We start from the raw sequence: 115343 nt of genomic DNA on the forward strand, positions 1-115343 counted from the left end.
GTGCTCGCCCTCACCGGCGTGGTCGACTCGAACGTCATGTTCGGCATCCGGGACACCGTCGAGCAGGCCCGGGTGCCGCTGATCGGCTCCAACGCCTCGCCGACCAGCCTGCAGAGCGTCGTCTACATCTGGCGGACGTCGTACGTGCTCGACGAGGCGGGCCGGGCGCTGGGGCGCTACCTGCGGGACCAGTTGGGGTCCTCGGCGCGGCTGGCGATCATCGCGCCGGAGAACGCCGGCAGCCAGGACGTGGTGCGGGGCTTCAGGCAGGAGTTCGGCGAGTCCGACCCGCGCATCAAGGACCCGGTGACCTGGACGGGCGTCTTCACCAACCCGTCGAAGTCCGCGTACCGGGCCGACATCCGCACGGCGCTGCGCCGCAACCCCGACGCCGTGTTCTGCTTCTACGCCGGGCCGGCGGCGGTCGAGTTCATCAAGCAGCTGCGCATCGAGGGGTTCACCGGCAAGGTCTACGCTCCGGGCTTCCTTACCGAGGGCACGGTCCTGGAGAGCGTCAAGGCCGAGGAGGCGAAGGGCATCCAGACCGCCCTCAACTACTCGGCCGACCTGAACAACACGGCCAACCGACGGTTCGCCTCCGCGTACCGCAAGAAGCACGGCGCATCGCCCACCACCTACGCCATGGCCTCGTACGACGCGGCGCAGGTGCTCGACCAGGCCATCCGGATCGCCGGCGAGACGCCCAACCCGCAGCAGGTCAACCTGGCGCTCGGCAAGATCGGCCAGATCGACAGCCCGCGCGGCGTGTGGCAGTTCAACCAGCCGCGCACGCCGCAGCAGAAGTGGTACCTGCGCGAGGTCCAACTCGACGGCCAGGTGCTGTCGAACGTGCTGGTCACGGAGCTGGCCACGCTCGGCTGAGCAGTTCGCACGACGCGAGAAACATGACGCGAGAGAGGGGCCGGCCGCCCCGCCCGTGCGGCCGGCCCCCTCGTCGTACGCCCTGCCCGCCGCGCCGGTCACGCGGCCCGGCACGGCCCGATCGCGCGGCCCGGCTCAGCGGGTCGACGCGGCCCGGCTCGGCCGCTCGGCGGCGGCTCGGCTCAGTGGCGCGGCTCGGCTCAGTGGCGCAGCTCGGCGATGCAGCACTTCACGCTGCCGCCGCCCTTCTTCAGCTCGGCCAGCTCGACGGGGACGGGGTGGTAGCCGGCCGCCTTCAGCTTCCCGGCCAGCCGGGTCGCCTCGCTGTTGAGCACCACGTTGAGCCCGTCGCTGACCAGGTTCAGGCCGAAGGCCAGCGCGTCGGAGTCGTCCGCGACCACCGCGTCGGGGAAGAGCTGGGCGAGCACCTTCTGGCTGGCCGCCGAGAAGGCGCCCGGGTAGTAGACGATGTTCTCGTCGTCGATCGACGCGAGCGCCACGTCCAGGTGGTAGAAGCGCGGGTCGACCAGGCGCAGCGACACCACCGGGCGGCCGAGCGCCTCCTGCGCCTCGGCGTGCGCCGGCAGCTCGGTGCGGAAGCCGTGCCCGGCGAGGACCAGCCCGCCGTGCGCCTCGGGCAGGTAGGCGAAGTCGCCCTCGCCCTCGTTCGTCTCGCTCGGCGCGATGAACCGCCAGCCCTGCGACTCGTAGAACGCCCGGTGCGCGGCGGCCTCGGCGGCCCGCTGCTCGTGCTTGAACTGCGCGCCGTAGACGACGCCGTCGACCACGAACGCGCCGTTGGCCGCGAAGACCATGTCGGGCAGGCCCCGCTCGGGCGTGAGCAGGTGCACCTCGTGGCCGAGGCCGACCAGGGCATCCCGCAGCCGGTCCCACTGCTTGACCGCCAGCTCCGGGTCGACCGGGGTGCTGACGTCCATCCACGGGTTGATCGCGTATTCGACCGCGAAGTGCTCGGGCGAGCACATGAGATATGTCCGCTTTCGCGGGACTCGCTGCTGGTTCACGGTGACCAAGGGTAGGTACCGTAGAACTTTGGTAACAGCCACAACCATTGCTTCCCAGAGGCGGAACGTTGCAGATAGATGCCGTAGACCAGCGGATCATTGCGTTGCTCGTCGCGGATGCCCGCGCCTCGTACGCGGACATCGGGCAACGGGTGTCGCTCTCCGCCCCGGCGGTCAAGAGGCGGGTGGACCGGCTGCGGGCCGCCGGGGTGATCCGGGGCTTCACGGCGGTCGTCGACCCGGCCGCCGTCGGCTGGACCACCGAGGCCTTCGTCGAGCTGTTCTGCGCGGGCCGGACCACCCCGGCCCAGATCGGGGTCGCCACCCGCCGGCACCCGGAGGTGGTCGGCGCGTACACCGTCTCCGGCGAGGCCGACGCGCTCGTCCACCTGCGGGCCGCCGACATCGCGCACCTGGAGGCGGCGCTGGAGCGGCTGCGGGCCGAGCCCTTCGTGACCTCCACCCGCAGCACCATCGTGCTCTCCCGACTGGTCGAGTCCCCCGGCGTCGGGCCCGCCGGCGGCTGACCCGCCGACCGGGCCCCGGGCGGGAAACGGAAAGAAGGGCCGGGCGGGTCGGAACCACGCGCCGCGCGGCCGCGTCGAACCGGCCATGAGACGGGGAGCCCACATCTTCGCGGCCGGCACGCTGGCCGCCCTCACCCTGCTCGGCGGGAGCGCCATCCCGCCGCCGCGACCCGGCGATCCGCCGCCGCGGCACCTGCCGGCCGCGCCGGTGCTGGTCTCCTTCGACTCCTGCGCCGACGCGCTGGCCGGGCTGCGGGCCGCCGCCCGGGCGTCCGTCGGCCCGTGGGGCTTCGGCGGCCGCTGGCCCACGATGCTGGCCTCCGACGCGGTCCCGAAGACCCTCGCGCGGGCGGAGGCCGCAGCGGCACCGGAGCACTCCACCACCAACAACCACGAGGCCGGCGCGGACGAGCCCGATCTGGTCAAGACCGACGGCCGGCGGATCATCACGGTCAACCGGGGGCTGCTGCGGGTGGTGGACCCGGCTGCCCGGCGGGAGACGGGGCGGGTGGACCTCACCGGGGCGCTGCCGGAGTTGAAGTGGGGGCAGCAGACCCTGCTGCTGCACGGCGACCGGGCACTGGTGCTGGCCCAGGTGGGCGCCGGCGGGGCCAGGGAGTTCGCCGGGTCGCGGATCGCCGGCGCACCGCGGCTGATCCTGGTCGACCTCGCAGGTCCGCCGCGGGTGCTCGGCACCTACCGCATGGACGGGAGCCTGGTCGACGCCCGGCAGACCGGGTCCACCGCGCGGGTCGTCGTCCGCACCCGGCCCCGGCTGAAGTTCCCGCGCGCGAAGCGCGGCACCGACGCGACGCGGACGGCGGCGAACCGGGCGGTCATCGACCAGGCCGGGGTGGAGGCGTGGCTGCCGGCGTACGAGTGGACGGCCGGCGCCCAGCGGCACACCGGGCGGGTCGGCTGCGACCGGCTGAGCCGCCCGCCCACCTGGTCCGGCACGTCGATGTTGACCGTGCTGAGCTTCGACCTGGCCGCCGACCGGCTCGGCGACGGCGACCCGGTCAGCGTCGCCGCCGACGCCACCACGGTCTACGGCACCGGCCCGAACCTCTACCTCGCGGGCGAACGCCCGGTCACGGGCCGGCCCGCCGGGCCGCGCTGGGACCGGCCGGCGGGTGCGCAGGTCACCGAGATCTACCAGTTCGACACCGGCGCGCCGGGGCGTCCCCGCTACCTCTCCGCCGGCACCGTGCCGGGGTCGCTCGTCAACCAGTACGCCCTCTCGGAGTGGCAGGGGCACCTGCGGGTCGCCACCACCACCGGCAACCCCTGGGCCGCCCGACCGACCACCGAGTCCGGCGTCCACGTGCTGCGCCGCGACGGCGACGCGCTGACCCGGGTCGGCGCGGTCACCGGCCTCGGCCCGGGCGAGCGGATCTTCTCGGTGCGCTTCCTCGGCGGCTCCGCGTACGTGGTCACGTTCCGGCGGACCGACCCGCTCTACGCGGTCGACCTGACCGACCCGACCACGCCCCGGGTCACCGGTGAGCTGAAGATCACCGGGTACTCGGCGTACCTGCACCCGCTGCCGGACGGGCGGCTGCTCGGGGTGGGCCAGGAGGCCGACCAACGGGGGCGGACGCAGGGGCTCCAGGTCTCCCTCTTCGACGTCCGCGACCCGGCCCGGCCGGCCCGGCTCGACCAGTGGCACGTGCCCGGGAAGTACTCCGCCCTGGAGTACGACTCGCACGCCTTCCTGCACCGCCCGGAGACCGGCCTAGTCGCCCTCCCGGTCGGCGACGACGTACGCCTGCTGCGGGTCTCCGGGACCGACATCGGCGAGGTCGGCACGGTGTCCCACCCGGTCGGGGCGGGCCCGGTGACCCGGTCGTTGCTGGTGGGTGACGTGCTCTGGACCGTCTCCGACGCGGGCCTGCGGGCCACCGACCCGACCACCGCGCGCAGCCTCGACTGGCTTCCGCTGACCTGATCCTCCCTCCCCGGCGGGTGGGGCCCGGTTTCTCGGGGTTTCCGGGCCCCACCCGTCTCAGCCGGAACGGCTCGGGTCAGAGGTACATGCCGGTGCGGTGTTCGCCCTGGTCGCGCCTGCCCGGCTTGTCGCCCTCGCCGAAGAAGCGCTTGCCGCCGAACTCGCCGTGCAGCCGGTCGTCCAGCTCGTCCGCGAGCCCCGTCATCACCTGCACGGCGAGCATCAGGTGGGTGGCCTGGAAGTTGCGACCGAAGACGGGGATGGACGCCCACACGGTGTCGTCGGCGCAGTAGAGCCGGCCGATCGGCATCCGGTTGGTCAGCTCGGAGAGCTTCACGTAGAGCCGCTCGGTGGGCTCGACCTCGGTGAGCACCGGGGAGAAGACGTCCACCAGCGGCGGGTTGTCGCGGACCCGGACGAAGACCATCGCCGAGCCGGCGCGGATGTTGATGTCGCCGTCGGAGTCGACCTGCAACCGGTCCGAGTCCGACTTGAGCATGGTCGAGACGACCGTACGGACCCGCTCGGCGAGCGCGGCCACGTCACCCTCCGGGGCCTGGGCGGCGGCCGCCGCGGCGAGCGCCTCGTCCAGGTCGGCCTCCACGTCGCGGTCCGGACCGAACTCGCTGCGCGCGGTGCCCAGCGGCTCCACCGGCAGCGACTCCCCCTCGGCGTCGTGGATCAGGTAGACGAGGAAGGCGGGGTGCGGGGCGCCGTAGACGTCGCGCAGCGTCCGGGTGATCAGGGCCGCCAGCCGGGTGGCGTCGGCGGTGCTGCCGTCCAGCCCGAAGTGCTCGCCGGAGCCCGCCACCACGCCGGGCGGCGACCAGCCGAGCGCGATCATGTCCGCCACCGCGGCCCGGTCCAGCCGGTAGCCCTGCGGCAGGGTGGCGTTGCCGACCGCACGGGCGGCCAGCTTGCCGTCCTCGCCGACGTCGACGCTGACGGAGTAGACCGCGTCGCCGGTGCCGGAGGCGGTGGGGTCGAGCGTCAGCTCGACGTGCGCGCCCGTCGGCAGCGCCGCCAGCCGCTCGGCCAGCGCCCGCGCGAACTCCCGCCACGCCTGGGTCACCTTCGCCCGCAGGTCGGCCGTGGTGGGCTCGTCGAGCAGGATCGGCTCGTGGTGCGCCGGCAGGGTGCCGGGCTTGTCACCGTTCGGCACCGAGGGGTGGTCTGCCGTCATGATCGCCTCCGTCCGTCCAGGCCACCCTACCCACGGGACCGGGGGGACGAATCAGCCCGACAGTGATCGGACAGCGACCTCGGCAGTGATCGGACGACGACCTCAGGCGGGGCCCTCGCCGGGGCGTTCGGCGCCCAGTTCGACCGGCCAGGAGGCGGCCAGCGCGCTGAGCCGGGCCGCGGCGCCCGCCGGGTCCGCGCCCCGGCCGACCGCCAGCCCGAGGAGGTACGCGGTGACGGGCGCGCCCGGCCGCAGCACCTGGTGCGCCACGTCCTTGGCCAGGTCGAGCACGGCCGGCACCGGCACCTGGGCGGGGTCGAGGCCCAGCTCGGCACAGGCCGCCGTCACCCAGTCGTCCATCACCGTCATCGCGCCCACTCCTCCGCCCGGCGTACGTCCTCGTCAGTGTCGCAGTCGAACCAGGGCGGCGGGCCGGCACCGGACCACGGCACCTCGCGGACCCGCAGCCCGGCCAGCAGCGCCCGGATCGGCGCCCCGGCCAGCGACGCGGTACCGCCCAGCCCGGCGCGGATGGCCGGCTCGGCGGCGGCCCGCTCCGGCTCCGTAGCGGCGGTCCGTTCGGCGGCGGCGGCCGGTTGGGTGGCGGTCCGCTCGGCGGCGAGGCGGTCCAGGGCGGCCCGCAGCGCGGCGACCCGCCACACGCCGCAGAGCGTCTGCCGCCGTCCCTCGCCGTCGACGTAGCAGACGCCGTCGTGACCGGCGTCGAGGTGGCCGAGCAGCCCGCCGATCGCCGCGCGGGTGAGCAGGGGCAGGTCGGCGGCGAGCAGCGCGACGACGGGCGTACCGGCGGGGACCAGGGCCAGCCCCGCAGCAGCGGCGGCGACCGGCCCACCCCCCGGCGGCTCCTCCCGGGTCACCCGCACCCCGGCGGGCACCGGCCCGGGCGGGCCGACCACGATGCGCGGGGCGGCGTCGGCGACGGCGGCCAGCACCCGGTCCCGCATGGGCCGGCCGCCGACCGTACGGGCGGGCTTGTCCACGCCGCCCATCCGGCGGGCGGCTCCACCCGCCAGCACCACTGCCGCGTACGCGTCCACCCGGCCACGGTAGCTGCGCGGCGATCCGGGCGCGGGTGCAGGATGGCGGGATGGGACGGGCGACTGACCGACGCGGCGTGCTCCGCATCGACCTCGACGCGGCGGCCACCGGCCGCACCTCGGTACGCCGGCAGGACACCCTCGCGGTGGAGGAGCCGCTGGAGATCCGGGTCGGTGCGGCGGGCCCCGGCCGGCGACGGCCGCTCGCGGTCACCATGCGTACGCCCGGCGACGACCTCGACCTGGCGATCGGCTTCCTGCTGACCGAGGGAGTGATCCGCTCGACCGACGACGTGCACACCGCGCAGCTCTGCGCCGGCGCGGAGACGCCCAACACGTACAACGTGGTGGACGTGGTGCTCGCGCCCGGCGTGCCCGAGCCCACGACCGACCCGGCCCGGAACTTCTACACCACCAGCTCCTGCGGGGTGTGCGGCAAGGCGAGCATCGACGCCGTGCGTACCCGATCCGTCTTCGCGGTGGGCGACGACCCGCTGACCGTGCCGGCGGCGCTCCTGGCCGAGCTGCCGGAGCGGCTGCGGGCGGCGCAGCGCGGTTTCGACCGCACCGGCGGCCTGCACGCGGCGGGCCTGTTCACCGCGGACGGCGAGTTGGTGGTGGTGCGCGAGGACGTCGGCCGACACAACGCGGTCGACAAGGTGATCGGTTGGGCGGTCCGCGAGCGGCGACTGCCGCTGGCCGGGCACGTGCTGCTGGTCTCCGGGCGGGCGAGCTTCGAGCTGACCCAGAAGGCGTGGATGGCCGGCGTGCCGCTGCTCGCGGCGGTCTCCGCGCCGAGCAGCCTGGCGGCGGACCTGGCCGAGGAGGCCGGGGTGACCCTGGTCGGCTTCCTGCGCGGCCGGGCCATGAACGTCTACGCCCACCCCCGCCGGGTCACCGCCTGATCCACATGCCGAACAGCTCCAGCCGGACGGCGGCGCAGCGCCTTCGACGGATGCGTGTCGGGGATGGGTGGTGGAACGTTGTCGAGCTGCCCCGTCCATGAGACCACCCGCGTGCCGGCTACCCGCGTGCCCGCGCCCACCCGGTGAAGCGCTCGGTCAGGTCGCCCGGCGTCGGGGCGCGGTCCAGCGCCGCGAGCTGCTCGCCCGCCTCGGCTTGGAGGGTCGCCAGGTGGACCAGCAGGGCTGCCCGGTCCGTGCGGTACTCGCCGAGCAGCCGCAACTTCGCGGCGGAGCACGGCCAGGCGATCCCACAGGCCGCGCAGCGCCAGGTGGGCCGGGTGGGCAGGTGCTCGCGACGCCGGCTCACACCGTCACCTCCCGGTGGGAGACTCGGCGGCGGGCCGGGGCAGGGGCCGGAGGCGTCGTACGCCAGCGCACCCCCTCGCACCGCACGTACAGCGAGCGCCGGTCCACGGCATCGCCGCGCGCGTTCAGCTCGTAGGCGTCGATCCAGCGCCAGCCCTGGTACGTGTGCCAGTCGGTCAGGACGCGGATCACGCGGACGGTGATCGGGCGGACGAACTGAGGGCTCGCGGACCGGGTCAGGTGCAGGACGTCGCCGGAGTTGATCTCTCGCGGGCTCACCGGCTTTCCCTTCGTCCGTCGGCTGGAGGAGGGGGCCGCCACGGATGCTCGCCCGGCGGCGGCCCCCTCACCGGCACGACCGGCGGGCTTCGGCTGCCTCCACCGGCTCGCGCCGTCTACAAGCCACCTTGCCGAGGGTTGTCAGACAGTGACACCACGTAGCAATCTGTACCGGAATCATTCGGGACGTTCGAGTGAGGGATGGGGATGAACCGGGCGGTACAGGTCGCGATGGCGAAGGCCGGCGAGACTGCCGAGAGCCTTGCAGCTCAAGTCGGTGTCGATCCGAAGACGGCGGCGCGTTGGGTGAGCCAGGGACGAATTCCGCAGACCCGTCACCGTGCCCGGGTCGCCGAAATCCTGAACAAGGACATAGAGGAGCTCTGGCCGGACGCACTGAAACGAAGGGAGCCAGCATGGTTCCAGCCGTGGACGGACATCGAGCGCGAAGCGGCTGGGCTGCGGTGCTATGAGTCGACCGTTGTCCCCGGACTACTTCAGACCGAGGCGTATGCCCGCGCAGTGCTCGCTAGTGGCCCCCTGATAGCTGATGCAGACAGCTACGTCGAGACGCGGCTACGGCGGCAGACTGCGGTGTTTGAGCGGCCCCGCCCGCCCCTGGCGGTCTTCGTAATCGATGAGTCAGCGTTACGCCGAGGTGCGCCGGCAGTCATGGTGCCGCAGCTCGACCACCTGGCGGCGATGGCCGAACGGCCTAACATCATGGTGCATGTCCTTCCGCTGGACGCGGGCCTTCACCCAGGCCAGGCGGGGCCGTTCGTGATTGCCACGACGAAGGACGGCGAGGATGTCGGCTACCTGGATGATCAGGCCGCTGGACGCATCACTAATGACGTTGCTCCGCTGTGGGCCGTGTGGGATACCGTGAGATCGGTCGCGCTCCCGCGAAACCAATCCATCGACTTCCTAAAGGCAAGATCATGGCTGACCTGACCGGCGCACGGTGGCGTAAGGCCACCCGCAGCAGCTCGAACGGCGGCAACTGCGTCGAGGTCGCCGACAACCTTCCCAGCGTCGTCGCCGTCCGCGACTCGAAGGACCCCGCCGGCCCGGCCCTCACCTTCGAGCCGGCGGCGTGGCGCGCCTTCGTCGCTGAGGTGGCCGGACGGGCCTGACCGCCCCGCCGGCATGCTGCCGCCCCGGACGGGCACGGACGGGCGAGACGGACGCGCCGGCCCGTGGTTGACTGCCCGGCATGGAGCTGGACGTCGGCGAGCAGCAACTTCCCGCCCTCCTGGACCTGCCGGCCGGGCCGCCCCGAGGGGCGCTCGCCGTGCTGCACGGCTCGCACGCCGACACGCGGTCGTACTTCCTCTACGAGCACCTGGCCCGGCTGCTGCCGCCGGCCGGCATCGCCGTGCTGCGCTACGACCGTCGCCCCCGGGTCGACGGTCGCGACGTGCCGCTGGCCGCCCAGGCCGACGACGCCGCGGCGGCCCTCGACGTGCTGCGCCGGCAGGCCGGCGACATCCCCGTCGGGCTGTGGGGGTTCAGCCAGGGGGCCTGGGCGGCGGCGCTGACCGCCAGCCGGCACCCGGTCGACTTCCTCGTGCTCGTCGGGTGCAGCGGGGTCAGCCCCGCCCGGCAGATGCGGTACGGCACCGCTGAGCAGCTTCGCCGCCACGGGTACGGCGACGCCGACCTCGCCGAGCTGGACCGACTGCGTGGGGTCGCGGAGGCCTACCTGCGCGGCGGGCTGTCCCGGGAGGTCGCCCAGGCGGAGCTGGACGCCGCCGTCGAGCGGCCCTGGTTTCCGCTGGCGTTCCTGCCGCGGGAGGTGCCGGAGCCGGGCACCTGGACCGACATGGACTTCGACCCGGAGCCGGTCTTCGCGGCGCTGACCTGCCCGGTGCTGCTCTGCTACGGCGAGACCGACGCCTGGACGCCGATCGAGGAGAGCCTGGCAGTGTGGCGCCGGGCCGCCCGTGCCGCGGAGCTGACCGTCGCCCGGCTGGCCGGCTGCGACCACACGCCCACCCTGAACGAGGCCCAGGACCTGGACGGTGTCAGCCCGCAGTACGAGCAGGTCCTGCTCTCCTGGCTGAACCGGCGACTTCCCGCTGGGGGATGACCCGCGCCGCCGGGCGCTGACGGATCACCGGGGGCCGCCACGGATGCGCCTGTGGCGTACGACGCCCGGCATGGCGACGGCCGGCCACCCGTCCAGCTCGGACGGCGGCACGCCCCGCCGCAGCAGGTCGTCGAGAAGCAGCGCCAGCGAGTAGCCGGGGTGCTCGGCCAGCCCCCGCTCCAGGGCCACCGCCGCCAGCGCCCCCTGCCCCGCTCGCCAGGCCGCGAACGCCAGCAGCGCGGCCGGCGCGGCGATCAGATCCGGCTCGGCCCGGCGCAGCACGTCGGTCCAGAGCGCGATGTCCTCGTCCCGCCCGTCGGTGCGCTCCCACGCGTGGTCGCGGACCGGCACGTGGGTCAGCAGCAGGCTCAGCCAGGCCACCTCGTCGTCGCCGAGCCGTTGTCCCCGCCGGTGCCGGCGCAGCGCGCCGCGTACCGCTGTCGTGCCGGCAGCCCGGACCGCGCGCCCGTCGCGCAACTCCGCCGGGGGCGCCTTGTCGAGCAGGGCCGCCAGGCGCCGCTCGGCGCGGGCGGCGGCCCGGCGCATCGCCACCCGGCCCGGGCCGTCGACCGGGGCGACCTGCGCGACGAGGGCGGCCCGGTCGGGCAGGGCGACCTGGCCGGCGAAGACGGCCGCCGCACTGACCTCGCTGGCCCCGGCGTCGAAGCGGGTGCCCTCGGGCGGGCAACACTCCGGCTCGACGCAGACGTACGACCAGTAGCGGCCCTCGGTGACGCGGAGGGCGTCGAGCACGGGCAACCCGGCGGCGCTCAGCGCGGCGCGCACGGCGTCGACCGCCGGGGTGACCCGGGCGGCCGGGCCGTAACCCAGGACGGTGGTGGTCTCGGCGCGCTGCCGGGCGATGACGCCGGCGAGGTGCCGGGCGGCGTCGCCCGGGTCGGCCAGGTCGGGCAGGTCGGCCCGGGCGGCGAAGGTGATCCGGCGGCCCCGCATGGCGATCACGACCACGCTGTCGGCCGGATGGAAGCCGAGCAGGTAGGGCACGGCGGCGATGAGGTCGGCGGGGGAACGGACGGCGAGCCGGGGGCGGTCGGTCGAGGTCATGGCAGGAGCCTGCGGCGCGGGCGAAGCCGCCGGCAGCCCCTGTGGACGACACGCGGGTTATCCACAGACACGGAGCGTGTCGCCCCAGCTCAGGCGCTCACGCCCCGACCCGGGTCGGGCTGGTCCGCCACCAGGGACGCCAGCTCGCTGCGGGAGCCGACGCCCAGCTTGGGGTACGCCTTGTAGAGGTGGTAGCCGACCGTGCGTGGGCTCAGGAAGAGCTGTGCGCCGATCTCCCGGTTGCTCAGCCCCCGGGCGGCCAGCTGCACCACCTGGTGTTCCTGCGGGGTCAACCGCTGCACGGCACCCGTGTCGGCGGCCCGGACGCTCTCCCCGGCGGCGCGCAGTTCGGCACGCGCCCGCGCGCTCCAGGGCCGGGCCCGGAGCCGGTCGAAGATCTCCAGCGCCGAGTGCAGCACGATCCGCGCCTCGCTGATCCGGCGCGCCCGGCGCAACCACTCGCCGTGGAGCAGCTCGGTGCGGGCCCGTTCGAACGGTGGGCCGCCCTGCCGGTGCAGCGCCACCGCCTGGGCGTACCGGTCGTCGGCGTTGCCGTCCAGCAGTGCCTGGCACCGCAGCGCGACGGCCCGCGTCCACGGCTGGCGGACGTGCGCGGCCCATTCGGCGTACTGCCGGGCAGCGGGCAGCCCGTCCGCCGGCCGGTCCACCCGTACCGCGGCCTCCACCAGGTCGGGAAGGCTGGCCATCGCGCCGCCGCGGTGCCGCGCGGCCAGCATCCCGGAGAGCCGGCCGAAGGCCGCCTCGTGCCGGCCGAGGCCCAGGTCCAGCAGGCTCAGCGCGCCCGCCGCGTGGACGTTGCCCGGCGTCACGGCCCGCGCTATCGGTTCCGCGGTCAGCTCGACGCACCGCTCCTCGTCACCCCGGACGGCGGCCAGGGCGGCCAGCACGGTGTTCAGGTAGACCGCGTGCCGGCGCTGCCCGGTGTCGGCCGCGATCCGCAGGCCCTCCGTGGCGTTGGCCTCCGCGTCGTCGTGCCAGCCGGACATGAGCTGGGTGCGGGCGAGCAGCGGAAGCACCGAGGCGAGCAGGCCGGCGCCGCCCTGCTGGCGGGCCGTGTCGGCCAGTCGCGCCGCGATGTCGTGCGCGCTGTCGAGGTCGGCCAGCATCAGGTGCCACCACCCGATGTCGAGCAGCTCCAGGTGCTGCGCGCAGCCGGTCGTCTCCTCGACCAGCACCCGCAGCGGCTCGACCGAGGCGTCGGAGAGGGCGTTCTGCGCGGCGAAGACCCGGGACAGCGCGGTGACGAGGTGGGCGCTGGGCACGCCCAACTCCTCGGCCCGGGCGGCGGTGCGGTCCAGCGCGCCGAAGTCGCCCGCGTTGGCGGCCGCCCGGCCGGCGCGGAAGAGCAGGTGACCGGCCCGGCGCGGGTCGAGGGAGGCCACCGCCACGGCGGCGTCGGAGAGCAGGCGGTGGGCCTCCTTCGGGCGGTCCCGCGAGTCCAGCACGGTGGCGCGGACCAGGGCGATGTCGGCCAGTTGCACGGGATCGGTGACGTAGTCGGCGGCCTGGTCGGCCAGCGCCGCGGCCCGGTCCAGCTGGCCGGCGTCGGCGGCCGCCTCCGCCGCCGTGGTCAGCCGCTGCCCGCGCCGGGCCCGGTCCGCGGTCAGCGCGGCGGCCCGCTCGCACATCGCCGAGACCGCAGCGCTCACCCGGGGCGACCCGCTGCGGGCGGCGGCCTCCAGGGCCTGCGCCGCCTCCTCGTCGGGGCCGATGGCCATCGCCGACCGGTGCCAGGCGTACGAGCAGACGTCGCCACGGGCCGCGTAGACCGCCGCGAGTGCCTCGTGCGCCGCCATCCGGCTGCCGACCTCCGCGGTCTCCCGCAGTGCCGTACGCACCAGCGGGTGGCGGAACACCAGCCGGCCCTCCACCAGCCGCACGAGCTGCGCCTGCTCGGCGGGAGCCAGGTCGTCCCGGGTGCAGCCGAGGCGTTCGGCGGCCGGGAGCACCACGGCGGCGTCGGCGGTGGACGCGTCCGCGGCGACGCCGAGCAGCCGCCGGGTCGCCTCGGGCAGCCGCCGCACCCGCTCGGCGAAGACCTGGTGAAGCCGCTGGTAACGCGAGGACGGCACGCGCCGCGGCTCGCCGTCCAGGGGCAGCTCCAGCAGGGCGAGCGGGTTGCCCTGCGCCTCGGTGAGCAGGTCGGACCGGAGAAAGCCGGGCAACGGCTCCGGCCGTTGCGCGACCAGGGCGGCGGCCGCCGCCTCGTCCAGCGGCCCGATCGGCAGCTCCGGCAGGCCGGCCGGGTCGAACGGGGACGGCTCGTCGGCGCGGACCGCGACGACCACCGCGATCGCCTCGGCGTCGAGCCGACGCACGGCGAAGAGCAGCGCCTCCGCCGAGGCCGCGTCGAGCCAGTGCGCGTCGTCGACCAGGCAGAGCAGCGGGCGCTCCTCGGCCAATTCGGCCAGCAGGGTCAGCACGGCCAGCCCGACCAGGAACCGGTTGGCGTCGCCGCCGGCCTCCTGGCCGAACGCCGCCCGCAGCGCCCGGGCCTGGGGGGCGGGCAGGGCGTCCAGCCGGTCGGTCTCCCGGCCGAGCAGCAGGTGCAGCCCGGCGTAGGGAAAGCCCGCCTCCGACTCGATCCCGTCGGTGCGCAGCACCCGCATGTCGCCGGCCAGGTGCGCGGCGTGGTCGAGCAGCGCGGACTTGCCGATCCCGGCCTCGCCCCGCAGGACGAGCACCCCGCTGCGCCCGGACCGAACCTGCCCGAGCAGGGCATCGATCCGGGCGATCTCCTCGGTCCGGCCGTGCAGCACGGGAGTCAAGGCTACGCGGCCACCGTCGCGCTCATCGCCTGGTAGAGCGTCTCCTCCGACAGCGCGCCGTTGAGCGTACGGCCGGCGATCCGGAACACCGGCACCCCGCGTACGCCCTCGGCGCGCACCCGGGCGAGTTCGGCGCGTACGTCGTCGTCGCCACCGTCCTGCCAGGCGACGCCCATCTCGTCGGCGAGCCGGCGCAGCGTGGCCGGGTCGGCGACGTTGAGTTCGTCGGTGTGGTGGGCGCGGAACAGCCGCTCCACCATCGCCTCGCCCCGCCCCTGCCGGGCGGCCACCGCGATCAGGCGGTGCGCGGGCAGCGTGTCGGACCACACCGCGTGGCGGTGCCGGAACGTCAGCCCCTCGCTCGCCGCCTTCGACTCGATGCCGGCGACGGCGTCGTCCGCCTCCGCCCCGAACGCCCGGCGCAGCACGTCGATCTTCGGTTCGCCGTCGACCGTGGCGCGCGGGTCCAACTGGAACGGCCGGAACCGTGCGGTCACCTCCCCGCCCTCGGCGCGGATCCGGGCCGCCACACGCTGGAACCGGGCGTAGGCGAAGTACGACCACACGCAGGGCACGTCGAAGACGAATTCCACGTCCATCGTCCGCTCCTCCTCCCCGTCGTCTCCGGGTCAGGCCGCGTACGGGGCGCGCTCGCGGGCCTCCCGCAGCGCCCGGCCCCACCAACCGAGCTGGTCCAGGACGGTCTTGGCGGCGTTGTTGCAGCCCTGCGGCTCCACCGGCGTCCCGGACTCGTCGAACTTGTCCCAGCAGCCGTGGAAGCTGACCGTGTCCCGCACGGTCGTGGCGTGCACCTCGGCGAAGACCTGCCGCAGGTGCTCCACGGCACGCAGGCCGCCGGAGACCCCGCCGTAGGAGACGAAGCCGACCGGCTTCGCACGCCACTCGTCGCGGTACCAGTCGATCGCGACCTTTATCGAGGCCGGGTAGCTGTGGTTGTACTCCGGCGTGACCACCACGAAGGCGTCGGCGGCGGCCAGCCGCGGTGCGAGCGCGTCGACCACCGCCGGCTGCGGCGCGCCGAAGGCGGTGAGCGTCGCCGGCAGGTCGACCTCGGCCAGGTCGATCACGTCGACGTCGAAGCCGCCGTGCTGGCGCGCCTGGTCGACGAACCAGGTGGCCACCACCGGGCCGAAGCGCCCCTCCCGGGTGCTGGCCACGATGACGGCGAGACGCAACTGCTGGGTGGTCATGGATGTTCTCCCAGGTCGATCGGGGTGTGTGCCGACCACGCTAGGCAGCCGGCGGCGCCCCGCCATCTGTCAACCGACCGGTCACGATCCCGGCCGCGGGCCGGGTGGCCGGTACGGTCGTTCGACAGATGCCCGACGGACGTCCGCGTCCCTACCGTCGGCGCCCATGACCGCCACACACGCGTCGCAGCAGCCGCCGCCCGTCGCTCCCCGCACCCGCTGGGCCCCGGTGGCCGCCGTGGCCCTCGCCATGCTCGTGGTGACCTCCGAGATGAGCATCGCCGGCGTGGTGCTGCCCTCGATCGGATCCGAGCTGGGAGCCGACCCGGCGGCCACCACCTGGGTGTTGCTGGCGTACGCGCTCCCGATGGCCGCGATCTCCATCCCGGCCGGCCGCTGGGCCGACCAGGCCGACCCCCGACTGATCTTCGCCGTGTCCATGGCCGGCATCGGGATCACCAGCGTGCTCGCCGCCCTCGCACCGTCGATGTGGGTGCTGCTGGCCGTACGCCTGCTCCAGGGCGTCACCGGCGGGCTCACCCTGGCGGTCTACCTGCCGATGCTCGCCGCGACGGTGCGGGCGGACCAGCGGGCCCGCGCGATCAGCACGGTGGTGACCATCATGACCGTCGGCGGGATGGCCGGCGCGTCGCTCGGCGGGCTGGTCGCTGGCGCCCTCGGCTGGCGCGCGGTGTTCCTGCTGAAGCTCCCCCTCGTGGCGGTCGCGCTCTGGCTGGGTCTGCGGGCATTCCCCCGTGACGGCCGGGGACTGCCCGCCCCCGGCCTGCCGCTGCTGCGCGAGGTGGTGCTGCTGGGCGGCACGGTCGCCGCGGTGCTCGTCGCGGTCGACGAGATCACGGCGCGGCCGGCGGTGGCCGCCGGGCTCGGCGCGCTCGCCGTGGTACTCGGCCTGACCTGGGCCCGGCTGCCCGCTTCAGGACCGGTCATCGCGCTGGTGCGCGGTCGCCGCTTCGGGTTCACCGTCCTCGGGCTGTTCCTGGTGTGTTTCAACGTCGCGCTGACGGCCTTCCTCCTGCCGTACCTCCTCGCCGACGTCCTGCACGAGGGCCCGGAGGTCACCGGAGCGCTGCTGCTGGTCAACATCGGTGCCGTAACGGTCGCCTCGCCGGCCGCCGGCTGGCTCGCCGACCGGATCGGCGCGCTGCCCGCGGCGGCCCTGGGCGCCACGCTGGTCGCCGGCGCGACGCTGCTGCCGGTGACGCTCCCAGCCGACGCCGGGCTGGTGCACGTCGGATGGCAGGTCGCGGTGATCGGCATCGGGTTCGGCCTCTTCAACACCCCGGTCATCGCGGCGGTCATGGCGGCGGCGCCCACCGGGTCGACCGGCGCCGCCGGCGGGGTCAGCGGCACGGTACGGATGATCGCGACGACGCTCGCGCCGGCGGTCGCCGCGCTGTGCTGGACCGCCGGCGGTGGCGGGCTGGCCGGCTTCCGCACCGCCCTGGTGGTGCTCACGGCGATCCAGGCCGCCGGGGCGCTGGCTCTGCTGGCCGCCCGGCACCGCGACCCCACCCCGGTAGCCGCCCGCGCCGACGACTGACGGGTTACCTTGCGCAGATGGATCTGGCGTACCTGCGGGCGCACCCGGAGCACCTGCCGACCTTCCTGACCCACCAGCGGATCCGGGAGACACCCGTCTCGGGCGGCGACATCTGCGCCGCGTCCCGGCTGACCCTGGACGACGGCCACTCCGTCTTCGCCAAGACCTGGCCGGAGAACGCCGGCCGGCCGCTGCCGGAGGGCTTCTTCGCCGCCGAGGCGGCCGGCCTGCGCTGGCTGCGCGAGGCCGGGACGGTCGCCGTACCGGAGGTGATCGTGGCGCTGCCGGAGCTGCTGGCGCTCGACTGGGTGGAGCCCGGCGAGCCGACGCCCGAGGCGGCCGAACGGTTCGGCCGGGAGCTGGCGGGGCTGCACCGGGCCGGCGCCCCGGCGTTCGGGGCCGAGTGGGTCGGGTTCATCGGCGCGCTCCCGCAGGACAACACGCCGGACGACGGCCCGTGGTCGCGCTGGTTCGCCGAGCGCCGGCTGGTCCCCTACCTGCGCCGCTCGGTGGACGGCGGCGCGCTGACCGGGGCGGAGGCCGGGCTGGTCGAGGAGGTCGTCGACCGGATCGGGGAGTTCGGCGGGGACGAGCCGCCGGCCCGCGTCCACGGCGACCTCTGGCCGGGCAACGTGCTCTGGGGGGCCGACGACCGGGTCTGGCTGGTGGATCCGGCGGCGCACGGCGGGCACCGGGAGACCGACCTGGCGCAGTTGGCGCTCTTCGGCGGGGCGCCCCACCTGGACCGGATCCTCGCCGCGTACGCCGAGTCGTGGCCGCCGGCCGACGGGTGGCGGGAACGGGTGCCGCTGCACCAGCTCCACCTGATGCTGGTGCACACCGCCCTGTTCGGCGGGGCGTACCGGGATGCGGTCGCTCACACCGCCCGGTCGGCCCTGGCCGGGCTGGTGCGCGCTACCGTCGACGGGTGAACGCCGCCCCACCGACCGACGGCGTCCTCGTCGACCGGTACGGCCGCGTCGCCCGGGACCTGCGCGTATCCCTGACCGACAAGTGCAACCTGCGCTGCACCTACTGCATGCCGGCCGACGGGCTGCCCTGGCTGGCGGGCCCGCAACTGCTCGACGACGAGGAGATCGTCCGGCTGGTCCGGGTCGCGGTGCGGCAGCTCGGCGTGACCGAGGTGCGGTTCACCGGCGGGGAGCCGCTGATCCGGCCCGGCCTGGTCCGCATCGTGGCCGCCGTGGCGGCGCTGGAGCCCCGTCCCCGGATCTCCCTGACCACCAACGGCATCGGCCTGGACCGGCTCGCCCCCGCGCTGCGCGCCGCCGGGCTCGACCGGGTGAACGTCTCGCTGGACACCCTGACCCCGGAGCGGTTCGCCCGGCTCACCCGGCGGCCGCGCCTGACCGACGTGCTGGCCGGGCTCGCCGGAGCCGCCGCCGCCGGGCTCACCCCGGTCAAGGTCAACGCGGTGCTGATGCGCGGCGTCAACGACGACGAGGCACCGGCGCTGCTCCGCTTCGCTTTGGCCCACGGCTACGAGCTGCGGTTCATCGAGCAGATGCCGCTGGACGCCCAGCACGGCTGGGACCGCGCCGCCATGGTCACCGCCGACGAGATCCTCGCCTCGCTGCGGCGGGAGTTCGCCCTGGCCCCCGACCCGACGGAACGCGGCGCGGCGCCGGCCGAGACGTGGCTGGTCGACGGCGGCCCGGCCCGGGTCGGCGTGATCGCCAGCGTCACCCGGCCCTTCTGCGGCGACTGCGACCGCACCCGGCTCACCGCCGACGGGCAGGTCCGCGCCTGTCTCTTCGCCACCGAGGAGTCCGACCTGCGCGGCGCGCTGCGGGCCGGGGCGGACGACGACGAGCTGGCCCGGCGCTGGCGCGCGGCGATGTGGGGCAAGCGGGCCAAGCATGGCATCGACGACCCGGCCTTCCTCCAGCCCGTCCGGCCGATGTCCGCGATCGGGGGCTGAGCGTGACGGAACCGACGCGGCCGGCCCACGCCGGACCGCCGGCCCACGCCGGACCGCCGGCTGAGGCCGGACCGCCGCTCACCGTCCGGTACTTCGCCGGGGCGCGGGCCGCCGCCGGCCGGACCGAGGAGACCGCCTCCGCCGGCCGGTCGCTCGACGAACTCGTCGGTGAGCTGGCCGAGCGGCACGGCGCGCGGCTCTCCACCGTCCTGCGGGTGGCGAGTTTCCTGGTCGACGGCGTGACCTGTCATGATCGTCGGGCACCGCTACCGGCTGGGGCCACGATCGACGTCCTGCCCCCCTTCGCGGGCGGCTGAGGGAGGCGCACACATGCTGGCGGCACTGGCCTTCGTGGCCACCATGGCGCTGATCACCGGCCTCATCCACCTCTACCTGTGGAAGCGGCTGGTGCGCGACACCACCACCCCGGGACGCTGGCGGCGGATCGGCGGGATCACCGTTCTGGTGCTGGCGCTGCTCGTACCGGCGACCATGGCCGGCACCCAGGCGGGCCTCTACTGGCTCGCGTGGCCGGGCTACCTCTGGCTCGCCGTCATGTTCTACCTGCTGGTGCTGCTCGTGGCGCTGGAAGTGCCGATGGCGGTGACGAAGCTGGTGCTGCGCCGCCGGGCCGTCGCCGCGGAGCCCACCGCCGCCGCGCCCGAGCCCGCCCTGGTCGGCGCGGCGGGGCCGGCCGATCCGCCGGCCGCCGACGCGGTCGCGCAGCCGGACCACGACCCGGCCCGTCGGTTGCTGCTCGCCCGCGGGGCGGCGATCTTCGCCGGGCTCACCGCCACGGGCCTCACCGGCTCCGGCATCCGCACCGCGCTCGGCCCGCCGCAGCTCGACCGGGTGCAGATCCCGCTCGCCAAGCTCCCCCGGAGCATGGACGGCCTGCGGATCGCCACGGTCTCCGACATCCACCTCGGCCCGCTGCGCGGCCGGGCCCACACCGAGCGGATCGTCGCCGCGATCAACCGCCTGGACGCCGACATCGTCGCGGTCGTCGGCGACCTGGTCGACGGCTCGGTGGCCGAACTGGGTGAGGCGGCCGAGCCGCTGCGCGGCCTGCGCTCCCGGCACGGCAGCTACTTCGTCACCGGGAACCACGAGTACTACTCGGGCGTCGAGGAGTGGGTCCAGGAGCTGGACCGGCTCGGGCTGCGGGTGATGCAGAACGAGCGGACGGAGATCCAGGCCCGGGGCGGCGTGCTCGACCTGGCCGGAGTCAACGACGTCACCGCCGCCGGCACCGGGCTGGCCGCTCCGGCGGACTACGTGGCGGCGCTCGGCGACCGCGACCCGAGCCGCCCCGTGGTGCTGCTCGCCCACCAGCCGGTGGCCGCGGTGGAGGCGGCGAAGTTCGGCGTCGACCTCCAGCTCTCGGGACACACCCACGGCGGCCAGATGGTCCCGTTCAACCTCCTGGTGAAGCTCCAGCAGCCGGTGGTCTCCGGCCTCGGCGAGGTCGACGGCACCAAGGTGTACGTCACCAACGGCGCCGGTTTCTGGGGCCCGCCGGTGCGCGTCGGCGCGGAGCCGCAGGTCACCCTGGTCGAGCTCCGCTCCCGCTGACCCATAGCGCGGGGCCGGCGGCTTGTCCAGCACCGGACGCTCAGGTCACGGGTGTGCGTGGCGACCGGCGGGTAACGGAGCGGGCGTGACAGGATGCGGCGTGCCTCCGTTCAGCGCCGCACCCTCCGGTGGCCTCCCGCCGTTCGTCGCGGATCTGCACATCCACTCGAAGTACTCGCGCGCGTGCAGCCGCGACCTCACCCTGCCCAACCTGGGCTGGTGGGCGCGGCGCAAGGGCATCGGCGTGCTCGGCACCGGCGACTTCACCCACCCCGCCTGGTACGACCACCTGCGCGAGACCCTGCACCCCGCCGAGCCCGGCCTGCACCGGCTCAGCCCCGAGGCCGAGCGCGACATCGCCCGCCGGCTGCCACCCCGGCTGGCCAGCGAGGCGGAGACGGACCCGGTCCGGTTCATGCTCAGCGTGGAAATTTCCACGATCTACAAGCGGGACGACCGCACCCGCAAGGTGCACCACCTGATCTACCTGCCCGACCTCGACGCGGTGGCCCGGTTCAACACCGCGCTCGGGCGGATCGGCAACCTCGGCTCGGACGGCCGGCCGATCCTCGGCCTGGACTCCCGGGACCTGCTGGAGATCACCCTCGAGGCCAGCGCCGACGGCTACCTGGTGCCCGCGCACATCTGGACGCCGTGGTTCTCCGCGCTGGGCTCGAAGTCCGGCTTCGACGCGATCGCCGACTGCTACGCCGACCTCGCCGACCACGTCTTCGCGGTGGAGACCGGCCTCTCCTCCGACCCCGAGATGAACTGGCGGGTCGGCAGCCTGGACCGCTACCAGCTCGTGTCCAACTCGGACGCGCACTCGCCCCCGGCGCTGGCCCGGGAGGCCACCGTCTTCGCCACCGCGCGGGACTACTTCTCGATCCGGGACGCGCTGCGCACCGGCGACGGGCTGGCCGGGACCATCGAGTTCTTCCCCGAGGAGGGCAAGTACCACGCCGACGGGCACCGGCTCTGCGGGGTCAACTGGTCCCCGGAGCGGACCCGGGCCGCCGGTGGTCGCTGCCCGGAGTGCGGCAAGCCGCTGACGGTCGGCGTGCTGAGCCGGGTGGAGGAGCTGGCCGACCGGCCGGCGGGGCACCGGCCCCCGCACGCCAGGGACGTCACCCACCTCGTGCCGCTGGCCGAGGTCCTCGGCGAGATCAACAAGGTGGGTGCCCGCTCGAAGAAGGTCGAGGGGAAGCTCAACGACCTGCTCGCCGCGCTCGGCCCGGAGCTGGAGATCCTCACCACCACCCCGCTCGCCGAGATCGCCCGGGTCGGCGGGGAACTGCTCGCCGAGGGCATCGGCCGGCTGCGCCGGGGCGACGTCCGCCGGGTCCCCGGCTACGACGGCGAGTACGGCGTCATCACCCTGTTCGACCCGGCCGAGCTGGGTGGCGGCGCGGCGACGGCGCAGGAGACCCTCTTCGACGTACCCGTGCCGGCGCAGCGCACCCCCGCGGAGCCGGCGCCGAAGCCGCGGGCCAAGCGCCCAGCGGCGGCCAAGGCCGAGCCGAAGCGCAAGGCCGCGCCGCCCACGCCGCCGCCCCCGATCGCGCCGGCGCCCTCGCCGCACGAGCCGTTCGAGCCGATGCTCGCCGGCATGGAGGAGGTCGGCACCGGCCTGTTGGACCGGCTGGACGCGATGCAGCGGGTGGCCGCCTCCGCGCCCGGCGGGCCGCTGCTCATCGTCGCCGGGCCGGGCACCGGCAAGACCCGGACGCTGACCCACCGGATCGCCTACCTCTGCGCCGAGTTGAACGTCTTCCCGGAGCAGTGCCTGGCGATCACGTTCACCCGACGCGCCGCCGAGGAGCTGCGGCACCGCCTCGACGGCCTGCTCGGGCCGGTCGCCGAGGACGTCACGGTCGGCACCTTCCACTCGCTGGGGCTGACCGTCCTGCGGGAGAACGCCGACGCCGTCGGCCTGCCGGCGGACTTCCGGATCGCCGACGACGCCCAGCGGGCGGAGGCCCGCGCCGAGGCCGGCGCCGACGACGCCGCGTACACGGCGCTGCTGCGCAAGCAGGACCTGGTCGACCTGGACGAGCTGCTCACCCTGCCGGTCGCGCTGCTGCGGGCCGACCGGAAGCTGGTGCAGCGCTACCGGGAGCGCTGGCGGTGGATCTTCGTCGACGAGTACCAGGACGTCGACGAGGTGCAGTACGAGCTGCTGCGGCTGCTCAGCCCCGCCGACGGCAACCTGTGCGCGATCGGCGACCCGGACCAGGCCATCTACTCGTTCCGGGGCGCCGACGTCGGCTACTTCCTGCGCTTCTCGCAGGACTTCACCGACGCCCGGCTGGTCCGGCTGAACCGCAACTACCGCTCCTCGGCGCCCATCCTGGCCGCCGCGGTGCAGGCCATCGCGCCGTCGTCGCTGGTGCGGGGCCGCCGGCTCGACCCGGCCCGGCTCGACCCGGAGGCCCCGCTGGTCGGCCGCTACCCCGCGGCCTCCGTCGCCGACGAGGCCGACTTCGTCGTACGCACCATCGACGAGCTGGTCGGCGGGCTCTCCCACCGGTCGCTCGACTCGGGGCGGATCGACGGCCGGTCGACCTCGCTCTCCTTCTCGGACATCGCGGTGCTCTACCGCACGGACGCGCAGGCCGCACCGATCGTGGACGCGCTGGCGCGGGCCAACATCCCGGTGCAGAAGCGCTCGCACGACCGGCTGCGGGACCGGCCGGGGGTGGCGGCCATCGCCCGCGAGCTGCGGCACGCCAACGGGCTCGACGGCTCACTGGCCGCCCGGGTCCGGCTGGCCGGTCAGGTGCTGGCGGAGCGCTTCGCCGTGCCGACGCTGGACGGCGCCGGCGCGGTACGCCCGGAGGACGTCCGGGCGGCGGTCGACCTGCTCACCCCGCTGGCCCGCCGCTGCGGCGACGACCTGCCGCTGTTCCTGTCCCAGCTCGCCACCGGCGCGGAGGTGGACGCCCTCGACCCGCGCGCCGAGGCCGTCACCCTGCTCACCCTGCACGCCGCGAAGGGGCTGGAGTTCCCCGTGGTCTTCCTGGTCGGCGCGGAGGACGGGCTGCTCCCGCTGCGCTGGCCCGGCAGCACCCCCGACGACGACGCGATCGCCGAGGAGCGGCGGCTCTTCTTCGTCGGGCTGACCCGGGCCCAGGACCGCCTGTACGTCACCCACGCCGCCCGCCGCAGCCGGCACGGCAGCGAGCGCGAGTGCGCCCCGTCGCCGTTCCTTGACGCCATCGACCCGGGCCTGTTCGAACGCTTCGGCGAGGCCGAACCCCGCCGCCCCAGGGACCGCCAGCTCCGCCTCATCTGAGGCACGCCGGGCTCAGGCGGCGAGGGTGGTGAGCCAGGCGCCGGTGAGGAGGGCCGGGCCGAGCGGGAGAGGGGTGTCCCGGCGCACCCTGCCGGCGGCCAGCAGGGCGAGCACCACCACGCCGTTGAGCAGGTGCGGCAGGAGCAGCCCGAGCGCCAGCGGCGACCAGCCCAGCCAGCCGAGCGGCAGGCCCAGCACGGCGGCGAGCTTCACGTCGCCGAAGCCCAGCCGCGAGCCGGGCAGCAGCGCGAGCAGCGCGTGCCCGACGAAGCAGAGCGCGGCCCCCGCCACCGCGCCGAGCAGCCGCTCCGGGGCCCCGGTCAGCAGCGCCGCGCCCGTCAGGCCGACGGCGACGACCAGCGCGGCCGCGCCCACCAGCGGGTCGGGCAGCCGCAGGCAGGCCAGGTCGACCAGGGCCAGCACCAGCCCGACCGCCGCCAGCCCGAGGAAGGCCGGCAGGACCGGGTCGCCGCCGAGGGCCGCCGCGAGCCCGGCGAACACGACAGCGCCCGCGCCCGCCACCGCCCCGGACCCGGTGCGCGGCCCGGGCCGGGTTGACGCCGGGCGGCCCGTCCAGCGGCGGGCGACCCGGGGCGCGGCGAGACCGGCGACGCCGCCGAGCAGCGCCGCGCACGCGACCAGCCCGCCCGACACGGGCCGGACGCTACCGGCGGGACGGCTCCGGCGCGGTCCCCCGGGCGGGACTTCGGGGCCTCTCGGTGCTCACCACGAGGGCGACCCCGGCGACGATGACCGCGCCGCCGAGCAGCACCTGCGCGGTGACCGGCTCCGCGACGAACAGCGCGCCGAGCGCCACCGCGACCGCCGGGTTGACGTAGGCGTACGTCGCGACCAGCGAGATCGGGGCGTGGTGCAGCAGCCAGACGTACGCGGTGAAGGCGACCAGGGAGCCGGCCACCATCAGGTACGCGAGCGCGAGCCACGACCGGCCGGTCACCTGGCCCGGGTCGAAGCCGCGCAGCTCGCCGCGACCGACGGCGAGGACGGCGAGTGCCGCCGCCCCGGCGAACATCTCGTAGACGGTGGCGACGAACGGGTCGGCGGGCATCCGGATCCGTCCGGAGATGAACGAGCCGATCGACCAGCTCGCGGCGGCTGCCACGATGGTCAGCGCCCCGGCGAGCGGTACGTCACCCGCCCCGCCGCTCGGCAGCACGAGCAGCACCAGGCCGACGAAGCCCAGCGTCACCCCGGCCAGCGTCCAGAACCGGGGCCGGTCGCCCGTGGCCGTACGCAGCAGCACCACCAGCAGCGGGACGATGGCCACGAGCAGCGCGGCGATCCCGGAGGGCACCGCGACGCCCGGCGGGCCGGACTCGGCGAGCACCACCAGCCCGTTGCCACCGGCGAGCAGCAGCACCCCGACCAGCGCGGCCGAGCCGAGCTGCCGCCGGTCGACCCGCAGCGCGCCCGGGCCCCGGCGCAGCCGCAGCACGACCGCCAGCACCAGACCGGCGGCGGCGAACCGGGTGGCCGCCGAGCCGAGCGGCGGCATCGACTCCACGGTGATCCTGATGCCGAGGTAGGTGGAGCCCCAGACGACGTAGACCAGCAGCAGGGCCGTCCAGACCAGGGCCGGCGTGGCGGCGGCCGCCCGACGAGCCCCGGTGCCCGGGTCGGTCCGGTTGGGCGGCTTGCCGGCCGGCGACAGAATCGGTGCGCGTGGTCTCATCGGGGGACACGCTACGGTGGCCTGGGCGTCGGCGTCCCTCGTTGGTGGCCGGCCTCTCACCACTCATGCGGGAGACGTGCATGGCGAACTACGGACCACCACCGGGTCGGGGGGACCCGGGCCCGTGGCGTGGGCGGCAGCCGGACGAGGCGTACGGCCCGTCGGCCGGATCGCCCGGGCGCGGCGGGTGGGACGACCCGCACGCCGCGTACCCGCCGCCGGAGCCCGGGTACGGCGGCCAGCCGTACTGGCGGGGTGATCCGGGTCACGGACCGGGGCCGTACCAGCAGGGGCCGCCGCCTCCCGCGTACGACCACGGTCCCGCCGCGCCGCCGTACGACTCCTGGCCCGGCTCCGCGGCCCCCTCCCCGCACGCGCCGGTCGCCGCCCCGCCGCCGGAGCGCCGGCGGACCCGGGGGCCGGTGGCCGCGGTGCTGGCGGCGGTGGCGGTGCTGGTCCTCGGCGGCGGCGCGGCGGTGTTCTACCTGCTCGGCCAGGACGGCGAGGCGCCGGTGGCCGCGCCGAGCGGGCCGGCGTCCGCCGCCGGGGTGTCGGAGGCACCGGCGAGCGCCCCGGCACCCAGCGCCCCTGCCCCCGACTCCTCCGCCGACCCCCGCTTCGTCGAGGCGGGGCAGTGCGTACGCAACGACGGTCCGACCGGCGGCAAGCCCAAGCTGCTGATCAGCGACTGCGGCCCGCAGACGTACGAGGTGCTACGCCGGATCGACGGCGCGACCAGCGGTGAGAAGGACGCCGCGGCCAAGTGCGCCAAGGTCGACGGCTACACCAACTGGTATTTCTTCGACAGCGAGCTGGACACCCTCGACTTCGTGCTCTGCCTGAAGCAGCGCTGAGCCACCGCACCCCTGGGGAAGAGATGACAACCTACGGATCACCCGCCCAGCCGGACGACCCCTACCAGCGCCCGGCCGACAATCCCGGGGGCCTGCCGCCCATCGACCCGACGCTGCCCCAGTGGGGGCAGCCGCCGTCGGCCGCCGCGCAGCCGCCGTCCGCCCCGCAGTGGGGCCAGCCGCAGCCCGGCGGCGAACCGCAGTGGGGCCAGCCGCAGCCGGGTGGCGAGCCGCCCGCCGCCCCGCAGTGGGGCCAGCCCGGCCCGGCCGCCGAGCCGCCGACCACGCCGATGTGGAGCCAGCCCCCGGCCTCCGGGTCGGGTTATCCGCCCCCGCAGCCCCCGACCTCCGGGTCGGGTTATCCGCCCCCGCCCACCTCCGGGGCCGGGTATCCGCCCCCGCCCGGCGGTCAGCCGTCGGCGGAGCAGGGTGGCTACCCGCCGGCCGGGCCGTTCCCGCCGGCCGGCCCGACGCCCGCGCCGGCGCCCGACGCCCAGTGGGGCGCCCCGCCGCCGGCCCCCGGCGGCTACGGAACGCCGCCGCCGCCCGCCCCGCCGGCGAAGAAGAGCGGCGGAAAGATCGCCCTGATCATCGGCCTGGTCGTGGTGCTCCTGCTCTGCCCCTGCCTGGGAATCGCCGGCTGGGCGGTCTGGCAGGCCGGCGAGGAGGACGACCCGAGCATCTCGGCCCCGGCCACGACCGCTCCCGCGGAGCCGACGGGCAAGCCGACGGAGGAGCCCAGCGCGGCGCCGAGTTCGGCGGAGCCGAGCCCGACCGAGGACGATGACGACGACTTCGCCAAGGGCGACTGCGTGGTCAACGACGGCACGGCCACCGACGCCGAGCTGCGGAAGGTGCCCTGCGGACCCAACACGTACGAGGTGCTGCTGCGGATCCCGGGCACGAGCGACGGTGACCAGTGCGAGACGCGGGCGCCGAGGTCGACGGCGAACTACGTGCACGACAACTCGGTGGACTTCCTCGACTACGTGCTCTGCCTGAGGAAGCGCTGAATCACCAAAACTAGGGCTGTCTAGCGTGGACGCTAGACAGCCCTAGTTTTGTGTCGACGCCGGATCCGACCCTCGCCGGGGCTCCGACACGCGGTAGCCCCATCTACGGATGTCTAGCCCCGCAGCTAGACGGCCCGATACTGTGCGATGCGTGGATCCGGTCCGCAACCCGTACGCCCCGGGCGCCGGCCAGCGTCCGCCCGAGCTGGCCGGGCGGGGGCGCGAGCTGGACGTCTTCGACGTCGTGCTGGAGCGCATCGCCCGCGGGCGGCCGGAACGCAGTCTGATGCTCACCGGCCTGCGCGGGGTCGGCAAGACGGTGCTGCTCAACACCCTCCGGTCCCAGGCGATCAACCGCCTCTGGGGCAGCGGCAAGATCGAGGCCCGGCCGGACCAGTCGCTGCGCCGCCCCGTCGCCGCCGCGCTGCACATGGCCGTCCGTGAACTCGCGCCCCGGCACCGCGCGCCGGACCGGATCGACGCCTTCCTCGGCGTGCTGAAGGCGTTCGCCCAACGGTCCGCGCCGACCGGTCGCGGCGGCGCCGCCCCGAAGCTGCGCGACCGGTGGCAGCCCGGCATCGACGTGCCCGCCGCCAGCGGCCGGGCCGACTCCGGCGACATCGAGATCGACCTCGTCGAGCTGCTCACCGACGCCGCCGCGGTGGCCGCCGACGTCGGCACCGGCATCGCGATCTTCATCGACGAGATGCAGGACCTCGGCGCGGAGGACGTCTCCGCGCTCTGCGCCGCCTGCCACGAGCTGTCCCAGCTCGGCGCGCCGCTGATCGTGGTCGGCGCCGGGCTGCCGCACCTGCCGGCCGTGCTCAGCGCCGCCAAGTCGTACTCCGAGCGGCTCTTCCGCTACCAACGCATCGACCGGCTGGACCGGATCGCCGCCGACCAGGCGCTCTGCGCGCCCGCCGAACGCGAGGAGGTCGAGTACGAGCAGAAGGCGCTCGACCTGCTCTACGAGAAGTCCGGCGGCTACCCGTACTTCGTCCAGGCGTACGGGAAGGCGACCTGGGACCACGCACCCCGCTCGCCCATCACCGCCGCCGACGTGCGGGTCGCCGCGCCGGAGGCCGAGGCCGAGCTGGCGGTCGGCTTCTTCGGCTCCCGGTTCGAGCGGGCCACCCCCGCCGAGCGCGAGTACATGCGGGCGATGGCCACGCTGTCCCTGGTCGAGGGGGAGGTCGACGGCGGCGGGCGGGACGACATGGACGCCGCCGTGCCGACGGCGGAGATCGCCCGTGCCCTCGGGCGGAAGCCGGCCAGCCTGTCCCCGGCCCGGGACGCGCTGATCAAGAAGGGTCTCATCTACTCCGGCGAGCGCGGCACGGTGGCCTTCACCGTCCCCCACTTCGGCCGCTACCTGCGCACCCAACCGGCCTGACGGGTCGGGGCGGCTCCTTGATCTCGACCGTGCCGCCGCCGGGCGGGCGCGGGGTCAGACCTTCGACCAGGGCGGGGGGAAGAGGACCTCGCCGCGCGGCGGCGGCCCTTCGCCGCTGGTGGTCGGCGGGAGCACCAACGCCTGCCAGGGGTCGCCGAGGCCGGACCACGGGCTGGTCAGCCCCATCCGGTCGGCCCTGCCGAAGCCGAAGCGGTGGTAATAGGACGGGTCGCCGAGCACCACCACCAGCCGCTCACCCAGCTCGGTGGCCGCCTCGAGGCCGGCCTGGACCACCGCCGCGCCGAGCCCGATCCGCTGCCGGTGCGGGGCGACCGCGACCGGGCCGAGGGCAAGCGCCGGGGCGGAGGCGTCGTCGGACTTCACCCGGACCCGGGTGAGCAGTGCGTACCCGACGACCTCGCCGCCGTACTCGGCGACCATCGCCAGCTCCGGCAGCCAGGCGTCGCTGCCGCGCAGCTCGTCGACCAGCCCCACCTCGGGCGGCGTGGCCACGTCGGGCCGGGCGAAGGCGGCGGCCAGCACACGACGGACCGCACCGGTGTCGGCCGGGTCCTCTGGTCGCAGCCGCAGCGTCGTCACGCGGGGGACGTTACCCCTCGTCGGCGGTCCATCAGCGACGGTCGCTCGAATCGGCGTGGCGCGACGTCCACGTCGGCCGATCCGGATCGGCGGTTGCGGGGGTAACCGGGCCGGTGACGGGGTATGACTGACCCATGAAACCCGTACGCTCCCTCGCCCGCGCCATGTTGAGCGGCATCTTCGTGGTCAGCGGGTTCCGCAACTTCCAGCAGCCCGGCCGGCTGGTCCCGGCCGCGAAGCCCGTGACCGACCGGGTGACCCCGCTGCTCGAGAAGGCCGGCCCGCGCGTCCCCACGGACACGGAGACGCTGATCCGGCTCAACGCGGCGGTGCAGGTCGGCGCCGGGCTGATGCTCGCCACCGGCAGGTTCGCCCGGCCGGCCGCGCTGGTCCTCGCCGGCACCCTGGTCCCGGTGACCCTCGCCGGGCATCCCTTCTGGAACAACGACGACCCCACGGCACGCAGCAACAACCAGATCCACTTCCTGAAGAACATCGGCCTCTTCGGCGGGCTGCTGCTCGCCGCCGCGGACACCGGCGGCAAGCCCGGCCTGCGGTGGCGGACCGGCCACCGGATCGGCCACTCCCGACGTTCGGTGCAGCGAGCCGTCCGTACCGCCCGCAGAGAGGCCCGGATCGCCGTACGATCGGCAGCGACGGCCCGACGAATCCCCGGCTGACCTGCGTCGATACCTCCCCTCCGCCGGCCCACCACCCGCCAACGCCACGAATTACCTGAACCACCCGGTAGGCGTTAACGCGGTGGAAATGTCAAAAACATGTGTGGGATCGGACACGGTCGCATAACGCGGGAGGCATTAACGTGAGGCGCCGTTCTAGGCTCCGTACCGGACCTGGACGGGTAGGACGACCTTGGTACGGGGGTGGCCACGCCATGCCGGCGACCGTCGGTAGGAGGGTGGACCGCCTCGCCCCAGTCCGTCGCGTAACGCGTGGGATCGATCGCAGGACAGTCGTACGGACCGGCATCGTGGCCGCCGTCGCCTATGCCGCATGGCTCGCCATCGGCGCTTTCGGGCGGCCGTACAACTTCTTCGACATGAAGATCTACCACGGCGCGGTGGTGTGGTGGGCGAGCGGTCACGAGCTCTACGAGTTCATCGCACCCGGCACCACCCTGGGTTTCACCTACCCGCCGTTCGGCGGCCTGGTCATGCTCCCGATGGCGCACCTGCCGGTCGAGCTGGCCGGGATGGTCAACGCGCTCGCCAGCATCGCCGCCCTGGCGGTCGTGCTCGCCGGCCTGCTCCGCCCCATCGTCGACCGGCTCGGCTGGCCGCTTCCGTTCACCGTGGCGATCGCGACGCCGCTCGCGGTCGCCATCGAGCCGGGCCGGGAGACCCTCGGCTACGGCCAGGTGAACCTGCTGCTCTTCGCACTCATCATGGCCGACCTGATCGGCCTGCGCTGGCGGTCCCGCCGGGGCACCCACGTCGCCGAGACCGACGGCCCGCTGCTGCGGTTCGTCTACAGCGGCGCGTGGGCCGGCGTCGGCATCGGCCTGGCCACCGCGGTCAAGCTGACCCCGGCCCTGTTCATCGTCTACCTGGTGATCACCCGGCAGTGGCGGGTGGCGACCACCGCGGTCGGCACGGTGATCGCCGTGACGCTCGGCTCCTTCGCCGTCGTCGGCACCGAGTCCCGGGCCTACTTCGGCGGCGTGCTCTGGCAGACCGAGCGGGTCGGCGCCGCCGACATGACGCCCAACCAGTCGCTGGCCGGGCTGCTGGCCCGGCTCTACGACTCGATCGAGACGCCCGGCCTGCTCTGGCTGTCGTTCGCGGTGCTGCTGTTGGCGCTCGGCCTGTCCCGGGCCGCCAACGCGCGCGCCGACGGCGACGAGCTGACCGCGTTCACGCTGGTCGGCCTCACCGCCAACGTGATCAGCCCGATCTCCTGGACGCACCACCTGGTCTGGGTGATCCCCGCGATCATCGTGCTGGCCGACGCCGCCGTACGCCGCCACGACGCCAGCCGCGGGCTGGCGCAGCGGGCCGGCCAGGGCGCGTACGGCGGGCTGCCGGGGGTCAACGGGCTGCGCCCGCCGATCTGGTACCCGACGCTGACCGGGCTCCGGCACGGGGTCGCGGCGATCGGGCTCTACCTGCTCTTCCTGATCTCCCCGATCTGGCCGTACGAGCACCAGCTCCCCGAGGTGTCGCACTACCAGGACGGCCTCTTCGGCGCCCTGATGGAGAACTCGCTGGCGCTGGCCCTGATCGTGCTCGTCGCCGCGCTGCCGTGGCGCCCCGGCGCCGAGCCGGCCTTCTACGGCGAACGGATGGGCCGTCAGGCCGCGCCCAGCGTCCGCCGCTGAGCCAGGGTGGGCCGCCCCGTCAGGGGCAGTTCACCCACTCCTCGGTGCCGTCGGCGAACACCTGCCGCTTCCAGATCGGCAGCCGCGCCTTGACCTCGTCGACCAGCCGGGCGCAGGCCGCGAACGCGGCGGCCCGGTGGGCGGTGCTGACCGCCGCGACCAGGGCCGCGTCGCCGATGGCGAGCGCGCCGATCCGGTGCGACACCGCGACCGCGTACACGTCCGGGTCGGCGGCGATCTCGGCCGCCACCTCACGCAGCACCCGCTCGGCGCTCGGGTGGCCCTCGTACTCCAGGCTGGTCACCACGCGGCCGTGGTCGTGGTCGCGGACCACACCCTGGAACGACACCACCGCGCCGGCCCGGCGGTCCGCGACCGCCGCCTCGTGCGCGGCCAGGTCGAGCGGCCGGTCGGTGACCTCGCCGAACGTCGCGGGCTGCTGGTCCGCGATTCGGCCCGACGGGTCGGCGGCCGGCGCGGTCACCACGCACGCTCCCCGGGCAGCAGCGGCAGGGGCACGACCGGCACCCGGTCACCGGGCTCGCCCGACGTGCCGGGGCGGATGACGGCGAACCCGTCCGCGCCGGCCAGCCCGCGCAGCATCGCCGAGCCGACGTGCCGGACCGGGTGGGCGGTGCCGGCGGTCCGGTCCAGCCGGACCAGCGCCAGGTGGGTGTACTGCCCCCGGCCGGGCACCGGCTCGGCGAGCGTGGCGTGCGGCAGCACCGGCATCGGGCGGCCCGACAGGCCGGCCAGCAGCGGGGCGACCAGCGAGACCAGGGCGACGACGGCGGACTGCGGGTTGCCGGGCAGCCCGGCGACGAACCGGACCCGCCCGTCGGCGTCGGTCAGCCGGGCCACCAGCATCGGGAAGCCGGGCCGCACCGCGACCGTGTTGACCACGTAGTCGGCGCCGAGCGCCTCCAGCGCGGGGTGCAGGTGGTCGACCGGGCCGTGCATCGTGCCGCCCGTGGTGCAGACCAGGTCGGCGGTGGCCAGCGCGGCGCGCAGGGCCGCCACGTGCGCGGGCAGGGTGTCCGCCACCGGTCCCACCACGTCCGACGGGCGCACCACGCAGCCGTACCGGCGCAGCCACGCCGGCACCGCCGGCCCGAGCGCGTCCCGGACCCGGCCGGCGGCGGGCGGGCCGGCGGTCAGCAATTCGTCGCCGAAGACCAGCAGCGCGGCGCGCGGCTGCCGCCGCACCCGCAGGCTGTCGTGCCCGCAGGAGGCGGCCAGGCCGACCAGCGCCGGGTCCACCGGCGTGCCGGCGGGGACCAGTTCCTCCCCGGCGTACGCCTCCTCGCCGGGCTCGCGCCACTCCGGCGCCGGTCGCGGCGTGCCGTCGACCAGGCCCTCCGGCGTACGGCGGGACTCCTCCACCCGCAGCACGGAGGTGGCGCCCTCGGGCACCATCGCGCCGGTGGCGATCTCGACGGTCGTTCCGTCGTCGGTCAGCGGCGCCGGGGTGCTGCCGGCCAGCACCCGCCCGACCGGACGCCACGGGCCGGCGCCGCGCACCGCCCAGCCGTCGACGCTGGAGGTGGGAAAGGCGGGCAGGTCCGTACGCGTGGTCAACGGCTCGGCGAGGGTGTGCCCGTCGATCTCGGCGAGCGGCAGGCTCACGGCGGGGAGCGCGGCGGCCAGGCCCTCCGCGTACACCCGGGATCGGGCCTCCTCCCAGCCGGCCGGCGGGGGCGCGGCGACCGGGTCGGCGGCCGGTGCGGTTTCCGTGCTCACCCGGCGAGCCTAGCGGGTGCGGAATGCCGGTCGCCGCGCCACGTGCACCGTGCCCGGGGCATCGTCCAGCGGGTGGCCGGGGTCGACGTGGCGGGCGTCAGTGGTCGCCGCCCCGAAGCTGGTCGACGGCGTGGGCGAGGATCGGCCCGAGGACGGCCAGCCCGTCCCGGGCCCCGCCGGTGGAGCCGGGCAGGTTGACCACCAGCATCCGGCCGGCCACGCCGGCGAGCCCGCGGGAGAGCACGGCGGCGGGCACCTTCTCGCGGCTGTGCGCCCGGATCGCCTCGGCGATGCCGGGGACCTCGTAGTCGAGCAGCGCCCGGGTCACGTCAGGGGTGCGGTCGGTCGGGTTGATCCCCGTGCCGCCGCTGGTCAGCACGACGTCGACCCCGTCGGCCAGGGCGGCCCGCAGCGCCTCGCCCACCGGCTCGCCGTCGGGCACCACCACCGGATCGTCCACCTCGCAACCCAGCTCGCGCAGCCCGGCCACGAGCAGCGGCCCGCTGGTGTCGGCGTACACCCCCGCGGCGGCCCGGTTGGACGCCACGACCACCCGCGCCCGGATCACGGCCGGTCCTCCGGGCGGACCCACTCGCCGGTCTTGCCACCCTCCTTGCGCAGCACCCGGACGGCGTCGACGCTCGCCGCCGGGTCGACCGCCTTGACCATGTCGACCAGCGCCAGCCCGGCGACGGCCACGGCGGTCAGGGCCTCCATCTCCACCCCGGTGCGGTCCGCCGTCCGTGCGGTGGCGGTGATCTCGACGGTGTCAACGGTCAGCGTCAGGTCGACCGTGACGCCGTGCAGGGCGATGGGGTGGCAGAGCGGGATCAGGTCCGGGGTCCGCTTCGCGCCCATGATGCCGGCGAGCCGGCCGACGGCCAGCGCGTCGCCCTTGGGCAGCCCGTCGCGGCGCAGCAGCTCGACCACCTCCGCCGTCGTGCGGAGCCGGCCGGCGGCGACGGCCAGGCGGCCGGTGACGGCCTTGGCGGAGACGTCGACCATGCGGGCCGCGCCGGCCGGGTCGACGTGGGTGAGCTGCGCGGGATCGGTCACGGCCGCGAGCCTATCCGTCGTACGGCGATCACCGGCTGCGGCCCGAGCGCGCCGGCCGCCCGACCTTGCGCCGGCGTCCGCTGCTCGGGAGGAGCAGCGCCGGCACGACGTCGCGCCGTGGTGCGGCCGGCTCATCGACGTGGCCCGCGCGCTGCTCCTCCCTACCCGCCGTCACGGTTGCTGGGGGGAACCCGACGGCGAGCGCCTCGGCGACGGAGGTTCTGCCCCGTACCAGAACCTCCCCGTTCGCCGACGAGCCGGACGCTAGCGGGATTGGCGATAAGAAATCGATAAGCCGTCGCTGCGGCTCAACCACGTCCGGCGGGTCGCGCCCCGGTTTCCGCGAGGCGGCATTCCACCTCGAACCGCTCCGGCACGTCCATCCGTCGGAAAATGGCCAGCGCCCGTTCCCAGTGCCGGCGCGCCTCGGCGAGGTCGTTGTCGGCATGGTGCTCCGCGAGCCCGGCGAGTGCCCGCGCCTGCTCGTACGGTTGGGCGATCCGGGTCGCGAGCGCCAGCGCCCGCTGATGTGCCTCGGCGGCTTCCGCCCTCTCGCCGGCACGGGCGAGGGTGAGACCCAGGTCGTTCAGCGCGCCACACTCCGCGTGCCGCTCGCCCGAGTCGGCCGCCAGTTCGAGCGCCAGTGTGTGCTGCAGCCGCGCCTCATCGAACAAACCCAACCCCCGGTAGGCGATGCCGAGGACGTTTCGCGCCTCGACCTCGCCATAACGGTGACCGGTGCGGGCGTACAGCACGAGTGACGATCTCAGCAGACGCGTGGCCTGTGACCACTGACCTATTCGCACCCGGACGGACGCGAGGTGACTCAGCGCGTTGGCGACATGGAAGTGATCGCCCGCGACCCGCCCCTGGAACAGGTGCTGACGGTGCACCCGCATTGCTTCTTCGTACAGCCCCAATGAGGTGAGTGCTATGCCCAGGTTCGGCAGCCCCATGGAAATGGAACCCTCTTGAAACCGACTCTCCCGGATGTCCTCCAGGCAAAGTTCTGCGGATTCTCTGAAGTTCCCGGCGAACCAGTGAACGACGCTGAGATTGCCCCGGAACTTGACTAGTTGAACCCTGTCACCGGTCTCCCTGCACAACGCCACCGCCCTGTCGAGGTGGATGATCGCCTGCCGGTACGACCCCGTCTTCGCCAGCGCCGAAGCCAGGTAGTTGCTCATGAACATCACCGCGCGTCTGTCGCCCAGCAACTCGGCGGCCGTCAGTCCGAGCGTGTGCGTGCTCAAGATGTCGTCGAAGTACCGGCGGATGTAGCAGAAGCGCCACAGGACCCGTGCCAGCTTCCAGGTGTACGAGTGGTGTCCGTGTTCCGCGGCCAGCCCCACCAGCGAGACCAGGTTTTCCCGCTCCTCCTCCAGCCATGCGACGCCGCGATCCTCCATCGCATCCACGAGATCTGGCCGCGCCGGCTCTCCGACATCGATCTCGGTGCGGACGTCGACCGCCGCGTGCAACTCGTCGGCCGCCCGCAGCGTGGCATGCAGCCCGAAGTCGAGTAGGCGTGCCGTCGCCGCGCTCCGAAGCTCGGACCCGTCCGACGCGAGGGACTGCTGCCTCGCATACAGCCGCACCAGGTCGTGCAGCCGGTACCGGGCCCCGTCGCTCTCCTCGACCAGGTGGCAGTCCACCAACTCGTCGAGCAGCCGACCGGCCGTGCCGGGAGGAAGGCCGCTCAGGGCCGCCACCATGTCGACGCTGTGGTGGCCCGCGTGGATGCCGAGCAGCCGGAAGACCCGCTTCGCCTCCCTGCCCAACGGCTCGTACGAGGCGGCGAAGGCCGCCGCGACGGTACGGTCGCCCACCGCGAGATGCCCCAACGCCGGCACGTCGTCGGCGAGTCGGCGGGCCAGGTCAGCCAGCCGGCGGGCCGGGCGATGGGCGAGCCGTGACCCGGCGAGCCTGATCGCCAACGGCAGATAGCCGCACCGCCGGACCACCTCCGCAGCCGCCTCTGGCTCCTCCGCGACCCGCTGGGTGCCCGCGCTGACGGACAGCAGGGCCAGCCCCTCCTGGAGCGACATCACCGACAACGACGCGGGTGGGCCCACGTCCAGACCGGTGAGCCGCCGACGGGACGTGACGAGCACGACCGATCCGCCGGCCGTGGGCAGCAGCGGGGTGACCTGCCGACTGTCCGCTGCGTTGTCGAGCACGACGACGGCTCGGCGGGCGGCCAGCTCGCGACGCCAGAGTTCCGCCCGTTGGTCGGCATCGGCAGGCATGCGTCCGTCGGGGACACCGAGCTGACGGAGGAGCGTGACGAGGGCCGACGCCGGGTCCACCGGACTTCGGTCGCCATGCCCGCAGAGGTCCACGAAGAGTTGCGCGTCCGGGTGGTCCCCGGCCAACCGCCGTGCGACATGAACCGCCAGCGTCGTCTTCCCACTGCCGGCCATCCCGTCGATCACGTGCACCGGGGAGGTGTGTGCTCGCAGGCGACGGGTCTCCTCGATCAGCCGGGCGACCACCTCCCGCCGCCCGACGAAGTCGGCGACGGAGCGCGGCAACCAGTCGCGCGCACCACGTTGTTCCCCCGGCGACGTTGCGGGTCGGGCCGCCGGCTGTCCGACGGAGGTGGGTCGGGCTCCGGGCACCCCGATCACCTGCGACTCATCGGCCGGCGCGTTGTGCCGCATCGCCTGGTAGAGACGTTGGAGCCCTGGGCCGGGCCCGACGCCGAGTTCCTGCCGCAACGTGTCCGCCGCGGCCTGGTAGGCGGCGATCGCACCGGCGAGGTCGCCGTGCCGGCGCAGCGCCCGCATGAGAAGGAGATGGGCAGACTCACGCAGGGGGTTGACGGCGATGTGCTCACGCAACAACGGGATCGCCTGCTCCGGCCGACCTGCCGCGATGCGCACCTCGGCGAGGAGTTCCCCGGCGAGGAGCCGCTCCTCCTCGGCGGCCGCGACCCGAGCGGTGAGCACGGGCCCGAGCGGAAGGCCGCCGAGCATCGGCCCCCGCCACCTGGCCACGGCCCGGCACAGCCGGGCCTCTGCGGCGTCGAGATTCCCCGCCGTCACAAGATTCCGGGCTTCGTCGTACTCGGTGCCGAAACGGATGACGTCGACCCGGTCCGGCGCGAGGTCGAGCCGGTATCCGCCGCCCGACCGGTCGACGAACGGCCCGCCCTCTTCCGTCACGCCGAGGATCCGGCGGAGCGTGGCCGCGTACGTTCGCACGTTCGGCACGGCCGAGCGGGGCGGGTCGTCCGCCCACAACTCGTCGACCAGTTCGTCTGTGGTGACGAGCCGTCCAGGCTGCACGGCCAGCATGGCGAGAACCGTGCGCTGTTTGGGCGTGCCCAGGCGCAGCGCACCGGTGGATTGCCACACCGTGAGACCACCCAGGACATGTATTTCCACCAGTCCCCCGTGACCTATTTCTGAACCAGCCCGTATTGAAATGATCACCCAGAGCCGGGCAGACAAGTGCTCAGCATAGTCAGCGATTCAGCTCTTCACAGCACACGAGAGTGACGCGGTCGCAACGCGTGGTCGACGAGGCCATTGACAGTTGCGGTCCAACCGAAGCGCGGATGACATCGACGATGTCGCAGTTCCACACTGGCCGGGAGATACTCCTTTCCCGGCCGCCGTCACGAGCTACGGCTCAACACAGCTACTCACACACCGACCCTACGCGCTCCGCTCAGGAATGATGGACAGACCGTCACAAGAGGCCCCAGGCTTGGCTAATGTTGCGCATACCGACATTTATTGCTGCTAACCATTCGCCATTTCTCCTACGCTCCCGTCACGACGGCTGATCCCCCCGGGGACACGGCCGCAAGCCGGGACGGAGCGGAAGGAGCGCGTCATGCGCGGCAGCGACTGGCACTGACTTTTGATGACACAGAGCGGTAGGCTCCCGTCGTCAGCATGTAACTGTCGGCGACGACAGGAGCCTCATGGCCGGGATGACGCCAGGAAACGCGAGCAGGACAGATCGGCAACTACTCTCGCTCGTCGGCCTGGTGGTCGCGCTGGCGGTCGCACCCACCCTCCTCGCCCTCGTCTCGCTGGTCGACGGTCCGCCCCACTCCATCGGCGATGTGGCAACGATCGTCGCCCTGACCTGCATGACGGCCCTCGGGACGATCGTGAAGGCCCCGATACGCATCCGGTCGACGACCCACGCCATCACGTGGATCGAAACGGCCATCGTGATCGGGCTCGCCGTCGCCCCGCCGGCGTGGGTCGTGCTCTCGACCGGGGCAGGCGTCGGCATCGCGTCCGTCATCATGGGCCTCCCGGCCATCAAGACCGCATTCGGCGTCGGCAAGAACATCCTGGTCGCCGCCGGGGCTGGCGCGGTCGCGCTGGCGCTGGAATGGCGGTGGCCGCCGACGGACGTGGCCGAGCTCATCACGTCACTCGGCGCGATCTATCTCGTGGCGGCCCTGCTGGACGACCTGCTGGCGATTCCGGTGATCGCACTGGCGTCGGGCAGCCGGGTCGGTCGCCAGTTCCTCAACAACCTGGATCTGCGCCTGGCCGGCTTCGGCGTACGGTTCGTCGTCGCGGTCTGCACGCTGCTCATCCTCAAGGCGGATCCTCGGCTGCTGCTCGCCGTCCCGCCCCTGGTCCTCAGTTTCCACCTCGCCTACTCGACCCGGGTGCGAGGGCGCGCCGAGCAGCAGGCGTGGCAGCGGCTCGCCCGCACCACCGACGCGCTCAACGTGGTCGACCTGGACAAGGTCCTCACCACGGCGGTCACCCAGGCCGCCGAGCTGTTCTCCGCCGACGAGGTGGAGGTCGAGCTGCGCGACGGCGGCCGGACCGTGCGTGGCGGAACGGGCGCCATCACGTACGACGGGCCGGCCGGCGAGCCGACCTCCGTCGACGGCACCGTGGTCCCGGCCGCGCTTGAGGGGCACGACCGGACGGCCGACGTGGGCGTGCTGCGCCTGCGCTTCCGTGGCCCCGTGCAGCTCTCCGAGCGGGAGCAGTACACGCTGCGTACCTTCGCGTCCGCGCTGTGCACCGCCGTGCGCAACGCGCAGGCGTACGCCGAGCTGGCCCGGGTCGCCGACGAGCACGCGTACGCCGCCACGCACGACGCGCTGACCGGGCTGGCCAACCGCCGTCACCTGCTCGACCAGGGCACCGAGCACCTCAACACCCGGCACGCCGACGGGGTGACCGCGCTGGTGCTGATCGACCTGAACCACTTCAAGGAGGTCAACGACACCCTCGGGCACGCCGCCGGGGACCAGGTCCTCGTGCAGGTCGCCGAGCGGCTGCGCACCGCCGCCCAGGAGGGCGACCTGGTGGCCCGGCTGGGCGGCGACGAGTTCGCCGTACTCCTGCGGGGTCTGCCGGCCCCGGCGGTGGCCGCGCACCGCGCGGAGACCCTGCTCGCCGCGCTGCACGAGCCGTTCGACCTGGACGGCATGCGGATCAGCGTCGAGGCGAGCGGCGGAATCGCCGCCGCGCCCGCCACCGGCGGCATGCCGGAGCTGCTGCGCCGCGCGGACGTGGCGATGTACCAGGCCAAGCGGGCCGGGCAGCGCACCTCGACGTACGCCCCGACCCGGGACACCGCCGACCTCGGCCGGCTGACCCTCGGCGGGGAGCTGCCCCGCGCCGTCGCCGACCACGAGTTCACCGTCAACTTCCAGCCCATCGTCGACCTGGGCTCCGGCCTGGTCACCGGCGCGGAGGCCCTGGCCCGCTGGCGCCACCCCGTCCACGGGGTGATCGACCCGCTGCGCTTCCTGGAGGCGGTGGAACGGTCCGGGGTGCTGCCCGCCTTCGCCGAGGCGATCCTCGACGAGGCGCTGCTCGCGGCGCGCGCCTGGCGGGACGCCGGCTTCGACGTGCCGGTCGCGGTCAACGTGTCGCCGCGCAGCCTGCTCGACGCCCGCTTCCCCGGCTCGGTGCTGGCCCGGCTGCGGGCCCACGACCTGCCCCCCGACCGGCTGGTGCTGGAGCTGACGGAGACGCTCACGCTCAGCCAGCTCGACGTGGTGGACCGGGTGCTCAGCCGGCTGCGCGACGAGGGGGTGCGGCTGGCGCTGGACGACTTCGGCACCGGCTACTCTTCCCTCTCCCTCCTCTCCCGCATCCCCGTGCACGAGCTGAAGATCGACCGCAGCTTCGTGACCGCCATGGAGGGCTCCGCCGAAGCCGCCGCCGTCATCCGCTCCACCCTCGACCTGGGCCGCAGCCTCGGCCTCGACGTGGTCGCCGAGGGGGTGGAGAGCGAGCCGCAGCGCCGGGCGCTCTGGGAGCTGGGCTGCACCGCCGGGCAGGGCCACCTCTTCGCCCGGCCGATGCCCGCGGGCACGCTCCTCGCCGCGTTCCGGCGGGGCTCCGGAGGCAGCCCGGGCGCTCTCGCGCCGCCGCTGCACGACGCCGGCGCGGTGATCCGACTCGCCCCTGGTCGCCGGCAGGGCGGGCGGGGCCGCACCGACCGCCACCTGCCCGCCTGACCGCGAACCGCCGCCGGCCCGCCCGACCACCGACGCCCCGCCGGCCCGCTCAGCCGGCCGACCACCGACGCCACGCCGCCCCGCTCAGCCGGCCGACCACCCGCGTCCCCGCCGGTCCGGTCGCCCCGCCGGACCGCGCACGGCCTCGGCCCGGGTCGGTCCCCGGCCCCGAACGGGCCTCGCCAGCCCAGGGTCGACGCGTGGCGGCGGCGCGGGCCCGGTCTGCCAGACTGGCGCGCGTGACCGCCGCCCCGACCACCCGCCGCGGCTGGCGGGCCCTCGACTCCGCCGCCGGCGGCCTCGCCCTCGACCTCGGCCTGTACGCCGTGTCGGCGGCGTTCGCCGCGATCACCGCCGCCACGTCCACGCTCGTCCCGCACCGGGCCTGGGGCGGCGTCGCCGCCGCCGGATACCTCCTCGCCGCGCTCGCGGCGACCGCCCAGCTCGTGCTGCGCCGGCGCGACCCGCGGTCGCCGCTGGCCGGCCTGCGGGCCCGCTGGGCGGTCACCGGTTTCGCCTGGTTCACCACCGCACTGCTGCCGCTGGCCTGGCAGAGCATCGAACGGGCCGGCGGGCGCGGCGACCGGGCGCAGGAGGAGGTGCTGGTCGTCGAGGAGTCCGGCAGCCGGCTGGTCGACACCGGCACGCCGTACCTCGGACACGACGCGATCGCCGCCCTGCCACCCGGCGAACAGTTGCTCGGCTACACCCCCTACCAGCCGGGGATGGCCCTGTTCGGGCTGCCCAGGGCGGCCGTCGACGTCTGGTGGACCGACGCCCGCGTCTGGTTCGCGGTCGGCACCGCGCTGGCGCTGGCCCTGGCGGTCCGCGCCCTGGCACGCGTCGACCGCCCCGCCGGCCATCCCGCGGCCGGCGCCGCCGTGCTGCGGGGCGTACAGGCCGCCACCGTGCTGCCGGTCTGCGCGCTCACCCTCGCCACCGGCGGCGACGACCTGCCCGTCCTCGCCCTCTGCCTGCTCGCGCTGGCCCTCGCCGCCGCCGGACGCCCCGGCCGGGCCGGCATCGCCGTCGGCCTGGCCGGGGCGTTGAAGCTCTTCGCCTGGCCGGTCGCCCTCGTGCTGATCATCTGGGGGATGACCCGGCGGGCCGGCCTGCGGGTCGCGGCGGGCGCGATCGGCCTGCCCGTCGCCGCGCTGCTCCCCGCCCTGGCCGTCGACCGCGACGCGCTGGTCGAGAACGTGCTCCGCTTCCCGCTCGGCCACGGCCTCGTGACCAGCCCGGCACAGTCGCCGTTCCCCGGTCACCTGATCGCCACCGCGCTGCCCGCCGGCCGCGCGGTCGCCGCCGCCCTGCTGCTCGCGGCCGGGCTGGCGATCGCCGTCCGGCTCGCCCGCCGTCCGCCCCGCACCGCCGTCGCCGCCGCGCTGACCTGCGGGTACGGCCTGCTCGCCGCGATCCTGCTGATGCCGTCGACCCGCTTCGGCTACCTGCTCTACCCGCTCGCACTCCTGGTCTGGGCCGCCGCGCTACGGCACCCGGGTTCGCCGAACTGGCGGGCGAAGGGAGGCGACACGGCGTAGACCTGAGACATGACCACCACCTACCGCGACCGCGAAGAGGCGGGCCGGACGCTCGCCGACCGGCTCACCGCCCTGATCGGCGAACCGGACGTCATCGTGCTCGGGCTGGTGCGCGGCGGCGTGCCGGTGGCCCGGGTGGTCGCCGAGCGCCTCGGCGCGCAACTGGACGTGCTGGTCGTCCGGAAGCTCGGCATGCCGTGGGCGCCCGAGGTGGCCTTCGGCGCGCTCGGCCCCGGCGGCGTGCAGGTGCTCAACGACGCCGTCGCCGGCCGGCTCGGCGCGGACGACATCGCCGAGGTGCGCCGCCGCGAGCAGGCCGAGCTGGAACGGCGGGAGCAGCTCTACCGCGCCGGCCGGCCGCCGCTCGACCTGTCCGGGCGCACCGCCGTGATCGTCGACGACGGCCTGGCCACCGGGGCCACCGCCCGCGCCGCCGTCCAGGTCGCCCGCCACCTCGGCGCCCGCCGGGTCGTGGTCGCCGTCCCGGTCGGTTCGCAGGAGGCGTACGAGATGCTGGCCGCCGAGGCCGACCAGGTCATCTGCGCGCAGCACCCGCCGGAGTTCATGGCGGTGAGCGCCTACTACGAGGACTTCCACGAGGTCGCCGACTCGGAAGTGACGGAAGCGCTGACAGCAACCGCGTGACCGGACCGGGTACGGTCGGAGAATGAGCCTGACCTGTCCCAAGTGTCACGGAGAAATGCGTCAGTACGAGCGCAGCGGCGTCGTCATCGACCAGTGCGGCGAGTGCCGGGGAATCTTCCTCGACCGCGGCGAGCTGGAGAAGCTGTTCGAGGCGGAGGCCAACTGGAACCGCCAGCAGGGCGCGCCGACCCCGCCGCAGCCCGCCCACCAGCAGGGCGGCTACCCTGGCCAGCCCGGCCACCAGCAGGGCGGTTACCCGCCCCCGCCGCCCCCGCCGCCCGCCCCCGCCCCGCACCAGCCGGGCTACGGTGCCGTCCCGCCGCCCCCACCGCCGGCGCACGGCTACCCGCCGGCCCCCGCGTACGGGCACGGCCAGCAGCACCACGGCTACCACGGGCACTACAAGCGCAAGAAGCACAAGAGCTTCCTGGACGAGATGTTCGGCTGAGCCACTCCGTCGACCGGGCCGGTGCCTCGACCGGCCCGGTCACCCGTGGCCACGCCCGCACTCCGTGCCGCCGCTCGCCGCGCCACCGCTCGCCGCGCCACCGCTCGCCGTGCCGGCCGGCGACGGGCGTGGGACGCTGCACCCCATGACGCACCAGGGGCAGCACTTCGCGCTGGCGCAGGCGTACGACGGGATCATCCGGGTCGTGGCCGACCTCGACGACGCCGACCTGCAACGACCCACCCGGTGCCGGGGCTGGCTCGTCGCGGACCTGCTGTTCCACGTGCTCTGCGACGCCCAGCGGGCGCTGGTCGCGCTGGCCAGCCCCGCCGAGGGTCCGCCCGACGTGGACGACGTGAGCTACTGGCGCGCGTTCCCGGCCGGCGGGGACGAAGACGCTGCCCGACATGCCTGGTGGGTACGCCGCTCCGCCGCCGCCTTCGACCGTCCGAGCGGGGTCGTCCGGCTCTGGACCGACACCGCCCCCGCCGCCGTACGCGCCGCGGCCGCGGCCGACCCCGACGGCTGCGTCACCACCCAGGGGCACGTGCTGCGGGTGCCGGACCTGCTCGCCACCCTGACCACCGAGGCCGTCGTGCACCACCTGGACCTGGTCCTCGACCTGCCCGACGCGCCCCTGCCCGGGGTGCTCGCCACGCGGGTCGCCGTGGCCACGATGGACGGCCTGCTCAGCGACGACGCCGTCCGACCGGCCGGATGGAGCGACGCCGAATACCTGCTCAAAGCAACCGGCCGGGTGCCGCTCACCGACCGCGACCAGCTCGAACTCGGCGAGGTCGCCGGCTGGTTCCCGCTGCTGGGCTGACCCGCGCAGCCGTCCTCAGACGATGGCCATGTCGACGAAGCGCGACAGGTGGAGCTGGGCCGCCACCGTCACGGTGTCGGTCGGGCCATTCCTGTGCTTGGCAACAATGAAGTCCGCCTCCCCGGCCCGCGGCGACTCCTTGTCGTAGTAGTCGTCGCGGTGCAGCAGGATGACGACGTCGGCATCCTGCTCGATCGAGCCGGATTCACGCAGGTCGGACAACTGCGGCCGCTTGTCGGTGCGCTGCTCCGGGCCACGGTTCAGCTGACTCACCGCGATCACCGGGCACTCGACCTCCTTGGCCAGCAGCTTCAGGCCACGGGACAGGTCCGCGACCTCCTGCTGCCGGCTCTCGGTGCGCTTCGGCGAGGTCATCAGCTGGAGGTAGTCGACGACGATCAGCTTCAGGTCGTGCCGCTGCTTGAGCCGCCGCGCCTTGGCCCGGATCTCCATCAGGTTCATGCTCGGCGTGTCGTCGACGAAGAGCGGCGCCTCGCTGATCTCGCCCATGCAGCGGGCGAGCTTGGTCCAGTCGTCGTCGGAGAGCTGACCGCTGCGCAGCACGTGCAGCGGCACCCGCGCCTCGGCCGAGAGCAGCCGCATGACGATCTCGACCTTGCTCATTTCCAGCGAGAAGATCGCCGACGCCTGGTTGGCGCGGATAGCGGCGTTGCGGGCGAAGTCCATGCTTGCGGTCGACTTACCCAAACCGGGCCGACCGGCCACGATGATGAGCTGCCCGGCGTGCAGGCCGTTGAGCAGCCGGTCGAGGTCGGTGAAGCCGGTGGGAACGCCGGTCATCACGCCGCCCTGGGCGCCCACCGCCTCGATCTCGTCGAGCGTCGGCTGGAGCATGTCGGCGAGCACCGCGAAGTCCTCGCTGACGCGGCGCTCGGTGACGTCGTAGACCGCCTGCTGGGCGAGGTCGACGATGTCGTCGACGTCGCGGCTGCCGCCCTGACCCGTGCCGTAGCCCAGTTGCACGATCTTGGTGCCGGCCTCGACCAGGCGCCGCAGGACCGCCCGCTCGCTGACGATCCGCGCGTAGTAGGCGGCGTTCGCGGCGGTCGGCACGCTGGCGATCAGCGTGTGCAGGTAGGGGGCTCCGCCGATCCGGGCGAGGTCGCCGGAGTCGGTCAGCGCCGCCGCCACGGTGATCGGGTCGGCCGGCTCGCCCCGGCCGTAGATCTCCAGGATGGTGTCGAAGATGGTGGCGTGCACCGGCCGGTAGAAGTCGTTGGTCTTGAGGATCTCGACGACGTCCGCGATGGCGTCCTTGGAGAGCAGCATGCCGCCGAGGACGCACTGCTCGGCAGCGACGTCCTGGGGTGGGGTCTTGTCGAACTGAGCGTCGCGCTGCTGCGGCGGCGGGGACGCCTGACCGCCGCCGGAACGCTGGTCCGCCCGCATGTCGTCGGTGACCGACACGGGTCCCCCCTCCACTGCGTCGGATCCAAGGCCAGCTCTACCGCCGGGGTACGACAACCTCGACCTGCCGGTCGATCGGGGGTCATCGCACGGCCGGTCGGGGGCCAACCTTACGGAACCCGAGGTCAGCCCCTCAACAGTGGCGGTGGACGAGCCTCGGGACAACCTGTGGATGCCGGTGGACGACCATGTGCGCAGGGTGTGCACAGGCTGTGGACAACGGTTGGGGAATTCCCCCGGACAAGCCGCTGAGCTGCGGAAATTCAATCCCCACCCTGTGGAGGAGAAGTTTTCGGTCGAACTGCCCGGTCGAACGTCCCGTACCAGCTCCAGCGAACGGCCAACACCTGGACGGCGGATTGCGCCATCGGTTGAGAAGGGTGATGTTCCGGACCCCTGGGACCGAGAGAAAGGCGGGGCGGCCAGGTCCTCCTACCCTCCGCCGGTGGACCCGTGGGACGCGTCGGGCGTGCACGCGTGGCGCCCGGCCGGCGAGGTGGACGGCTGGGACCACTCCGCCGCCGCCCGTTGGGAGCAGAGCAGCGACACCGGGCAGTGGCACCAGCGGGACGCACCGCTGGCCGGCAGTCTGGTCGTGGTGCTGCTGCGCCAGCTCGGCACCACCTGGCGTTCAGCCACGGTGGCGCTGGCCGCGGCGGTGGTGGCGGCGGCGGTGGTGGTGGCGGCGGCTTCTCGACGGTCATGATCAGCGCGGTCACCGGGCAACCGGTCGGCTCACGCGGCGTCACCACCTGACCGCGCCGGCATGTCGAACGCGAACAGGGCCCGCACCGGTCGGTGCGGGCCCTGTCGTGGTGCTGTGGTGAGGCGTCAGCCCTGGACGACGTTGAGGTCGAACTTGGCGGTCACCTCGGGGTGCAGCTTGATCCGCACCGGGTAGGAGCCGGTCGACTTGATGTGACCGGGCAGCTCCAGCCGACGACGGTCGAGGGCCGGGCCGCCGGCGGCCTTGACGGCCTCGACGATCTCGGCCGGGGTGACCGACCCGAAGAGCCGACCACCGTCACCGGCACGGGCCTTCAGGTTGACCTTGAGGCCCTCGAGCTGGCCCTTGACCTCGTTGGCGTGGCCGAGGTCCCGGATCTCCCGGGCCGAGCGGGCCCGCTTGATGACCGTGACCTGCTTCTCCGCGCCCTTGGTCCAGGCGATCGCGAAGCCCTGCGGCAGCAGGTAGTTACGGCCGTAGCCGTTCTTGACCTCGACGATGTCGCCCGGGGCACCGAGGCCGGACACCTCCTGAGTCAGGATGATCTTCATATCGGTGCCTCCTCTCAGCGGGCCGTGGCGGTGTACGGCAGGAGCGCCATCTCGCGGGCGTTCTTGACCGCACGGGCGATCTGCCGCTGCTGCTGCGAGGTCACGCCGGTCACCCGCCGAGCGCGGATCTTGCCGCGGTCGGAGATGAACTTGCGCAGCAGCGCGGTGTCCTTGTAATCGATGTAGGTGATCCCGTCCTTGTCGAGCGGGTTCACCTTCTTCTTCGGCTTGCGAAGTGCAGCGGCCTTGGCCATTGCTCGTGCTCCTGGTTTGCGATCGCGGGCGCTCGGCGCCATTAGAACGGGGGCTCCTCGTCGAAGTTTCCGCCACCCGAACCGCCGCGCGAGGGTGCCGGAGCGGCCGAGGCCCAGGGGTCGTCGAAGTTGCCTCCGCCGCCCTGGCCACCACCGCCACCGAAGCCGCCGCCACCGCCGCCGGAGCGGGACATCTTCTGCACCTTCGCCGTGGCGTAGCGCAGCGACGGGCCGATCTCGTCGACCTCGAGCTCGATGACGGTGCGCTTCTCGCCCTCACGGGTCTCGTAGGACCGCTGACGCAGCCGGCCGGACACGATCACACGGGCGCCGCGCTGAAGCGACTCCGCGACGTGCTCGGCGGCCTGCCGCCAGACGGTGCACGAGAGGAACAACGGCTCGCCGTCCTTCCACTCGCCGGACGCCTTGTCCATGAACCGGGGCGTCGAGGCGACCCGGAACTTGGCGACCGCAGCCCCGGAGGGGGTGAACCGCAACTCGGGGTCATCGGTCAGGTTGCCGATGACCGTGATGGTGGTGTCTCCTGCCATGACCATCTCCTCGCGCACTCATCAGTTCTGCCGTACAGGCTCTCAGAGCCCTCCGACAGCGCCGGTGAGGCTGGTCCGGGTGAACCGGGTTTGAATGCTTAGCGCATCTCCGGCCGGATGACCTTGGTGCGCAGCACGGACTCGTTGAGCCGCAGCTGACGGTCCAGCTCGGCCACCGCCGCAGGCGTCGCCTGCAGGTCGATGACGGCGTAGATGCCCTCGGCCTTCTTGTTGATCTCGTACGCGAGGCGCCGGCGGCCCCACACGTCGGTCTTCTCCACCGAGCCACCCGCGGTCCGGATCACGTTCAGGTACGTGTCGAGCGACGGGGCGACGGTGCGCTCCTCGAGGCTGGGGTCGAGGATCACCATGATCTCGTAATGACGCAAGACGTGCTCACCTCCTGTGGGCTAAGCGGCCACGGTCCTTCCGTGGCAGGAGGTCGTGCGTCGTGGCCCACGCCGGTCCCGGGGGGACCCGGCCGGACGCGGACAACCGGACCAGGATACCCGGTCCGGACGATCATGCCCGGGGTGGTCGGTCCGGGCACCCACGGACAGCGCGACGGGGGCCCGCCTCGACGTCGGTGTCGATGCGAGCCCCCGTGCACGAGGCCGCGGGGCGTCCCGTCCGCATTCCTTGGGTGGGACCTGGGGAGGAACGACCACACCGATGAGGTTGGACCGGGGACGCCCCGCGGAGCTTTATCGTGTTGTTACCTGACGTTACATCGGCTCTCGACCCTTGTTGGCGTAAATGGCGGATTTCTCCGAAATTTTTCGACCGGCCCGGGTACCGGCTCCGGGGCCGACCCCCGTCGCGCCGGGCCGCGCGACGGGGGTGCCCCCGCTTCCCGGGCGGCTCGGCCACCCGGCGGACGACCTGCGGCCGCCTCGCCCGGGAGCACCAACCGTGGATCCCACTCGCATCAACGACGGCCGACGCCGGGAGGTGACGCGCGCACGCGTCCCACCCCCCGCCGCCGTCGCCCCGGCTGTCGGCGCGGCGACGTAGGCTCCCGTGCATGCGTATCGGAGCCCACGTCGATTCGACCGACCCGCTGGCGGAGGCGACGGCCCGAGCGGCCGGGGCCGTGCAGTTCTTCCTCTCCGACCCGCAGGGGTGGAAAGCCCCGAAGCCACGGGAGGACGCGGACCGGCTGCGGGCGGCGGAGGTCGACCTCTACGTCCACGCGCCGTACGTCATCAACGTCGCGACCCTGAACAACCGGATCCGGATCCCCAGCCGGAAGCTGCTGCTCGGGCACGCCCAGGCGGCCGCCGCGATCGGCGCGAAGGGGCTGATCGTGCACGGCGGGCACGTCAACGCCGGAGACGACCTCGCCGTCGGGTTCGACAACTGGCGCAAGACCTTCGCGTACGCGGCGGACTCCGGCGGCTTCGACCTGCCGGTCCTGATCGAGAACACCGCCGGTGGCGACAACGCGTGCGCCCGGCGGCTCGACGCGCTGGCCCGGCTGTGGGACGCCGTGGGCGACTACGAGGTGGGCTTCTGTCTGGACACCTGCCACGCGCACGCCGGGGGTGAGGAGCTGCTCGGTCTGGTCGACCGGGTCAAGGCGATCACCGGGCGGATCGACCTGGTGCACGCCAACAACTCCAAGGGGGCGTTCAACTCCGGGCAGGACCGGCACGACAACCTCGGCGGCGGGACGATCGACCCCGAGCTGGTGGTGGCGGTGATCCGCGCGGCCGGCGCGCCGGTGATCGTCGAGACCCCGGGCGGCGTCGAGGGCCAGGGTGCCGACATCGCCTTCCTGCGCGACCGGCTCGGCGCGGAGCGCCCCGCCGCATGACGACCGACCAGTCCGCCACCGACGGCCCCCGCCCCGTCGCCGGCCCGTCGGCGGCTTCCGGCGACGACGCGCCGGCCAGCCCACCCCAGGGCCCGACCACCTCCGCCGACGCCACGAACAACGGAGACGCCACGAACAGCGGAGATGCCAGGACCAAGCCCGGTGACGCCGCCGGAACCACCGGCGACGTCAAGGCCGACGGCGACAAGGCCAAGGCCGTCGGTGACGCCAGCACCTCCGGGGACGGCAGGGCCAAGGACACCGACGACAAGGGCCGCAAGGACGGTGCCGCCAAGGCCGACACCGGCAAGGACCGTGCCGCCAAGGCCGACACAGGCAAGGCCAACGGGGACAAGACCGACACAGGCAAGACCGACACAGGCAAGACCGACACGGACAAGGCCGGCGGCGGGACGGAGAGCGGCAAGGCCGAAGAGGGCGGCAAGGAGGCGGGGAAGCCGGACCGGTGGGCCGCCTTCGCGTCCGCCCCGGAACCCCGGCCGAGCTGGGTACGGCGTGCCGCCCGCCCGGTCGGCCGCCTGCTGATCCACGAGTGGACGCTCGCGACGCTCGGCTCGCTGGCGCTGGCCGTCCTGATGACCTGGCCCACCCTGCGCTACCCGTTGCACACCCTCCCGCAGGACTACTGGGATCCGAGCCTGCAGGCGTGGCAGATGGCCTGGTCCGGGCACATCCTGCTGACCAACCCGGCGCAGCTGTGGCAGTCGAACACCTTCTTCCCGGAGAACTGGAGCTTCGCCTTCTCCGACACGCTGCTCGGCTACGCCCCGGCGGGCATGATCGGCACGGGACCCGAGGCCGCCGTGCTGCGCTACAACATCATGTTCGTGCTGGCCCACGCGCTCGCCACCCTCGGGGCGTACGCGCTGGCGCGCCAGCTCGGCGCGGGCCGGATCGGCGGGGCCGTGGCCGGGGCCGGCTTCGCCTACGCGCCCTGGCTGCTCGCGCAGGCCGGGCACCTGCACGTGATCTCCAACGGCGGCATCCCGCTGGCGCTGGCCATGCTGGCGCGGGGGCACGGCTACTCGCTCCGCCACGGCTACCGCCCGGAGCGCCGGCACGACGGCTGGGTCTACACCGGCTGGCTGGTGGCGGCCTGGCAGCTCAGCCTGGGCTTCGGCATCGGGCTGCCGTTCGCGTACTTCCTCGGCGGGACCGTGCTGGTGGCGGCCGTCACCTGGTTCCTGCGGCGCTGGGTGATCCGGCCGGTGAAGCGTCCGTTCGGGCGGCGGCTGCTGGTCGCGGACCTGGTCGGCGGGCTGCTCTTCGCCGGTGTCGGCGCGCTGCTGGCCATCCCGTACTTCACGGTGAAGGAGCAGCACCCGCAGGCGGAGCGGACGGTCGCCGACATCGCCATCTTCTCCCCGCCGGCGAGCGGCTTCTTCACCGCGCCCGCGGAGTCGCGGGTCTGGGGCGCGCTGCACGAGGGCGCGCGGGCGGCGCTGCCCTGGCACCCGGAGATGACCCTGCTGCCCGGGTTCGTGCTCTACGCCCTCGCCGCTGGCGGGCTCTTCTTCTCCGTGTGGAAGCTGCGCCACCGGCTGCTGCTGCTCGCCGGGGTGGTGGTGACCATGGTGCTCGCCATGGGCACCCGGTTCTTCGACGGCACGTTCACCTACGTGCCGCTCTTCGAGCACCTGCCCGGGTGGAGCGGCCTGCGCACCCCCGGCCGGCTGATGCTCTGGACCACGCTGCTGCTCGGGCTGCTCGCAGCGGGCGCGGTCAGCGCGTTCGCCACCCGGGTGCGGGAGATCTCCGCCGAGCGGATCCCCTCCTGGCCGAGCCCCTGGCTGCGGCTGGCCACCCTGCTGCCGCTGGTGCTGGTGATCGCCGAGGGCCTGAACGTCACGCCGCACCCGGTCGTGCCGCAGCAGCCCGCCGCGATGCGGACCGTGGCCGGCCCGCTGCTGGTGCTGCCGAGCAGCCAGAACCTCGACCAGCCGGTGATGCTCTGGTCCACGACCAGGTTCCAGGACGTGGTCAACGGCGGCAGCGGCTTCACCCCGCACCAGCTCGACGAGGTGCGCCGGGTGACGCTCTCCTTCCCGGATCAGACCAGCGTCGACTACCTGCGCGTCCTCGGCGTCCGCAACGTGCTGCTGATGCGCGACCAGATCGCCGGCACGCCGTGGGAGGTCACGGTCGACGCACCCGTCGACGGCCTCGGCATCACCCGCGAGGAGATCGGCCAGGTCGTGGTCTACCGGCTCTGACCCGCGTGCCGCCGGCCGCCCGGGTTCGTCACCTCGGGGCGGCCGGCGGACCGGGGGTCACGCCGGGAGGGGTGCCGCCTCGGCGGGGGCGGTGGGTTGGCGACGCCAGGGGGCGTCCGGCGCGCCGTCGAGGACGCCGCCGTCCGGGTCGTCGGCGTAGGTGGCCCGCACCGGGTCGAGTTCCGGCCGCAGGATCTCCCGCACGACCAGCACGCACAGCACCACCACGGTGGTCAGGCGCAGCGTGGCCGCCAGCACGAAGACCCCCTCCGGGAAGACCGGCTTGCCGGTCGACGCGCCGAGCAGTTCCCCGTAGAAGGCCGCGAAGTAGCAGACCTCGGCCACCTGCCAGGCCAGGAAGGCGCCCCATTTGGGGCGGGCGAGCACCACCAGCGGCAGCAGCCAGAGCACGAACTGCTGCGACCACACCTTGCTGAAGATCAGGAACGCGGCGACCACCAGGAACACGAGCTGGGCGAGGCGGGGGCGGCGCGGCGCCAGCAGCCCCAGCGCGGCCACGCCGAGGCAGGCCAGCCCGAAGAGGGCGTACGACAGGGCGTTCAACACCGGGATGTTGACGTTCAACCACTCGAAGGGCCCGAGGTCGGCGGGGTTGGCACTGCCGACCTTTCCGTCCAGGTAGCGCCCGATGTACCAGAGGGTGCCCCAGTCGATCGGCCGCTCCGAGTTCAGCTCGAAGAAGCGGTCCCAGTTCTCCCAGTACGGGATGGCGGCCGGCAGGTTCACGGCGATCAGGGACGCCAGGGCCGCGCCGAGGGCGGTGAGGGCGGCGCGGAGTCGCCCGGCGCGCAGCGCCAGCACCAGGATCGGGCCGAGGATGAACAACGGCCACATCTTGGCCGCCCCGGCGAGGCCGAGCAGGACTCCGGCGAGCACGGGCCGGCTGCGGGCCCAGGCGAACAGGCCGAACGCGGCCAGCCCGATGGCGAGCAGGTCCCAGTTGACCGTGGCGGTGACCATCAGCGCGGGGGCGAGCGCGAAGAGCGCGGCGTCCCAGGGCCGGCGGCGGCGCAGGGCGAGGATCACCGCCACCGTGGCGACCGCCAGCGCGCCGAGCACCAGCGCGTTCAGGTTGTAGAACCACTGGCCCTGGTTGAGCCCCGGGTCGTTCTCGCCGAGGGCGTGCACGGGCAGGCCGAGCGCGCCCATGAAGTAGCCCGTGAGGACCGGGTACTCGACGGGGTGGTCCCGGTAGGGGACCGCGCCCTCGTTGAGCCGCTCGGCATAGTAGAGCGCCAGCACGTCGGTGTAGCAGAACCGGGTGTACTGCACGTTGTTCTGCCAGGCGCCGTCCTGGCAGGGCGACTTCTGCACCCAGTGCAGCGCCAGGGTCAGGCAGACCAGCGCCAGGACGATCCTCGCCGCCGTCCAGAACCGGCTCTCCCGCCCGGCGGGCCGGTCGAGCGCGGCGGCGTGCTCGCCCAGCGGGCCGCCGATGACGCCGGAGACGCCCCGGACGAAGCCGTCGGACCGGGACGGGTGGTCGGCGGGACCGGCGTCGTCGATGCCTCGCGTCGGCTGCGTGCTCATGAAGGTGCATCCTGCCGTACGACCGGCCTCCGCGTCCCCTTCAGCACCCGACACGTCGGTACGCGGAAACGCCGCCGGCGGCCGGACAGGTCGTCCAGCCGCCGGCGGCGTTCTTGGCTTTAGTAGTCGTCGGGTCGGGGTGTGAGGCTCGGGAGCAGCCCGTCACCGCCGCCCCCGCCACCCGGCCGTGGACCGGTCGGGTCGGTGGGTTCGGTCGGCGTGCCCGGGTTGTTGCCACCGCCGTTGTTGCCACCGTTGTTCCCGCCGTTGTTGCCGCCCGGGCAGGGGAACAGGCCGGTCGGATCGCAGGGCGGCTGGGTCGGCGTGGGCGGCGGGGGCACCTCACCGTTGCCGGAGTCCGGGTTGCCGATGTTCGCGGCAGGCGGGAAGTCCTTCTTCTCCCGATAGGCGTCCGAGGTCTTGTGCGCCTCTTCCATGAACCGCTCCCAGATGTCACCCGGGAGGTTGGAGCCGCTGATGGGTGTGCCGTCCTTCAGCTTGATCGCCAGCCGCTTGTCCTTGTTGCCGACCCAGACCGCGGTGGCGATCTGTGGCGTGTAGCCGATCATCCAGGCGTCGCCGTTGTCCGCGCTGCCCCCCTTGAGCTCCCAGGTGCCGGTCTTGGACGCGGCCTTGCGGTCGCCCTCCAGCCGGTGGTTGACCCGCGCCGGGTACTGCTCCAGCACCGAGGTCACGTCGGCGACGACATCCTTCTCGATACTCTGCTTCGGGGTGAGTTTCTCCCCGCCGACCTTCTTCCACTTGCCGGTCTCCGGGTCCCGCTGCTCCACCGAGTAGAGGAAGTGGGCCTTGTTGTAGACGCCCTCGTTGGCGAAGGTGGCGACGCCGTTGGCGTGGTCGAGGACGGTGATCGGGTACTGGCCGTAGCCGACCACGTGGAAGAACGGGTCCGGCGCGACCTTCTTCAGGTCGGTCCCGACCAGGTCGTACCCCTTCTGCGGGTCGGTGTCCGTCCGCCACATGGTGGTGACGCCGGCGTCGACGGCCGCCTTGATGACCTTGTCCGGCCCGATCTCCTCGGTCACGTGGTAGAAGGGCACGTTCAGCGACTTCAGCGTGGATTCCTTGAGGGTGCAGGAGTCTTTGCAGTCCGGGATGTCGTCGCCGGCGTTGCTGACCTTGAACGTGCCCGTCGGCTTGAACGCCTTGCCCTTCCAGTACGAATCCAGGGCTTTGCCCTCCCTGAGTGCCGCCGCCAGGGTGTAGATCTTGAAGCTGGAGCCCGGCGGGTGACCGCCGGTGACGTTGCCGTTGACGTCGGTGTTCTTGCCGGCGTAGTCGGTGCCGGTGCCGTTGTCGCCGCCGTAGTAGGCGAGCACCCGGCCGTTGTCCGGGTGGACCGCCACCAGCGCCGCCATCAGGTTGCTTCGCTGGCCGGCGAGCTCGGAGCCCTTGGACTTGCGCTGCGCCGTCTCGACCGCCGCCTTCTGGATCTTCGTGTCGAGGGTGGTGCGGATCCGGTAGCCGCCGGACATCAGCGCCTGCGAGCAGAGCTTCTTCTCGTCGGTGACCTGGGTCTCGTCGTCGACGCAGAGCCCCTGGTCCCGCATCTCCTGCTTGACGTAGTTGATCACGTTGCCGTACGGGGTGTTGACGCCGTAGTCGAGGCCGGCGCCGCCCTGGGTCGGCTTCTTCACCGTCGGGTACTTGGTCGGCGCCGCAGGCTTGCCCGGGGTGTTCAGCATGCCCTCTTCGATCATGGCCTGGATCACCTGGTTCCAGCGGGACTGGGCCTCGGTGGGGTTGATTGCCGGGTCGTAGCCCTTGTGGCCCGCGCCGGCCTCGGGCTGCTTGATCAGCGCGGCGAGGACCGCCCCTTCGGCGACGTTCAGGTCCTTCGCCGGCTTGCCGAAGTAGGTCTGCGCCGCCGCCTCGATGCCGTGCGCGCCCCGCCCGAGATAGATGATGTTCAGGTAGTGCTGCATGATCTCGGACTTGCTGTACTCGTCGTTCAACTTGGAGGCGAAGATCGCCTCCTTGACCTTCCGGCCGTAGGTGTCGCCCTCCAGGCTGTCGTACGCGTTGCGGGCGTACTGCTGGGTGATGGTCGAGGCGCCCTGCCGGTGGCCGCCGGTGAGGTTGTTCCACGCGGCGCGGGCGATGCCCTTGTAGTCCACACCGGAGTGCTTGTAGAAGTTCCGGTCCTCGATCGCCACGACCGCGTCCTGCACGTGCTTCGGGATCTGGTCGATGGTGACCAGGGTCCGGTTCTGCGTGCCGACCTTCGCGATGACCGTCTTGTTGTCGAACGCGTAGAGGGTGGTCGCCTGCGGCGGCGTGGTGTCCTCGGGGAGCACGACGGTGGTCGAGTAGTAGGTGAAGCCCACCACGCCGAGGCCCGCGAGCATGATGAAGACCGCGAACGCGGCGATCAGCATGTTCACCCGCTTGCGCTTCTTCGCCCGCGCCGCCTTGGCCGGGTCGCCCGCCGCGCCGCGACCGCCGCGGCCGGTCGGCCCGCCAGGCCCACCCGGGCCGCCCGAGACCGGCGAGACGCTCGCCCGCGCCGACGCCCGGCCGGCGACGCCGCCGACGGCCGCCGACCCGACGCTGGCCCGCCCGGCCGAGGCGGCACCGACGGCCGCGGCGCCCACCGTGGCGCGGCCGGCCGATCCGCCGGCCGCCGGGGAGACCGGCACCGACGCGCGACCCGCGCGACCTGCGGCGGGTGCCGGGGAGACCGGGACCGAGGCGCGGCCGGAGCCGGCCCGGCCGACGGAGGCGGAACCCACCGATGCCGCACCGGAGGCCGTGCCGCCGCGCGGCGGCACGGATGCGGAGCCGCCAACCGAGGCCCGCCCACCGGCGGCGCCCCGGGGCGCGACCGAGGCGCGACCGCCCGGTGCCGTACCCTCCTGTGCAGCCGACCAGCCGCCCCCGCGGGCGTCACCGCCGGGGTCGCCGTGCTGGCCCGGAATCTGGGCCCGCCCGCGCGGGGAACTGGGATCGCCGTACGAGTTCATTCCTCACACCCTGCCGTCGCGGTGTGGCGCGACTGCGCCGCCACCGGTTTGCCGTGAGATGGGACACCCGCCGGGCGCGGCACAGGCGTGCCACCGTCGACCGGTGTCAGTTGTGAATCAATCGGGCCAATCAGACCAACGAGCCGTCGGTCACCCCGGGCGCGCGCGTGCTGGCCGGGGCCGGCCGATCGAGCCAGGATCACCGTTGCGCCTCTCGCCTCCGTCGACCGACCGCGCCGGTGCCCGAGGCGGCCGTGCCGCCCACCGCGTCCTGCTCCGACCCGCCCTCCGGGTCCCCGGCCAGGCCGTCCCGGCCGAGCAGGTACTGCTCGGCGAGATGGTTCCAGTCACAGCCGAGGCACACCTCCACCACGAAGACCTGGAACTCACGCAGCGTCATCGCCAGCGCGGGCAACTCGGCCAGCGTCCGGGCCTGGCCGGCGGACTGCTTGAGTTCGTCGCCGTAAATGTAGTGGACGCGCGTCAGGTTCTCGCTCCGGCAGATCGGGCACCGCTCGTCGGTCGGCTCGCCGTGGAAGCGGGCGGCGTTCTTCAGGTACGGCGACGCGTCGCAGACGTCGTACGTGCCGACCCGACCGGCGAGGAGCTCACGCAGCACCGCTCGCTTCCGGAGCGAGTAGTCGACGACCTGGCGCTGCGTACGCATGCGGAGAAGGGTACGCGGTCTCGCCGGACGGGGCGACCACGGTGACGATGCGTGACCACGGGACCCCGGAAACGGGGGTTTGCCCTGATCACGGTGATCCGCTAGCGTGCGATGTATCGGTCCGATACATCGCGGCGGTTACCGCTCCGCGTAGAGGGTACAGAGAGGATGGCCCGTGCTCGAGCTCGCCATCCTCGGCCTCCTGCAGGAGTCTCCGATGCACGGCTACGAGCTGCGTAAGGAGCTGACCGCCAAGCTCGGAGCGATCCGGGCGGCGATCAGCTACGGCTCGCTCTACCCGACCCTGCGTCGGTTGCAGGCGGCGGGGTGGATCACCGAGGCCGCCGAGACACCCGCCACCGCCGAGGAGGTTCCCGCGCTGACCAGCCGACGAGGTCGGGTGGTCTACAAAATCACCGCGGAGGGCAAGGAACGCTTCGCCCAACTGATCGCACAGGCCGGGCCCGAGACGTACGACGACACGGGCTTCGGCGTGCACTTCGCGTTCTTCGCCCGGACCGACCAGGCGACCCGACTCCGCATTCTGGAGGGTCGCCGGCGAAAGATCGAGGAACGTCGCGAAGGGCTTCGCGACGTGCTCGGCCGGGCGGCCGAGCGCCTCGACGCGTACACGCTGGAACTGCAGCGCCATGGCTTGGACGCCTGTGAGCGCGAGGTCCGCTGGCTGGAGGAGCTCATCGCCAACGAGCGCTCCGGCCGTGCCCCGACGGTCCCGGAAACCGGGACGGCCGGCGGCCGACGAGAAGACAACAGCCCGCCTCCGCCTGGAGAGTCCAGGAAAGAGCGGCCGTGATGAAGAAGAAGGAGGCAGACGCTATGGGCTCCGTCCGCGTCGCCATCGTCGGTGTGGGTAACTGCGCCTCGTCCCTCGTGCAGGGCGTGGAGTACTACCGGAACGCCGACCCGAACGACCGCGTCCCGGGTCTCATGCACGTCACCTTCGGCGACTACCACGTCTCGGACGTGCAGTTCGTCGCGGCGTTCGACGTGGACGCCAAGAAGGTGGGCATGGACCTCGCCGAGGCGATCGTCGCCAGCGAGAACAACACCATCAAGCTCTGCGACGTGCCGCCGACCGGCGTCACCGTGCAGCGCGGCCCGACCTTCGACGGTCTGGGCCAGTACTACCGCGAGATCGTCGAGGAGTCCGACGCCGAGCCGGTCGACGTGGCGCAGGCGCTGCGCGACGCGCAGGTCGACGTCGTCGTCTCCTACCTGCCGGTCGGCTCCGAGCAGGCCGACAAGTTCTACGCGCAGGCCGCGATCGACGCCGGCTGCGCGTTCGTGAACGCCCTGCCGGTCTTCATCGCCTCCGACCCCGAGTGGGCGAAGAAGTTCGAGGACGCGGGCCTGCCGATCGTCGGTGACGACATCAAGAGCCAGGTCGGCGCCACCATCGTGCACCGTGCGCTGGCGAAGCTCTTCGAGGACCGCGGTGTCGAGCTGCTGCGCACGTACCAGCTCAACTTCGGCGGCAACATGGACTTCATGAACATGCTGGAGCGCAACCGGCTGGTCTCGAAGAAGATCTCGAAGACCCAGTCGGTCACGTCCCAGATCCCGCACGAGATGAGCAAGAGCGACGTGCACATCGGCCCGTCGGACCACGTGCCGTGGCTCGACGACCGCAAGTGGGCGTACATCCGCCTGGAGGGTCGTTCCTTCGGCGACACCCCGCTCAACGCCGAGCTCAAGCTCGAGGTGTGGGACTCGCCGAACTCGGCCGGCGTCATCATCGACGCCGTCCGCGCCGCGAAGATCGCGCTGGACCGGAAGATCGGTGGCCCGATCCTGTCGGCCTCGTCGTACTTCATGAAGTCCCCGCCGGTGCAGTACGCCGACCACGACGCGCACGCCGCCGTCGAGGCGTTCATCGCCGGTGAGGTCGAGCGCTGACGCGCCGACCACCAGCACCACCGAGGGCCGGGTCCGTGCGGACCCGGCCCTCGCCGCGTCCGGCTCTCCCGCCGCCGTACGCGCGACGACGACCGGCGTCACACGGGGTCGAGAGATCGGCGACGTGCGGTTAGGCTGACCGCCGTGACGTCCGTCCCACGCCCCGGTCGCCGCCGAGCGGCGCGATGGGCGATCGGCGCGGTCACCGGCACCGTGCTCCTTCCGGCCTTCGCCGGCTGCGCGGCTCCGGGCACCGGTCCAGGCACCGGTCCAGCCTCAAGCAACAGCGCGGCGTCGGCCCTCCCGGCCACCTCTGCGGCGATCACCGAAGCCCGCTGCGTTGGCGCGGAAACCCCCGTCGCCCGCCCCGGCGAGGTCGCCCGCCCCGGCGAGGTCGCCCGGCCCGGTACCACGACCGCCACGCCGAGCCGACCTGGCGGCGGACAGCCGCTGACCGACGAGCAGCGGCGCGAGGAGGAGTTCCGCCGTCAGCAGGCGGCCAACGACGCCTTCCGGCAGCGCGGCACGCTCGACGCGGAGGCGGCCAGCGGTGCCCGAGCCTGCGCGGCGGAGGTGCTGAGGCGCCTCAACCTGCTGACCGTCGGTGGCCGGGACGACCCCGGGGAGGAATCCGTCCGGCGGGCCGTCGCCGCGACCGGGCTGACCGACATCACCGTCCGGCCGCCGGGCCGGCTCGACCTCGGCCCCGGCGACGGCCTGCTCTTCGCGGGATGGACCGGCCGGGCGTGCGTCTTCGGCAGCGCCCGGGCGGGCGACGTCGTCGTGGAGATCGGCACCCGCATCGCCGACGGCGGCTGCCTGCCCGCCCCGGACTGACCCCACCGGGTGCCAGCGGGGCGGCCCGGCCCCGGATCAGGACCAGTCGGCGCAGCGCGCCGCGTCAGGACCAGGCGCGGCGCAGGGCGACCCCGGCCTCCAGTTCCAGCAGCTTCACCTTGCGGTCCAGGCCGCCGCCGAAGCCGACCAGCTTGCCGCCCGCCCCGACGATCCGGTGGCACGGCACGAGCACGGGGATCGGGTTGCGGTTGCAGGCCACCCCGACCGCGCGGGCCGCGCCCTGGTCGCCGAGCCGCCGGGCCACCTCGCCGTAGGTGAGCGTCTCCCCGTACGGGATGCGGGTCATCTCCCGCCAGACGCCGCGCTCGAAGTCGGAGCCGCCCGGCACCGCCAACGGCACCGCGAACTCGGTCAGCTCGCCGGCGAAGTACGCCCGCAGCTCCGCCACCGCCTGCCGGGCCGGCTCGTCGCCCGGCTCCTCGTCGGCCGCCTCGACCCGGCCGAAGTGGGTCCGGCACACGTGTGTCCCGTCGGTGGCGACGGAGAACTCACCGATCGGGGAGTCGAGCACGGTCCAGCGCATCCGCCCATTGTCCCCGGCAGCCCGACACCGTCGACGGCCGGACAGCGCCGTGACGGCGAAGCGGTTCCGACAGCCGCGTAACGCCACGGACATCGACGACGCCGGATAAGTTGAGTTGATCTCCGCTCCGGTCCTCACCATCCGGAAGGGCCGACCCTGCGACGTGAGGACGCCATGCGACCCCATCCCCTGTCCCGCTCGATCCGACGTATCTTCGCCACCTCGACGGCCACCCTCGCCCTGCTCGGGGCCACGGCGGCGCTCGCTCCGGCCGACGCGGTGGCGGCCGGACGCACCCAGCCCGACCTGTTCGTCGACCTGCTGATGACCGACCACTTCAACCCGGCGGAGGGCGAGACCTTCCGCGCGCAGATCGACGTCCGCAACGGCGGCACCGGTGAGTCCGACCCGCTCAGCGTCACTGTGTCGGTGCCGGCGGGGCTGCGTACGACGGCGCTCACGGCCACCGACGGATGGAACTGCGCGGTGGTGGACGAGGCGAGCTACACCTGCGCCCACCCGGCCCTGCCCGCCGCCGGACGGGCCCAGCGGCTCTCGCTGCCGTTCGTGGTGGCCGGCGCCCAGCCCGGCTCCCGGGTGCCGATCACCGCGACGATCGCACCGCAGCGCCAGGAGTCCGACACCACCAACAACACCAGCTCGGTGACCGTGGCGATCTCCGGGACCTGCGTCGTCCGGGGCGTCGTCTGGCACGACCTGGACCGGGACGGACAGCGCGACGAGGGTGAGCCGGGCATCGGCGCCGGGCCGGACGGCGTACTCAGCGTCCGGGTCGGGGCCCGGCAGAGCCAGACCACCGGCGGAGGCACCGCCGTCGTCAACCCCGACGGCACGTGGTCGCTCACCACCCGTACCGAACTGCTCTACCAGGTCTGGGTCGAGGCCGCCGGCACGTACGGCCGCACCGCCTCCGACGTGGGTGACGACGCCACCGACTCGGACATGGTCACCACCTACCAGTCCGCCCCGTACCTGCTCACCTCGAGCGCCGAGTTCTTCGCCACGCACGGCGGCGAGTACGTGGTCGACACGGGGCTGGTCACGCTCAACTGAGCCGGTCGCCGTCCGCCCGGGACGCCGGGCGGACGGCGCGGTTCGGACGGCGCGGTTCGGTCCGAGCTGCCTCCGCGTGACGGCTCAGAGCAGGGTGAAGCCGAGCAGCAGGGCGCCGGCGCTGAGGCTGGCGCCGCCCGCGACGGCCAGCCAGATCAGCTTGTTGGGTCTGGTGTCCTGCGGCCGGGCCACCGAGAGGAAGAAACCGAGCGGCATCAGGATCGGCGCGGCCACGAACAGGGTGCGGATGAGCGTGCGGGTGCCGTCGGACGCGTCGGCCTGGTCGACGTAGGGCAGCACGGCCAGCGCGAAGAGGACCAGCACCCCGGCGTGCGCGTGGCCGGCGGTCCACAGGCCCCGGCGGACCGGGTTGTCGAGGTAGCCGGCCTTGCGCCGGGTCAGATGCATGAGCAGGGTCAGCCCGCCGTACGCCACCGTGACGACGGTGATCAGCAGGATGCCGGCGGTGGTCAGGGTTGCCGAGGACATGGGCACCTCCGTCTTGTCAGTGTCAAGATTTGCCGCTCGCCCGAATCTTGTCAACAGCTAGATTCCGTGGCGGGGCAAACTTCCGGCTGCGGCCGACGTCTGAGCTACCGGAGGTGGGCGGTGGCCGAGGAGACAGACGGGGAGTTCACCGCGTTCGTCAACGAGCGGGGGGACGTCCTGCTGCGGATCGCGTACGCGCTCGCCGGCAGCCAGCACGGCGCGGAGGACCTGCTGCAGAACGCGCTGGCCAAGGCGTACGCCCGGTGGCCCCGGATCCGCGGCGACGCCGAGCCGTACGTGCGGCGGATCCTCTACCACGACCAGGTCTCCGGCTGGCGGCGTCGGTCCCGACGCCTCGAGGTGCCGGTCGCGGCGCTGCCCGAGCGGGCCGGCGACCGGGACAGTGGGCACGACGCCGACCTGCGCATGCTGCTGCGCGACGCGCTGCTGGCGCTGCCGCCCCGGCAGCGGGCCGTGCTGACCCTGCGATACCTCGAGGACCTCAGCGTCGAGCAGACCGCCGCGCTGCTCGGCTGCCGGACCGGCACGGTCGCCAGCCAGACGTCGAAGGCCCTGGCCAAGCTGCGGCACCTCGTGCCCGCCCTCGACGACGCGGACCAGGAGGTGAGCCGGTGAGCCGGTCGCGGGAGGACGAGCTGCGGTTCGCCGTACGCGAACTGGCGGGACAGGCCCGGACCGCGCCGGACCTCGCCGCGCGGGCGATCGACCAGGGCCGTCGGCTGCGCGCCCGCCGACGCGCCACCGCCGCGGCGGCCGCCCTGGTGGCGGCTGCCGTGCTCGCGCTTCCGTTCGTGCTGCTGCGCCCGGACGCGCCGGCCCGCGTCGCGGCGCCCGACCAGACCGCACCGGCCGGCACCTCGACGCCGGACCGGACCGCAGGGGCCACCGCGAGTCCCGACGTCGTGGTCCGGCCGACCCCGGGGGCGGACTGGACGAAGCGCGCACTGGTCCTGCCGGGCGGATGGGTGGTCGCCGGCGCGATGCTGCCGGGTCCGTCGGGGGACGGCTACGTGCTGGATCGGGGCCGCGACCGCTACCTGCGGACCGACGGGTACGACGGGGTGTGGCGGGCCCCGCAGGGCGCCGTCAGCGCGGTCGCCGACGACGACCGGCCCGGCGAGATCGGCCTGGTCGACGCGGCAGCTGGCAAGACCCGCTGGCACCGCACGGGCCAGTGGATCATGAGCCCGCAGTGGTCGCCGGACGGCCTGCGGCTGGCGCTGACGATCTTCGACAAGGACGAGGGCGCGCTGCGCTTCGGCGTCCTCGACACCACCGGCGACTTCCGGGTCTTCGGGGTGGACACCGACACCTACCTCTGCACCGACCACTGCTTCTTTACCTGGAGCCGCGACGGCCGGGAGGTGGTGCTCCAGCAGACCGACCCGAACTCCCGCCGGTCCGAGTCGGAGCGACACGCCCGCCGCGGCGTCCAACTCTTCTCGCCGGACGACGGGCGGCCGACCCGGTTCGTCGCGATGCCCGGCGATCCGGCGGGGCCGTGGTCCTGGTCGCCCGACGGCCGGCTGGTGGTGGTCCAGGGGCGCACCGAACCGCTGCTGGTCGAGGCGGGCACCGGCCGGGTGGTCCGGGCGCTGCCGACCGCCGACGTCGCCTGGATCTCCGTCGACCGCCTGCTCTACCGGCGACCCGGCGGGTCCCGCGACTACGTGCTCGCCGACCTGACCGGTCGGGAGCTGGAGCGCCAGCCGCTGCCACGCGAGCTGGTCGGGCGCGAGATCACGGTCGGGCCGCGCTGACCGGCGGCGGCGGCGCCGTCGTCCCGCGGCACGTTGCGCCACGTCGATACGGTGCGGGTCGTGGCCACGGGGACACTGATCTTCCTCATCATCGGCGGAGCGGGCGTCGCGGTGCTGGCGCTCGCCCTGCTCGGCACCGAGCTGCTGCACTTCGGCAACCCGGACTTCGACGGTCCCGTGTCGGTCGAGGCGGTCGCCGGGTTCACCGGGGCGCTCGGCTTCGGCGCCGCGATCGCCAACGAGCTGCTCGGCGGGCGTACCCCCGCCATGATCGCGGTGGCGCTGGCCGGCGGCGTCGTCGCGGCCGTGCCCACCGCCTGGGCCGCGTCCCGGCTGAGCCGGGCGGCCCGCGACATGCGCACCGACCCCACCCCCACCCGCCACCACCTGGTCGGCGCGCTCGGCCTGGTGGTCACCCCGGTGCCCGCCGACGGCTACGGCGAGGTCCGGGTCCGCGTGGCCGGCCAGCCGGTCAAGCTCAACGCCCGGGCCGACCGGCCGATCCCGGTCGGCGCCCAGATCTTCGTGGTCGAGGCGCTCAGCGAGACCAGCGTGCACGTCGAGACCTACTGACCCCCCCCATAGAGAAACAGGACGGTCACATGCCCCTTCTCATCGCCATCGGCGGCGCGGTCCTCCTCGTCCTCGTGCTCATCCTCTTCGTGCTCTCCCGGATCAAGGTCGCCGGGCCGAACGAGGCCTTCATCGTCACCGGCCGCAAGGGCCGCACGACGCAGACCGCCGACGGCGGCCGGTCCACCGATATGTCCGGACAGAAGGTCGTACTCGGCGCGTCGGTCTTCGTCCTGCCGGTGGTGCAGAAGCTCCAGTCGCTCGACCTGTCCAGCCGGCGGATCGACGTCGGCATCAAGGGCGCGGTCAGCAAGCAGGGCATCCGCACCGAGCTGCACGGCGTCGCGATCGTCAAGGTCGGCGGCACCGAGGACGCCATCCGCGCCGCCGCCCAGCGATTCCTGCACCAGCAGGACGAGATCGAGGACTTCACGCGGGAGGTGCTCGCCGGCGCGCTGCGCTCGATCGTCGGCCGGCTCACCGTCGAGGAGGTCATCCGGGACCGGGCGGCGTTCGCCAGCGCGGTCGCCGAGGAGGCCGAGCACTCGATGACCAACCAGGGGCTGGTGCTGGACACCTTCCAGCTCCAGGACATCCTGGCCGAGGGCTCCTACCTGCAGGACCTGGGCCGGCCGGAGGCGGCCCGGGTGCTCAAGGACGCGGCGATCGCCGAGGCGCGCGCCCGCCAGCAGGCCGAGCAGGAGCGGCTGCTCGCCGAGGAGGCCATCGCCGAGGCCAACCGGAACCTGGCGCTCAAGCAGGCCGGCATCCAGGCGGAGATCGACGCGGCCAAGGCCAAGTCCGCCGCGGCCGGGCCGCTCGCCCAGGCCGAGCGGGACCAGGCGATCCTCTCCGAGCAGCAGAAGGTGGCCGAGCGCAACGCCGAGCTCAAGCAGCGCCAGCTCGACACCGAGGTACGCAAGCCGGCCGACGCCGCCCGCTACAAGGTGGAGCAGGAGGCCGAGGCGGCCCGCAACGCGGCTGTGCTGAACGCCGACGCGCAGCGGCAGGCCGTCATCGCGGCCGCGCAGGCCGCCGCCGAGCAGGCCCGGCTCACCGGTGAGGGCGAGCGGGCCCGCCGGGCCGCGCTGGCCGAGGCGAACGCGATCGAGGGCGCCAAGGAGGGCGAGGCCGAGCAGCGCCGCCGCTCCGCCATCGCCGAGGCGGTCGAGCGGGAGGGCCAGGCCGAGGCCGCCGCCATCCTGGCGAAGGGCCAGGCCGAGGCCGACGCGATGGCCCGCAAGGCCGAGGCGTTCGCGGCGTACGGCGAGGCCGCCGTGCTGGACCTGCTGGTCAAGGTGCTGCCGCAGGTGGTCGAGGCGGCCAGCGCCCCGATCGGCGCGATCGACAAGATGACCGTCATCTCCACCGACGGCGCCTCGTCGCTGACGAAGTCGGTGGCGGGCAACGTGGCCCAGGGCCTCCAGCTCGGCAGCGACCTGACCGGGATCGACCTGGCCGGCCTGCTGGCGAAGCTCGGCTCGGCGTCGTCGGCGAGCGGCAACGGCAAGCCAGCCGTCGACGCCACGGCGGTCGAGACCCGCTGACGCGACAGGGCAGCGGTCGGGCCGCTGACGCGACAGGGCGCCGTCCCCGGCTGGGGGCGGCGCCCTGGTCGTTCCGTCGGCGGGCCCGCTTCGGGCCGCACCCGCGTCACCGGGCCGACTACTCGACGATGCCCTCGTCCCGGGCCCAGCGCAGCAGCTCCGCCTCGGCCTCGTCGCGGTCCAGCGGGCCGCGCTCCAGGCGCAGCTCCTTGAGGTGTTTCCAGGCCCGCCCGACGACCGGCCCCGGCGGCACGCCCAGCAGCTCCATGATCGCGTTGCCGTCCAGGTCGGGCCGGACCCTCGCCAGGTCCTCCTCGGCGGCGATCCGGGCGATCCGCTCCTCCAGCGCGTCGTAGTCGGCGGCGAGCTGGGCCGCCTTGCGCCGGTTGCGGGTGGTGCAGTCCGACCGGGTCAGCTTGTGCAGGCGCGGCAGCAGGTCCCCGGCGTCGGCGACGTAGCGGCGCACCGCCGAGTCGGTCCACTCGCCCCGGCCGTAGCCGTAGAACCGCAGGTGCAGCGCGACCAGCGCGGTGACCTTGGAGGTGATCTCCTTCGGATAGCGCAGCGCCTTCATCCGGGCCTTCGTCAGCCGGGCCCCGACCACCTCGTGGTGGTGGAAGCTGACCCGGCCGTCCGGGCCCACCGCCTTGGTGGCCGGCTTGCCGACGTCGTGCATCAGGGCGGCCATCCGCAGGATGAAGTCCGGCCCGTCGGTCTCGTACGAGACGGCGTTGCTCACCACCGTGAGGGTGTGCTCGTAGACGTCCTTGTGCTGGGCGTGCTCGTCGATCGTGAGCTTCAGCCCGGTCAGCTCGGGCAGGAAGCGCTCGGCGAGCCCGGTGTCGACCAGCAGCCGCAGCCCGGTGATCGGGTCGGCGCCGCAGAGCAGCTTGGTGAACTCGTCGCGGATCCGCTCGGCGGTGATCCGGTCCAGGTCGGCGGCCATCAGGGTCATCGCCGCGTGGACGTCGGGGTGCACCGCGAAGCGCAGCTGGGCGGCGAACCGGGCCGCGCGCAGCATCCGCAGCGGATCGTCGCCGAAGGACTCACCGGGCGTGCCCGGGGTGCGGATCACCTTGCCGGCGAGGTCGTCCAGCCCGCCGTGCGGGTCGGTGAAGCGGTGCTCGGGCAGGCTGACCGCCATCGCGTTGATGGTGAAGTCGCGCCGCCGCAGGTCCTCGGCGAGGTCGGTGCCGTACTCGACGATCGGGTTGCGGCTGACCTGGTCGTACGACTCGGCCCGGAAGGTGGTGATCTCCAGCCGCAGCCCGTCGCGCTGACAGCCGATGGTGCCGAACTCCCGGCCGGTCTCCCAGATCGACTCGGCCCAGCCGCGCACGATGCGCAGGGTCTCGTCCGGGTGCGCGTCGGTGCAGAAGTCGAGGTCGTCGCCGAGGCGACCGAGCAGGGCGTCGCGTACCGAACCGCCCACCAGGTGCAACTCGTGGCCGGCCCGCGCGAACCGGCGGCCCAGCTCGTCGGCGACCGGGGAGACCCGGAGCAGTTCGGCGACGGCGTTGCGCTGCGCGGCGGTGAGTTCGCGGCGGTCGGCGGCGTGGGGAGCGGAGGCTTCGGACATGGGAGCGCCAGACTATCGGTCCCGGCGGGGATGCGGTCCGCCGGGCGCGGGTATCGGGTGCCGGTTGACTATCGTCTGTGACGTGCGAGCCGTGCCCGGCTCGGACGTACCCCTGCCTTGGAGGCGAGAAGATGAGCGGCGGTCTCTACCGCAGCGCGAACGCCGCCCAGGGCGGCGCCGCGCCCGGACGGCAGTCGGACGACGCCACGTTCATCTCCGCCGAGCCGCTCAACCAGCCGGCGATGGAGTCGACCGCGCCGCCGCAGGAGCAGGTGGGCGAGGCCAGCGCCGCGACGAACAGCGCGGTGATGGCGATCGGCAGCCTCGTCAGCCGGGGTACGGGCTTCCTGCGCACGCTGGTGCTGACCGCCGCGCTCGGCGGAGCGCTGGTCGGTGACGCGTACACCACCGCGCAGATCCTGCCCGGGATGGTCTACGAGTTCCTGCTCGGCGGCATCCTCACCAGCGTGCTGATACCGGTGCTGGTACGCCGCCGAAAGGCCGACGCCGACGGCGGTCAGGCGTACACCCAGCGGCTGCTCACCCTCGCGGTGATCACCCTGGCCGGGGCCGCGTTGCTCGCGGTGGCCGCCGCACCGCTGCTGACCATGTTGTACACCAGCGACAACCGCGGCGAGACGTACCAGGACCTGGTCACCAAGCTGTCGTACCTGATGCTGCCGATGATCTTCTTCACCGGCCTCAGCGCGCTGGTCAGCGCGGTGCTCAACACGCGGGGGCACTTCGCCGCGCCGATGTGGGCGCCGATCCTGAACAACCTCGTGGTGATCGGCACCGCCGGGCTCTACATCGCGATCTTCGACACGGATCTCGTCCGACCCGAGCAGATGACCACCGGGCGGATCGTGCTGATCAGCGGCGGCACGCTGCTCGGCGTGGCCATCCAGGCCGCCGGCCTGCTGCCGGCGCTACGCAAGGTCGGCTTCCGGTGGAAGCTGCGCTTCGACTTCCGCGCCCTGGGGCTGGCCGAGCTGGGCCGGCTCGGCGGCTGGATGTTCTGCTACGTCGCGGTCAGCCAGATCGGCCTGATTGTGCTGTTCAACCTGCTCAACCGGGCGGGCGACGACGACGCCGGCGCGCTGATCTACAACAACGTCTTCCTGCTGCTGATGATGGCGCACGGCATCATCGCCGTCTCGATCATCACGGCGCTGATGCCCCGGATGAGCGCGGCCGCCGCCGACGGCCGCTACGCGGACCTCGCCGCCGACCTGTCCCGGGGCACCCGGACCGTCTCGGCGGTGCTGGCCCCGATCGCCGTCTGCTACGCCGTGCTCGCCACGCCGCTGTCGGTGATGCTGTTCCGCTACGGCGCGTTCAGCGACGACAACGCGGCCGACACCTCTGTCGTGTTGCTGGTGGCCGCGCTCGCGCTGGTGCCGTTCGCGGTCAGCCAGTTGTTCACTTTCGCCTTCTACGCGCTCCCCGACACCCGGACCCCGGCTCTGATCAACATCCCGGTGGTGGCGCTTCGGATCGGCGTCCAGATCGTCCTCTTCGCCGCCTTCGCCGCCCACTTCGCAGCCGCGGGCATGATGATCGGCAACGCCGTCTCCTACCTTGCTGCGGCGATCGCCTCCGCCTGGCTGCTCCGCCCCCGGGTCGGGCGGATCGGGCTCGGCGGGATCATGCGCACCCTCGGCCGGGTCCTGGTCGCGGCGCTCGGCGCGGCGGTGGTCGGCCTGATCGTGGTCAAGCTGCTACCGGGCGACGACACGCCGACCCGCCTGGAGGCGATCATCCAGCTCGTGGTCGGCGGCGCGGTGATCGGCGGGACCTACCTCGGGCTGGCGACGGTGCTGCGGATCGGCGAGATCACCGAGGTCGTCGGCATGGTCCGCCGCCGGCTGGGCCGCTGACGCCGGTCCACGGGGGCGGGGCCGGACGTCCCGCGGATGGTCTGCACGCTCTGTGAACGAGGATCACCAGCCTGGGGATGCGCCTGTGGATAACTCCGCGAGTCACCGCTCAGCCGCCGGACGGGCCTGTGGATAACCAGCCGTACGGCTGAGCATGGCGGCACGGTCGGAGGGGAACCCGGCGGCGTCGGCGTCGCCGCCACACCGGTTCGGCCCCACCGGCGAGCACTTGCGGTCAACCTCTAGATTGGTTAGTACATGTGCCAGCATCGTGGCTGACAACGGTCGCAACCGGACAAGTTGATCGCGGCCGGCAGCCCGGCCCGGGAGCGGCGCGAAGATGACATGTCGGGGAGACGGCCAACCCGGGTAAGGTCGCTCTCGACGGGTACGGCAGGCGCCGGCGCTCCGCGTCGACACCGGTCGGCCGGTTCCTTCGAAGGCAGAGCGGGAAGCCACATGCCCAGCAGCGCGGGTCCATCGATCGACACGATCACCGAGGGAGGACGGGTGACCCAGGTCGGCGAGGGTCAGGAGGCGGAGGAGAGCGCTCCGCACGTCATGACCTTCGGTGCTCCCACGGCCGGTGAGATCCTCGCCGAGCGTTACGAGCTGGTCGAGCACATCAACAACGACAGCGCGGGTCGGCTGGTCTGGCGGGGCGTCGACGTCATCCTGCGCCGTCCCGTCGCGGTCGTGCTGCGCTACCCGGGTGGCGACTCCGCCACCGAGATGCTCCAGGGCGCCGTCGCGGCGAGCCGGGTCATCCACCCCAACCTGGTCGGGGTCTACGACGCCATCGACGAGGCCGAGCGGGCGTACGTGGTGCGCGAGTGGGTCGACGGGCAGTCCCTGCGCGAGCTGGTCGCCGACGGCCCGCTGGACCCGGCCCGGGCGACCACCATCGGCAACGCCGTCGCCAGCGCCCTCGCCGCCGTGCACGCCACCGGCATGGTGCACGGCAACGTCCACCCCGGCACGGTGATGATCAGTGACGACGGCCGGGTGGTGCTGGCCGACGCGCGTACCGACGGCGACGACAGCCAGCAGAGCGACGTCCGGGCGATCGGCGGGGTCCTCTACTTCGCCCTGACCGGGCACTGGCCCCACGCCGAGGCCCCGCTGCGCGGCGCCACCGCCGGCCACGGCCGGGCCGCCATCCCCGACGCCGTCCGCGACGCCGCCGGCGCGATCGCCGCGCCCCGGCAGGTCCGGGCGGGCGTGCCGGCGTACCTCGACGACCTCACCATGGACCTGCTCGACGCCGAGATCGCGCCGCCCTCGTCGGAGGTGCTCGCCGCCGAGCTGGCCCGGCTGGACGTGCCGGCCGACGAGCAGTTCCTCGACAACACCGGTCCGCTGCGCTTCGCCGCCGACACCGGCGAGGAGCCGTCCCCGCTGGCTGCGGCGGGCGGTCGCAGGGTCGCCATCGGCATCGCCGGCCTGCTGGCGGTCGCCCTGGTGGGCCTGCTGATCGGCATCAGCGCGCTGCGCGGCGGCGACGACAGCCCGCAGACCAACCCGGTGGCCGCGCCCTCGTCGAACGCGCCCGGCGGCGACGCCACCCCGGCCGCCGCCACGGTCCGGCAGCTGAAGATCAGCGCGGCGCGGATCATCGACCCGGACAGCAAGTCCCGGGACGAGCTCGACGGCGCCGAGAGGGTCTTCGACAACAACGAGGACAAGGGCTGGGAGACCGACACCTACGAGGATCGACCGAACTTCGGCAACCTGAAGAAGGGCATGGGGGTCTGGATCGACCTGGGCGGTGAGCACACCCTCAAGTCGGTGCAGGTCCTGCTCTCCGCCCGGGGTGCCTCCGCCCAGCTCCTCTACGGCACGAACGACCAGCCCTCCACCTCCGCGGGCGACAAGGCGCTGTACGCCGAGTACAGCAAGCTCACGATCGGGCAGCCGTTCGAGGAGCACGACGGCACCAAGATGACCTTCAACGGCTTCAACGCCGACCAGAAGTACCGCTACCTGCTGTTCTGGATCACCGAGCTGCCCCCGAGCGACGGCGGCTACAAGCTCGGCGTCCAGGAGATCACGGTCCAGGGGTTGTGAGCCGACCGCCACGCTCCGGGCACCGCATCCGACGGGCGTGGTGATGGGCGTACGCGGGGAGCGGACGAGCGGTGGACCGGTGGGCGGAACGAGCGGCCCACCGGTCGCGTCGTCGGTGCCGCCGCCCGGGGCGACAGACCTGGAACTCCTGCACGCCCACGTGGCGGGCGACCGGGATGCCTTCACCGAGCTGTTCCACCGGCACCGCGACCGCCTCTGGGCGGTGGCGCTGCGGACGCTCGGCGACCGCGAGGAGGCCGCCGACGCCCTCCAGGACGCGCTGCTGTCGGCCCACCGCGCCGCCGGCCGGTTCCGGGGCGACTCGGCGGTCACCACCTGGCTGCACCGGATCGTCGTGAACGCCTGCCTGGACCGGATCCGGCGCCGGCAGGCGCATCCGACGGTCCCGCTGCCGGACGGTGTCCGGGAGGGCAACTCCGACTTCGCCACCGGCGGCGTCGAGCCGGCGGCTCCCGTCCACGACCACGACACGGCGCTGGTGGTCCGTCAGGCGCTCGCCGGGCTGCCGGCCGAGCAGCGGGCGGCGCTGATCCTGGTGGACGTGCAGGGCTACCCGGTGGCCGAGGTGGCCCAGATCCTCGGCGTCGCCGAGGGCACGGTCAAGAGCCGGTGCGCCCGGGGCCGGGCCCGCCTCGCGACGCAACTCGGGCACCTGCGCCCCCGGCCCGCCCCGCGGCCGACCGACCAGCCAAGCGCCGCGCTGCCGCAGCAGGAGTCGTCGGTCGCCGTCCCGCAGCAGCAGGATCCGCCGCAGCCCGAGCCGGCAGCGGGCGCGAACGTGCCGGCCGTCACCGCAGGGAACCCACGGCCGCCCGAGGGCGTCCGATCGGGGTCGGGACGGTCCCGGCGGGATGCTCACCAGGAGGACGCGTGACGGCCCGGGGGTTCGGAGAGGTCGACCACGACCTGCTCGCCGACTATGTCGGCGGAGCGCTGGACGGCACCCCGGACGAGGCGCGCGTCGCCCGGCTGGTCGAGGAGGACGCGGCCTGGGCGGAGGCGTACGCGCTGCTGGCCCCGGCCCTGGCGGGCGTCCGGGCCGACCTGGCCGCCTGGGCCGGCCCCGCCCCCGAGATGCCCACGGACGTCACCGACCGGCTCGTCGCGGCCCTGGCGACCGCGCCCGCGCCCGACTCCGGCCCGCTCGATCCGACGTCGGCCCACTCCGAACTGGTCCAATCCGAGCCGCGCGACTCCGAGCCGGCCCGCTCCGAGGCCGTTCGCTCCCGCCCCGGCGGCGACGACGCGCTACCGGCCGACGAGCCGGGGACGGGCAGGTCAGGTGGTCTGGTGCCGGCACAGCCGCTCGGCGGGTCCGCGCGGCGCCCGGCCGGCGTACCCCGCTCGGAACCCGGCCCGGGCGCGACCACGGGGCCGGGCCGACGGCGCCGCCGCTGGTCCCGGCTGGCCGGTCCGGTCGCGCTCGCCGCGGCGTCGATCGCGGCGGTCGGGCTCGGAGTCAGCCAGCTCACCGGCGGGCAGCAGGGGGAGACGGCGGTGCACGACGCGGCGAAGCCGGAGGTCGCCGCCCCCGCCGGCACGCCGCTCCAGGCGGGCGAGCCCACGCTGCGCAGCGGGCGGGACTACACGCCCGAGTCCCTGACCGGCGTCCCGCTGACGACGAAGGCCGAGCGGTTCAGCGCCGGCCCCCGGCCCGACGTCCAGGCGGAGGGCGGGCGGCTGCCGGGCGCCCTGGTCGGCCTCGAACGGCTCACCGACCCGGCCGCGCTGAGCGACTGCATCCACGAGATCGGCGCCGAGCACGGCCGCGGTCCACTGGTGGTCGACGTGGTCGAGTACGCCCGGTTCCAGGGCCAGCCGGCGCTGGTCGTCCGGTTCACCGACAACGGCGGCGCCCACTGGGCCTGGGTGAGCGGACCGGAATGCGGGGTGCCCGGATCCGGCTCGGACAGCCGCTACCGCACGCGGGTAGGGTGACTTCGCGGCCACCGGGCGTTTGACCGTCCACGTGACCTGACCCACCGGATGACCGGCTCGGGAATCCCCGGTTCATACGATGCGTTCTGCACATCAGACTGCCGGCACCCGCGAGGGGCGTCGGCATCGGATCGACATCGGTGCGCGCGCCGATGGCGAACAACACTATCGGGAGACGGCAGTGGACGAGGTCCGCAACCTGATCATCATCGGCTCTGGGCCGGCCGGTTACACGGCGGCGGTCTACGCGGCGCGCGCCAACCTCAAGCCGCTCGTCATCGAGGGCGTGCAGTCCGGCGGCGCGCTGATGACCACGACCGAGGTGGAGAACTTCCCCGGTTTCGCCGACGGCATCCTCGGCCCCGAGCTGATGGACAACATGCGCAAGCAGGCCGAGCGGTTCGGCGCGGAGTTCCTCACCGACGACGTGACGCGGGTCGAGCTGAAGGACACCGGCAGCGTGGGTTCCGACGCGGTCAGCACCGTCTGGGTGGGTCAGACGGCCTACCGGGCGAAGGCCGTCATCCTCAGCACCGGCTCGGCGTGGCGCCCGCTGGGCGTCCCCGGCGAGCAGGAATACCTGGGCCACGGTGTCTCGTCCTGCGCGACCTGCGACGGCTTCTTCTTCCGCAACCAGCACATCGTGGTCGTCGGCGGCGGTGACTCGGCGATGGAGGAGGCCAGCTTCCTCACCCGGTTCGCCGAGTCGGTCACCATCATCCACCGCCGGGACTCCTTCCGGGCCAGCAAGATCATGGCCGAGCGGGCGCTGGGCAACGACAAGATCAAGGTCGAGTGGAACACCGTGGTCGAGGAGATCCTCGGCGACGACGGCAAGGTCTCCGGCGTACGGGTGCGCAACACGCACACCGGCGAGTCCAAGGTCCTCGACGTCACCGGCGTCTTCGTGGCCATCGGTCACGACCCGCGCAGCGAGCTCTTCCGGGACCAGGTGGAGCTGGACGACGAGGGCTACGTGAAGGTCCAGGCGCCGAGCACCCGGACCAGCGTGCCCGGTGTCTTCGCCGCTGGCGACGTGGTCGACCACACCTACCGCCAGGCGATCACCGCCGCCGGGACGGGCTGTGCCGCCGCGCTGGACGCCGAGCGCTTCATCGCCACGCTGCAGGGCTGAACAACCGAAACACATTCCGGAGGAGGGTCATAGTGGGAGCAACGAAGTCGGTCACCGACGCGAGTTTCGCCGCCGACGTGCTGAAGTCCGACAAGCCGGTTCTGGTGGACTTCTGGGCCGAGTGGTGCGGGCCGTGCCGCAAGGTGTCGCCGCTGCTGGAGGAGATCGCCGGCGAGATGGGCGACCAGGTCACCATCGTCAAGCTCAACATCGACGAGAACCCGGAGACCGCCCGCACGTACCGGGTGATGTCCGTCCCGACCCTCACCGTGTTCAAGAACGGCGAGCCGGTGCAGTCGATCGCCGGTGCCAAGCCGAAGGGCGAGCTGGTCAGGCTCATCGAATCGGCGCTCTGAGCTGCACGTACACACGTCGACCCCGTACCCGGCCCGCCGGGGACGGGGTCGACGTCTTTTCCCGGCGCGCCCACCTGGGGCCCCCGGAACGCATAACCTCAACCCCGGGGCCGCCCGGCCAGCCAGCGTCCGTGCAGAGGGGGTCGTGCGTGCGTCCGATCCGATCCGGTGACCGTGGACCCGCGGTCACGGAGATCCGTACGGTGCTGACCGGCCTCGACCTGCTCGCGCCGACGGCACCGGACGCCGACGAGTTCGACGTCCACACCGAACGGGCCGTGCGGGCCTTCCAGCAGTCCCGGGGGCTCAGCGTGGATGGCCGGGTCGGCGCGGAGACCTGGCGTGCCCTGGACGCCGCCCGCTGGCGGCTCGGCGCCCGCACCCTCTACCACGCGGTCCCCGAGCCGCTCACCGGCGAGGACGTCCGGTCGCTCCAGGAACGACTGCTGGAGATGGGGTACGACGTGGGGCGCGCGGACGCGATCTACGGCGTACGGACCTCCCGGGCGGTCGCCCAGTTCCAGCGCGAGGTCGGGCTGACGCCCGACGGCTCGTGCGGGCCGCACACCATGAACGCGCTGCGCCGGCTCGGGCGCAAGGTCGTCGGCGGGCGGCCGCAGTGGCTGCGCGAGTCCGACGCCATCCGGCAGTCCGGCCCGACCCTGGTGGGGCGGACCGTGGTCGTCGACCCCGGCCACGGAGGCACCGACCCGGGTGTGGTGGTGCCGGACGGGCAGCTGCGGTGGACCGAGGCGGACCTGGTGCACGACCTGGCCAGCCGGCTGGAGGGCCGGCTCGCCGCCTCCGGCGTCCGGGTGCAGCTCACCCGAGGTCCGGCCCCGGAGGACTGCCTGCCGGACGACGCCCGGGCCGAGCTGGCGAACTCGCTCGGGGCCGACGTGTTCATCTCGCTGCACCTCGACGGGCACGCCAACCCGGCGGCCGAGGGCGTGGCGACCTACCACTACGGCACCGACAACGGGGTCACCTCGGCGACCGGGGAACGGCTCGCCGGGCTCGTGCAGCGGGAGATCGTCGCCCGCACCGGGCTGCGCGACTGCCGTACGCACGCGAAGGCGTGGGACCTGCTCCGACTGACCCGGATGCCGGCCGTACGCGTCGAGGTCGGCTACCTCACCTCGCCCGGCGACCGGGCCCGGCTGGTCGACCCCCGGTTCCGGGACCGGGTGGCCGAGGCCGTCGTGGCCGCGGTGCAACGGATGTACTTCCCCGTGGAGCGGGACGTGCCCACCGGCTCGATCGACGTGAGCGAGCTGCGGGCGGTGGTGGCCGCCGGCACGGTGGTGGACTGAACGGCGGTCGGCGCGGTCACCCGGAGGTGGAGCGGGTGGCCGGGGCCGGGCGGACCGGGCGGAGCAGCGTCTCGGGGCTCATCGAGCCGAGGAGCTTCTCCAGCGCGTACTCGACGTCGGACTTCCAGCTCAGCGCCGTCCGCAGCTCCAGCCGGAGGCGGGGGAACCGCGGGTGCGGGCGGACCGTCTTGAAGCCCACGGAGAGGAAGAAGTCGGCCGGTGCGACACAGGTGCCGGCGGGGTCGGCGGCGTCACCGAACTTCGCGTCGCCGAACGCCTCGATCGCCTTGATGCCGCGCTTGGTGAGATCCCGGGCGACCCCCTGGACCAGCATCCGGCCCAGCCCGCCACCGGCGAAGGCGGGCACCACGTTGGCCGTCATCAGCAGCGCCGCGTCGGCCGAGACCGGGGAGGTGGGGAATGCCATCGAGCGGGGCACGTAGGCCGGCGGGGCGTACAGGACGTAGCCGGCCGGCATGCCGTCGACGTAGACGAGCTTGCCGCAGGACCCCCACTCCAGCAGCGTCTGCGAGACCCAGGCCTCCTTCTCCAGCCCCGGGTCGCCCGCGGCGCAGGCCCGGTCCGCCGAGACCGGGTCAAGCTCCCAGTAGACGCACTGCCGGCACGGACGGGGCAGGTCCTCCAGGGTGTCGAGGGTCAAGCTGACCAGACGTCGCGACATTGGCGCATCCCCACATTAGGCTCGGAGGTGAGACCGGCACGGAACGACAACGCCGCCTTCCTGCCCCCGACGAGCGATCGTACGCCGGTTCCGGACGCCGCGGGAGGGGACGCGCGAATGCCCACCTCCGTGGCGGCCGCCGACGGTCCGCGATGTGGACGTCCGTCACGTCGTGGCGGCGTTCCTGGTAGAGGCGACTACGATCGACACCCGGCGTCCCGCGTCGCCCATGGTCGCCGTTGTCCCGGGTACCCGGGGCGGGAGCCACCCGAGCAGCCATCGAGGTGATGTCATGACCGGCACGACGCTCGACGACTACACCGACCGGTACGCCCGCCGTGTGCGGGGCATGACCGCCTCGGAGATCCGCGCGCTCTTCGCGGTGGCCAGCCGGCCGGAGGTGGTCTCGCTGGCCGGCGGCGCTCCCTACGTCGCGACGCTGCCGCTCGACGCCGTCGGCGAGATGCTCGGCCGGCTCGGCGCCGAGCACGGCGCCACCACCCTCCAGTACGGCATCGGCCAGGGCACCCTGGAGCTGCGCGAGCGGATCTGCGAGGTGATGTCGCTCTCCGGCATCGACGCCGCCTGCGGCGCCTCCCCGGAGGACGTGGTGGTCACCGTCGGCGGGCAGCAGGCGCTCGACCTGGTGGCCCGGCTCTTCCTCGACCCGGGTGACGTGGTGCTCGCCGAGGGCCCGACGTACGTCGGCGCGCTCGGGGTGTTCCAGGCCGCCCAGGCGCAGGTGGTGCACGTGCCGATGGACGACGACGGGCTGATCCCGGAGGCACTGGAGGCGGCCATCGCCGAGCAGGCGCGCGCCGGCCGGCGGGTGAAGTTCCTCTACACCATCCCCACCTACCAGAACCCGACCGGCGTGACGCTCACCGAGGAGCGGCGGGAGCGGGTGCTCGACATCTGCGAGCGCGCCGGCCTGCTGGTGGTCGAGGACGATCCGTACGGTCAGCTGGGCTTCGAGGGGGACGCGCCGGCGCCGCTGCGCGCGCGGCGCCGCGACGGGGTCTTCTACCTCAGCACCTTCTCCAAGACCTTCGCCCCGGGCCTGCGGGTGGGCTGGATCCTCGCGCCGCACGCCGTCCGCGACAAGCTGGTCATCGCCAGCGAGGCGCAGATCCTCTGCCCCAGCGGCTTCGCGCAGGCCGCCGTCTCCACCTACCTCGGCACGATGCCCTGGCGCGAGCAGCTCAAGGTCTACCGCGAGGTCTACCGCGAGCGGCGTGACGCGATGCTCGCCGCACTGGAGGACCTGATGCCGGCCGGCACCACCTGGACGACGCCGGGCGGTGGCCTGTTCGTGTGGGCGACCCTGCCCGACGGCCTCGACTCGAAGGCGATGATGCCGCGGGCCATCGCCGCGCGCGTGGCGTACGTGCCGGGCACCGGCTTCTACGCCGACGGCACGGGTAGCGGCAACATGCGGCTCAACTTCTCCTTCCCGCCCCCGGAGCGGATCCGCGAGGGCGTACGCCGGCTGGCGGGCGTGATGGAGCAGGACATCGCCATGCGGCGGGTGTTCGGCGCCGTCGGCCGCCCCGGGTCGCGGCGGGGGCAGGCCGGCTCCGACGCGCCGGGTCCCGACTTGGCATGATTTCCGGCATGGCTCCCACCGCTGCCGACCGTTCCGTCGTGACCGACTCCGCCGTCACCGCCGACCTGCGGGTGCTGGTGCTCGCCGGAGGGCTCTCCTACGAACGTGACGTCTCGCTCCGGTCCGGCCGCCGGGTGCTCGACGCGCTGCGCGCCGTCGGGATGGATGCCGAGCTGAGGGACGCCGACGTGACCCTGCTGCCGGCCCTGGCCGCCGACCCGCCGGACGCCGTCGTCATCGCCCTGCACGGCGCCACCGGCGAGGACGGCTCGCTGCGCGGGGTGCTCGACCTCTGCGGCGTCCCGTACGTGGGGTGCGACGCCCGCGCGTCCCGGCTCGCCTGGGACAAGCCGTCGGCCAAGGCGGTGCTCCGCGAGGCCGGCATCCCCACCCCGGACTGGGTCGCCCTCCCGCACGACCGCTTCTCGGAACTGGGCGCGGTGGCGGTGCTGGACCGCATCGTCGACCGGCTGGGGCTGCCGCTCATGGTGAAGCCCGCCCAGGGCGGTTCGGGGCTCGGCGCCGCCGTGGTCCGGGACGCCGCGTCCCTCCCGGCCGCGATGGTCGGCTGCTTCGCGTACGACCAGACGGCGCTGGTCGAGCGGTACGTGCCCGGCATGGACGTGGCGGTCTCCGTGGTCGACCTGGGCGACGGGCCGCAGGCCCTGCCGGCGGTGGAGATCGTGCCCCGCAACGGGGTGTACGACTACGCCGCCCGCTACACCGCCGGCCGGACGACGTGGCACACGCCGGCACGGCTGGAGCCGGAGATGGCCGGTGCGGTCTCCGAGGTCGCGCTGGCCGCCCACAGCGCGCTCGGCCTGCGCGACCTCAGCCGCGTCGACCTGATCGTGGACTCGGCGGGGCAGCCGCACGTGTTGGAGGTCAACGTCTCGCCGGGGATGACCGAGACCTCGCTGCTGCCGCTCGCCGTGCAGGCTGCCGGTCTGGACTTCGGCAAGATGATCGGAACGCTGGTGGCGCGCACCGCGACGCGCCGGGCCTGACCGTCCGCTCCTTCTGCCGACACGGGCGGCCACCCTGCAACAGGGTGGTCGCCCGTGTCGCGTCAGTCGTCGGACTGCCCGACCTCCGGGGCGATGGCGTCGACCTCCCGACCGTCGGATGCCGGGACGGGCGTCTCCTCGGCGGACTCAATCACGGAAACCGCCTCGCCCCTTGTGACGTCGTCCTCGGGCGAGGGCTGCCCGGTGAAGCTGGACGGGGTCTGCCACTGGATGCGTTGCGGCTCGGCCAGGGGCCTCCCTCCGAACTCCGCGAGCCAGGCCGCAACCAGGGCGAGATTCTCTCGCCATTGCGCCTCGGAGATGGGCGGCAGGATCGAGTCCCACAGGGGGAGGAAGGTACCGCGAAGCTGGAGCTGACCGTAGGGCCGGGCGAGGAACCACATGTGCAGGTGCGCCGAGCCGTCGCCCCAGCGGTTGACGTGCACCCTCGCAACCCCGTCCAGCGACCGGATCGCCCGTTCCAGGCGTACGGTCATCACCCCCAGTTCGGCGGCGAGCAGGTTCGGCAGGTCGCCGAGGTCCAGATGCGAGCGGGATTCCAGGATCAGGACCATCGGCAAGCCGGTGGGGCGGTCCATGGCGCGTACCCGCCAGCGCTCGCCCACCCAGATATAGGCGTCGTCGGGGGCGTTGCAGGCCGTGCATTCCCGGTGCCCCTCGCCCTTGCGGGGCGGTTCGACCGGGACCGGATCGTCGAGTTGCTTGATGCGAAGGTCGCCCTCGAAGGGGAAGGACGGCCACTGGGCGAAGTCCGGGACTGAGGGAGGGGTGTCGTGCACGACGCTGACACTAATCGCTCCCGGCACCCGCTGTCCCTACCCCGAACGAGCCGACGGCGGCTCGGTGCCGACCGCGGCGAGGCGGCCGTCTACGGGCTTGTCCACAGATATCCACAGGGCGCTGAGACTCGGAACACACCCGGCAATCCACAGGCCAGCAACGGGTTTCACGCGGAGTTTCACGTGAAACACGGCGAGGCTGTGGATAACTGCTGTGGATAACTTCCGGCCCCGATCCGCGCCGCCCGGGCGTCTGGGGAGCGCCTGTTTCACGTGAAACCACCGGCTGCCGCCAAGGGCCGTCGTACGACCCCCGCGCCACTCGATGGTGGCGACCCTTTGCGCCGTCGACACCGCCCCACCCTCAGGTCGACGCCGATCTGGCCGACGCCGCATCGGCGGCGCTGTCCCGGTCAACTCGTGGGGCCGGGCCAAGTCCGAGCGGTGGCGGGGAGCGGCGGCTGCTGTCCGAGCCACAGGACTGATGGACGGGGAGCCGGAGGGGTGGAGCACCGAGACCCCCGACCGGGAGGGAGGGTGGCTGAGGCTGATTCGTTCGAACGACCGAGAAGTCAACGGCTGATGGCTGGCGGCTGGCAGCCCTCTGCGTCGGGGCCACCGGACGGAGTTGGATGCACCGCGACAGGCGTCGCCTCGGCTCTGGCCTTGCTGCGGCGGCAAGCGAGCGAGCGCCCCAACTGCTAGATCACACCCGAGGCGTTCGCGGTCGAGTGGTCGAGCCGCGGCTCCGCTTGCAGCGCGACAGCGGTCCCCACGTACCGGACATGAGGCTGCGAGGCCATCGGTATCGCGGCAGTGGCTGCGGGCGGTAAGGCTCCGCAGCGGTGCTGCCATGAGGTGAGCCCGGCCCCGGCGTCCGGATGCACACCGCGCCCCTCAGCGCCGGACGCCGCGTCGGCCCGTCACGGCGCGCCGGTCGACGCCCGACAGCGGCCGCTGATGCGGTGGTGCCAGCAGCTTCCAAAGGACGCGACAGACGGGCGGTGGCGCAGCCCTCTGGCCGTGCCGCGCGAGAGGCCCGGGCCACGCGCCTGCTCGGTACGCCGTTTCACGTGAAACCGGCGCAGCGCGAGAGCTGCACTCCGGCCGGCGCAACTTCGCTTGGTTCAAGGCGATTCGCGGAGCCGGTGCCCGCTGCTCACGCGATGACACCCGAACCACATCGCATGTGACGGCGGCCGTTGCGAAGCCACCGCCCCAATCAGCCGCGTGCGTCCCCGAAGCCACCGCCCGACCAGCCTCCTACGGCCACGCCCACAAGCACCCGGCGGGCGCACCGGTTTCACGTGAAACCGCCGAGACGCCGCTGCCACCACACCCGCCCCCGTCCAGACAGCGGGGGACGTCGGGCTAGCCGGAAACGCCTCCTGCCGCCCCACAGCGCCAGGAGTGGAACGGAGCAGGAGTCGGGTAGGGCGGGCCCATCTCAGGCCCGTGGCGCTCAAATGAGGCGGCACCCCGGGCCGGCACCGGCGGTGGCCACGACGAACCGCCAAGGCGCCGGCAGGGTGGGCGTACCGCCGAGGGGTAGGCCACCGTCGGACATGGAACGGCCGCGTGGCCCGGTGGGTCACGCGGCCGGCGGCCGGAGGTCAGCCCTCCGGTTCCTCCTCCTGGCCGACGCCGATGATGCCGACGATCCGCTCCAGGTCGTCGACCGTCGCGAACTCGATGGTGATCTTGCCCTTGCTCCGGCCGATGTCCACCTTGACGCGGGTGTCGAACCGGTCGGAGAGCCGGTCGGCCAGATCCGTCAGCGCGGGCGCGTGCGGCTTGGGCCGGCGCCTGGCCGTCTCCTTCTTGCCGGCGCTGCCGTCGCTCACCGCCAGCATCACGATCTCCTCGGTCGCGCGGACCGAGAGCCCTTCGGCGACGATCCGCTTGGCCAACTGCTCCTGCGCCGTCGGGTCGTCGAGGCTCAGCAGCGCCCGGGCGTGGCCGGCGGAGAGCACGCCGGCGGCGACCCGACTCTGCACCGGCGCCGGGAGGTTGAGCAGCCGGATGGTGTTCGAGATCTGTGGCCGGCTCCGCCCGATCCGCTGGGCGAGTTCCTCGTGCGTGGCGCCGAACTCGTCCAGCAGCTGCTGGTACGCGGCGGCCTCCTCCAGCGGGTTCAGGTTGGCACGGTGGATGTTCTCCAGCAGCGCGTCCCGGAGCATGGCGTCGTCCCGGGTGTCCCGGACGATGGCGGGGATGCTCTCCCGCCCGACCGCCTGCGCGGCCCGCCAACGCCGCTCGCCCATGACGAGTTCGTACTTCTCGTCGTCGAGCTGTCGTACGACGATCGGCTGGAGGAAGCCGACCTCCTGGATCGAGGTCTTCAGTTCCTCCAGAGCCGCCTCGTCGAAGATGTGCCGGGGCTGCTTCGGGTTCGGCACGATCGCGTCGACCGGAATCTCGGCGAACCGGGCGCCCGGCACCGGGCTGAGCGCGGGCTCGGGCTGCGCCGCGACGGGCGGGCTGACCGGCGATGGCGTCGCCTCGGCGGGCGTGCCGAGAGCGTCGGCGGCGGGTGCCGCCGGGTCAGCCGTGGCGGGGTCGACGGTCGGCGCCGGTCCGGTCGGGATGAGGGCCCCCAGGCCCCGACCCAGACCGCCCCGAGGACGGTTCTTCATGCCACGCCTCCCAGCGACTGTTCCGCACTACGCATTCCGGCTCACCGGCTCCTTGACGCCACGCTCGGCGATTTCCTGGGCGGCCTCGAAGTAGCTCGTCGCCCCCCGCGATCCCGGATCGTAGGTCATCACGGACTGGCCGTAGCTCGGCGCCTCGGAGACGCGGACGTTGCGCGGGATGACCGCCTGGAGCACCTTGTCGCCGAAGTGGTTCCGGACGTCCTGCTCGACCGCGTCGGCCAGCCGCGTACGCCGGTCGTACATGGTGAGCAGGATCGTGGAGACCTGGAGCTTCGGATTGAGGTGCTGCCGGACCAGGTTGATGTTGTTGATCAGCTGGTTCAACCCCTCCAGCGCGTAGTACTCGCACTGGATCGGAATGAGCACCTCCTGCGCGGCGACGAGCGCGTTGACCGTGAGCAGGCCGAGCGACGGCGGGCAGTCGATGAAGACGTAGTCGAAGTGGCCGGGGTAGGCGGCGATGGCCCGGGCCAGCCGGGACTCGCGGGCGACCACCGACACCAACTCGATCTCCGCGCCGGCGAGGTCGATCGTGGCCGGTACGCACCAGAGGTTGGGGATGCCCTCGACCCCCTGCGCGACCTCCTCCAGCGGCACGCTGTTGATGAGGCAGTCGTAGACGTCCGGCACGCCGGTGTGGTGCGGAACGTTCAGCCCTGTGGAGGCGTTGCCCTGCGGGTCGAGGTCGACCACCAGCACCCGGTTGCCGTGCAGGGCGAGAGCCACCGCCAGGTTCACCGTGGTCGTGGTCTTCCCCACGCCGCCCTTCTGGTTCGCGACGCACATGACCCGGGTCCGCTCCGGCCGAGGCATCGTTACCTCGCCACTCGGATTCAGGATCTGCACGGCGCGCATCGCCTCCATAGCCAACGGTGGGTCATCCTCTTCGCGCGTCGGGGTTTCACGTGAAACGTACGGGGCGTCGGTCATGGCGGGCCCGTGGGCGCCGGCCGGGGACGCGGGCGTGTCGGTGACGGGTACGGGTTCGGGGGCGGCGTCCGGCACCGCGTCCGGAGTCGGCTGCTGCGGCACGGCCGCCTCGAACCGCGCCGAGGCCGAGGGGTTGCGGCGGATGGGGATCACCCGACCGCCGGCGGAGTTGCCCGGACGCGGCAGCCCGTCGGACGCCGGGCGGGCGGCTGGCAGCTCCGGCCCGGCCGGGCCGGCGGTGTCCCGCTGGACGATCGGGTCGCAGTCCGGCGGTCGGGTCGACGGACCGTGGGACGGCCCGTCGGGCGACCAGCTCGGGTAGTCGGTTTCACGTGAAACCGGATCGCCCGCGGATCCGGTCACGCGTGGATCGTCGTACCTGCCGTCGTCATGCACCTGTCATCCCTGCCCGCTTCGGATGGTCGGTCCGCACCCCGTCAACCGGCCCGCACGTGGTGCTCGCACCGCGGAGCGTACGGCCCGGCGGGAGCGGTCGGGACCCGGTGAACGTCCGTTGCCGCCCGCTCCACACTATCGACGCGCGGCCAGCCTACGGCTCACGGGCGCAGCCGGTCCACGTCGGGTTCTCATCCCTTCCGTCCACCCGCACCGGTTCAACGAAGCAACCGCCGACGGGACGCCGGTCGGCACCCGCGCGGCCGTCGCCTCCGACGTGGAGTCAGCGCCGACGGGACCGACCGCCGCGCGACCTCTTCGGCGCCTTCGGTCGGACCGGACCGACCACCCGCTCCCGCACGATCTCCACCACGGTCGTCGGTGGGTCGATGATCCCTTCGCCGCAGCGGTGCATCTCGGGCTCCCCGCCGCCGAGCCGCGCCACCGTCTCCGCGTGCTCCGCGATCTCGTCGGCCGCCGACGCACCCTTGAGGGCGATGAGCCGACCGCCGGGAACGGCCAGCGGCAGACACCACGTCGACAGCCGGTCCAGCGGGGCGACAGCGCGGGCGGTGACCACGTCCCCGCTGAGCGGGCCCACCCCGGTCGCCCCTGTCGCCGCCTCGTCTGCCCGCCCCCGGAACACCCGAACCGTCTTCGCCAGCCCGAGATGCTGCACCGCCTCGATGAGGAAGGAGGTGCGCCGGGCGAGGGGCTCGATCAGGGTCACCGTCAGGTCCGGCCGCGCGATCGCGAGCACCAGACCGGGCAGTCCCGCCCCGGAGCCGACGTCGAGCACCGTCGCGCCCTCAGGGATCCGCTCGGCGACCGCCGCGCAGTTGAGCAGGTGCCGGTCCCAGATCCGGGGCGCCTCGCGCGGCCCGATCAGGCCGCGGACCACGCCGTCGGTGACCAGCAGCTCGGCGTACGCGGCGGCCAGGTCGATCCGGTCGCCGAAGAGGGTGCGTGCCGCGCCGGCCAACTCGGGCGGCAGCACCGCGTCGGCCGGCGACGGGGCACGGTTGTCGGCTGGCGGCGCGGCAGGGCTGTCCATCGCCGATGGGGCTGCGCCGGAAGGCACGGGTGAATCGGGCCGGACAGGCGACGGCCCGGGCGGCGTGCCACCCGGGCCGGCCGCGGCACCGGCCGCGGTGTCGTCGTGGGTCACCCGGTCAGTCCGCCGGCCGGACGATGATGCGCCGGTTCGGCTCGACGCCCTCGGACTCGCTCTCCACGCCACTCATCGCGTTGACCACGTCGTGCACGCACTTACGCTCGAACGCGGACATCGGCTCCAGGCGCACGGGCTCGCCGTACTCCTTGACCTTCTCGACGGCGTTCTTGGCGACGGCGGCGAGCTCCTTGCGGCGGCTCGCCCGGTAGCCGCCGACGTCGAGCAGCAGCCGGCTCGGCGTGCCGGTCTGCCGGAAGACGGCGAGCCGGGCGAGCTCCTGGAGCGCCTCCAGGGTGGCGCCGCGCTGGCCGACCAGGTTCTGCAACCGGCCGCCGACCACCTCGACGACCGGACGTCCACCGGAGACCAGCTCGTCGATGTCGCCGTCGTAGTCGAGGATGTCGAGCAGGCCCTCGACGTAGTCGGCCGCGATCTCGCTCTGCCGGAACAGCTCGCTCTCGCCAGCGGGCTTCTTCTCCTTGGTGGCCGACTCCTCGTCGGTCTCCTCGGTCTCGCCGTTCACCGCGGTCGGCTCGGTCCCCTCGGAGTCCAGGGACTGCTCAGCGCGGGGGGTGCTGGTGTCGGTCACGGTCTCATCTCCGTACTCGCTCGGCCGGACCGTCGGGTCCGCTGGTTTCCCGGGGCCGGCGGGAGGTCGCCGGTGCCCACGGGCACGTCTGTCGTACGGGCAGTCTCGCCCGTGACCGCGCCGCGCGCGGCCGGTTCCGCCCGGCGCCGGCCGTACGGCGGCTGCACGGTGCGGAACGGGCCGCCGCCGGTCTCCCGACGGCGGCCCGGAGGTCCTCAGCCCTGCCGCTTGGCGGGGCGGCCCTTCTTGGGGTTGACCGGCTTGGCGCCCGGCTTGGGGCCGGCGACCTTCGGCGCGGCCGGCTTGGCCGGGGCCTGCGGGGCCGGCTTGGCGCGACCCAGCAGGCCGCCGGTCTTGGCGGGCTGCACGGGGTTGCGGGCCGAGGTGCCCGGCTTGCCGGTGGCGGTCGGCGGCGGCGGGAACTTGCGCAGCACCCACTGCTGCTGGCCGAGGGTGAAGAGGTTGTTGGTGACCCAGTAGATGATCACACCGATGGGGAAGATCGCGCCGGAGACGAGCAGCGACAGCGGGATGCCGTAGAGCATCAGCTTCTGGATCATCCGCTGCTGCGGGTCCTCGGCCCAGCCGGTCTTGAGGATCATCTGGCGGCTGGTGAGGTAGGTCGTGCCCATCATGATCAGGACCAGGATGCCGGCGATGACCTTGACGGTGGTGCCGTTGGCGCCGAGGCGGGCCAGCTCGTCGGCGGTCGAGCCGAACTTGCCGGCGATCGGCGCGGTGAAGAGCTTCGCGGCCGAGGCGCTCTCGAACTGGCCGACCGTCCAGCCGTAGAGGGTCTTGCCCGGGTTGGCCGGGTCGAGCCGGCGGAGCACGTGGAACAGGCCGAGGAAGACCGGGATCTGGAGGAACATCGGAAGGCAGCCCATGAGCGGGTTGGCCTTTTCCTTCCGGTAGAGCTCCATCATCTCCTTCTGGAGCGTCTCCCGGTCACCCTTGTGCTTCTCCTGCAGCGCCTTCACCTGCGGCTGGAGCGCCTGCATCGCCCGCTGCGACTTGATCTGCTTGACGAAGACAGGGAAGAGGATCACCCGGACGGTGACCACCAGGAAGATGATGGCGAGGATCCAGGCCCAGTTGGTGCCGATCACCGCCGCGTCCGGCACCCCGATGGCGTCCCAGGCCCCATGCCAGGCCAGCAGGATCCACGAAATCGCGTAGTAGATCCAGTCGAGACTCAATTCTCAGGCTCCAGTCACATCGGCACGGCGGCGTCCGCCCGGCTCCGGCACCGGGTCGTGTCCACCTGGGTGGAAGGGGTGGCAGCGCAACAACCGCCGGACCGTCAGGCCAGCTCCCCGGACAGCGCCGTGCCGGGCCACCGCCTCCAGGGCGTAGGCGCTGCACGACGGGTAGAACCGACAGCGGGCCGGCAGAGCCGGACTTATCCACCGACGGTACGCGATGATCGGCCCGCTCAGCACCCGGGCACCGATCGTCGCGGGCCGTGGCGCGGCCGGCCCGGCGGTCACCGCGACCGCCGTCCGCGGGGCGCCCGCGCGGCGGCGATCGCCGCGTCCAGGTCGGCGCCCAGTCGCGGGTACGACGCCTCGGCCGCGGCTGGCAGCGCGCGGACGACCAGGGTGCTCCCGGGGGGCAGCTCCGTCAGCCGCTCGCGGACCAGGTGCCGCAGGCGGCGGCGGACCCGGTTGCGGACCACCGCGTTGCCGACGGCCTTGGACACGACGAAGCCGGCGCGGGCCGGTACGGAGGGTTGCTCCGCACCGCTGCTCCGCGCCGGCTCCGGCGAGGTTGCTGTCGCGGCGTCGGGGGTCGACGGCAGGCTCAGGTGGACGACGACCGCGCCGCGGCCGGCGCGGCGGCCACCCCGGACCGCTGCGGCGAAGTCAGTGCTGCGCCGCAGTCGCTGTGCGGCCGCCAGCACGACTGCCCACGTCCCCCGGACCTGACCCGGTCGGCCTCAGGCCGACAGGCGGGCGCGGCCCTTGGCGCGACGGGTCGAGATGATGGCGCGGCCGGCACGGGTGCGCATGCGCAGCCGGAAGCCGTGGGTCTTCGCGCGCCGGCGGGTGTTCGGCTGGTAGGTGCGCTTGCTCACGTCAGGCTCTCCGTTTTCGTACGCCCCGGGCGAGAGGCCGCCGGGATCGTGTGGTGGTCCAGGCCACCTCGGCGGTGGCCCCCGATCGGTGCTGCCCGGCGATGCGGGACCTCGGCGATGCGGGGAAGCGACCGCGGACAGCAAGCACCCATCACCCTAGCAGAGGGCGAGAGAGCAGCCGTTCCAGCCTACGCAGGGGGGCAACCACCGTCAAACACCCCCACCAGGGCGGACATCGGCGCACCGCCGACGAGCGAAGCGGCGGTTTTCGCTGATGTCGCCAAGGGTCGCCGCGCGTCGGCGGTTGATGGCGCGCGGACAACGCTGTTACCGTGCCCGATTGCGGTCAGCGTCGAAAAGGTCCGGTCGTCGCTGGCGGGCAAGACCGGACAACGTAGTGAATCGTTCGGCACGGTGAACCCGCTTCAGCGCCCGTTCAGGCAGGGGGCAGGTCCGACCCGCATCCGGCGGGCGGCCACAATCGGTACGTACACAGGCTGTGGATAACTTGTGGACGAGGACCGGTCGGCCGTCCGGGTGGGTGTCGTTCCGCCCATGAACGCGGCGGGCCCGGGGCGACCGACCGGAGAAGACGGCGGCGTCGGCGGAGCAGAGGCGAGGGGGTGGCACGACGGTGACCGGCACGACCGACCTTGCCGCGGTGTGGACGGCGACGACCGACGAACTCGCCGACGAGATCATCTCCGCGCAGCAGCGGGCGTACCTGCGGCTGACCCGGCTGCGGGCCATCGTCGAGGACACCGCGCTGCTCTCCGTCCCGGACGCCTTCACCCGGGACGTGATCGAGTCCCGCCTGCGCCCGGCGATCACCGAGGCGCTCACCCGCCGGCTGGGCCGGCCGATCCAGGTCGCGGTGACCGTACGCGTGCCCGACGACGGCTCCGGCCGCCCGGCCGGCACCGTCTACCGCAGCGCCCCGGAGCCGGGGCCGGCCGGCCACGACGGCGGGCCGCGCGACTTCGGCGACCGGCCGGGGGCGTTCGACGGCGCGGCGGTGGGCCTGCTGGACGGCGCGGCCCTCGACCTCGGGCAGCAACCGCCGCTCATCCCCGAGCAGGCGCACCCGGAGCGCCGGCCGGACGGCCCGGTCCCGACCGCGCTGCCGGCCGACGACGGGCTCCGGCCCGGCCCTGGCGACCGGGACGGTCAGGAGGCCCTGTTCAGCACGGCGTTCGCCGAGCCGCCGCGGCCCGACCGGCCGGCACCGGTCCGGCGCGCGCCCGAGCGGCGCGGCTTCGACGAGCAGGCCGCCCGGCTGGACCCGCCGACCGTGGACGCCCGGGGGTTCGAGCCGCGCTACCGCGAGGACGCCGTCTCCCCCCGGGACCAGCACGTGATCCGGGCGCTGCCCCGGGACACCGGCACCGACAGCGGGCCCGGCCGGGGTGGCGTAGATCACCGGCCCGGGGGTCGGGACGACCGCCGGCTGCCCGGCGGCCCCGAGGCCGGCGGCAACCGGCTCAACCCGAAGTACATGTTCGAGACGTTCGTCATCGGCTCGTCCAACCGCTTCGCGCACGCGGCGAGCGTCGCGGTGGCCGAGTCGCCGGCGAAGGCGTACAACCCGCTGTTCATCTACGGCAGCTCGGGGCTGGGCAAGACGCACCTGCTGCACGCCATCGGGCACTACGCCACGACGCTGGGCAACGCCCGCTCGGTCCGGTACGTCTCGACCGAGGAGTTCACCAACGACTTCATCAACTCGCTCCGGGACGACAAGACCAGCGCGTTCCAGCGGCGCTACCGCGACGTCGACATCCTGCTGATCGACGACATCCAGTTCCTGGAGACCCGCGAGCGCACCCAGGAGGAGTTCTTCCACACCTTCAACACCCTGCACAACGCCAACAAGCAGATCGTGATCACCTCCGACCGGTCGCCAAAGCAGCTCGCCACCCTGGAGGACCGGCTGCGTACCCGGTTCGAGTGGGGGCTGCTCGCCGACATCCAGCCGCCGGACCTGGAGACCCGGATCGCGATCCTCCAGAAGAAGGCGGCGCAGGAGCGCCTCTACGCCCCGCCGGATGTGTTGGAGTTCATCGCCTCGCGGGTGTCGAACTCGATCCGGGAGCTGGAGGGCGCGCTGATCCGGGTGACGGCGTTCGCCAGCCTGACCCGGTCCACGGTCGAGCTGTCGCTCGCCGAGGAGGTGCTGCGCGACTTCATCCCCGACGGCGCCGGGCCGGAGATCACCGCCGACCAGATCATGGTCTCCACCGCGGACTACTTCGGCGTCAGCCTGGAGGACCTGCGCGGGCACTCCCGCTCCCGGGTGCTGGTGAACGCCCGCCAGGTGGCCATGTACCTGTGCCGGGAGCTGACCGACCTGTCGCTGCCCCGGATCGGGCAGGCGTTCGGCGGCCGGGACCACACCACCGTCATGCACGCCGACCGCAAGATCCGCCAGCAGATGGCCGAGCGCCGCTCGCTCTACAACCAGATCGCCGAGCTGACGAACCGGATCAAGCAGAACACCTGACGCGTACGCCCGCCGTCGCGCGCGGCGGGCGAGGGGCGACGAACGCGCCCGGCCGGACCACCGGCCGGGCGCTTCTTCTTTCTCCACAGCCAGCCCGGGGCTCCACAGCCGGCCGGGGCTTGACCCTCGACATGGTGGAGACCACACCATCGAAGCCGTGACCGTCCACCGCCCGGATCGTTGTCCACAGCTCGTCGTCCACCGCCTGTGGATAACTACCGTCCGCACAATCCTCGATTACCCACAGGTTGTGGAGAAACCCTGGGGACGACGCTGTGGACGCCTGGGGACAACGCCGCCGTTGTCCACCGACGACGGTCGGCCTGTGGGCGAGCTGTTGAAGGTTCTGGGGATGACGCCCGTCGAGCCGGTTCCGCCTGTCCACAGGACTGGGGAGAAAGTCGGTGGATTACCGGTGGACAACCGGTGGACAGCGGTGGAAAACCTGGGGGCGACGGCCGCCTGTGGATCGCGACACGGGTTGTACCCCTGGTTCTCCACAGCCAAACCACCGGTGGATAACGTGTCTGACCTGCACAGACGCCGGTTCTCCACAGTTTGCACAGGTGCGATGAAGATGACGAGTTATCTCTTCTAAGACAACAAAAACCAATCACCACCGTTGGACTTTCTGTGGATTGGCCGGATCCGCCGTGGGCGGGCCCTCCGGCACCAGGGAGTCCACGGGGTCGGGCGCACAGCCGATGCCCGCGCGCCCTAAGGTGCGATGGGTACCCGCACGGACAGGCGGGTCGGTAGGCAGCGGTCGGCATGAGAGAGTTGTCGCTGACGTCGACGCGGAGGCATTGATGAAGTTCCGAGTGGAGCGCGACGCGCTCGCCGAGGCCGTGGCCTGGACCGCGAAGAGCCTGCCCAACCGGCCGTCCGTACCGGTGCTCGCGGGCGTGATGCTGCGCGTCACGGACGGGAACCTGCAGGTCTCCGGCTTTGACTACGAGGTCTCCAGCCAGGTGACCGTCGAGGTGCAGGGGGACGCCGACGGGGCCGCCCTGGTCTCCGGCCGGTTGCTCGCCGAGATCACCAAGGCGCTGCCCGCCAAGCCGGTGGACATCGCCGCGGTCGGGGCGCACCTCGAACTGGTCTGCGGCAGCGCCCGGTTCACCCTGCCCACCATGCCGGTCGAGGACTACCCGTCCCTGCCGGAGATGCCCGAGAGCGCCGGCACCGTCGACGCGGCCGCCTTCGCCGCCGCCGTCGCCCAGGTCGCCGTCGCCGCCGGCCGCGACGAGACGCTGCCGATGATGACCGGCGTACGCCTCGAGCTCTCCGGCGGCACGCTGGCCATGCTCGCCACCGACCGCTACCGGCTGGCCCTGCGCGAGATGGCGTGGAACCCGGACGACCCCGAGGTCAGCATCAACGCCCTCGTGCCGGCCCGGACGCTGCACGACACCGCCAAGGCCCTCGGCCCGCTCGGCGGCCAGGTCACCATGGCGCTCTCCCAGGGCGCGGCCGGCGAGGGGATGATCGGCTTCGCCGCCGGCACCCGGCGCACCACCAGCCGGCTGCTCGACGGCGCGAACTACCCGCCGGTGCGCTCGCTCTTCCCGGCCACCCACAACGCCGAGGCCCGGGTGCCCGTCAGCACCCTGATCGAGGTCGTCAAGCGGGTCGCCCTGGTGGCCGAGCGGACCACCCCGGTGCTGCTCAGCTTCAGCGCCGACGGCCTGGTGGTCGAGGCCGGCGGCACCGAGGAGGCGCGGGCCAGCGAGGCCATGGAGGCCACCTTCACCGGCGAACCGCTCACCATCGGCTTCAACCCGCAGTACCTGATCGACGGCCTCGCCAACCTGGGGGCCCAGTTCGCCGTGCTCTCGTTCGTCGACGCCTTCAAGCCCGCGGTGATTTCGCCCGCCGGCGAGGATGGCGAGGTCGTCCCCGGGTACCGCTACCTCATCATGCCGATCCGCGTCTCCCGCTGATCGCGCCCGAGAAGACCCCGACGCACGGAGGTAGGAACACATGCAGCTCGGCCTGGTAGGGCTCGGCCGAATGGGCGGCAACATGCGCGAGCGGCTGCGCGCCGCCGGGCACGAGGTGGTCGGCTTCGACCACAACGCGGAGCTGAGCGACGTCGCCACCCTGGCGGAGCTGGCGGAGAAGCTGGAGTCGCCGCGCGCGGTCTGGGTCATGGTCCCCGCCGGCGTCACCGACGCGACCATCGACGAGCTGGCCGGCGTCCTCGGCGAGGGCGACATCATCATCGACGGTGGCAACTCGCGGTTCAGCGATGACGCGCCGCGGGCCGAGCGGCTCAACGAGCAGGGCATCGGCTACCTCGACGTCGGCGTCTCCGGCGGCGTCTGGGGCCGGCAGAACGGCTACGCGCTGATGGTCGGCGGCGCCCGGGAGCACGTCGACCGGCTCATGCCGATCTTCGAGTCGCTGAAGCCGGAGGGCGAGTTCGGCTTCGTGCACGCCGGGCCGGTCGGCGCCGGGCACTACGCCAAGATGGTGCACAACGGCATCGAGTACGGCCTGATGCACGCCTACGCCGAGGGCTACGAGCTGCTGGCGAAGTCCGAGCTGGTCACCAACGTGCCGGGGGTGTTCAAGTCCTGGCGCGAGGGCACCGTGGTGCGCTCCTGGCTGCTCGACCTGCTCGACCGGGCCCTCGACGAGGACCCGGAGCTGGCCGAGCTGAGCGGCTACACGGAGGACACCGGCGAGGGCCGGTGGACGGTCGACGAGGCGGTCCGGCTCGCGGTGCCGCTGAACGTGATCGCCGCCTCGCTCTTCGCCCGGTTCGCCTCCCGCCAGGACGACTCGCCGGCCATGAAGGCTGTCGCCGCGCTGCGCCAGCAGTTCGGCGGGCACGCCGTCGTCAAGCGCAAGAGCTGAGCGGTATCCACAGCCTGTGTACGTCCGCCGGCTCGAACTGGTCGACTTCCGCTCGTACGAGCGGGTCGGCGTGGACCTGGAGCCGGGGGCGAACGTCCTGATCGGCGCCAACGGCGTCGGCAAGACGAACCTCGTCGAGGCGTTGGGCTACGTGGCGACCCTGGACTCGCACCGGGTCGCCACGGACGCCCCCCTCGTCCGGATGGGCGCCGCCTCGGCGGTGATCCGCTGCGCCGTGGTGCACGAGGGGCGCGAGCTGCTGGTCGAGCTGGAAATCGTGCCGGGCAAGGCCAACCGGGCGCGGCTCGGTCGCTCCCCGGCCCGCCGGGCGCGGGACGTGCTCGGCGCGCTGCGGCTCGTGCTGTTCGCCCCGGAGGATCTGGAACTCGTCCGGGGCGACCCGGCGGAGCGCCGCCGCTACCTCGACGACCTGCTGGTCAGCCGCCAGCCCCGCTACGCGGGGGTGCGCGCCGACTACGAGCGGGTGGTCAAGCAGCGCAACGCCCTGCTGCGTACGGCGTACCTCGCCCGTAAGACGGGCGGGTCGCGGGGCGGGGACCTGTCGACCCTGGCGGTCTGGGACACCCACCTGGCCCGGCACGGCGCGGAGCTGCTCGCCGGCCGGCTGGAGCTGGTCGCCGCGCTCGCCCCGCACGTGAGCAAGGCGTACGACGCGGTGGCGGCCGGCCGGGGGGCGGCCGGGATCGCGTACCGGCCCTCGGTGGAGCTGGCGGAGCCCACCACGGACCGGGAGACGCTCGCGGCGGCGCTGACCGCCGCGCTCGCCGAGTCCCGCGCCGCCGAGGTCGAACGGGGCACCACGCTGGTCGGCCCGCACCGCGACGAGCTGGCGCTGACCCTCGGCCCGCTGCCCGCCAAGGGCTACGCCAGCCACGGCGAGTCGTGGTCGTACGCGCTGGCGCTGCGACTGGCCGGCTACGACCTGCTCCGCTCCGACGGCATCGAGCCGGTGCTGGTGCTCGATGACGTCTTCGCCGAGCTGGACGCCGGCCGGCGGGAGCGGTTGGCCGAGCTGGTCGGCGGGGCGAGCCAACTGCTGGTGACCTGCGCGGTCGCCGACGACGTGCCGGCGTCCCTGCGCGGCGTCCGGTACGCCGTCGGCGAGGGGACGGTGCGCCGTGTCGGATGAGCAGTTGCCCCCCGCCCGCCTGGGCCCGGGGCGCGGCGGGTCGGCCGGCGGCGACACCGGCGGGACAACGGGTGATTCCGGCGGCGCGGCGGGCGGCGGGGACGCGCCGGCCGCCGCCAGCGGGCCGGAGCTTGCCCGGGCGGTGCTCGACGCGGCCAGGGCCCGCCGGGAGGCGGCGGCGCGCACGCGTCGGCGTGCCCCCGGCGGCGGCGCGGGTGACGACGGCGGCTCGCAGCGTCGCCTGCGCGGCTACTCAGGCCCGGGGCCGGACCCGCGCGACCCGCAGCCGCTCGGCGCGGTGTTGAACCGGCTGGTGAAGGCGCGCGGCTGGCAGCAGCCGGCGGCGGAGGCGACGGTGTTCGGCGCCTGGGAGCGGGTGGTGGGCCCGGAGGTGGCCCAGCACAGCCGGCCGGTCAAGCTGGAGGACGGCGAGCTGACCGTGGAGGCCCGGTCGACCGCCTGGGCCACCCAGTTGCGGCTGCTGGCGAGCTCGCTGCTTCAGCAGATCGCCCGGGAGGTCGGCCACAACGTGGTGCGCAAGCTGCACATCCACGGCCCGGCCGCGCCCTCCTGGTCGAAGGGACCCCGGCGGGTACGCGGCCGCGGCCCTCGGGACACCTACGGCTGACGGGTCAGTGACCGCCGCGCCGGGCCTCGCGCTCGGCGCGCTTGCGTTCGCGCTGTTCGCGGCTCCACTGCTTGCGGCGCTCCAGGTCCTGCTTCCAGGCCTCGCGGGCCTCGTTGGAGCCACCCTGGATGGCGCCCTGCACCTCCGGCGGGCCGGCCCAGCGCCGGAAGGCCCACGACATCAGCCAGCCACCCTCGCCGGAGCCCTTCGGAGCCGGCTTCTCCTCGCTCATCGACTGACCCTTCCGTTAGCGTGCAAATAATTAGTACACCAACCATTGGTACGATAGCAGCGACGACGAGGAGGTCCAGACCGTGCCCGACGATTTCGACGGGGATCCCCTGGCGCTGGAGCAGCAGGTGTGCTTCGCGCTCTCCGTCGCCGCGCGCGGCGTGGTCGCGGTCTACCGGCCGCTGCTGGAACCGATGGGGCTGACCCACCCGCAGTATCTGGTGATGCTCGCCCTGTGGCAGTACGCGCCACTGTCCGTACGCGACCTCAGCCGCCTGTTGCAGCTCGACCCGGGCACGCTGTCGCCGCTGCTCAAGCGCCTGGAGGCGAACGGCTACGTCCGGCGGGAGCGCGACCCCGCCGACGAACGCAGCCTCGCGGTGACGCTGACCCCGGCCGGCGCTGCCCTGCGGGAGCGCGCCGAGCAGATCCCGCCCGCGATCGTCGAGCGGCTCGGCCTGCCGATCGCGGACCTGCGCCACCTGCACACCGTGCTGACCGAGGTCATCGCCGCCGCCAACCGCGCCGGCGCGGCCCGCCCCGCCACCTGACGCGCCGGCTCCGTCCGACAGACGGGGGCGCGTCCGACGCGCGAGGTCCGGCCGGCGAACGGGGTCAGGCCCGCGGGCGCCGGGTCAGGCGTCGGCGTAGACGGCGAAGCCGCGGTCGGCGCAGCGCCGGTAGAAGGCGGCCAGCACGCTCAGCTCGGCGCAGGTGAAGTTCCACTGCGGCGGCGCGCCGCTCTCGTCGCGCAGCGCGTCCAGCCGGCTGTCGAGCCAGCGCAACTGCTGCTCGGCCAGCCGCCCGTCGGCGAGCAGCGACCGCAGCACCTGGCTCACCGAGTCGAAGGTCACCGCCTCGCCGTGCGGGCGGTGGCCCGCCACGAACCGCTCGATGCCGCCGGCGATCCAGGCGCAGCCGTCCGGGTCGATGACCGGGTCCTCGTCCTCGGCGGCGGCATCTGTGGCGTAGAGCACACCCTCGAGCCCGAGCAGCAGGTCGACCAGTTCGGTGTACGCGGTGGCCCGGACGGTGCCGGTCTTGGCGATCAGCTCGGCGAGCGCCGCGGTCGGCGCGGAGATGCGCGGCATGTCGACGATGTCGCCGAAGTCGACGAACTCCGCCGGCGCGACCGGGTCGTAGAAGCGGCCGGTCCGCGGCCACTGCACCGCGACGTTGTCCAGCCCCATCTGGCGTCACCTCTTATTGGGCGTGTGTCGGTTCGATCGGGTTGATCGTCCGGTTCCGGCCCGAAAAGATCAAGCGCGGGCCGTCGGCGCGGCGCGAGGGGTGCCTCCTGCCCGCCGGCCGGCACCGATCGTCGGGCGGCGGCGCCCCCGATCGGGCCCTGGCGTGTAGGGGGAGTCGCGGGCGGCGCGGTTCGGCCGGCTACGTCGGTCTGAGCCGCCTCGCAGGGGTGCCGAGTGGCGGTTCTGTCGCTGCTGCACAGTAAGATTGACCCCGAGACGATGACCCGGTGCGGAGCGACGACACACGGGCCCGGTGGGGGGCCCGCGATCATTCTCCACGCCGGGTCGAGCCGATCGCGATCCGCGGGCAACCGCGGCGAACGGCGCGTTCGACCCGTACCCCGGAATTGTCCCCGGTGCCGGTCCGCGTGCCGACGTCGCGTCCTGTCCGCCGAACCCGCGCCCGACGCGCCACCAGGCGCGCGCACGGCGCGAGAAAGTGGCCGAGGGTGGCAGCGCAGGACAAGCAGGAGTACGGCGCAGAGTCGATCACCGTTCTCGAGGGCCTGGAGGCGGTCCGCAAGCGGCCCGGTATGTACATCGGGTCCACCGGCGAGCGTGGTCTGCACCACCTGGTGTGGGAGGTCGTCGACAACGCGGTGGACGAGGCGCTGGCCGGGCACTGCGACACCATCGACGTCGTGCTGCTCGCCGACGGCGGGGTCCGGGTCACCGACAACGGCCGGGGCTTCCCGGTCGACCTGCACCCGAAGTTGAAGAAGCCGGGTGTCGAGGTGGCGCTGACGGTACTGCACGCGGGCGGCAAGTTCGACGGGAAGGCGTACGCGGTCTCCGGCGGTCTGCACGGCGTGGGCGTCTCCGTGGTGAACGCCCTCTCCACGAAGATGGCGGTGGAGATCCACAAGTCCGGCTTCGTCTGGCGGCAGCAGTACCACAACTCCAAGCCGACCCCGCTGGAGAAGGGCGAGACGACCGACCGGACGGGCTCCGCGGTCTCCTTCTGGCCCGACGCGGACGTGTTCGAGACGGTCGACTTCGACTTCCAGACCATCTACCGGCGGCTCCAGGAGATGGCCTTCCTCACCCGCGGCCTCACCATCCACCTGCTCGACGAGCGGGTCCCGGAGGGCGAGGAAGGCAAGCTCCGCGAGGTGACCTTCCACTACGAGGGCGGCATCGCGGACTTCGTCCGGCACCTCAACGCCTCGAAGAACCCGATCCACCGCACGGTGGTCGAGTTCGGCGCCGAGGAGGAGGGCATGTCGGTCGAGATCGCCATGCAGTGGAACGAGTCGTACGGCGAGTCGGTCTACACGTTCGCCAACAACATCAACACCCACGAGGGCGGCACCCACGAGGAGGGCTTCCGGGCCGCGCTGACCAGCGTCGTCAACCGGTACGGCGCCGAGAAGAAGCTGCTCAAGGGCGACGAGAAGCTCTCCGGCGAGGACATCCGCGAGGGCCTGGCCGCGATCATCTCGGTCAAGCTCACCAACCCGCAGTTCGAGGGCCAGACCAAGACCAAGCTCGGCAACACCCCGGTGAAGAGCTTCGTGCAGCGGGTCTGCAACGAGTGGCTGGTGGACTGGTTCGACCGGAACCCGGCCGAGGCGAAGATCATCATCCAGAAGGCGTCCCAGGCCGCCCGGGCCCGGATCGCCGCCCAGCAGGCGCGCAAGCTGGCCCGACGCAAGTCGCTGCTGGAGTCCGGCTCGATGCCGGGCAAGCTGGCCGACTGCCAGTCCACCGACCCGCGCGAGTCCGAGGTCTTCATCGTCGAGGGCGACTCGGCGGGCGGCTCGGCGAAGCAGGGCCGGGATCCGCGGACGCAGGCGATCCTGCCGATCCGCGGCAAGATCCTCAACGTGGAGAAGGCCCGGATCGACCGGGTGCTGAAGAACAACGAGGTCCAGGCGCTGATCACGGCGCTGGGCACCGGCATCCACGACGACTTCGACATCGAGAAGCTGCGCTACCACAAGATCGTGCTGATGGCCGACGCGGACGTCGACGGCCAGCACATCCAGACGCTGCTGCTCACCCTGCTCTTCCGCTTCATGCGCCCGCTGGTCGAGCTGGGGCACGTCTACCTGGCCGCCCCGCCGCTCTACAAGATCAAGTGGAACAAGCGGGGCGACGACGCGCAGTACGCGTACTCGGACCGGGAGCGGGACGGGCTGATCGCGCTGCGCCAGCAGAAGAAGCCGAACGCGAAGCCGGACGACATCCAGCGGTTCAAGGGTCTCGGCGAGATGAACTACCCGGAGCTGTGGGAGACCACGATGAACCCGGCGACGCGTACGCTGCGTCAGGTCACGCTCGACGACGCGGCAACCGCCGACGAGTTGTTCAGCGTGCTGATGGGTGAGGACGTCGAGGCGCGCCGCTCGTTCATCCAGCGCAACGCCAAGGACGTCCGGTTCCTGGACATCTGACGCGGATTGCCGGGCCGGCCGGTCATCCACCGGTCGGCCCGGCGATCCACAGAGTTATCCACAGCATGGCCGGTTTCCACAGCCGTTATCCACAGCACGAAAACGACTCTGAGTCTGATAAGGGTTAACAGTGACCGATACCCCCGAGTCCACACCGAACGAGCCCGAGGTCCCCGAGACCGCCGGTGCCGTCGTCGCGCACGACCGCATCGAGCCGGTCGGGCTCGAGGTGGAGATGCAGCGCTCCTACCTCGACTACGCCATGAGCGTCATCGTCGGGCGGGCGCTGCCGGACGTCCGGGACGGGCTCAAGCCGGTCCACCGCAAGATCCTCTACGCCATGTTCGACTCCGGCTACCGCCCGGACCGCGGCTACGTGAAGTGCTCCCGCGTCGTCGGCGACGTGATGGGTCAGTTCCACCCGCACGGCGACTCGGCGATCTACGACGCGCTGGTCCGCATGGCGCAGCCCTGGTCCCTGCGCTACCCGCTGGTGGACGGCAACGGCAACTTCGGCTCGCCCGGCAACGACCCGGCTGCCGCCATGCGGTACACGGAGTGCAAGCTCGACCCGCTGGCGATGGAGATGCTGCGGGACATCGACGAGGACACCGTCGACCTGCAGGACAACTACGACGGCCGGGCCAAGGAGCCCACGATCCTGCCGTCGCGGATCCCCAACCTGCTGGTCAACGGCTCCGAGGGCATCGCGGTCGGCATGGCCACCAAGATCCCGCCGCACAACCTGCGCGAGATCGGCGCGGCCGTGCAGTGGTGCCTGGAGCACCCGGACGCCGACGAGGCCACCACCCTCGAAGCGTTGCTGGAGATCGTCAAGGGGCCCGACTTCCCCACCCACGGCCTGATCGTCGGCCAGTCCGGCATCCAGGACGCGTACCGCACCGGGCGCGGGTCGATCCGGATGCGCGCCGTGGTGGAGGTCGAGGAGGACAAGCGTGGCCGTCCCTGCCTGGTGGTCAGCGAGCTGCCCTACCAGGTCAACCCCGACAACCTGGCCGAGCGGATCGCCGAGCTGATCAAGGAGGGCAAGCTCGGCGGCATCGCCGACATCCGCGACGAGTCCTCCGGGCGTACGGGCATGCGGATCGTGCTCGTGCTCAAGCGCGACGCGGTCGCCAAGGTGGTGCTGAACAACCTCTACAAGCACACCCAGCTCCAGGAGACCTTCGGCGCCAACATGCTGGCGCTGGTCGACGGGGTGCCGCGCACGCTCAACCTCGCCCAGTTCATCCGCTACTACGTCGACCACCAGATCGACGTGATCCGCCGGCGGACGGCGTTCCGGCTGCGCAAGGCCGAGGAGCGGGCGCACATCCTGCGCGGTCTGGCCAAGGCGCTGGACGCCCTCGACGAGGTCATCGCCCTGATCCGGCGCTCGCCCACGGTGGAGGACGCCCGGCAGGGCCTGATCCGGCTGCTGGAGATCGACGAGATCCAGGCGACCGCGATCCTCGACATGCAGCTGCGCCGGCTCGCCGCGCTGGAACGCCAGCGGATCCTCGACGACCTGGCCAAGCTGGAGCTGGAGATCGCCGACCTCAAGGACATCCTCGCCAAGCCCGAGCGGCAGCGGAAGATCGTCTCCGAGGAACTCGGCGAGATCGTCGCGAAGTGGGGCGACGACCGGCGGACGAAGATCGTGCCGTTCGAGGGCGAGGTCTCGATGGAGGACCTCATCGCCCGCGAGGACGTGGTCGTCACCATCACCCGCACCGGCTACGCCAAGCGGACCAAGGTCGACCTCTACCGCTCCCAGCGGCGCGGCGGCAAGGGCGTCAGCGGGGCGACGCTGCGGCAGGACGACATCGTCAGCCACTTCTTCGTCTGCTCGACCCACGACTGGATCCTGTTCTTCACCAACAAGGGTCGGGTCTACCGGGCCAAGGCGTACGAGCTGCCCGAGGCCAGTAGGGTGGCCAAGGGCCAGCACGTGGCGAACCTGCTCGCGTTCCAGGCCGACGAGCAGATCGCGCAGATCATCGAGATCCCGAACTACCAGGTGGCTCCCTACCTGGTGCTCGCCACGAAGAACGGCCTGGTGAAGAAGACGAGGCTCGAGGAGTTCGACTCCCCCCGGTCCGGCGGCATCATCGCGATCAACCTGCGCGACGAGGACGAGCTGGTCGGGGCGGCGCTGGTCGCTCCGGAGGAGGATCTGCTGCTGGTCTCCAAGAACGCGCAGGCGATCCGGTTCAACGCGAGCGACGAGGCGCTGCGCCCGATGGGCCGGGCCACCTCGGGCGTGATCGGCATGCGCTTCAGCGAGGACGACGTCCTGCTGGCCATGGAGGTGGTCCGCGAGGGGCTGGACGTCCTGGTGGCCACGAACGGGGGTTACGCGAAACGTACCCCGATCGAGGAATACCCGGTCCAGGGCCGGGGAGGTAAGGGCGTGCTGACTGCGAAGATCACCGAGCGACGTGGTGGTCTGGTCGGCGCGGTGGTGATCGACCCGGACGACGAGCTGTTCGCGATCACCAGCAACGGTGGTGTCATTCGGACTCCGGTGAAGCCTGTACGCCGTACGCGTGATCGGAACACAATGGGGGTCAAGCTGATGGACCTTCCGGACGGCGTGACTATCGTGGCGATTGCTCGCAATGCCGACGAGCCTGACGAACAGGACTAGTTGAATGACGGAGACACAGGCGAAGTCGGGGAACACGGGGACCTCGGCCAACCCGGTCGACGAGGAGGCCGCCAAGAGCGGCACACCAGCGACCGGCCGCGCGGCCGTGGGCCGGGCGACGGTCCCCGCCGACGCGCCTGCCCCGAAATTCACCCGGGCCCCCGGCATGACACCGCCGCCGGACAAGCCCTCCGAGGACGCGGACGCGGCGGACAGGACCGAGACGGTGGGGGTCGACAAGCCGGCCCCCGCCGCCAAGCCGACGACGACCCAGCCGTTGAAGGTCGGCGCCGGCCAGCCGACCGGCGCCACCGGCACACAGCCGCGGATCACGGGCACCGCCACCGGCACCCAGCCCCGCGTCACCGGCACGGCCAAGCCGCAGCCGGACGGCGGCCGTCCGACCGGCACCGGCCGGCCGGCCAACGGCGGCGGCCTGCCGCCGGGCATCAGCAGCGCGGCCGCCGTCGGGGCCGCGCGCGTGGGCGAGGCGGTACGCGCGGCGCGTACGTCGGTCAGCTCGGCCGCGTCGCGCGGACCGCGCCGGGCCCGGCTGAACCTCAAGCGGATCGACCCCTGGTCCGTGATGAAGTTCGCCTTCGCCGTCTCGGTGGTGCTCTTCATCGTCGTGGTGGTGGCCACGTCGGTGCTCTACCTGGCCCTCGACGCGATGGGCGTGTTCACCAGCGTCAACGACAGCCTGACCGACCTGGTCAGCGCGGGCGGCGGCCAGAGCACCAGCGGCTTCCAGATCACCGCCAAGGGCGTGATCCTCAGCTCGGCGCTGATCGGCCTGGTCAACGTCGTGCTGTTCACGGCGCTCGCCACGCTCGGGGCGTTCGTCTACAACGTCTGCGCCGACCTGGTCGGGGGCATCGAGCTGACCCTCGCCGAGCGCGACTGATCCATCCCGGAAGCCGGGGCACCGCCGAAGCGCGGAGCCCCGGCTTCCGTGCGTCGGGAAGCAGGCGCCGGGCCTCGTGCCGTGCCGTGTGGGCGGCGAAATCACCTGGGCCGGTCGCGGCGCCTCAGGTAGGTTCAGGGGCGACGGCGACACCGGATGCCCGGGTGGCCCCCGATTTGGGGCCGGGCGGGCGGATGGGTTAATGTTGCTCGTCGCTACGCGGGGCTATAGCTCAGTCGGTTAGAGCGCAGAGCTGATAACTCTGAGGTCGCTGGTTCGATTCCAGCTAGCCCCACCGCACATCGTCCGACGGCAGTCGAGCGCGAGGGGTAGGCCCCAATGTTCAAGAAGCTTCTGATCCTGGCCGGCGTCGTCGGGGTGGCGGCCGTGGTCGCCAAGAAGATCAAGGCTTCCAACGACGAGCGCGCCCTCTGGCACGAGGCGACCACCGCGCCCGACCTGCGCTGATCGCGCCAGCCACTGCCCGCACCGGCGGCACCGTCCGCCTTGGGGCCCTAGCTCAACTGGCAGAGCACTGCCTTTGCAAGGCAGGGGTTAGGGGTTCGAGTCCCCTGGGCTCCACCAGCACTTTCCTCGGTTGATCTCGGTCCCGAGTACAGCCAAGCGGTCACGCCGTCCCCTCCGCGCCCAGGATTCGGTCGATGGCCGAGGCAGCCTGGCGAGCCCGCGCTGTCCCACCACATGCTCGACAGACCCGTCCCAGGACATGCTTGACGGTTGACCTAGTTTTACCGTGCCGACTTTGCGGGTCGGTAGGTTCTGGCCGCCGGCTGTGCGGGCTGTGCCGCGAGGGCGGGAGGGCCATGGATCACGCGGATCAGCAAGCTGTGCATGACCATGAGTTGTGGGAGTTGGTTGCCTCGGCGGCTCGCGACAGGGTCGGGCGGCGGCAAGCAGCGATGGTTTCCGACCACGGGCTCAGCGGCGATGTGCAGTACCACTGGTCGATGGACGACGCCGCCATCAACCCGGTCTCGCGCGCTACGGTGCTGGCTGTGATCCGGCAAACCATGGCGGTCTCCGTAGACAAGCCGAGCGAGGTCGAGGCGGCTGAGGTCTGGCTGAACACCAACCGGAACGCTCTGACCTATGTCGAAGAGGAAGGCGGCTGCGGCTGCTGCGTCCGGATGTGGAAGCTGGAGGGACCCGCCGAGGTCTTGGCGACAATTCCCTACGAGGTCTCGGCTTCCTCCGACTGGGATACGGACTAGCCATTCGGTGTGCCCGGCGGGTCGTTGCCCGACGGGTCGGACGTCCAGAGCGCGCCGCGCTGGCAAGGTTTCCCGGCGCTTGTCGGGGTGCCCTGATCTTGGCCCCCGGCCCGGCGCAGCAACGCGAGGAGCCCGTGGCCGTCCTCGATCCTCACGTCCGGTTCGACGCCGGGAAGCGCCGCCTCCCGGTCCGTGCGGGGCGACCGCATCAGGATCGCCGCGCCGACTCCGGCGCGACGGGCGCAGACGACGTCACGGTGCACGCTGTCACCGACGAACCAGCAGCCGTCGATCGGCACCGCGAGGGCGCGGGCCGCCCGGAGCGCCAGCTCCGGATTCGGCTTCCGGGGCCCGGCCTCGTCGCTGTAGAACTCGGCCCCGAACAGGCCGGAGAGTCCGGCGGAGGCGAGGAAGTCCCGGTGGGCGGCGCCGCACAGCGTGTTGCTGACGACCGCCATCGGGAGGCCGGCGCCGGCGGCGTGGCGCAACGCCTCGGGGATGCCGGGACGCACGGCCCACTCCTCCCGCCAGGTCCAGGCGTACGCCAGCGCGGTCGCCTCCCGCTCGACGGCGTCGCGGGCTACCTGCGGCCAGGAGCGGGTCACGAAGTCGCCCCACACCCGGTCGTGCGGCAGCTCGACGGGATCGTCCGTCCTGCCCACGTCGTCGCGCCACAGGGCGTACGACCGCGCGCCCTCGGCCAGGTCCCGGGCGATCTGCTCGCCCGGGACCGCGCCGTCGACGAGCCGGGACAGTCGTCGCACCAGCGCGGGCGGGGCGGGCTGCTGTGGCGGCGCATCCGCCAGCACACCGCCGAAGTCCAGCAGGAGAGCCCGAGGAAGACGGAGCATGCCGCCATCCTCGCGTACGGAGGGGAAAAGGAGCGGTGGTCGGCGGTCACAGTTCTGGACGGCCGCCCACCAGCCGGCCGCCCCGGCACGTTAGCGTCGAGCCGTGACCACCGGATCCCCGCGCGTGCTCCCGGCCGACAGCGGCATCGCCGAGGCCGCTTCCGTCCTGCGTACCGGCGGGTTGGTGGCCTTTCCCACCGAGACCGTCTACGGGCTCGGCGCGAACGCGCTGGATGCCCGTGCGGCCGCCCGGATCTTCGAGGCGAAGGCACGGCCCAGCTTCGACCCGCTGATCACGCACCTCGCCGACGCGGCCGAGCTGGAGAAGCTGGTCGGGGCGGTGCCGGCGGCGGTGGCGGCGCTGGCCGAGCGCTTCTGGCCGGGGCCGCTCACGCTGATCGTGGACCGGCCGGCGGCGATCCCGCCGATCGTCACCTCCGGGCTGGCGACGATGGCGGCCCGGGTGCCGGACAACGCGTACGCGCGGGCGCTGATCGCCGAGGCCGGGGTGCCGGTGGCGGCGCCGAGCGCGAACCGGTTCGGCCAGCTCAGCCCGACGCGGGCCGAGCACGTGGTGCGGGGCCTGGGCGCGGCCGTGGACGTGGTGCTCGACGGCGGGCCGACGCGGTGCGGGATCGAGTCGACCATCGTGGACGCCCGGGGCGAACGGCCGGTGGTGCTGCGGCTCGGCGCGCTGCCGCTGGAGGCGCTGGAGGAGGCCGTCGGCCCGGTGACCGTACGCCCCGGAAGTTCCGGGCAGCCGGTCGCGCCCGGCACGCTGGCGGCGCACTACGCCCCGCGTACGCCGTTGCGGTTGGCGTCGGGCGGGGAGCCGCCGGCGGCCGACGGGGTCCGGCGCGGCTTCCTGGCCTTCCGCGAGCCGCCGGCGGGCGACTGGGCGGCGGTCGAGGTGCTCTCCGCCGCCGGCGACCTGACCGAGGCTGCCGCGCGGCTGTTCGACGCGCTGCACGAACTGGACGCCACCGGGGTCGCCGAGATCGTGGTCGAGCCGGTCCCGGAGGCCGGTGTCGGCCGCGCGATCAACGACAGGCTGCGCCGCGCCGCCGCCACCTGGCACCCGGCGGGCTGACGCCCCGGGGCTCGACGCCGCGCGGGCGAGTGGTCCGCGCACCTGCTCCGGTGCATGGGCCGGGGCGGCGGGGGTAGGAGAAACGGCAACAACCCCCCGGAAGTGAGGTGTCATGCCAATGCCGACCGCACGCGAGATCATGACGAACGACGTGACCTGCATCCGTGAGCAGGACGACCTCAGGACGGCCGCCAAGCAGATGGCCCAGTTGGGCGTGGGCTCGCTGCCGATCTGTGGGGACGACAACCGGCTCAAGGGGATGCTGACCGACCGCGACATCGTGGTGAGGGTGCTCGCCGAGGGCCGCGATCCGGGCGGCGTCACCGCCGGTGAGCTGGCCCAGGGCGAGGCGGTGACCATCGGCGCGGACGACGACGCGGCCGAGATCCTGCGGACCATGAGTCAGCACAAGGTGCGCCGGCTGCCGGTGATCGACGGGCACGAACTCGTCGGCATCGTGGCCGTCGCCGACGTGGCCCGCTCCCTGCCCGAGCGTCCCGTGGGTGACCTCATCGAGGCCATCTCCGAGCGCGGCTGACCGCACGTCACGACTGATCGCCGCCCTCCGGCCCCGCCGGGAGGCGGCGATCGGCGTACGCGGAGAAGGCCGGGACCTCGGCGGCGGGCGCCCCGCGCCCCGGGTCGGCAGCGGGTCAGGCCGTCGGGGTGAGCGGCACGGTCTCGCCGCGGGCGATGGTGCGGACGCAGCCGGCCAGGCCCCGTCGGCGGGCCTCCGCCACGAAGTGGCCCAGGGGCGAGCGGAACACCCGGTAGTCGTCGTAGTGGATCGGCACGGTGAGCTTCGGCCGGACCAGCTCGACGAGGTCGGCGCCCTGCCGGGCGTCCATGGTGAGCAGGATGCCGGCGATCCGCGTGCCGCCGAGGTGGATCAGCATGGCGTCGATGTCCGGGTACCGCTCGGGGATCTCGGCCAGCATCGGTCGGTTGAGGGTGTCGCCCGTGACGTAGAGGCGGAACTCGCGGCTGCCGTCACGTTCCAGGTCGATCAGCGTGCCCATCACGTCGGGCAGCAGCAGGCCCAGCGCGCCCGGCCCGTGCTTCCCCGGCATCGAGGTCAGCCGCAGCGTCTCTCCGCCCCGGCGCAGCTCCCGCGAGCGCCAGGTGGCCAGGCCCTCGGCGGCCCGGAATCCCCATCGGCGCAGCTTCCGCTCGGCCTCGGGCGTGGTGACGATCGGCAGTTCCCGGTCGAGGCCCCGGCGCGCCACCCGGTCGAAGTGGTCGCCGTGCAGGTGGGACAGGACCACCGCGTCCAGCGACGGCAGTTCGGCGATCCGCAGCGCCGGGTCGGTGCGCCGGCGCGACCAGAGCCCCTTGCCCAGGTACGCGCGCTGCCCCCGGTGCAGGAAGTTGGGGTCGGTCAGCAGGGTGAACCCGCCGATGCGCAGCACCGTGGTGGCGGTGCCGATGAACGTGACCTGCGGCTGCGTCGTCAACATACCCACCTCCACTGATCGCCGTACCCGTCGTTCGACGCGGACATGCGGACGGGTGGCGGTCACCGGGCTCCCCGGTCGGCGTCCGGCCGCCCCGGCCCGTCGGGGTCGGGCTCTTCGGTGCTGTCCGGGTCGGGGTCGGAGCCTCCGGTGTGCGGGCCGGACTGCGGCAGGCGTTCCACCAGGCGGGTGAGCGCGCCGTTGGCGAAGGTCGCGCCGAGCGCCGAGCCCGTGGCGATGGTCCAGCCGACCGGGCCGAGGGGCGTGCAGCCGAAGAACTGGCTGACCCCGGGCGTCTGCACGACCGCCGCCAGCACCCCGAGCGACGCGGCGGTGGAGGCGAGCACGGCCGGGCTGGTGCCGCCGGCCAGCACGGTCTGCCCGAGCTGGGTGCCGACCAGCGACACCAGCGCGACCGTGCCCGCCCGCCGGCGCCGCCCGGTGTAGCGGGCCAACGTCCAGCCGGCGGTGGCGCCCAGCGTGGTGGCGGCAGCGCGCAGCCCGATCTCGCGGGTCATCGTCTCGCCGAGGGAGGTGTCCGGGCCCTCCCGCAGCAGGCCGTCGGTGTGGTCCGCGGCCGGGGGCCGGACCGCGATCGCCAGCGCCGGGGCGAGGTCGGTGAGCAGGTTGACCAGGAGGAGCTGTCGCCCGGTGAGCGCCGATCGGCCGGTGGCGGCGGCGGTGAGCACGCTGAACGCGATCTCGCCGAGGTTGCCGCCGACCAGGATGCTGAGCGCGTGGCGTACCGAGGACCACATCGCCCGGCCCTCGACCAGCGTGGCGATGATGGTCTCCAACCGGTCGTCGGTGACCACCAGGTCGGCGGCCGCGCGGGCCGCCGGGGTGCCCCGCTGGCCGAGCGCGATGCCCACGTCGGCCAGCCGGATCGCCGGCGCGTCGTTGGCCCCGTCCCCGGTCATCGCGACCGTACGCCCACACTTCTGCAACGCCTGGATGATGCGCACCTTGTGCGCGGGGGTGCACCGGGCCACCACGTCCGTGGCGGCCAGCCGGGCCGCGAGGGCCTCGTCGTCGAGCCGGTCGAGTTCCGTCGCGGTGACCACCCGCTGCTCGTCGTGGTCGCTGATGGTGGCCGCGATCGCCTCGGCGGTCGCCGGGTGGTCACCGGTGATCATGATCGTGTGCACGCCGGCCTGGCGGATCCGGCGCACGGCCGGGGCGGCGCTCTCCCGCACCCCGTCGGCGAGGGCCAGGTAGCCGAGGAAGGTCAGGTCGCGCACCTGCTCGTCGGTGACGTCGGGTGACGAGACCCGGCACTCGGCCACGGCGAGGATCCGGTGCCCCGCCCCCGCCCGGTCGGCGAGCGTCGCGTGCAGCCCGTCGCGCCCCTCGTCGTCGAGCGGCTCGTCGCGTCCCCCCGGCGTACGCCAGGCGGAGCACCGGGGCAGCACCGACTCCGGGGCCCCCTTCACGCTGAGCAGCAGCCGGCCTCCGGCGCGGCCGACGGTGGCGTGGTACCCCCGGGACGGCTCGAACGGCAGGGTATCGACCGGCTCCCACCCGTCCGCGCCGGTCTGTTCGGCCACCCCCGCCGCCTGGGCGCCGTAGCGGACCGCGCGGTCGGTCTGTTGGGCCAGCTCGTGCGGGTCGGCGGCCGGGGTGGCCCGCAGGGCGGCGGCGAGAATGGCACGCCGGCCGTCGTCGAGGCCGTCGACCGGGGCGTACCGGCTGTCGTCGCCGACCCCGGCGAGCCTCAACTGCCCTTCCGTGAGCGTGCCGGTCTTGTCGAAGCAAAGCACGTCCACCCGGCCGAGCGCCTCAATGGTGCGCGGGTTGCGGACCAGCGCGCCGTGCTCCGCCAGCCGCCGCGCGGCGGCCAACTGGGCGGCGCTGACCAGGAACGGCAGCCCCTCCGGCACGGAGGCGACGGCCAGGTTCGCGGCGGTCGCGGCGGTCGCCGCCAGCGGCACGCCCCGCAGCAGGCCCGCGCCGGCCACCGCCACCGCCGAGCTGGCGGCCAGCGGGATCGCCGCCCGGGTCAGCCTGCCCAGTCGGGCCTCCACGCCGCTCGCCGGCGGGGCCTGCCGGGCCATCGCCAGGCTCCGCCCGGCCTCGGTGTCCGCGCCCGTCGCCACCACCACCGCCGTCCCGTGGCCGGCGGCGACGGTGGTCCCCTCGTAGAGCATGGACCGTCGGTCGGCGACGGCCGCGGCGACGACCGGCTGGTCGGTCTTGCCGACCGGCAGCGACTCGCCGGTGAGCGAGGACTCGTCGGTCTCCAGGCCGGCCGACTCCAGCACCCGGCAGTCGGCCGGGACGGCGTCCCCCGGTTCGAGGAGGACCACGTCCCCCGCCACCAGGTCCTCGGCGGGCAGCACCCGTTCCGTGCCGTCTCGGCGCACCCGCGCGGTCACCGCCGAGCGGGACAGCAGCTCGGCCAGCGACCGCTCGGTGTTGTGCTGGTGCACCGCGCCGAGCAGCGCGGACCCCCCGACCACCCCGCCGACCAGGGCGGCGTCGACCAGCGAGCCGAAGGTGGCGGAGAGCACCGCCCCGGCGGCGAGCACCGGCGTCAGCGGGTTGGCCAGCTCGTCGACGAAGGCGCGCAGCAGCCCGGGCGGCCCGGCGGGCTGCCCCGTCCCGTCGCTCCGGCGGCGCTCGGCCTCGGCCGTGGCGAGCCCGTCCGGTGCGGTGCCGAGCTGGTCGAGGACGGCCGAGGCCGGCATCAGGTGCCAGGCGGTGACCGTCGGCACCGGGGAGTCCGTCGGGTCGGGCAGCCGGCGCGCCCGTACGACGCCGTGCGCGAAGGCCAGCGCGGCCGCGCCGTTCACGGCGGCGAGGGAACGGCCGGGTAGCTGGGCGGGGGCGGCGGTGAACGCCCCCAGCGCGCCGAGGCCCGTGCCGGCCAGGGCCAGGCCGATGTTCTGCCGGGTCATCCGGCGGGCCACCCCGGTCGCCTCGATCACCAGCGCCACCACCCGCAGGTCCGTGCCGACCAGCAGGTGCGCGCCCCAGGGCGGCAGGTCCTCGGGGGCGGAGATGCCCAGGCCGCAGTCGGCGACGCCGAGCGCGGCCCGGTCGCCGGAGACCACCATCGCCACCGCCCCGGCGAACTGCAGCGTCCGCACCGACTCGGCCAGCCGGTCGCCGCCGGGCAGGTGGGCATCGGCGAAGCCGTACCGCCGGTCGTCGTCGCCGGCCACGACCACCCGCAGGCCGGCCTGGCGGGCGGCGGTCGGCAGGGCGTCCACGCCCGGCGCGGGCTCCGGCTCGACCCGCAGCACGGCCGCGAGGGTGTCGCCGTCGGTCAGCCCGAGCAGGGATCCGCCGCCCTCGCGCAGCCGGCGGCTGTCCGCGGTGTCGCCCGGGTCCCCGGCGTCCAACTCGTCCAGCGGCCCGAGCCGCCAGCCGTCGGCGTGCCGCAGCGTCCACGGGGCGGCCGGGTCGAAGAGCGTGAACGCGCGCGTCGCCACCTGCCCGGGGTCCGCCCCGACCAGCGGCGCCAGGTCCGCCAGGACGCCCCGGTCGGAGCCGAGCACCGACGCGTCCAGCACCAGCGTGTCGATCCGGTCGAGCTCGCGCAGCACGCTGCGGTCCATCGCGATCACCCCACGCCGGGCGAGGATCCGGCCGAGCTGCGCGGCGTAGCCCTCGCGGCCGCTGCCGGGAGCCTTCGGCAGCGCGGAGAGGCCCAGCGCGGCGGCCCGCTTCCGGCCCACCACCGGCGTCGCGGCGGCCGCGGCGGCGGCACCGGCGGTGATCATCCGGCTGACGTACTTCTCGGCGGGGCCGTCCGGCTTCGGGCGGGGGCGCTCGACCTTCGGCGTCCGGGCGACGGCCCGCTCCGGATCCCCGGTCAGCCGTGGCTCCGCCTGCGCCCAGGCCCGGAGCTGGGCCCGCGCCTCACCCCACTGCACCACCCGCTGCGCGCCGTCGAGCACGATTCCGGTCCAGCCGCCGGTCAGACCCTGCACGACCGCCTCGGCGAGCGGGAAAAGCAGGTCGGCGCGGGGATCGGCGCGCAGCCCCCGGTCGGCCAGCGCGTGCAGCCTCGGGTGCAGGTCGACCGCGCCGAGCAGCCCGGCGACCTCCCCGGGCACCGGGGTGAACGGCAGGATCCGGGTGGCGGCGGAGATGGTCAGGCCCAGGGCGTCGGAGGCCAGCCCGCCGAGCGTGCGCGGCGTGCGCGGCCCCTCCTCGGGCGGGTGCGGCGGCGGGATCTCCGGGTCCGGCTCGTGGGGACAGGCGCGTTCCGCGCGGGCGACGGTCGCGATGAGGTCGCGCAGCTTCGGCTCCGGCGTACCGACGGCCACGACCACGCGGCCGGACGGGGCGTTGACCCGGGCCCACTCCACCCCCGGCACCCGCTCCAGCGCGGCCTCGACCTGCCGGGCGAGGGTGTCGCCGCCGTCCTGGCAGACGCCGTGCACCTCGATGTGGTGCCGCCCGGGCCGGGACCAGACCCGACGCTTGGTCAGCCCGGCCACCCGGGCCAGTCGGGTGGCGGCGGCGCCGACGCTCCGGGACGCCTCGCCGACGACCTGCGGTACGGCGACCGGCGGCAGGAGCCGGCCGGCGGCTCGGCCCAGCGAGGTCATCGAGGCGTACGACCGGACAGGCGCCGGTCAGGCCCCCCGCTGCTGCTGCTCCCGCCGTACGCCATCTCGCCTCCCACGCCTCCGCTCCGGCGGCCTGGCTTCCCGGCGGACCGCCCGTTATGCCCCCCGAGCAGGGGAAGTTTTCCCCATTGGCGGTGCATGGACGGCCGTGCCGGTGGAATCCCGGATCCACTGTCACCGTCATCGGGGAGGCCGGAATGAGCACACTGACGCGACCGCTCAGCGGCGTGCACGAGACGATCCGGGCGTTCACCCGACGGGTGGAGCTTCCGGGGCTGGGGGAGGTCGCCGTCCCGCCGCCGGACAAGCTCGCCTACTACGCGGGCCTCGGGGCGCTCGCTGCGCTCCAGGTCATCGAGTGGCCGCTGGCGCTGGTGATCACCGCCGGCCACCTGCTGGCCGACCAGCACCTGTCCGGCCTGGCGAAGGGGCTCGGAGAGGCGTTGGAGGCGGCCTGAGAGAGCCGGGTCACCCTTGACCTCAATGCGGGTTGAGGTCCCAGGCTGATCTCATGTCGATCGAACTGCTCCGCTTCGAGGTGGGTCCGGCGAACCCCTGGGTCCGCGCCCGCCGCCGGCCGTACCGGGTGCTCCGCCCGGCAGCGGTGTCTCGGCCATTCGCGACCGCTCCATCGGCGGGCCGGCGGTGACCGCCACGGCGGCGCCGGCCGTCCCGGTCCCGCCCGCGGCCGGCCTCTTCGCGCCCCGGCTGCGGGCGATGACGGTCGGCAGCGTCGCGCTGGTCTCGCTGCTCGCGTTCGAGGCGCTCGCGGTGGGCACCGCGATGCCGACCGTCGCCCGCAGCCTCGACGGGCTGGCCCTCTACGGGATCGCCTTCGGGGGCCCGTTCGCGGCCGGCGTGCTGGCGATGGTCGCCTCCGGCATCTGGTGCGACGCCCGGGGACCCAGGGCGCCGATGTGGCACGGGCTCGTCTGGTTCGTGGTGGGGCTGGTCATCGCCGGCAGCGCCACCGCCATGGGCGCCCTGGTGGCCGGCCGGATCGTGCAGGGGTTCGGCTCCGGTCTGCTCTCGGTGGCCCTCTATGTCATCGTCGGGCAGGCGTACCCGGAGGTGCTGCACCGGCGGATCTTCGCGGCGTTCGCCGCCGCGTGGGTCGTACCGTCGCTGGTCGGGCCGGCGCTGGCCGGGCTGATCGTCGAGCACCTCGGTTGGCGGTGGGTCTTCCTGGCGGTGCCGGTGGTGGCGGTGCCGGCGGTGCTGCTGATCCACCCCGGGCTGCGCGCGATCGGCGCGGCCACGCCGACCGGGCTGCCGGCCGGCGCGGCGGCCCGGATCGGCTGGGCCTGCGGGGCGGGGGTGAGCGCCGCACTGCTGCACATCGGGGGCCAGCAGCGCGGTGCCGCCGCCGGCGGCCTGGTGGCCCTGGCACTGGTCGGTCTGCTGGTCTGCGCGCCGCGGCTGCTGCCGGCCGGGTTCCTGCGGGCCGGCCGGGGCCTGCCGACGGTGATCGGGCTGCGCGGCCTGGCCTCGGCGGCGTTCGTCGGCGCCGAGGTGGTGATCCCGCTGATGCTCTCCCGGGAGCGCGGGCTGTCGCCGACGGAGGCCGGCCTGGTCCTCACCACCGGCGCGCTCGCCTGGTCGGTGGGCTCCTGGGTGCAGGGACGGATGCCCGCGCCGCGCTCCCGGGCCACCCTGCCGAGAGCGGGGCTGGCCTGCATCACGGTCGGCATCGCCGTGGTGACGCTTGCGGTCGCGCCGGCGGTGCCGGTGTGGGTCGGGGTGCTCGGCTGGGCCGTCGCCGGGCTCGGCATGGGGCTGCTCTACCCCTCGCTGTCGGTGCTCACCCTGGAGCTGTCCGCCCCGGGCGAGCAGGGACGCAACAGCTCGTCCCTGCAACTGGGCGACTCGCTCTTCGCCGCGACCGTGCTGGCGCTCACCGGCGCGGTGCTCGCCGCCGGGGCGGCCCCGGGACCGGGCAGCTACGCCGGCACGCTCGCGGTGGCGGGCGGGCTGGCCCTGGCGGGCGCCCTGCTCGCCGGCCGCGTGGTGCCCGGGGCATCCGGAATCCGCGCGCCCGGCTGACCGCCGCGTCCGGCGGGCGCTTTCGCGGACCGTGTGCTCCGGCTTGCGTGCTCTGGCGGGCCGCGTGCTCTGGCCGACCGCGTGTCTGGTCGACGTCGTGTGGGGCTCGGCCCTCCTGGCGAGACCGGCGCTGGGGATGCGGCGAATCGACCCGGGACGGTGGGCGCGACCGGGAGGATGGGCGGGCGATGAACTTCCTGACCATCCTCCCGATGGCCGTGGTGATGGTCGCCGGGACGCAGCTCGTCGCGGCGGTCTTCCTCGCCTCGTCCGACCGACCGCGCGCCGCTTCGCTGGGCTACCTGGCCGGGGCGGGGCTCGTGGTCTCGGGCGGGGTGACGGCGAGCTGGCTGGTCACCCGGGCCGTGAAGGTCAACGTCGGGGCCGGCGGGGGCGGGCACCGGGCGGTCGAGAGCCGGATCGACGTGGTGGTGCTGGCGCTGCTCGTCGTCCTGGCGGTGGTCGTCTTCCTGCGCCGGCACACCGCGGGCACGCCGAGGTGGATGGGCGGGCTCCAGCGGGCCAGCCCCGGCTACGCGCTGCGGCTCGGCGTGCTGCTGTTCCTGGCCATGCCCTCGGACGACCTCACGATGATCACCGTGGGGGCGAGCGCCGCCCGGCACGACCTGCCCTGGTGGCACCTGCTGCCGTTCGTCCTGCTCACCCTCGCGTTGCTGGCCCTGCCCCTGGTGGCGCTGCTGCTGCTCGGCCGCCGGGCCGCGACGGCGCTGCCCCGGATCCGGAACTGGGCCCGGCAGCACTCCTGGTTGGTCAGCGAGATCGTCATCGGGTTCTTCGTGCTGATGATGGTGGCCGACCTGCTGCGGTGACCTGGTGGCCGGTCGTGCTGATGACGGTGGCCGACCTGCTGCGTGAGCTGATGGCCGGTCGCCGCCGTGACGGCGGCCCGAGCTGCTCCGGTGAACCGGCGCACAGCCGGTCACGCCCGTCGGGGCGGCGCCGTCAGCACCGTGGCCGCGGCGGGCGCGGGACGCCGGAGAAGGGGGAAACCATGCGGGTGCTGGTCACCGGGGCGGGCGGTCGGCTCGGGCGGGTGGTGCTGCCACGGTTGCGCGACGAGGGCTGGATTGTGCGGGCGACGAGCCGGCGGCCGCGTACCGATCCGTCGGCGGAGTGGGTGGTGGTCGACCTGGCCACCGGGGACGGGCTGGCCGAGGCGGTGGCCGGCGTGGACGCCGTGCTGCACCTGGCCTCGTCGCCGAACCGGGGGCGGCAGACCCACCGGGTCGACGTGCTCGGCACCCGCCGGCTGGTCGTTGTTGCCGGACGGGCGGGCGTACGTCACCTCTGCTACGTCTCGATAGTCGGGGTGGACCGGGTGCCGATCCCCTACTACCGGCACAAGCTCGCCGCCGAGCAGGTCGTGGCGGCCGGGCCGGTGCCCTGGACGGTGCTGCGGGCCACCCAGTTCCCGGAGTTCCTCGACGGCATGCTGCGCGGCGCGAGCCGGCTCGGCCCG

General features: G+C 73.5%; 103 protein-coding genes, 2 tRNA genes and 2 pseudogenes (2 of these 107 only partly in view). 63 read left to right on the top strand and 44 right to left on the bottom strand.

The window, feature by feature from the left end; translation table 11 throughout:
* Positions 1-882 carry the 3' portion of an ABC transporter substrate-binding protein gene (locus tag ACFY23_RS00580; RefSeq protein ID WP_350678400.1) on the top strand. Its footprint begins 315 nt before the window's first position, so only the last 882 of its 1197 coding nucleotides appear in the window; its start codon lies off the left edge, out of view; its stop codon occupies positions 880-882.
* 200 nt (positions 883-1082) lie between these two features.
* On the opposite strand, the gene ddaH is transcribed toward ACFY23_RS00580, so the two are convergent.
* On the bottom strand, positions 1083-1916 hold the full coding sequence (gene ddaH / locus ACFY23_RS00585; RefSeq protein ID WP_350678397.1) for a dimethylargininase: 834 nt from the start codon (positions 1914-1916) through the stop codon (positions 1083-1085).
* Positions 1917-1975: 59 nt separating this feature from the next.
* On the opposite strand from ddaH, the gene ACFY23_RS00590 reads away from it, so the two are divergent.
* Both ACFY23_RS00590 and ACFY23_RS00595 read left to right on the top strand, forming a co-directional pair.
* Positions 1976-2434 carry an Lrp/AsnC family transcriptional regulator gene (locus ACFY23_RS00590; RefSeq protein WP_350678394.1) on the top strand — a complete coding sequence of 153 codons (459 nt, stop codon included), beginning with the start codon at positions 1976-1978 and terminating at the stop codon, positions 2432-2434.
* Positions 2435-2519: 85 nt separating this feature from the next.
* Positions 2520-4382 carry a beta-propeller domain-containing protein gene (locus ACFY23_RS00595; RefSeq protein ID WP_350678391.1) on the top strand — a complete coding sequence of 621 codons (1863 nt, stop codon included), beginning with the start codon at positions 2520-2522 and terminating at the stop codon, positions 4380-4382.
* Positions 4383-4458: 76 nt separating this feature from the next.
* Here ACFY23_RS00595 and ACFY23_RS00600 read toward each other — a convergent pair whose 3' ends face one another.
* The 3 genes from ACFY23_RS00600 to ACFY23_RS00610 all read right to left on the bottom strand — a co-directional run bounded on the left by ACFY23_RS00600 (position 4459) and on the right by ACFY23_RS00610 (position 6623).
* The gene (locus ACFY23_RS00600) at positions 4459-5565 is read right to left on the bottom strand and encodes a hypothetical protein (protein ID WP_350678388.1); all 1107 of its coding nucleotides are present in this window, start codon (positions 5563-5565) and stop codon (positions 4459-4461) included.
* A 102-nt stretch (positions 5566-5667) separates the two neighbouring features.
* Positions 5668-5934, bottom strand: a complete 267-nt coding sequence (locus ACFY23_RS00605; protein ID WP_350678385.1) for a DUF6457 domain-containing protein — start codon at positions 5932-5934, stop codon at positions 5668-5670.
* Positions 5931-6623, bottom strand: coding sequence for an NTP transferase domain-containing protein (locus ACFY23_RS00610; protein ID WP_350678383.1), 693 nt, complete (start codon positions 6621-6623; stop codon positions 5931-5933). The genes ACFY23_RS00605 and ACFY23_RS00610 overlap by 4 nt, the downstream gene beginning before the upstream one ends.
* 50 nt (positions 6624-6673) lie before the next feature.
* On the opposite strand from ACFY23_RS00610, the gene fdhD reads away from it, so the two are divergent.
* Positions 6674-7528 (top strand): formate dehydrogenase accessory sulfurtransferase FdhD, encoded by an 855-nt coding sequence (gene fdhD / locus ACFY23_RS00615; protein ID WP_350678381.1) that lies wholly within the window; start codon positions 6674-6676, stop codon positions 7526-7528.
* A 118-nt stretch (positions 7529-7646) separates the two neighbouring features.
* Here fdhD and ACFY23_RS00620 read toward each other — a convergent pair whose 3' ends face one another.
* Complete coding sequence (locus ACFY23_RS00620) at positions 7647-7895, bottom strand: flavin reductase (protein WP_350678379.1); 249 nt, start codon at positions 7893-7895, stop codon at positions 7647-7649.
* Positions 7892-8173, bottom strand: a complete 282-nt coding sequence (locus tag ACFY23_RS00625) for a hypothetical protein (protein ID WP_350678377.1) — start codon at positions 8171-8173, stop codon at positions 7892-7894. The genes ACFY23_RS00620 and ACFY23_RS00625 overlap by 4 nt, the downstream gene beginning before the upstream one ends.
* Before the next feature lie 207 nt (positions 8174-8380).
* Here ACFY23_RS00625 and ACFY23_RS00630 point away from each other — a divergent pair, with 207 nt between their 5' ends.
* The 3 genes from ACFY23_RS00630 (at position 8381) to ACFY23_RS00640 (ending at position 10265) form a co-directional block, all read left to right on the top strand.
* On the top strand, positions 8381-9127 hold the full coding sequence (locus ACFY23_RS00630) for a helix-turn-helix transcriptional regulator (protein ID WP_350678374.1): 747 nt from the start codon (positions 8381-8383) through the stop codon (positions 9125-9127).
* Entirely contained in the window at positions 9115-9309 is a 195-nt protein-coding gene (locus ACFY23_RS00635; protein WP_350678372.1) for a DUF397 domain-containing protein, read from the top strand. Before ACFY23_RS00630 ends, ACFY23_RS00635 begins: the two co-directional genes overlap by 13 nt.
* Before the next feature lie 80 nt (positions 9310-9389).
* Complete coding sequence (locus ACFY23_RS00640) at positions 9390-10265, top strand: alpha/beta hydrolase (RefSeq protein ID WP_350678370.1); 876 nt, start codon at positions 9390-9392, stop codon at positions 10263-10265.
* 24 nt (positions 10266-10289) lie between these two features.
* Here the strand turns inward: ACFY23_RS00640 and ACFY23_RS00645 are convergent, their stop codons facing one another.
* From ACFY23_RS00645 to ACFY23_RS00660, 4 genes are all read right to left on the bottom strand, one after another.
* Positions 10290-11330: a DUF4192 domain-containing protein gene (locus tag ACFY23_RS00645; protein WP_350678367.1), complete on the bottom strand. Its 1041-nt coding sequence runs from the start codon at positions 11328-11330 to the stop codon at positions 10290-10292.
* 89 nt (positions 11331-11419) lie between these two features.
* On the bottom strand, positions 11420-14110 hold the full coding sequence (locus ACFY23_RS00650) for an AAA family ATPase (protein WP_350678364.1): 2691 nt from the start codon (positions 14108-14110) through the stop codon (positions 11420-11422).
* A gap of 11 nt (positions 14111-14121) precedes the next feature.
* The gene (locus ACFY23_RS00655; RefSeq protein ID WP_350678361.1) at positions 14122-14718 is read right to left on the bottom strand and encodes a DsbA family protein; all 597 of its coding nucleotides are present in this window, start codon (positions 14716-14718) and stop codon (positions 14122-14124) included.
* A 30-nt stretch (positions 14719-14748) separates the two neighbouring features.
* Positions 14749-15330 carry an NAD(P)H-dependent oxidoreductase gene (locus tag ACFY23_RS00660; protein ID WP_350678359.1) on the bottom strand — a complete coding sequence of 194 codons (582 nt, stop codon included), beginning with the start codon at positions 15328-15330 and terminating at the stop codon, positions 14749-14751.
* Between the two features lie 166 nt (positions 15331-15496).
* Here ACFY23_RS00660 and ACFY23_RS00665 point away from each other — a divergent pair, with 166 nt between their 5' ends.
* From ACFY23_RS00665 to ACFY23_RS00690, 6 genes are all read left to right on the top strand, one after another.
* The gene (locus tag ACFY23_RS00665; protein WP_350678356.1) at positions 15497-16891 is read left to right on the top strand and encodes an MFS transporter; all 1395 of its coding nucleotides are present in this window, start codon (positions 15497-15499) and stop codon (positions 16889-16891) included.
* A gap of 17 nt (positions 16892-16908) precedes the next feature.
* The gene (locus ACFY23_RS00670) at positions 16909-17823 is read left to right on the top strand and encodes a fructosamine kinase family protein (protein WP_350678354.1); all 915 of its coding nucleotides are present in this window, start codon (positions 16909-16911) and stop codon (positions 17821-17823) included.
* Positions 17820-18833: a GTP 3',8-cyclase MoaA gene (gene moaA / locus ACFY23_RS00675; protein ID WP_350678352.1), complete on the top strand. Its 1014-nt coding sequence runs from the start codon at positions 17820-17822 to the stop codon at positions 18831-18833. The genes ACFY23_RS00670 and moaA overlap by 4 nt, the downstream gene beginning before the upstream one ends.
* A gap of 2 nt (positions 18834-18835) precedes the next feature.
* Positions 18836-19150: a MoaD/ThiS family protein gene (locus tag ACFY23_RS00680; protein ID WP_350678350.1), complete on the top strand. Its 315-nt coding sequence runs from the start codon at positions 18836-18838 to the stop codon at positions 19148-19150.
* A 13-nt stretch (positions 19151-19163) separates the two neighbouring features.
* Positions 19164-20408 carry a metallophosphoesterase gene (locus ACFY23_RS00685; protein ID WP_350678347.1) on the top strand — a complete coding sequence of 415 codons (1245 nt, stop codon included), beginning with the start codon at positions 19164-19166 and terminating at the stop codon, positions 20406-20408.
* Positions 20409-20508: 100 nt separating this feature from the next.
* On the top strand, positions 20509-23703 hold the full coding sequence (locus tag ACFY23_RS00690; RefSeq protein WP_350678345.1) for a UvrD-helicase domain-containing protein: 3195 nt from the start codon (positions 20509-20511) through the stop codon (positions 23701-23703).
* Positions 23704-23715: 12 nt separating this feature from the next.
* On the opposite strand, the gene ACFY23_RS00695 is transcribed toward ACFY23_RS00690, so the two are convergent.
* Positions 23716-24357 carry an A24 family peptidase gene (locus ACFY23_RS00695; protein ID WP_350678343.1) on the bottom strand — a complete coding sequence of 214 codons (642 nt, stop codon included), beginning with the start codon at positions 24355-24357 and terminating at the stop codon, positions 23716-23718.
* Between the two features lie 10 nt (positions 24358-24367).
* Entirely contained in the window at positions 24368-25396 is a 1029-nt protein-coding gene (locus ACFY23_RS00700) for an EamA family transporter (RefSeq protein WP_350678340.1), read from the bottom strand.
* A gap of 389 nt (positions 25397-25785) precedes the next feature.
* Between ACFY23_RS00700 and ACFY23_RS00705 the strand changes: the two are divergent.
* The 3 genes and pseudogenes from ACFY23_RS00705 to ACFY23_RS00715 form a co-directional block, all read left to right on the top strand.
* Positions 25786-26250 (top strand): annotated as a pseudogene (locus ACFY23_RS00705) (hypothetical protein); the annotation flags it as partial.
* A 584-nt stretch (positions 26251-26834) separates the two neighbouring features.
* Entirely contained in the window at positions 26835-27263 is a 429-nt protein-coding gene (locus ACFY23_RS00710) for a hypothetical protein (RefSeq protein WP_350678475.1), read from the top strand.
* 151 nt (positions 27264-27414) lie between these two features.
* Complete coding sequence (locus ACFY23_RS00715) at positions 27415-28656, top strand: ATP-binding protein (RefSeq protein WP_350678338.1); 1242 nt, start codon at positions 27415-27417, stop codon at positions 28654-28656.
* 54 nt (positions 28657-28710) lie between these two features.
* Here ACFY23_RS00715 and ACFY23_RS00720 read toward each other — a convergent pair whose 3' ends face one another.
* Positions 28711-29256, bottom strand: a complete 546-nt coding sequence (locus ACFY23_RS00720) for an N-acetyltransferase (RefSeq protein ID WP_350678336.1) — start codon at positions 29254-29256, stop codon at positions 28711-28713.
* A 134-nt stretch (positions 29257-29390) separates the two neighbouring features.
* Between ACFY23_RS00720 and ACFY23_RS00725 the strand changes: the two genes are divergently transcribed.
* Positions 29391-29936: a DoxX family protein gene (locus ACFY23_RS00725; protein ID WP_350678333.1), complete on the top strand. Its 546-nt coding sequence runs from the start codon at positions 29391-29393 to the stop codon at positions 29934-29936.
* Between the two features lie 215 nt (positions 29937-30151).
* The gene (locus ACFY23_RS00730) at positions 30152-31594 is read left to right on the top strand and encodes a glycosyltransferase 87 family protein (protein ID WP_350678331.1); all 1443 of its coding nucleotides are present in this window, start codon (positions 30152-30154) and stop codon (positions 31592-31594) included.
* 19 nt (positions 31595-31613) lie between these two features.
* Here ACFY23_RS00730 and ACFY23_RS00735 read toward each other — a convergent pair whose 3' ends face one another.
* The 5 genes from ACFY23_RS00735 to ACFY23_RS00755 form a co-directional block, all read right to left on the bottom strand.
* Positions 31614-32045, bottom strand: a complete 432-nt coding sequence (locus ACFY23_RS00735) for a molybdenum cofactor biosynthesis protein MoaE (RefSeq protein WP_350678472.1) — start codon at positions 32043-32045, stop codon at positions 31614-31616.
* Between the two features lie 29 nt (positions 32046-32074).
* Entirely contained in the window at positions 32075-33334 is a 1260-nt protein-coding gene (locus ACFY23_RS00740) for a molybdopterin molybdotransferase MoeA (protein WP_350678328.1), read from the bottom strand.
* Positions 33335-33431: 97 nt separating this feature from the next.
* Complete coding sequence (locus ACFY23_RS00745) at positions 33432-33902, bottom strand: MogA/MoaB family molybdenum cofactor biosynthesis protein (protein WP_350678326.1); 471 nt, start codon at positions 33900-33902, stop codon at positions 33432-33434.
* On the bottom strand, positions 33899-34390 hold the full coding sequence (moaC, locus tag ACFY23_RS00750) for a cyclic pyranopterin monophosphate synthase MoaC (protein ID WP_350678324.1): 492 nt from the start codon (positions 34388-34390) through the stop codon (positions 33899-33901). Before moaC ends, ACFY23_RS00745 begins: the two co-directional genes overlap by 4 nt.
* 308 nt (positions 34391-34698) lie before the next feature.
* The gene (locus tag ACFY23_RS00755) at positions 34699-37749 is read right to left on the bottom strand and encodes a BTAD domain-containing putative transcriptional regulator (RefSeq protein ID WP_350678322.1); all 3051 of its coding nucleotides are present in this window, start codon (positions 37747-37749) and stop codon (positions 34699-34701) included.
* 584 nt (positions 37750-38333) lie between these two features.
* Here ACFY23_RS00755 and ACFY23_RS00760 point away from each other — a divergent pair.
* The 5 genes from ACFY23_RS00760 to ACFY23_RS00780 all read left to right on the top strand — a co-directional run bounded on the left by ACFY23_RS00760 (position 38334) and on the right by ACFY23_RS00780 (position 44310).
* Positions 38334-40850, top strand: a complete 2517-nt coding sequence (locus tag ACFY23_RS00760; RefSeq protein ID WP_350678320.1) for a bifunctional diguanylate cyclase/phosphodiesterase — start codon at positions 38334-38336, stop codon at positions 40848-40850.
* A gap of 239 nt (positions 40851-41089) precedes the next feature.
* Positions 41090-42391, top strand: coding sequence for a glycosyltransferase family 87 protein (locus ACFY23_RS00765; RefSeq protein WP_350678318.1), 1302 nt, complete (start codon positions 41090-41092; stop codon positions 42389-42391).
* A gap of 9 nt (positions 42392-42400) precedes the next feature.
* Positions 42401-43036, top strand: a complete 636-nt coding sequence (locus ACFY23_RS00770; RefSeq protein ID WP_350678316.1) for a phosphoribosyltransferase family protein — start codon at positions 42401-42403, stop codon at positions 43034-43036.
* Positions 43037-43058: 22 nt separating this feature from the next.
* Entirely contained in the window at positions 43059-43484 is a 426-nt protein-coding gene (locus ACFY23_RS00775) for a zf-TFIIB domain-containing protein (RefSeq protein ID WP_350819249.1), read from the top strand.
* A 145-nt stretch (positions 43485-43629) separates the two neighbouring features.
* On the top strand, positions 43630-44310 hold the full coding sequence (locus tag ACFY23_RS00780; protein ID WP_350819248.1) for a maleylpyruvate isomerase N-terminal domain-containing protein: 681 nt from the start codon (positions 43630-43632) through the stop codon (positions 44308-44310).
* A 15-nt stretch (positions 44311-44325) separates the two neighbouring features.
* On the opposite strand, the gene dnaB is transcribed toward ACFY23_RS00780, so the two are convergent.
* Positions 44326-45720: a replicative DNA helicase gene (dnaB, locus tag ACFY23_RS00785; protein ID WP_387035911.1), complete on the bottom strand. Its 1395-nt coding sequence runs from the start codon at positions 45718-45720 to the stop codon at positions 44326-44328.
* 463 nt (positions 45721-46183) lie between these two features.
* On the opposite strand from dnaB, the gene ACFY23_RS00790 reads away from it, so the two are divergent.
* Positions 46184-46444, top strand: a complete 261-nt coding sequence (locus ACFY23_RS00790; protein ID WP_350685566.1) for a hypothetical protein — start codon at positions 46184-46186, stop codon at positions 46442-46444.
* Positions 46445-46569: 125 nt separating this feature from the next.
* Here ACFY23_RS00790 and rplI read toward each other — a convergent pair whose 3' ends face one another.
* The 4 genes from rplI to rpsF form a co-directional block, all read right to left on the bottom strand.
* The gene (gene rplI / locus ACFY23_RS00795) at positions 46570-47016 is read right to left on the bottom strand and encodes a 50S ribosomal protein L9 (protein WP_350685565.1); all 447 of its coding nucleotides are present in this window, start codon (positions 47014-47016) and stop codon (positions 46570-46572) included.
* A gap of 14 nt (positions 47017-47030) precedes the next feature.
* Positions 47031-47270, bottom strand: coding sequence for a 30S ribosomal protein S18 (gene rpsR / locus ACFY23_RS00800; RefSeq protein ID WP_007073789.1), 240 nt, complete (start codon positions 47268-47270; stop codon positions 47031-47033).
* A 41-nt stretch (positions 47271-47311) separates the two neighbouring features.
* Positions 47312-47839: a single-stranded DNA-binding protein gene (locus ACFY23_RS00805; RefSeq protein ID WP_176731587.1), complete on the bottom strand. Its 528-nt coding sequence runs from the start codon at positions 47837-47839 to the stop codon at positions 47312-47314.
* A gap of 80 nt (positions 47840-47919) precedes the next feature.
* Positions 47920-48210: a 30S ribosomal protein S6 gene (gene rpsF, locus ACFY23_RS00810; RefSeq protein WP_076468436.1), complete on the bottom strand. Its 291-nt coding sequence runs from the start codon at positions 48208-48210 to the stop codon at positions 47920-47922.
* A gap of 635 nt (positions 48211-48845) precedes the next feature.
* Here rpsF and ACFY23_RS00815 point away from each other — a divergent pair.
* Positions 48846-49637 (top strand): deoxyribonuclease IV, encoded by a 792-nt coding sequence (locus ACFY23_RS00815; protein WP_350685564.1) that lies wholly within the window; start codon positions 48846-48848, stop codon positions 49635-49637.
* Complete coding sequence (locus ACFY23_RS00820) at positions 49634-51871, top strand: hypothetical protein (RefSeq protein ID WP_350685563.1); 2238 nt, start codon at positions 49634-49636, stop codon at positions 51869-51871. Before ACFY23_RS00815 ends, ACFY23_RS00820 begins: the two co-directional genes overlap by 4 nt.
* Before the next feature lie 57 nt (positions 51872-51928).
* On the opposite strand, the gene ACFY23_RS00825 is transcribed toward ACFY23_RS00820, so the two are convergent.
* The 3 genes from ACFY23_RS00825 to ACFY23_RS00835 all read right to left on the bottom strand — a co-directional run bounded on the left by ACFY23_RS00825 (position 51929) and on the right by ACFY23_RS00835 (position 57073).
* Entirely contained in the window at positions 51929-53422 is a 1494-nt protein-coding gene (locus ACFY23_RS00825) for a glycosyltransferase 87 family protein (protein ID WP_350685562.1), read from the bottom strand.
* A gap of 119 nt (positions 53423-53541) precedes the next feature.
* Positions 53542-56406, bottom strand: a complete 2865-nt coding sequence (locus tag ACFY23_RS00830) for a transglycosylase domain-containing protein (RefSeq protein ID WP_350819247.1) — start codon at positions 56404-56406, stop codon at positions 53542-53544.
* A gap of 199 nt (positions 56407-56605) precedes the next feature.
* Positions 56606-57073, bottom strand: coding sequence for a DUF5318 domain-containing protein (locus ACFY23_RS00835; RefSeq protein WP_350677790.1), 468 nt, complete (start codon positions 57071-57073; stop codon positions 56606-56608).
* Between the two features lie 175 nt (positions 57074-57248).
* Between ACFY23_RS00835 and ACFY23_RS00840 the strand changes: the two genes are divergently transcribed.
* From ACFY23_RS00840 to ACFY23_RS00850, 3 genes are all read left to right on the top strand, one after another.
* A complete protein-coding gene (locus ACFY23_RS00840) occupies positions 57249-57887 on the top strand; it encodes a PadR family transcriptional regulator (protein WP_350677787.1) in 639 nt (212 codons plus the stop codon).
* 23 nt (positions 57888-57910) lie between these two features.
* Positions 57911-58990, top strand: coding sequence for an inositol-3-phosphate synthase (locus ACFY23_RS00845; RefSeq protein WP_350677805.1), 1080 nt, complete (start codon positions 57911-57913; stop codon positions 58988-58990).
* Positions 58991-59134: 144 nt separating this feature from the next.
* The gene (locus tag ACFY23_RS00850) at positions 59135-59827 is read left to right on the top strand and encodes a hypothetical protein (RefSeq protein WP_350677785.1); all 693 of its coding nucleotides are present in this window, start codon (positions 59135-59137) and stop codon (positions 59825-59827) included.
* Positions 59828-59891: 64 nt separating this feature from the next.
* Here ACFY23_RS00850 and ACFY23_RS00855 read toward each other — a convergent pair whose 3' ends face one another.
* Positions 59892-60371 (bottom strand): methylated-DNA--[protein]-cysteine S-methyltransferase, encoded by a 480-nt coding sequence (locus ACFY23_RS00855; RefSeq protein WP_350677783.1) that lies wholly within the window; start codon positions 60369-60371, stop codon positions 59892-59894.
* A 174-nt stretch (positions 60372-60545) separates the two neighbouring features.
* Between ACFY23_RS00855 and ACFY23_RS00860 the strand changes: the two genes are divergently transcribed.
* Positions 60546-61445, top strand: coding sequence for an SdrD B-like domain-containing protein (locus ACFY23_RS00860; RefSeq protein WP_350677780.1), 900 nt, complete (start codon positions 60546-60548; stop codon positions 61443-61445).
* 84 nt (positions 61446-61529) lie between these two features.
* Here ACFY23_RS00860 and ACFY23_RS00865 read toward each other — a convergent pair whose 3' ends face one another.
* Positions 61530-61934: a hypothetical protein gene (locus ACFY23_RS00865; RefSeq protein ID WP_350677777.1), complete on the bottom strand. Its 405-nt coding sequence runs from the start codon at positions 61932-61934 to the stop codon at positions 61530-61532.
* Between the two features lie 120 nt (positions 61935-62054).
* Between ACFY23_RS00865 and ACFY23_RS00870 the strand changes: the two genes are divergently transcribed.
* The 4 genes from ACFY23_RS00870 to ACFY23_RS00885 are packed head-to-tail and all read left to right on the top strand — an operon-like array spanning position 62055 to position 65835.
* Entirely contained in the window at positions 62055-62570 is a 516-nt protein-coding gene (locus ACFY23_RS00870) for a SigE family RNA polymerase sigma factor (protein WP_350677775.1), read from the top strand.
* Positions 62567-63715 (top strand): hypothetical protein, encoded by a 1149-nt coding sequence (locus ACFY23_RS00875; protein WP_350677773.1) that lies wholly within the window; start codon positions 62567-62569, stop codon positions 63713-63715. The genes ACFY23_RS00870 and ACFY23_RS00875 overlap by 4 nt, the downstream gene beginning before the upstream one ends.
* Positions 63716-63766: 51 nt before the next feature.
* Positions 63767-64288 (top strand): hypothetical protein, encoded by a 522-nt coding sequence (locus ACFY23_RS00880; protein ID WP_350677771.1) that lies wholly within the window; start codon positions 63767-63769, stop codon positions 64286-64288.
* Between the two features lie 29 nt (positions 64289-64317).
* Positions 64318-65835, top strand: a complete 1518-nt coding sequence (locus tag ACFY23_RS00885) for an SPFH domain-containing protein (RefSeq protein WP_350677769.1) — start codon at positions 64318-64320, stop codon at positions 65833-65835.
* A gap of 118 nt (positions 65836-65953) precedes the next feature.
* Here the strand turns inward: ACFY23_RS00885 and ACFY23_RS00890 are convergent, their stop codons facing one another.
* The gene (locus ACFY23_RS00890; RefSeq protein ID WP_350677767.1) at positions 65954-67414 is read right to left on the bottom strand and encodes a CCA tRNA nucleotidyltransferase; all 1461 of its coding nucleotides are present in this window, start codon (positions 67412-67414) and stop codon (positions 65954-65956) included.
* 131 nt (positions 67415-67545) lie between these two features.
* Between ACFY23_RS00890 and murJ the strand changes: the two genes are divergently transcribed.
* The 7 genes from murJ to ACFY23_RS00925 all read left to right on the top strand — a co-directional run bounded on the left by murJ (position 67546) and on the right by ACFY23_RS00925 (position 76124).
* The gene (murJ, locus tag ACFY23_RS00895) at positions 67546-69294 is read left to right on the top strand and encodes a murein biosynthesis integral membrane protein MurJ (protein WP_350677765.1); all 1749 of its coding nucleotides are present in this window, start codon (positions 67546-67548) and stop codon (positions 69292-69294) included.
* A gap of 459 nt (positions 69295-69753) precedes the next feature.
* On the top strand, positions 69754-71361 hold the full coding sequence (locus ACFY23_RS00900; protein WP_350677763.1) for a protein kinase family protein: 1608 nt from the start codon (positions 69754-69756) through the stop codon (positions 71359-71361).
* 43 nt (positions 71362-71404) lie between these two features.
* Positions 71405-72256, top strand: coding sequence for an RNA polymerase sigma factor SigM (gene sigM, locus ACFY23_RS00905; RefSeq protein ID WP_350677802.1), 852 nt, complete (start codon positions 71405-71407; stop codon positions 72254-72256).
* Entirely contained in the window at positions 72253-73320 is a 1068-nt protein-coding gene (locus ACFY23_RS00910; protein WP_350677761.1) for a hypothetical protein, read from the top strand. Before sigM ends, ACFY23_RS00910 begins: the two co-directional genes overlap by 4 nt.
* A 181-nt stretch (positions 73321-73501) precedes the next feature.
* A complete protein-coding gene (gene trxB / locus ACFY23_RS00915; RefSeq protein WP_350677759.1) occupies positions 73502-74455 on the top strand; it encodes a thioredoxin-disulfide reductase in 954 nt (317 codons plus the stop codon).
* A 32-nt stretch (positions 74456-74487) separates the two neighbouring features.
* The gene (trxA, locus tag ACFY23_RS00920) at positions 74488-74811 is read left to right on the top strand and encodes a thioredoxin (protein WP_151452747.1); all 324 of its coding nucleotides are present in this window, start codon (positions 74488-74490) and stop codon (positions 74809-74811) included.
* A gap of 149 nt (positions 74812-74960) precedes the next feature.
* Positions 74961-76124 (top strand): N-acetylmuramoyl-L-alanine amidase, encoded by a 1164-nt coding sequence (locus ACFY23_RS00925; protein WP_350677757.1) that lies wholly within the window; start codon positions 74961-74963, stop codon positions 76122-76124.
* 16 nt (positions 76125-76140) lie between these two features.
* Here ACFY23_RS00925 and ACFY23_RS00930 read toward each other — a convergent pair whose 3' ends face one another.
* Positions 76141-76806, bottom strand: coding sequence for a GNAT family N-acetyltransferase (locus tag ACFY23_RS00930; protein WP_350677755.1), 666 nt, complete (start codon positions 76804-76806; stop codon positions 76141-76143).
* 292 nt (positions 76807-77098) lie between these two features.
* On the opposite strand from ACFY23_RS00930, the gene ACFY23_RS00935 reads away from it, so the two are divergent.
* Together ACFY23_RS00935 and ACFY23_RS00940 are read left to right on the top strand one after the other, a co-directional pair.
* On the top strand, positions 77099-78412 hold the full coding sequence (locus ACFY23_RS00935) for a PLP-dependent aminotransferase family protein (RefSeq protein ID WP_350677753.1): 1314 nt from the start codon (positions 77099-77101) through the stop codon (positions 78410-78412).
* 8 nt (positions 78413-78420) lie between these two features.
* A complete protein-coding gene (locus tag ACFY23_RS00940; protein ID WP_350677751.1) occupies positions 78421-79419 on the top strand; it encodes a D-alanine--D-alanine ligase in 999 nt (332 codons plus the stop codon).
* Between the two features lie 104 nt (positions 79420-79523).
* Here the strand turns inward: ACFY23_RS00940 and ACFY23_RS00945 are convergent.
* The 3 genes and pseudogenes from ACFY23_RS00945 to ACFY23_RS00955 all read right to left on the bottom strand — a co-directional run.
* A pseudogene (locus ACFY23_RS00945) lies at positions 79524-80219 on the bottom strand (hypothetical protein); the annotation flags it as partial.
* 1613 nt (positions 80220-81832) lie between these two features.
* Positions 81833-82855, bottom strand: coding sequence for a ParB/RepB/Spo0J family partition protein (locus tag ACFY23_RS00950; RefSeq protein ID WP_350677749.1), 1023 nt, complete (start codon positions 82853-82855; stop codon positions 81833-81835).
* Between the two features lie 27 nt (positions 82856-82882).
* Positions 82883-83908 (bottom strand): ParA family protein, encoded by a 1026-nt coding sequence (locus ACFY23_RS00955; protein WP_387035908.1) that lies wholly within the window; start codon positions 83906-83908, stop codon positions 82883-82885.
* Between ACFY23_RS00955 and ACFY23_RS00960 the strand changes: the two genes are divergently transcribed.
* Positions 83805-84128 carry a hypothetical protein gene (locus ACFY23_RS00960; protein ID WP_387035921.1) on the top strand — a complete coding sequence of 108 codons (324 nt, stop codon included), beginning with the start codon at positions 83805-83807 and terminating at the stop codon, positions 84126-84128. The genes ACFY23_RS00955 and ACFY23_RS00960 overlap by 104 nt on opposite strands.
* Positions 84129-84485: 357 nt before the next feature.
* Here the strand turns inward: ACFY23_RS00960 and rsmG are convergent, their stop codons facing one another.
* The 6 genes from rsmG to rpmH all read right to left on the bottom strand — a co-directional run bounded on the left by rsmG (position 84486) and on the right by rpmH (position 88042).
* Positions 84486-85256, bottom strand: coding sequence for a 16S rRNA (guanine(527)-N(7))-methyltransferase RsmG (gene rsmG / locus ACFY23_RS00965; protein ID WP_350677745.1), 771 nt, complete (start codon positions 85254-85256; stop codon positions 84486-84488).
* Positions 85257-85374: 118 nt separating this feature from the next.
* A complete protein-coding gene (locus ACFY23_RS00970; RefSeq protein ID WP_350677743.1) occupies positions 85375-85965 on the bottom strand; it encodes a R3H domain-containing nucleic acid-binding protein in 591 nt (196 codons plus the stop codon).
* A 215-nt stretch (positions 85966-86180) separates the two neighbouring features.
* A complete protein-coding gene (yidC, locus tag ACFY23_RS00975; protein ID WP_350677741.1) occupies positions 86181-87164 on the bottom strand; it encodes a membrane protein insertase YidC in 984 nt (327 codons plus the stop codon).
* A gap of 3 nt (positions 87165-87167) precedes the next feature.
* A complete protein-coding gene (yidD, locus tag ACFY23_RS00980) occupies positions 87168-87407 on the bottom strand; it encodes a membrane protein insertion efficiency factor YidD (RefSeq protein ID WP_350677800.1) in 240 nt (79 codons plus the stop codon).
* A 44-nt stretch (positions 87408-87451) separates the two neighbouring features.
* Positions 87452-87868 carry a ribonuclease P protein component gene (gene rnpA, locus ACFY23_RS00985; RefSeq protein ID WP_350677739.1) on the bottom strand — a complete coding sequence of 139 codons (417 nt, stop codon included), beginning with the start codon at positions 87866-87868 and terminating at the stop codon, positions 87452-87454.
* Positions 87869-87904: 36 nt separating this feature from the next.
* Positions 87905-88042 (bottom strand): 50S ribosomal protein L34, encoded by a 138-nt coding sequence (rpmH, locus tag ACFY23_RS00990; protein ID WP_350677737.1) that lies wholly within the window; start codon positions 88040-88042, stop codon positions 87905-87907.
* A gap of 634 nt (positions 88043-88676) precedes the next feature.
* Between rpmH and dnaA the strand changes: the two genes are divergently transcribed.
* The 5 genes from dnaA to ACFY23_RS01015 all read left to right on the top strand — a co-directional run bounded on the left by dnaA (position 88677) and on the right by ACFY23_RS01015 (position 95182).
* Positions 88677-90542 carry a chromosomal replication initiator protein DnaA gene (dnaA, locus tag ACFY23_RS00995; RefSeq protein WP_350677735.1) on the top strand — a complete coding sequence of 622 codons (1866 nt, stop codon included), beginning with the start codon at positions 88677-88679 and terminating at the stop codon, positions 90540-90542.
* An 809-nt stretch (positions 90543-91351) separates the two neighbouring features.
* A complete protein-coding gene (gene dnaN, locus ACFY23_RS01000) occupies positions 91352-92485 on the top strand; it encodes a DNA polymerase III subunit beta (protein ID WP_350677733.1) in 1134 nt (377 codons plus the stop codon).
* Between the two features lie 40 nt (positions 92486-92525).
* A complete protein-coding gene (gnd, locus tag ACFY23_RS01005; protein WP_350677731.1) occupies positions 92526-93404 on the top strand; it encodes a phosphogluconate dehydrogenase (NAD(+)-dependent, decarboxylating) in 879 nt (292 codons plus the stop codon).
* Positions 93405-93420: 16 nt separating this feature from the next.
* Entirely contained in the window at positions 93421-94554 is a 1134-nt protein-coding gene (recF, locus tag ACFY23_RS01010; protein WP_350677729.1) for a DNA replication/repair protein RecF, read from the top strand.
* Positions 94544-95182, top strand: a complete 639-nt coding sequence (locus tag ACFY23_RS01015; RefSeq protein ID WP_350677726.1) for a DciA family protein — start codon at positions 94544-94546, stop codon at positions 95180-95182. Before recF ends, ACFY23_RS01015 begins: the two co-directional genes overlap by 11 nt.
* A 4-nt stretch (positions 95183-95186) precedes the next feature.
* On the opposite strand, the gene ACFY23_RS01020 is transcribed toward ACFY23_RS01015, so the two are convergent.
* The gene (locus tag ACFY23_RS01020) at positions 95187-95414 is read right to left on the bottom strand and encodes a hypothetical protein (protein WP_350677723.1); all 228 of its coding nucleotides are present in this window, start codon (positions 95412-95414) and stop codon (positions 95187-95189) included.
* A gap of 82 nt (positions 95415-95496) precedes the next feature.
* Here ACFY23_RS01020 and ACFY23_RS01025 point away from each other — a divergent pair, with 82 nt between their 5' ends.
* A complete protein-coding gene (locus tag ACFY23_RS01025) occupies positions 95497-95964 on the top strand; it encodes a MarR family transcriptional regulator (RefSeq protein WP_350677720.1) in 468 nt (155 codons plus the stop codon).
* Between the two features lie 84 nt (positions 95965-96048).
* Here the strand turns inward: ACFY23_RS01025 and ACFY23_RS01030 are convergent, their stop codons facing one another.
* Positions 96049-96603: a hypothetical protein gene (locus tag ACFY23_RS01030; protein ID WP_350677718.1), complete on the bottom strand. Its 555-nt coding sequence runs from the start codon at positions 96601-96603 to the stop codon at positions 96049-96051.
* A gap of 509 nt (positions 96604-97112) precedes the next feature.
* Between ACFY23_RS01030 and gyrB the strand changes: the two genes are divergently transcribed.
* The 7 genes from gyrB (at position 97113) to ACFY23_RS01065 (ending at position 103845) form a co-directional block, all read left to right on the top strand.
* The gene (gyrB, locus tag ACFY23_RS01035; protein ID WP_350677716.1) at positions 97113-99059 is read left to right on the top strand and encodes a DNA topoisomerase (ATP-hydrolyzing) subunit B; all 1947 of its coding nucleotides are present in this window, start codon (positions 97113-97115) and stop codon (positions 99057-99059) included.
* Between the two features lie 130 nt (positions 99060-99189).
* Positions 99190-101709, top strand: coding sequence for a DNA gyrase subunit A (gyrA, locus tag ACFY23_RS01040; RefSeq protein ID WP_350677714.1), 2520 nt, complete (start codon positions 99190-99192; stop codon positions 101707-101709).
* Between the two features lie 4 nt (positions 101710-101713).
* A complete protein-coding gene (locus ACFY23_RS01045; RefSeq protein ID WP_350677711.1) occupies positions 101714-102613 on the top strand; it encodes a DUF3566 domain-containing protein in 900 nt (299 codons plus the stop codon).
* Between the two features lie 221 nt (positions 102614-102834).
* Positions 102835-102908, top strand: a tRNA-Ile gene (locus ACFY23_RS01050).
* A gap of 44 nt (positions 102909-102952) precedes the next feature.
* Positions 102953-103081, top strand: a complete 129-nt coding sequence (locus tag ACFY23_RS01055; protein ID WP_208818042.1) for a DLW-39 family protein — start codon at positions 102953-102955, stop codon at positions 103079-103081.
* 41 nt (positions 103082-103122) lie between these two features.
* A tRNA-Ala gene (locus ACFY23_RS01060) sits at positions 103123-103198 on the top strand.
* A gap of 239 nt (positions 103199-103437) precedes the next feature.
* Positions 103438-103845 carry a hypothetical protein gene (locus ACFY23_RS01065; RefSeq protein WP_350677709.1) on the top strand — a complete coding sequence of 136 codons (408 nt, stop codon included), beginning with the start codon at positions 103438-103440 and terminating at the stop codon, positions 103843-103845.
* Here the strand turns inward: ACFY23_RS01065 and ACFY23_RS01070 are convergent.
* Positions 103842-104696 carry an HAD family hydrolase gene (locus ACFY23_RS01070; RefSeq protein ID WP_350677706.1) on the bottom strand — a complete coding sequence of 285 codons (855 nt, stop codon included), beginning with the start codon at positions 104694-104696 and terminating at the stop codon, positions 103842-103844. The two genes, ACFY23_RS01065 and ACFY23_RS01070, sit on opposite strands and share 4 nt — an antisense overlap.
* Positions 104697-104799: 103 nt before the next feature.
* Between ACFY23_RS01070 and ACFY23_RS01075 the strand changes: the two genes are divergently transcribed.
* A complete protein-coding gene (locus ACFY23_RS01075; protein WP_350677704.1) occupies positions 104800-105786 on the top strand; it encodes an L-threonylcarbamoyladenylate synthase in 987 nt (328 codons plus the stop codon).
* A gap of 118 nt (positions 105787-105904) precedes the next feature.
* Positions 105905-106324, top strand: a complete 420-nt coding sequence (locus ACFY23_RS01080) for a CBS domain-containing protein (RefSeq protein WP_350677701.1) — start codon at positions 105905-105907, stop codon at positions 106322-106324.
* Positions 106325-106439: 115 nt separating this feature from the next.
* On the opposite strand, the gene ACFY23_RS01085 is transcribed toward ACFY23_RS01080, so the two are convergent.
* Positions 106440-107243 carry an MBL fold metallo-hydrolase gene (locus tag ACFY23_RS01085; protein ID WP_350677699.1) on the bottom strand — a complete coding sequence of 268 codons (804 nt, stop codon included), beginning with the start codon at positions 107241-107243 and terminating at the stop codon, positions 106440-106442.
* Between the two features lie 59 nt (positions 107244-107302).
* Entirely contained in the window at positions 107303-111799 is a 4497-nt protein-coding gene (locus ACFY23_RS01090; protein WP_350677696.1) for an HAD-IC family P-type ATPase, read from the bottom strand.
* A gap of 218 nt (positions 111800-112017) precedes the next feature.
* Here ACFY23_RS01090 and ACFY23_RS01095 point away from each other — a divergent pair, with 218 nt between their 5' ends.
* The 4 genes from ACFY23_RS01095 to ACFY23_RS01110 all read left to right on the top strand — a co-directional run.
* Positions 112018-112278, top strand: a complete 261-nt coding sequence (locus ACFY23_RS01095; protein ID WP_350677693.1) for a hypothetical protein — start codon at positions 112018-112020, stop codon at positions 112276-112278.
* 187 nt (positions 112279-112465) lie between these two features.
* Positions 112466-113863, top strand: coding sequence for an MFS transporter (locus ACFY23_RS01100; RefSeq protein WP_350677691.1), 1398 nt, complete (start codon positions 112466-112468; stop codon positions 113861-113863).
* Between the two features lie 188 nt (positions 113864-114051).
* The gene (locus ACFY23_RS01105) at positions 114052-114693 is read left to right on the top strand and encodes a GAP family protein (RefSeq protein ID WP_350677688.1); all 642 of its coding nucleotides are present in this window, start codon (positions 114052-114054) and stop codon (positions 114691-114693) included.
* Positions 114690-115343, top strand: partial view of an NAD(P)H-binding protein gene (locus ACFY23_RS01110; protein WP_350677686.1) — the 5' portion only. Its footprint extends 318 nt past the window's final position; the window shows 654 of its 972 coding nt (coding positions 1-654); the start codon lies at positions 114690-114692; its stop codon lies beyond the right edge, outside the window. Before ACFY23_RS01105 ends, ACFY23_RS01110 begins: the two co-directional genes overlap by 4 nt.

This window comes from Micromonospora sp. NPDC000121, assembly GCF_042899165.1.
GTDB lineage: Bacteria > Actinomycetota > Actinomycetes > Mycobacteriales > Micromonosporaceae > Micromonospora.

What these genes read in the sequence shown, in the direction of transcription:
- rpsR (WP_007073789.1), bottom strand. Translation starts at nt 47,270, where the DNA reads ATGGCCAAGGCCGCTGCACTTCGCAAGCCGAAGAAGAAGGTGAACCCG.
- ACFY23_RS00830 (WP_350819247.1), bottom strand. Translation starts at nt 56,406, where the DNA reads ATGAACTCGTACGGCGATCCCAGTTCCCCGCGCGGGCGGGCCCAGATT.
- ACFY23_RS00600 (WP_350678388.1), bottom strand. Translation starts at nt 5,565, where the DNA reads ATGACGGCAGACCACCCCTCGGTGCCGAACGGTGACAAGCCCGGCACC.
- fdhD (WP_350678381.1), top strand. Translation starts at nt 6,674, where the DNA reads ATGGGACGGGCGACTGACCGACGCGGCGTGCTCCGCATCGACCTCGAC.
- ACFY23_RS00670 (WP_350678354.1), top strand. Translation starts at nt 16,909, where the DNA reads ATGGATCTGGCGTACCTGCGGGCGCACCCGGAGCACCTGCCGACCTTC.
- ACFY23_RS00760 (WP_350678320.1), top strand. Translation starts at nt 38,334, where the DNA reads ATGACGCCAGGAAACGCGAGCAGGACAGATCGGCAACTACTCTCGCTC.
- ACFY23_RS01055 (WP_208818042.1), top strand. Translation starts at nt 102,953, where the DNA reads ATGTTCAAGAAGCTTCTGATCCTGGCCGGCGTCGTCGGGGTGGCGGCC.
- ACFY23_RS00835 (WP_350677790.1), bottom strand. Translation starts at nt 57,073, where the DNA reads ATGCGTACGCAGCGCCAGGTCGTCGACTACTCGCTCCGGAAGCGAGCG.
- ACFY23_RS01070 (WP_350677706.1), bottom strand. Translation starts at nt 104,696, where the DNA reads ATGCTCCGTCTTCCTCGGGCTCTCCTGCTGGACTTCGGCGGTGTGCTG.
- gnd (WP_350677731.1), top strand. Translation starts at nt 92,526, where the DNA reads ATGCAGCTCGGCCTGGTAGGGCTCGGCCGAATGGGCGGCAACATGCGC.
- rsmG (WP_350677745.1), bottom strand. Translation starts at nt 85,256, where the DNA reads ATGGACAGCCCTGCCGCGCCGCCAGCCGACAACCGTGCCCCGTCGCCG.
- ACFY23_RS00640 (WP_350678370.1), top strand. Translation starts at nt 9,390, where the DNA reads ATGGAGCTGGACGTCGGCGAGCAGCAACTTCCCGCCCTCCTGGACCTG.
- ACFY23_RS00665 (WP_350678356.1), top strand. Translation starts at nt 15,497, where the DNA reads ATGACCGCCACACACGCGTCGCAGCAGCCGCCGCCCGTCGCTCCCCGC.
- dnaN (WP_350677733.1), top strand. Translation starts at nt 91,352, where the DNA reads ATGAAGTTCCGAGTGGAGCGCGACGCGCTCGCCGAGGCCGTGGCCTGG.
- ACFY23_RS00825 (WP_350685562.1), bottom strand. Translation starts at nt 53,422, where the DNA reads ATGAGCACGCAGCCGACGCGAGGCATCGACGACGCCGGTCCCGCCGAC.
- ACFY23_RS00730 (WP_350678331.1), top strand. Translation starts at nt 30,152, where the DNA reads ATGCCGGCGACCGTCGGTAGGAGGGTGGACCGCCTCGCCCCAGTCCGT.
- ACFY23_RS01085 (WP_350677699.1), bottom strand. Translation starts at nt 107,243, where the DNA reads ATGTTGACGACGCAGCCGCAGGTCACGTTCATCGGCACCGCCACCACG.
- ACFY23_RS00860 (WP_350677780.1), top strand. Translation starts at nt 60,546, where the DNA reads ATGCGACCCCATCCCCTGTCCCGCTCGATCCGACGTATCTTCGCCACC.
- ACFY23_RS01020 (WP_350677723.1), bottom strand. Translation starts at nt 95,414, where the DNA reads ATGAGCGAGGAGAAGCCGGCTCCGAAGGGCTCCGGCGAGGGTGGCTGG.
- sigM (WP_350677802.1), top strand. Translation starts at nt 71,405, where the DNA reads ATGGGCGTACGCGGGGAGCGGACGAGCGGTGGACCGGTGGGCGGAACG.
- ACFY23_RS00900 (WP_350677763.1), top strand. Translation starts at nt 69,754, where the DNA reads ATGCCCAGCAGCGCGGGTCCATCGATCGACACGATCACCGAGGGAGGA.
- ACFY23_RS00685 (WP_350678347.1), top strand. Translation starts at nt 19,164, where the DNA reads ATGCTGGCGGCACTGGCCTTCGTGGCCACCATGGCGCTGATCACCGGC.
- ACFY23_RS00845 (WP_350677805.1), top strand. Translation starts at nt 57,911, where the DNA reads ATGGGCTCCGTCCGCGTCGCCATCGTCGGTGTGGGTAACTGCGCCTCG.
- ACFY23_RS01065 (WP_350677709.1), top strand. Translation starts at nt 103,438, where the DNA reads ATGGATCACGCGGATCAGCAAGCTGTGCATGACCATGAGTTGTGGGAG.
- ACFY23_RS00775 (WP_350819249.1), top strand. Translation starts at nt 43,059, where the DNA reads ATGAGCCTGACCTGTCCCAAGTGTCACGGAGAAATGCGTCAGTACGAG.
- ACFY23_RS00950 (WP_350677749.1), bottom strand. Translation starts at nt 82,855, where the DNA reads ATGAAGAACCGTCCTCGGGGCGGTCTGGGTCGGGGCCTGGGGGCCCTC.
- ACFY23_RS00595 (WP_350678391.1), top strand. Translation starts at nt 2,520, where the DNA reads ATGAGACGGGGAGCCCACATCTTCGCGGCCGGCACGCTGGCCGCCCTC.
- ACFY23_RS00820 (WP_350685563.1), top strand. Translation starts at nt 49,634, where the DNA reads ATGACGACCGACCAGTCCGCCACCGACGGCCCCCGCCCCGTCGCCGGC.
- ACFY23_RS01095 (WP_350677693.1), top strand. Translation starts at nt 112,018, where the DNA reads ATGAGCACACTGACGCGACCGCTCAGCGGCGTGCACGAGACGATCCGG.
- ACFY23_RS01045 (WP_350677711.1), top strand. Translation starts at nt 101,714, where the DNA reads ATGACGGAGACACAGGCGAAGTCGGGGAACACGGGGACCTCGGCCAAC.
- ACFY23_RS00855 (WP_350677783.1), bottom strand. Translation starts at nt 60,371, where the DNA reads ATGCGCTGGACCGTGCTCGACTCCCCGATCGGTGAGTTCTCCGTCGCC.
- ACFY23_RS00865 (WP_350677777.1), bottom strand. Translation starts at nt 61,934, where the DNA reads ATGTCCTCGGCAACCCTGACCACCGCCGGCATCCTGCTGATCACCGTC.
- ACFY23_RS00645 (WP_350678367.1), bottom strand. Translation starts at nt 11,330, where the DNA reads ATGACCTCGACCGACCGCCCCCGGCTCGCCGTCCGTTCCCCCGCCGAC.
- ACFY23_RS00770 (WP_350678316.1), top strand. Translation starts at nt 42,401, where the DNA reads ATGACCACCACCTACCGCGACCGCGAAGAGGCGGGCCGGACGCTCGCC.
- ACFY23_RS00935 (WP_350677753.1), top strand. Translation starts at nt 77,099, where the DNA reads ATGACCGGCACGACGCTCGACGACTACACCGACCGGTACGCCCGCCGT.
- ACFY23_RS00655 (WP_350678361.1), bottom strand. Translation starts at nt 14,718, where the DNA reads ATGGACGTGGAATTCGTCTTCGACGTGCCCTGCGTGTGGTCGTACTTC.
- ACFY23_RS00630 (WP_350678374.1), top strand. Translation starts at nt 8,381, where the DNA reads ATGAACCGGGCGGTACAGGTCGCGATGGCGAAGGCCGGCGAGACTGCC.
- ACFY23_RS00940 (WP_350677751.1), top strand. Translation starts at nt 78,421, where the DNA reads ATGGCTCCCACCGCTGCCGACCGTTCCGTCGTGACCGACTCCGCCGTC.
- murJ (WP_350677765.1), top strand. Translation starts at nt 67,546, where the DNA reads ATGAGCGGCGGTCTCTACCGCAGCGCGAACGCCGCCCAGGGCGGCGCC.
- ACFY23_RS00780 (WP_350819248.1), top strand. Translation starts at nt 43,630, where the DNA reads ATGACGCACCAGGGGCAGCACTTCGCGCTGGCGCAGGCGTACGACGGG.
- ACFY23_RS00960 (WP_387035921.1), top strand. Translation starts at nt 83,805, where the DNA reads ATGGCGGGCCCGTGGGCGCCGGCCGGGGACGCGGGCGTGTCGGTGACG.
- ACFY23_RS00635 (WP_350678372.1), top strand. Translation starts at nt 9,115, where the DNA reads ATGGCTGACCTGACCGGCGCACGGTGGCGTAAGGCCACCCGCAGCAGC.
- ACFY23_RS01105 (WP_350677688.1), top strand. Translation starts at nt 114,052, where the DNA reads ATGAACTTCCTGACCATCCTCCCGATGGCCGTGGTGATGGTCGCCGGG.
- rplI (WP_350685565.1), bottom strand. Translation starts at nt 47,016, where the DNA reads ATGAAGATCATCCTGACTCAGGAGGTGTCCGGCCTCGGTGCCCCGGGC.
- ACFY23_RS00815 (WP_350685564.1), top strand. Translation starts at nt 48,846, where the DNA reads ATGCGTATCGGAGCCCACGTCGATTCGACCGACCCGCTGGCGGAGGCG.
- ACFY23_RS00605 (WP_350678385.1), bottom strand. Translation starts at nt 5,934, where the DNA reads ATGACGGTGATGGACGACTGGGTGACGGCGGCCTGTGCCGAGCTGGGC.
- dnaB (WP_387035911.1), bottom strand. Translation starts at nt 45,720, where the DNA reads ATGCGGGCGGACCAGCGTTCCGGCGGCGGTCAGGCGTCCCCGCCGCCG.
- ACFY23_RS00725 (WP_350678333.1), top strand. Translation starts at nt 29,391, where the DNA reads ATGAAACCCGTACGCTCCCTCGCCCGCGCCATGTTGAGCGGCATCTTC.
- ACFY23_RS00700 (WP_350678340.1), bottom strand. Translation starts at nt 25,396, where the DNA reads ATGAGACCACGCGCACCGATTCTGTCGCCGGCCGGCAAGCCGCCCAAC.
- ACFY23_RS00885 (WP_350677769.1), top strand. Translation starts at nt 64,318, where the DNA reads ATGCCCCTTCTCATCGCCATCGGCGGCGCGGTCCTCCTCGTCCTCGTG.
- ACFY23_RS01030 (WP_350677718.1), bottom strand. Translation starts at nt 96,603, where the DNA reads ATGGGGCTGGACAACGTCGCGGTGCAGTGGCCGCGGACCGGCCGCTTC.
- ACFY23_RS01080 (WP_350677701.1), top strand. Translation starts at nt 105,905, where the DNA reads ATGCCGACCGCACGCGAGATCATGACGAACGACGTGACCTGCATCCGT.
- ACFY23_RS01090 (WP_350677696.1), bottom strand. Translation starts at nt 111,799, where the DNA reads ATGACCTCGCTGGGCCGAGCCGCCGGCCGGCTCCTGCCGCCGGTCGCC.
- ACFY23_RS00660 (WP_350678359.1), bottom strand. Translation starts at nt 15,330, where the DNA reads ATGACCACCCAGCAGTTGCGTCTCGCCGTCATCGTGGCCAGCACCCGG.
- ACFY23_RS00890 (WP_350677767.1), bottom strand. Translation starts at nt 67,414, where the DNA reads ATGTCCGAAGCCTCCGCTCCCCACGCCGCCGACCGCCGCGAACTCACC.
- ACFY23_RS00930 (WP_350677755.1), bottom strand. Translation starts at nt 76,806, where the DNA reads ATGTCGCGACGTCTGGTCAGCTTGACCCTCGACACCCTGGAGGACCTG.